The 111,044-nt window shown below is 69.3% G+C and carries 106 protein-coding genes (2 of these 106 only partly in view); 49 read left to right on the forward strand and 57 right to left on the reverse strand.

The features are described 5' to 3' along the window. From DS837_RS09580 to DS837_RS09595, 4 genes are all read left to right on the forward strand, one after another. On the forward strand, positions 1–38 hold the 3' end of the coding sequence (locus DS837_RS09580; protein ID WP_149164527.1) for a DsbE family thiol:disulfide interchange protein. Its footprint begins 499 nt before the window's first position; 38 of the gene's 537 nt are visible here — the last part of the coding sequence; its start codon lies off the left edge, out of view; it ends in the stop codon at positions 36–38. A 23-nt stretch (positions 39–61) separates the two neighbouring features. Continuing rightward, positions 62–532: a cytochrome c-type biogenesis protein gene (locus DS837_RS09585; protein WP_149164633.1), complete on the forward strand. Its 471-nt coding sequence runs from the start codon at positions 62–64 to the stop codon at positions 530–532. Continuing rightward, positions 532–1,974, forward strand: coding sequence for a c-type cytochrome biogenesis protein CcmI (ccmI, locus tag DS837_RS09590; protein ID WP_149164528.1), 1,443 nt, complete (start codon positions 532–534; stop codon positions 1,972–1,974). Before DS837_RS09585 ends, ccmI begins: the two co-directional genes overlap by 1 nt. Before the next feature lie 122 nt (positions 1,975–2,096). After that, the gene (locus tag DS837_RS09595; RefSeq protein WP_149164529.1) at positions 2,097–3,026 is read left to right on the forward strand and encodes a DMT family transporter; all 930 of its coding nucleotides are present in this window, start codon (positions 2,097–2,099) and stop codon (positions 3,024–3,026) included. A gap of 4 nt (positions 3,027–3,030) precedes the next feature. Here the strand turns inward: DS837_RS09595 and DS837_RS09600 are convergent, their stop codons facing one another. Beyond that, the gene (locus DS837_RS09600; protein ID WP_149164530.1) at positions 3,031–3,444 is read right to left on the reverse strand and encodes a YkvA family protein; all 414 of its coding nucleotides are present in this window, start codon (positions 3,442–3,444) and stop codon (positions 3,031–3,033) included. A 156-nt stretch (positions 3,445–3,600) separates the two neighbouring features. Here DS837_RS09600 and DS837_RS09605 point away from each other — a divergent pair, with 156 nt between their 5' ends. From DS837_RS09605 to DS837_RS09620, 4 genes are read left to right on the forward strand one after another with little or no spacing between them, the layout of a single operon-like run. After that, complete coding sequence (locus DS837_RS09605; RefSeq protein WP_211102153.1) at positions 3,601–4,005, forward strand: rhodanese-like domain-containing protein; 405 nt, start codon at positions 3,601–3,603, stop codon at positions 4,003–4,005. A gap of 1 nt (position 4,006) precedes the next feature. Continuing rightward, entirely contained in the window at positions 4,007–4,441 is a 435-nt protein-coding gene (locus DS837_RS09610; protein WP_149164531.1) for a VOC family protein, read from the forward strand. 56 nt (positions 4,442–4,497) lie between these two features. Then, the gene (locus tag DS837_RS09615) at positions 4,498–4,881 is read left to right on the forward strand and encodes an antitoxin Xre/MbcA/ParS toxin-binding domain-containing protein (RefSeq protein WP_149164532.1); all 384 of its coding nucleotides are present in this window, start codon (positions 4,498–4,500) and stop codon (positions 4,879–4,881) included. Between the two features lie 10 nt (positions 4,882–4,891). Beyond that, positions 4,892–5,608 carry an RES family NAD+ phosphorylase gene (locus tag DS837_RS09620; protein WP_247889838.1) on the forward strand — a complete coding sequence of 239 codons (717 nt, stop codon included), beginning with the start codon at positions 4,892–4,894 and terminating at the stop codon, positions 5,606–5,608. A 69-nt stretch (positions 5,609–5,677) separates the two neighbouring features. On the opposite strand, the gene DS837_RS09625 is transcribed toward DS837_RS09620, so the two are convergent. The 5 genes from DS837_RS09625 to DS837_RS09645 form a co-directional block, all read right to left on the reverse strand. Continuing rightward, positions 5,678–6,913 (reverse strand): argininosuccinate synthase, encoded by a 1,236-nt coding sequence (locus DS837_RS09625; protein ID WP_035669763.1) that lies wholly within the window; start codon positions 6,911–6,913, stop codon positions 5,678–5,680. A gap of 91 nt (positions 6,914–7,004) precedes the next feature. Continuing rightward, positions 7,005–7,316 carry a hypothetical protein gene (locus DS837_RS09630; protein WP_149164534.1) on the reverse strand — a complete coding sequence of 104 codons (312 nt, stop codon included), beginning with the start codon at positions 7,314–7,316 and terminating at the stop codon, positions 7,005–7,007. Beyond that, positions 7,316–7,552 (reverse strand): DUF805 domain-containing protein, encoded by a 237-nt coding sequence (locus DS837_RS09635; RefSeq protein WP_035669769.1) that lies wholly within the window; start codon positions 7,550–7,552, stop codon positions 7,316–7,318. Before DS837_RS09635 ends, DS837_RS09630 begins: the two co-directional genes overlap by 1 nt. A gap of 27 nt (positions 7,553–7,579) precedes the next feature. Next, entirely contained in the window at positions 7,580–8,749 is a 1,170-nt protein-coding gene (gene rlmN, locus DS837_RS09640; RefSeq protein WP_149164535.1) for a dual-specificity RNA methyltransferase RlmN, read from the reverse strand. A gap of 78 nt (positions 8,750–8,827) precedes the next feature. Next, entirely contained in the window at positions 8,828–9,391 is a 564-nt protein-coding gene (locus DS837_RS09645) for an invasion associated locus B family protein (RefSeq protein WP_149164536.1), read from the reverse strand. A gap of 393 nt (positions 9,392–9,784) precedes the next feature. Here DS837_RS09645 and DS837_RS09650 point away from each other — a divergent pair, with 393 nt between their 5' ends. Together DS837_RS09650 and DS837_RS09655 are read left to right on the forward strand one after the other, a co-directional pair. Next, positions 9,785–10,360 (forward strand): sigma-70 family RNA polymerase sigma factor, encoded by a 576-nt coding sequence (locus tag DS837_RS09650; RefSeq protein ID WP_149164537.1) that lies wholly within the window; start codon positions 9,785–9,787, stop codon positions 10,358–10,360. Further along, positions 10,357–11,031 carry a ChrR family anti-sigma-E factor gene (locus DS837_RS09655; protein WP_149164538.1) on the forward strand — a complete coding sequence of 225 codons (675 nt, stop codon included), beginning with the start codon at positions 10,357–10,359 and terminating at the stop codon, positions 11,029–11,031. Before DS837_RS09650 ends, DS837_RS09655 begins: the two co-directional genes overlap by 4 nt. Before the next feature lie 12 nt (positions 11,032–11,043). Here the strand turns inward: DS837_RS09655 and DS837_RS09660 are convergent, their stop codons facing one another. Further along, a complete protein-coding gene (locus DS837_RS09660) occupies positions 11,044–11,628 on the reverse strand; it encodes an RNA methyltransferase (RefSeq protein WP_149164539.1) in 585 nt (194 codons plus the stop codon). Between the two features lie 117 nt (positions 11,629–11,745). Here DS837_RS09660 and DS837_RS09665 point away from each other — a divergent pair, with 117 nt between their 5' ends. Continuing rightward, complete coding sequence (locus DS837_RS09665) at positions 11,746–12,855, forward strand: asparaginase (protein WP_149164540.1); 1,110 nt, start codon at positions 11,746–11,748, stop codon at positions 12,853–12,855. Positions 12,856–12,964: 109 nt separating this feature from the next. Then, positions 12,965–14,203 (forward strand): class I SAM-dependent methyltransferase, encoded by a 1,239-nt coding sequence (locus DS837_RS09670; protein ID WP_149164541.1) that lies wholly within the window; start codon positions 12,965–12,967, stop codon positions 14,201–14,203. Positions 14,204–14,294: 91 nt separating this feature from the next. Here the strand turns inward: DS837_RS09670 and DS837_RS09675 are convergent, their stop codons facing one another. Further along, positions 14,295–15,611, reverse strand: a complete 1,317-nt coding sequence (locus DS837_RS09675; RefSeq protein ID WP_149164542.1) for an ammonium transporter — start codon at positions 15,609–15,611, stop codon at positions 14,295–14,297. A gap of 547 nt (positions 15,612–16,158) precedes the next feature. On the opposite strand from DS837_RS09675, the gene glgC reads away from it, so the two are divergent. Together glgC and glgA are read left to right on the forward strand one after the other, a co-directional pair. Then, positions 16,159–17,430, forward strand: coding sequence for a glucose-1-phosphate adenylyltransferase (glgC, locus tag DS837_RS09680; RefSeq protein WP_149164543.1), 1,272 nt, complete (start codon positions 16,159–16,161; stop codon positions 17,428–17,430). A 79-nt stretch (positions 17,431–17,509) separates the two neighbouring features. After that, positions 17,510–18,988 (forward strand): glycogen synthase GlgA, encoded by a 1,479-nt coding sequence (gene glgA, locus DS837_RS09685; RefSeq protein WP_149164635.1) that lies wholly within the window; start codon positions 17,510–17,512, stop codon positions 18,986–18,988. Between the two features lie 22 nt (positions 18,989–19,010). Here glgA and DS837_RS09690 read toward each other — a convergent pair whose 3' ends face one another. Further along, complete coding sequence (locus DS837_RS09690; protein ID WP_170295794.1) at positions 19,011–20,327, reverse strand: FkbM family methyltransferase; 1,317 nt, start codon at positions 20,325–20,327, stop codon at positions 19,011–19,013. 277 nt (positions 20,328–20,604) lie between these two features. Between DS837_RS09690 and lepA the strand changes: the two genes are divergently transcribed. Continuing rightward, entirely contained in the window at positions 20,605–22,407 is a 1,803-nt protein-coding gene (lepA, locus tag DS837_RS09695; protein ID WP_149164545.1) for a translation elongation factor 4, read from the forward strand. A 149-nt stretch (positions 22,408–22,556) separates the two neighbouring features. After that, positions 22,557–23,303, forward strand: a complete 747-nt coding sequence (locus DS837_RS09700; protein WP_247889839.1) for an outer membrane lipoprotein — start codon at positions 22,557–22,559, stop codon at positions 23,301–23,303. Positions 23,304–23,310: 7 nt separating this feature from the next. Here DS837_RS09700 and DS837_RS32010 read toward each other — a convergent pair whose 3' ends face one another. After that, on the reverse strand, positions 23,311–23,475 hold the full coding sequence (locus tag DS837_RS32010) for a hypothetical protein (protein ID WP_170295795.1): 165 nt from the start codon (positions 23,473–23,475) through the stop codon (positions 23,311–23,313). Between the two features lie 144 nt (positions 23,476–23,619). On the opposite strand from DS837_RS32010, the gene DS837_RS09705 reads away from it, so the two are divergent. From DS837_RS09705 to DS837_RS09715, 3 genes are all read left to right on the forward strand, one after another. After that, positions 23,620–24,504, forward strand: coding sequence for a LysR substrate-binding domain-containing protein (locus tag DS837_RS09705; protein ID WP_149164546.1), 885 nt, complete (start codon positions 23,620–23,622; stop codon positions 24,502–24,504). A 129-nt stretch (positions 24,505–24,633) separates the two neighbouring features. Continuing rightward, positions 24,634–25,593, forward strand: a complete 960-nt coding sequence (locus DS837_RS09710; RefSeq protein ID WP_149164547.1) for an SH3 domain-containing protein — start codon at positions 24,634–24,636, stop codon at positions 25,591–25,593. A 157-nt stretch (positions 25,594–25,750) separates the two neighbouring features. Then, positions 25,751–27,337, forward strand: a complete 1,587-nt coding sequence (locus tag DS837_RS09715; protein ID WP_149164548.1) for a DUF3369 domain-containing protein — start codon at positions 25,751–25,753, stop codon at positions 27,335–27,337. Positions 27,338–27,368: 31 nt separating this feature from the next. On the opposite strand, the gene DS837_RS09720 is transcribed toward DS837_RS09715, so the two are convergent. The 7 genes from DS837_RS09720 to DS837_RS09750 form a co-directional block, all read right to left on the reverse strand. After that, positions 27,369–27,878 (reverse strand): response regulator, encoded by a 510-nt coding sequence (locus DS837_RS09720; RefSeq protein WP_247889840.1) that lies wholly within the window; start codon positions 27,876–27,878, stop codon positions 27,369–27,371. A gap of 524 nt (positions 27,879–28,402) precedes the next feature. Further along, complete coding sequence (pheT, locus tag DS837_RS09725) at positions 28,403–30,799, reverse strand: phenylalanine--tRNA ligase subunit beta (RefSeq protein WP_149164549.1); 2,397 nt, start codon at positions 30,797–30,799, stop codon at positions 28,403–28,405. Between the two features lie 13 nt (positions 30,800–30,812). Beyond that, complete coding sequence (gene pheS / locus DS837_RS09730; RefSeq protein WP_014238728.1) at positions 30,813–31,880, reverse strand: phenylalanine--tRNA ligase subunit alpha; 1,068 nt, start codon at positions 31,878–31,880, stop codon at positions 30,813–30,815. 122 nt (positions 31,881–32,002) lie between these two features. Continuing rightward, positions 32,003–32,374 carry a 50S ribosomal protein L20 gene (gene rplT, locus DS837_RS09735; protein WP_014238729.1) on the reverse strand — a complete coding sequence of 124 codons (372 nt, stop codon included), beginning with the start codon at positions 32,372–32,374 and terminating at the stop codon, positions 32,003–32,005. 21 nt (positions 32,375–32,395) lie between these two features. Further along, on the reverse strand, positions 32,396–32,596 hold the full coding sequence (gene rpmI / locus DS837_RS09740; RefSeq protein WP_149164550.1) for a 50S ribosomal protein L35: 201 nt from the start codon (positions 32,594–32,596) through the stop codon (positions 32,396–32,398). 166 nt (positions 32,597–32,762) lie between these two features. Continuing rightward, positions 32,763–33,713, reverse strand: a complete 951-nt coding sequence (pip, locus tag DS837_RS09745; protein WP_149164551.1) for a prolyl aminopeptidase — start codon at positions 33,711–33,713, stop codon at positions 32,763–32,765. A gap of 70 nt (positions 33,714–33,783) precedes the next feature. Next, positions 33,784–34,611, reverse strand: coding sequence for a thermonuclease family protein (locus DS837_RS09750; protein ID WP_247889841.1), 828 nt, complete (start codon positions 34,609–34,611; stop codon positions 33,784–33,786). A 204-nt stretch (positions 34,612–34,815) separates the two neighbouring features. Here DS837_RS09750 and DS837_RS09755 point away from each other — a divergent pair, with 204 nt between their 5' ends. Together DS837_RS09755 and DS837_RS09760 are read left to right on the forward strand one after the other, a co-directional pair. Further along, positions 34,816–36,384: a M48 family metalloprotease gene (locus DS837_RS09755; RefSeq protein ID WP_247889842.1), complete on the forward strand. Its 1,569-nt coding sequence runs from the start codon at positions 34,816–34,818 to the stop codon at positions 36,382–36,384. Between the two features lie 187 nt (positions 36,385–36,571). Continuing rightward, positions 36,572–38,470 (forward strand): adenylate/guanylate cyclase domain-containing protein, encoded by a 1,899-nt coding sequence (locus DS837_RS09760; RefSeq protein ID WP_247889843.1) that lies wholly within the window; start codon positions 36,572–36,574, stop codon positions 38,468–38,470. 69 nt (positions 38,471–38,539) lie between these two features. Here DS837_RS09760 and DS837_RS09765 read toward each other — a convergent pair whose 3' ends face one another. The 5 genes from DS837_RS09765 to DS837_RS09785 all read right to left on the reverse strand — a co-directional run bounded on the left by DS837_RS09765 (position 38,540) and on the right by DS837_RS09785 (position 42,951). Then, positions 38,540–39,442, reverse strand: a complete 903-nt coding sequence (locus DS837_RS09765; RefSeq protein WP_149164554.1) for an RNA polymerase factor sigma-32 — start codon at positions 39,440–39,442, stop codon at positions 38,540–38,542. A gap of 273 nt (positions 39,443–39,715) precedes the next feature. Then, complete coding sequence (locus tag DS837_RS09770) at positions 39,716–40,531, reverse strand: hypothetical protein (RefSeq protein ID WP_149164555.1); 816 nt, start codon at positions 40,529–40,531, stop codon at positions 39,716–39,718. Between the two features lie 198 nt (positions 40,532–40,729). Beyond that, positions 40,730–41,230 (reverse strand): CarD family transcriptional regulator, encoded by a 501-nt coding sequence (locus DS837_RS09775; RefSeq protein ID WP_014238739.1) that lies wholly within the window; start codon positions 41,228–41,230, stop codon positions 40,730–40,732. Between the two features lie 319 nt (positions 41,231–41,549). Further along, positions 41,550–41,882 carry a ferredoxin FdxA gene (fdxA, locus tag DS837_RS09780; protein ID WP_014238741.1) on the reverse strand — a complete coding sequence of 111 codons (333 nt, stop codon included), beginning with the start codon at positions 41,880–41,882 and terminating at the stop codon, positions 41,550–41,552. Between the two features lie 145 nt (positions 41,883–42,027). Continuing rightward, on the reverse strand, positions 42,028–42,951 hold the full coding sequence (locus DS837_RS09785; RefSeq protein WP_149164556.1) for a LysR family transcriptional regulator: 924 nt from the start codon (positions 42,949–42,951) through the stop codon (positions 42,028–42,030). Between the two features lie 132 nt (positions 42,952–43,083). On the opposite strand from DS837_RS09785, the gene DS837_RS09790 reads away from it, so the two are divergent. From DS837_RS09790 to DS837_RS09800, 3 genes are all read left to right on the forward strand, one after another. Further along, a complete protein-coding gene (locus DS837_RS09790) occupies positions 43,084–44,274 on the forward strand; it encodes a YbfB/YjiJ family MFS transporter (RefSeq protein WP_149164557.1) in 1,191 nt (396 codons plus the stop codon). Between the two features lie 9 nt (positions 44,275–44,283). Continuing rightward, positions 44,284–44,898, forward strand: coding sequence for a DUF938 domain-containing protein (locus DS837_RS09795; RefSeq protein ID WP_149164558.1), 615 nt, complete (start codon positions 44,284–44,286; stop codon positions 44,896–44,898). Between the two features lie 120 nt (positions 44,899–45,018). Continuing rightward, complete coding sequence (locus DS837_RS09800) at positions 45,019–45,450, forward strand: CBS domain-containing protein (protein WP_247889844.1); 432 nt, start codon at positions 45,019–45,021, stop codon at positions 45,448–45,450. Between the two features lie 74 nt (positions 45,451–45,524). Here DS837_RS09800 and DS837_RS09805 read toward each other — a convergent pair whose 3' ends face one another. From DS837_RS09805 to DS837_RS09815, 3 genes are all read right to left on the reverse strand, one after another. Next, positions 45,525–46,256: a TerC family protein gene (locus tag DS837_RS09805; RefSeq protein ID WP_149164559.1), complete on the reverse strand. Its 732-nt coding sequence runs from the start codon at positions 46,254–46,256 to the stop codon at positions 45,525–45,527. Positions 46,257–46,378: 122 nt separating this feature from the next. Further along, positions 46,379–46,813 (reverse strand): RNA-binding S4 domain-containing protein, encoded by a 435-nt coding sequence (locus DS837_RS09810; protein WP_149164560.1) that lies wholly within the window; start codon positions 46,811–46,813, stop codon positions 46,379–46,381. Between the two features lie 133 nt (positions 46,814–46,946). Next, positions 46,947–49,457, reverse strand: a complete 2,511-nt coding sequence (locus tag DS837_RS09815) for a helicase-related protein (RefSeq protein ID WP_170295796.1) — start codon at positions 49,455–49,457, stop codon at positions 46,947–46,949. Between the two features lie 172 nt (positions 49,458–49,629). On the opposite strand from DS837_RS09815, the gene DS837_RS09820 reads away from it, so the two are divergent. After that, positions 49,630–51,297 carry a hypothetical protein gene (locus DS837_RS09820; protein ID WP_149164561.1) on the forward strand — a complete coding sequence of 556 codons (1,668 nt, stop codon included), beginning with the start codon at positions 49,630–49,632 and terminating at the stop codon, positions 51,295–51,297. 282 nt (positions 51,298–51,579) lie between these two features. Continuing rightward, positions 51,580–53,469: a molecular chaperone HtpG gene (gene htpG, locus DS837_RS09825; protein ID WP_149164562.1), complete on the forward strand. Its 1,890-nt coding sequence runs from the start codon at positions 51,580–51,582 to the stop codon at positions 53,467–53,469. Between the two features lie 104 nt (positions 53,470–53,573). Here htpG and DS837_RS09830 read toward each other — a convergent pair whose 3' ends face one another. Both DS837_RS09830 and DS837_RS09835 read right to left on the reverse strand, forming a co-directional pair. After that, positions 53,574–54,767, reverse strand: coding sequence for a sensor histidine kinase (locus tag DS837_RS09830; RefSeq protein WP_149164563.1), 1,194 nt, complete (start codon positions 54,765–54,767; stop codon positions 53,574–53,576). A 103-nt stretch (positions 54,768–54,870) separates the two neighbouring features. Beyond that, complete coding sequence (locus tag DS837_RS09835) at positions 54,871–55,812, reverse strand: transglutaminase family protein (RefSeq protein WP_149164564.1); 942 nt, start codon at positions 55,810–55,812, stop codon at positions 54,871–54,873. Positions 55,813–56,003: 191 nt separating this feature from the next. On the opposite strand from DS837_RS09835, the gene DS837_RS09840 reads away from it, so the two are divergent. The 4 genes from DS837_RS09840 to DS837_RS09855 all read left to right on the forward strand — a co-directional run bounded on the left by DS837_RS09840 (position 56,004) and on the right by DS837_RS09855 (position 58,091). Further along, positions 56,004–56,438 carry a Fur family transcriptional regulator gene (locus DS837_RS09840; protein WP_035679968.1) on the forward strand — a complete coding sequence of 145 codons (435 nt, stop codon included), beginning with the start codon at positions 56,004–56,006 and terminating at the stop codon, positions 56,436–56,438. 161 nt (positions 56,439–56,599) lie between these two features. After that, positions 56,600–56,842, forward strand: coding sequence for a hypothetical protein (locus DS837_RS09845; RefSeq protein ID WP_247889845.1), 243 nt, complete (start codon positions 56,600–56,602; stop codon positions 56,840–56,842). Between the two features lie 68 nt (positions 56,843–56,910). Next, entirely contained in the window at positions 56,911–57,594 is a 684-nt protein-coding gene (locus DS837_RS09850; protein WP_149164565.1) for an HAD family hydrolase, read from the forward strand. 110 nt (positions 57,595–57,704) lie between these two features. Next, positions 57,705–58,091, forward strand: coding sequence for a response regulator (locus DS837_RS09855; RefSeq protein ID WP_149164566.1), 387 nt, complete (start codon positions 57,705–57,707; stop codon positions 58,089–58,091). Here the strand turns inward: DS837_RS09855 and DS837_RS09860 are convergent. Then, complete coding sequence (locus DS837_RS09860) at positions 58,086–58,814, reverse strand: SAM hydrolase/SAM-dependent halogenase family protein (RefSeq protein WP_149164567.1); 729 nt, start codon at positions 58,812–58,814, stop codon at positions 58,086–58,088. The genes DS837_RS09855 and DS837_RS09860 overlap by 6 nt on opposite strands. A gap of 168 nt (positions 58,815–58,982) precedes the next feature. On the opposite strand from DS837_RS09860, the gene DS837_RS09865 reads away from it, so the two are divergent. From DS837_RS09865 to DS837_RS09885, 5 genes are read left to right on the forward strand one after another with little or no spacing between them, the layout of a single operon-like run. After that, a complete protein-coding gene (locus tag DS837_RS09865) occupies positions 58,983–59,981 on the forward strand; it encodes a metal ABC transporter solute-binding protein, Zn/Mn family (RefSeq protein ID WP_149164568.1) in 999 nt (332 codons plus the stop codon). A 22-nt stretch (positions 59,982–60,003) separates the two neighbouring features. Continuing rightward, entirely contained in the window at positions 60,004–60,822 is an 819-nt protein-coding gene (locus DS837_RS09870) for a metal ABC transporter ATP-binding protein (protein WP_149164569.1), read from the forward strand. After that, positions 60,819–62,012: a metal ABC transporter permease gene (locus tag DS837_RS09875; RefSeq protein ID WP_149164570.1), complete on the forward strand. Its 1,194-nt coding sequence runs from the start codon at positions 60,819–60,821 to the stop codon at positions 62,010–62,012. Before DS837_RS09870 ends, DS837_RS09875 begins: the two co-directional genes overlap by 4 nt. Further along, the gene (locus tag DS837_RS09880; protein ID WP_149164571.1) at positions 62,009–62,995 is read left to right on the forward strand and encodes a metal ABC transporter permease; all 987 of its coding nucleotides are present in this window, start codon (positions 62,009–62,011) and stop codon (positions 62,993–62,995) included. Before DS837_RS09875 ends, DS837_RS09880 begins: the two co-directional genes overlap by 4 nt. A 31-nt stretch (positions 62,996–63,026) precedes the next feature. Further along, positions 63,027–66,440, forward strand: coding sequence for a PAS-domain containing protein (locus tag DS837_RS09885; protein ID WP_149164572.1), 3,414 nt, complete (start codon positions 63,027–63,029; stop codon positions 66,438–66,440). Between the two features lie 7 nt (positions 66,441–66,447). Here DS837_RS09885 and DS837_RS09890 read toward each other — a convergent pair whose 3' ends face one another. Together DS837_RS09890 and DS837_RS09895 are read right to left on the reverse strand one after the other, a co-directional pair. Then, positions 66,448–66,657: a cold-shock protein gene (locus DS837_RS09890; RefSeq protein WP_014238764.1), complete on the reverse strand. Its 210-nt coding sequence runs from the start codon at positions 66,655–66,657 to the stop codon at positions 66,448–66,450. A 369-nt stretch (positions 66,658–67,026) separates the two neighbouring features. Further along, on the reverse strand, positions 67,027–68,451 hold the full coding sequence (locus tag DS837_RS09895; protein WP_149164573.1) for a sigma-54-dependent transcriptional regulator: 1,425 nt from the start codon (positions 68,449–68,451) through the stop codon (positions 67,027–67,029). Positions 68,452–68,731: 280 nt separating this feature from the next. Here DS837_RS09895 and coaBC point away from each other — a divergent pair, with 280 nt between their 5' ends. The 8 genes from coaBC to DS837_RS09935 all read left to right on the forward strand — a co-directional run bounded on the left by coaBC (position 68,732) and on the right by DS837_RS09935 (position 74,678). Next, positions 68,732–69,988 (forward strand): bifunctional phosphopantothenoylcysteine decarboxylase/phosphopantothenate--cysteine ligase CoaBC, encoded by a 1,257-nt coding sequence (gene coaBC / locus DS837_RS09900; RefSeq protein WP_149164574.1) that lies wholly within the window; start codon positions 68,732–68,734, stop codon positions 69,986–69,988. After that, positions 69,985–70,479, forward strand: a complete 495-nt coding sequence (gene dut, locus DS837_RS09905) for a dUTP diphosphatase (RefSeq protein ID WP_149164575.1) — start codon at positions 69,985–69,987, stop codon at positions 70,477–70,479. Before coaBC ends, dut begins: the two co-directional genes overlap by 4 nt. Continuing rightward, positions 70,479–70,934, forward strand: coding sequence for an RrF2 family transcriptional regulator (locus DS837_RS09910; RefSeq protein ID WP_149164576.1), 456 nt, complete (start codon positions 70,479–70,481; stop codon positions 70,932–70,934). The genes dut and DS837_RS09910 overlap by 1 nt, the downstream gene beginning before the upstream one ends. 75 nt (positions 70,935–71,009) lie before the next feature. Further along, positions 71,010–71,969, forward strand: coding sequence for a cysteine synthase A (gene cysK, locus DS837_RS09915; RefSeq protein WP_149164577.1), 960 nt, complete (start codon positions 71,010–71,012; stop codon positions 71,967–71,969). A gap of 313 nt (positions 71,970–72,282) precedes the next feature. Next, complete coding sequence (locus tag DS837_RS09920) at positions 72,283–73,092, forward strand: hypothetical protein (protein WP_149164578.1); 810 nt, start codon at positions 72,283–72,285, stop codon at positions 73,090–73,092. Between the two features lie 74 nt (positions 73,093–73,166). After that, positions 73,167–73,955 carry a HesA/MoeB/ThiF family protein gene (locus DS837_RS09925; RefSeq protein ID WP_149164579.1) on the forward strand — a complete coding sequence of 263 codons (789 nt, stop codon included), beginning with the start codon at positions 73,167–73,169 and terminating at the stop codon, positions 73,953–73,955. Positions 73,956–73,977: 22 nt separating this feature from the next. Continuing rightward, a complete protein-coding gene (locus tag DS837_RS09930) occupies positions 73,978–74,415 on the forward strand; it encodes a DsrE family protein (RefSeq protein WP_149164580.1) in 438 nt (145 codons plus the stop codon). Positions 74,416–74,420: 5 nt separating this feature from the next. Continuing rightward, on the forward strand, positions 74,421–74,678 hold the full coding sequence (locus tag DS837_RS09935) for a hypothetical protein (protein WP_149164581.1): 258 nt from the start codon (positions 74,421–74,423) through the stop codon (positions 74,676–74,678). 217 nt (positions 74,679–74,895) lie between these two features. Here DS837_RS09935 and phoB read toward each other — a convergent pair whose 3' ends face one another. The 17 genes from phoB to ccoN all read right to left on the reverse strand — a co-directional run bounded on the left by phoB (position 74,896) and on the right by ccoN (position 94,644). Further along, positions 74,896–75,600 carry a phosphate regulon transcriptional regulator PhoB gene (gene phoB, locus DS837_RS09940; RefSeq protein WP_145623059.1) on the reverse strand — a complete coding sequence of 235 codons (705 nt, stop codon included), beginning with the start codon at positions 75,598–75,600 and terminating at the stop codon, positions 74,896–74,898. A 31-nt stretch (positions 75,601–75,631) separates the two neighbouring features. Continuing rightward, positions 75,632–76,432: a phosphate signaling complex protein PhoU gene (gene phoU / locus DS837_RS09945; protein WP_149164582.1), complete on the reverse strand. Its 801-nt coding sequence runs from the start codon at positions 76,430–76,432 to the stop codon at positions 75,632–75,634. A gap of 45 nt (positions 76,433–76,477) precedes the next feature. Further along, positions 76,478–77,263: a phosphate ABC transporter ATP-binding protein PstB gene (gene pstB / locus DS837_RS09950; protein ID WP_186466067.1), complete on the reverse strand. Its 786-nt coding sequence runs from the start codon at positions 77,261–77,263 to the stop codon at positions 76,478–76,480. Between the two features lie 37 nt (positions 77,264–77,300). Next, complete coding sequence (gene pstA, locus DS837_RS09955; protein WP_211102155.1) at positions 77,301–78,599, reverse strand: phosphate ABC transporter permease PstA; 1,299 nt, start codon at positions 78,597–78,599, stop codon at positions 77,301–77,303. Then, on the reverse strand, positions 78,592–79,974 hold the full coding sequence (gene pstC, locus DS837_RS09960; RefSeq protein ID WP_149164583.1) for a phosphate ABC transporter permease subunit PstC: 1,383 nt from the start codon (positions 79,972–79,974) through the stop codon (positions 78,592–78,594). Before pstC ends, pstA begins: the two co-directional genes overlap by 8 nt. A 92-nt stretch (positions 79,975–80,066) precedes the next feature. Continuing rightward, positions 80,067–81,110, reverse strand: a complete 1,044-nt coding sequence (locus tag DS837_RS09965) for a PstS family phosphate ABC transporter substrate-binding protein (protein WP_149164584.1) — start codon at positions 81,108–81,110, stop codon at positions 80,067–80,069. A 192-nt stretch (positions 81,111–81,302) separates the two neighbouring features. Next, positions 81,303–82,814, reverse strand: a complete 1,512-nt coding sequence (locus tag DS837_RS09970; protein ID WP_149164585.1) for an ATP-binding protein — start codon at positions 82,812–82,814, stop codon at positions 81,303–81,305. Positions 82,815–82,963: 149 nt separating this feature from the next. Beyond that, positions 82,964–85,234, reverse strand: a complete 2,271-nt coding sequence (locus tag DS837_RS09975; RefSeq protein ID WP_149164586.1) for an NADP-dependent malic enzyme — start codon at positions 85,232–85,234, stop codon at positions 82,964–82,966. A gap of 218 nt (positions 85,235–85,452) precedes the next feature. Then, positions 85,453–86,115, reverse strand: coding sequence for a Crp/Fnr family transcriptional regulator (locus tag DS837_RS09980; protein WP_237904659.1), 663 nt, complete (start codon positions 86,113–86,115; stop codon positions 85,453–85,455). A gap of 207 nt (positions 86,116–86,322) precedes the next feature. After that, on the reverse strand, positions 86,323–86,460 hold the full coding sequence (ccoS, locus tag DS837_RS32630; protein ID WP_247889849.1) for a cbb3-type cytochrome oxidase assembly protein CcoS: 138 nt from the start codon (positions 86,458–86,460) through the stop codon (positions 86,323–86,325). Further along, positions 86,414–88,882 carry a heavy metal translocating P-type ATPase gene (locus DS837_RS09990; RefSeq protein ID WP_149164588.1) on the reverse strand — a complete coding sequence of 823 codons (2,469 nt, stop codon included), beginning with the start codon at positions 88,880–88,882 and terminating at the stop codon, positions 86,414–86,416. Before DS837_RS09990 ends, ccoS begins: the two co-directional genes overlap by 47 nt. Before the next feature lie 48 nt (positions 88,883–88,930). Next, positions 88,931–89,455, reverse strand: a complete 525-nt coding sequence (locus tag DS837_RS09995) for a FixH family protein (protein WP_149164589.1) — start codon at positions 89,453–89,455, stop codon at positions 88,931–88,933. A 46-nt stretch (positions 89,456–89,501) separates the two neighbouring features. After that, complete coding sequence (gene ccoG / locus DS837_RS10000; RefSeq protein ID WP_149164590.1) at positions 89,502–91,040, reverse strand: cytochrome c oxidase accessory protein CcoG; 1,539 nt, start codon at positions 91,038–91,040, stop codon at positions 89,502–89,504. A 281-nt stretch (positions 91,041–91,321) separates the two neighbouring features. Beyond that, on the reverse strand, positions 91,322–92,209 hold the full coding sequence (ccoP, locus tag DS837_RS10005) for a cytochrome-c oxidase, cbb3-type subunit III (protein ID WP_149164591.1): 888 nt from the start codon (positions 92,207–92,209) through the stop codon (positions 91,322–91,324). A 3-nt stretch (positions 92,210–92,212) separates the two neighbouring features. Continuing rightward, positions 92,213–92,374: a cbb3-type cytochrome c oxidase subunit 3 gene (locus DS837_RS10010; protein ID WP_014238792.1), complete on the reverse strand. Its 162-nt coding sequence runs from the start codon at positions 92,372–92,374 to the stop codon at positions 92,213–92,215. A gap of 13 nt (positions 92,375–92,387) precedes the next feature. Next, a complete protein-coding gene (gene ccoO, locus DS837_RS10015) occupies positions 92,388–93,128 on the reverse strand; it encodes a cytochrome-c oxidase, cbb3-type subunit II (RefSeq protein ID WP_145623071.1) in 741 nt (246 codons plus the stop codon). A gap of 19 nt (positions 93,129–93,147) precedes the next feature. Continuing rightward, a complete protein-coding gene (ccoN, locus tag DS837_RS10020; RefSeq protein WP_145623072.1) occupies positions 93,148–94,644 on the reverse strand; it encodes a cytochrome-c oxidase, cbb3-type subunit I in 1,497 nt (498 codons plus the stop codon). 246 nt (positions 94,645–94,890) lie between these two features. Here ccoN and DS837_RS10025 point away from each other — a divergent pair, with 246 nt between their 5' ends. Together DS837_RS10025 and DS837_RS10030 are read left to right on the forward strand one after the other, a co-directional pair. Continuing rightward, positions 94,891–95,421, forward strand: coding sequence for a hypothetical protein (locus DS837_RS10025; protein ID WP_149164592.1), 531 nt, complete (start codon positions 94,891–94,893; stop codon positions 95,419–95,421). Between the two features lie 117 nt (positions 95,422–95,538). Then, positions 95,539–96,747, forward strand: a complete 1,209-nt coding sequence (locus DS837_RS10030) for a class I SAM-dependent rRNA methyltransferase (RefSeq protein WP_149164593.1) — start codon at positions 95,539–95,541, stop codon at positions 96,745–96,747. A 146-nt stretch (positions 96,748–96,893) separates the two neighbouring features. Here the strand turns inward: DS837_RS10030 and DS837_RS10035 are convergent, their stop codons facing one another. The 3 genes from DS837_RS10035 to DS837_RS10045 are packed head-to-tail and all read right to left on the reverse strand — an operon-like array spanning position 96,894 to position 100,079. Continuing rightward, positions 96,894–98,255, reverse strand: a complete 1,362-nt coding sequence (locus DS837_RS10035) for a class I SAM-dependent RNA methyltransferase (RefSeq protein WP_149164594.1) — start codon at positions 98,253–98,255, stop codon at positions 96,894–96,896. Next, positions 98,252–99,655 carry a multicopper oxidase family protein gene (locus tag DS837_RS10040; RefSeq protein WP_149164595.1) on the reverse strand — a complete coding sequence of 468 codons (1,404 nt, stop codon included), beginning with the start codon at positions 99,653–99,655 and terminating at the stop codon, positions 98,252–98,254. The genes DS837_RS10035 and DS837_RS10040 overlap by 4 nt, the downstream gene beginning before the upstream one ends. Positions 99,656–99,662: 7 nt before the next feature. After that, positions 99,663–100,079 carry an acyl-CoA thioesterase gene (locus DS837_RS10045; protein ID WP_149164596.1) on the reverse strand — a complete coding sequence of 139 codons (417 nt, stop codon included), beginning with the start codon at positions 100,077–100,079 and terminating at the stop codon, positions 99,663–99,665. Positions 100,080–100,242: 163 nt separating this feature from the next. Between DS837_RS10045 and DS837_RS10050 the strand changes: the two genes are divergently transcribed. Beyond that, positions 100,243–100,485 carry a hypothetical protein gene (locus DS837_RS10050; protein WP_149164597.1) on the forward strand — a complete coding sequence of 81 codons (243 nt, stop codon included), beginning with the start codon at positions 100,243–100,245 and terminating at the stop codon, positions 100,483–100,485. 9 nt (positions 100,486–100,494) lie between these two features. Here DS837_RS10050 and DS837_RS10055 read toward each other — a convergent pair whose 3' ends face one another. Next, positions 100,495–101,304, reverse strand: coding sequence for an ABC transporter permease (locus tag DS837_RS10055; RefSeq protein WP_035670025.1), 810 nt, complete (start codon positions 101,302–101,304; stop codon positions 100,495–100,497). 13 nt (positions 101,305–101,317) lie between these two features. Continuing rightward, the gene (locus tag DS837_RS10060) at positions 101,318–102,202 is read right to left on the reverse strand and encodes an ABC transporter permease (RefSeq protein ID WP_149164598.1); all 885 of its coding nucleotides are present in this window, start codon (positions 102,200–102,202) and stop codon (positions 101,318–101,320) included. Between the two features lie 180 nt (positions 102,203–102,382). Here DS837_RS10060 and DS837_RS10065 point away from each other — a divergent pair, with 180 nt between their 5' ends. The 3 genes from DS837_RS10065 to DS837_RS10075 are packed head-to-tail and all read left to right on the forward strand — an operon-like array spanning position 102,383 to position 105,004. After that, the gene (locus DS837_RS10065) at positions 102,383–102,781 is read left to right on the forward strand and encodes a DUF2946 family protein (protein WP_170295797.1); all 399 of its coding nucleotides are present in this window, start codon (positions 102,383–102,385) and stop codon (positions 102,779–102,781) included. Between the two features lie 38 nt (positions 102,782–102,819). Then, positions 102,820–103,359 (forward strand): YcnI family copper-binding membrane protein, encoded by a 540-nt coding sequence (locus DS837_RS10070; protein ID WP_149164600.1) that lies wholly within the window; start codon positions 102,820–102,822, stop codon positions 103,357–103,359. Positions 103,360–103,375: 16 nt separating this feature from the next. Beyond that, complete coding sequence (locus tag DS837_RS10075; RefSeq protein ID WP_149164601.1) at positions 103,376–105,004, forward strand: copper resistance CopC/CopD family protein; 1,629 nt, start codon at positions 103,376–103,378, stop codon at positions 105,002–105,004. A 6-nt stretch (positions 105,005–105,010) separates the two neighbouring features. On the opposite strand, the gene DS837_RS10080 is transcribed toward DS837_RS10075, so the two are convergent. From DS837_RS10080 to DS837_RS10105, 5 genes are all read right to left on the reverse strand, one after another. Then, the gene (locus DS837_RS10080; protein ID WP_149164602.1) at positions 105,011–106,072 is read right to left on the reverse strand and encodes an ABC transporter ATP-binding protein; all 1,062 of its coding nucleotides are present in this window, start codon (positions 106,070–106,072) and stop codon (positions 105,011–105,013) included. A gap of 262 nt (positions 106,073–106,334) precedes the next feature. Then, positions 106,335–107,519, reverse strand: coding sequence for an extracellular solute-binding protein (locus tag DS837_RS10090; protein WP_211102157.1), 1,185 nt, complete (start codon positions 107,517–107,519; stop codon positions 106,335–106,337). A 204-nt stretch (positions 107,520–107,723) separates the two neighbouring features. Further along, the gene (gene dnaA, locus DS837_RS10095; protein WP_149164603.1) at positions 107,724–109,268 is read right to left on the reverse strand and encodes a chromosomal replication initiator protein DnaA; all 1,545 of its coding nucleotides are present in this window, start codon (positions 109,266–109,268) and stop codon (positions 107,724–107,726) included. 633 nt (positions 109,269–109,901) lie between these two features. Next, positions 109,902–110,162 (reverse strand): 30S ribosomal protein S20, encoded by a 261-nt coding sequence (gene rpsT / locus DS837_RS10100; protein WP_149164604.1) that lies wholly within the window; start codon positions 110,160–110,162, stop codon positions 109,902–109,904. Positions 110,163–110,335: 173 nt separating this feature from the next. Further along, positions 110,336–111,044: the 3' portion of an enoyl-CoA hydratase gene (locus DS837_RS10105; protein ID WP_149164605.1), read on the reverse strand. It continues 68 nt past the right edge of the window; 709 of the gene's 777 nt are visible here — the last part of the coding sequence; its start codon lies beyond the right edge, outside the window; its stop codon occupies positions 110,336–110,338.

The following is a 111,044-nucleotide window of genomic DNA, read 5'->3' on the forward strand; positions in this document are numbered from 1 at the left end:
TCCTGCCCATGGTCAAGCATCTGCGGAGCGCGTCGTGAGAGCCCTCCTGTCCACGACCTTGATGGCCGCCCTGCTGGCGCTGACTCCGGTCGCCGCCTCCGCCGTCCAGCCCGACGAGGTGCTGAAGGACCCGGCGCTGGAGGGCCGCGCCCGGGAGATCAGCAAGGATCTGCGCTGCCTCGTCTGCCAGAACCAGTCGATCGACGATTCCAACGCGCCGCTCGCCCGCGACCTGCGCGTTCTGGTCCGCGAGCGGCTGACCGCCGGCGACAGCAACCAGCAGGTGCTGAGCTTCGTCACCGACCGCTACGGCGACTATGTGCTGCTGCGCCCGCCCTTCAAGGCGACGACGCTGTTCCTGTGGATCGGCCCCTTCGTGATCCTGGCCATCGGCGGCGTCGTGACGGCCCTGTACCTGCGTGGGCGCAAGGGAGCCGCCGATGGCCCGATGGCCGCGGGCGGCGACACCGCCCCGCTGACCGAGGACGAGCGGCGGCGCCTGGACGCCCTGCTCCGCAAGGACAAAGCCTGATGCTGTTCTGGATCGTCGCCGCCGCGCTGACGGCGGCTGTGGTGCTGTTGATCGTGCCGCCGCTGCTGAGGAAGCCCGAGGGAGCCGCCGAGGAGCGCGCCGCCTACGACCTGGAGGTCTACCGCGACCAGCTGGGCGAGCTGGAGCGCGACCAGGGCCGCGGCCTGATCAGCGAGGCGCAGGCCGCCGCCGCCCGCGCCGAGATCGGACGCCGCATGCTGGCCATCGCCGACCGCGGCAAGGGCTCTGCGAAGGGTGGCGCGAAGGGCAAGGCAGCCACCCCCGCCGCCCGCGCGCCGCGCAGCGCGATGGCGTTGGCCGCCCTGCTGGCCGTCCTGCTGCCGCTCGGCACGCTGGCCGTCTACGGCAAGCTCGGTCGCCCGGAGCTGCCGGCCCAGCCGCTGGCCTCGCGCAATCTCGACCATGAGCGCGGCGGGCCACCGAAGACCGTGCTGGCGGCGATGGACAAGCTGAAGGCCCAGCTCGCCGAGACTCCCGACGACCCGCAGGGCTGGGCCATCCTCGGCCAGGCCTACGCCAAGATGGGCCGCCTGCCCGAGGCCGCCGACGCGCTGGGCAAGGCGGTGGCCCTGGCCGGCGACGATCTGGAGCTTCTCGGCAGCTACGGCGAGGTCCTGATCTCGGCCAACGGCGGCACCGTGCCGGACGAGGCCCGCAAGACCTTCGACCGCGTGCTGGCGAAGGACCCCAAGGAGCCGCGCGCCCGCTTCTACGCCGCGCTGGCCCGCTTCCAGGCCGGCGACAGCAAGGACGCGCTGGAGCGCTGGAGCGCCCTGCTCGCCGAATCCCACGCCGACGCCCCCTGGGTGCCGATCGTCCGGACGCAGATTGCGGAGGCCGCCAAGGCGCTGAGCCTCGACCCGGCCAAGGTGACGCCGGAACCGCTGCCCGCCCAGCAACAGCCGCCGGTCGCCCAAAACCAGGGCCAAAATCAGGACCAGGTGCAGGGCCAGACCGAGGGCGAAGACCAGCAGCAGATGATCCGCGGCATGGTCGACGGGCTGGCCGCCCGGCTGGAGGCCAACCCGGACGACGTGGACGGCTGGCTGCGGCTGTCGCGCTCCTACGGCGTGATGGGCGAGTCGGCGAAGGCCATCGACGCCGCCCGCAAGGCGCGGGAACGGGCGCCCCAGCGGCCCGACGTGCTGGTCGCCTACGCTTCCGCCCTGCTGTCGGCGGAGCCGCGGAGCAGCAAGCCCGGCCCGATGCCGGAGGAGGCCGTCGCCTCGCTCCGTCAGGCGCTGGCGGCCGAGCCCGACAACCGCGACGCGCTCTGGCTGCTCGGCCTGAACGCCGCCGGCGTCGGCCAGACGGCGGAGGCCACCGATCTGTGGACCCGCCTGCTGGCCCAGTTCAAGCCGGAGGAGCCGGAATACACGCTGATTCGCGCCCGCCTCGATTCGCTGAAGGCCGGCGGCTGATCCTCTCCCGAATGTCCCTTGCACCCGGACCGGTCCGAAGAGCAGGATAGCGATGCACGCTGGGGTGGCGTTTCCGGCAATGGAGCGCCACCCGCAGGCCGATCCGCCAGGGACGCGACCGATTGCCCACCCACGCGCTCACCGCCAAAGGTCCCGCCACCGGCCCCGGCATGGCGGGAAAGCCGCTGGAGGCGGCCTTCTGGATGCTGGGGGCCGCCCTGTTCATCGCCATCGGCAACGCGATGATCCGCCATGTCAGCGGCGAGCTTCATCCCTTCGAGATCGTCTTCTTCCGCAATCTGTTCAGCCTGATGTTCATGCTGCCCTGGATCGCGGCGGTCGGTCTGGGACGGCTGCGCACCGGGCGGGCGGGGCTGTACGCCTCGCGCTCGGCGACAAGTTTGGTGGCGATGCTGTGCTGGTTCTACAGCGTCACCCACATGCCGCTGCCGGACGCCACGGCGCTCAGCTTCACCATCCCCCTGTTCGTCACCGCCGGGGCCGCGCTGTTCCTGAACGAGACGGTGCGGGCGCGGCGCTGGGCCGCCGTTCTGGTCGGGCTGGCCGGGGTGATGATCGTCATCCGCCCCGACGACGCCACCCTGGACCCGACGATTCTGGTCATGCTTCTGCATTGCGTCGCCGCCGCCGCCACCACGCTCCAGGTGCGGGCGCTGGCGACGTCCGACGGGGTGATGGTGGTGGTCGCCTACATGGGGCTGTTCCTGACCCCGATGGCTTTGGTGCCGGCCCTCTTCGTATGGGAGTGGCCGAGCTGGACGGCGCTCGGCTGGCTCGTCCTCCTTGGAGGGGTGCTGACTCTGGGGCAACTGGCGATGACCCGCGCCTTCAAGCTGGCGCCGGCCTCGGCGATGATGCCCTACGACTACGCCCGCCTGCCCTTCACCGCCCTGCTCGCCTGGCCGCTGTTCGGTGAGGCGATGGACCTCTGGGGCTGGGTCGGCGCCGGGGTGATCGCGGCCTCCGCCCTCTACACCGCGCATCGCGACGCCGCGCAGTCACGCGCGGAGCGGCGTGCGGCCAAGGCCTGAGCCGTCAATGCTCCGCGGCAGGCTTCATCTGCTGCTCCTTGCGCAGGGCGGCGCGGGCGCGGTCCTCATGCTCGGGCTTCAGATTGCTCCGCACCGCATGGACGGCGGTGGCCAGCACCGCCGCGTCGTCCACGAAGCCGACCGCGATCAGCCAGTCCGGGATGGAATCCGCGGGCAGCACGAAATAGGCCAGCGCCGCCATCAGGATCGCCTTCGCCTTGAAGGGCGTCTGCGGGTCGGTCGCGCAGAAGAAGGCGGCCAGCGCCTGCTCCAAGAAGGGAATGCGGTGCAGGTTGGCGCGCAGCGTGTTCCAGAAGCGGCGGCGGACAAAGCGCTCGTTCCGCTCCACGCGGACAGGATCGATGACGGTGGGCAAAGCGGCGGCGGCTTCGGTGGGTCCGTCGGTGGCAGTCTGCATGGCTTTCCCTGGGCTCCCCCTGCACCGGCCGCCCTTCCCGATGGACCGGGCGGGGCGGCCTGTTGCACAGTTGCGTAAAGCGACAACAGCGCAGACGCGCCAACGGTCCCGCCAAGGGTTCGACTACGGCCAAAGGGTCAAAAGGAGGAAACCGCCATGCCGATGAAGAAGGGCTACAAGGAGTTGCTGGCCGAAGCGAACGCCCGCATCCAGGCGATCACGCCGCAGGAGGCGCTGTCGCTGCACGGCGATCCCGACGTGGTCTTCGTGGACATCCGCGACCCGCGCGAGCTGACGCGCGACGGCATGATCCCCGGCGCCTTCCCGGCCACCCGCGGGATGCTGGAATTCTGGGTGGACCCGGACAGCCCTTATCACAAGCCGGTCTTCGCGTCGGGCAAGCGCTTCGTCTTCTACTGCGCCAGTGGCTGGCGCTCGGCGCTCGCCACCGACACCGTGCAGTCGATGGGGCTGGAGAACATCTGCCACCTGGAGGGCGGCTTCAAGGGCTGGAAGGAGGCCGGGCTGCCGGTCGCCACAGTCGAACGCAAGGAGGGCTGAGATGGAGCAGCGAGTCAGCCTGATCACGCTGGGCGTCGCCGACCTCGCGCGCAGCCGCCGCTTCTACGAGGAGGGGCTGGGCTGGACCCCCTCCCCGGTCAGCCAGGACGCCGTCACCTTCTACCAGCTGGGCGGCATCGCGCTGGCCCTCTACGGGCGGGAGGCGCTGGCCGAGGACGCGCATCTCGCGGAGTCCGGCCCGACCTCGGGCTTCGGCGGCATCACGCTGGCCCACAACCTGCGCAGCAAGGCCGAGGTGGACGCGGTGATGGCCCAGGCCGAGCGGGCCGGCGGGCGCATCCTGAAGCCGGCGCAGGACGTCTTCTGGGGCGGCTACAGCGGCTATTTCGCCGATCCGGACGGCCACCCCTGGGAGGTCGCCTGGAACCCCTTCGCCGCGCTGGGCGAGGATGGAAGCTTCACGTTGGAAGGGTGATTTTGCTTTCCCTGGAAAGAATGCTATATTCTGATTTCTGAGGAAAGGAGGCGGCCATGCTGACGCATCACGCGACGAACACCGCGCCATCCAACGCGCAGGTTGTCACCAAGGCTGTCCTCCGCGCTGCCGATCAGCTTGAGATTCCCAATACGATCCTGGCGAGGGTCCTGGGCGTTTCGGAGCCCACGGTGTCGCGCATGCGCAAGCATGGCCTGACGCTGTCAACCAGCGATAAGTCCTTCGAACTTGCAATTCTCTTCATTCGTCTTTATCGGTCGCTTGACGCCATTGTCGGCGGCGACCCGAACGTTGCCCGCGCGTGGCTGAGAAACGTCAATACAGCGCTGGACAACAGCAAGCCGCTGGATAAAGTCCAGACCATAACTGGGCTGATGCATGTCATCGACTATCTGGACTCCCGCCGCGCTGTCCTCTAGCCGACGCACCTTGACCGGTGAATGCTGGCGTCTGGTGGAGGCCCAGAACAAGGTCTCCACCCTGAAGCTGGTCGACAGCCTGGACGAACAGGATCTGCTGGAACGGTTGATCGAAGGCACGAAGCCCCCGGTTCCCAACGAATGCCGAGGGCTTCACTTTCTCCTGTCCACGCCGTTCCGCTACGACGCGCCCTACCCTGCGGGATCACGATTCCGGCGTGCCGGCATGACGCCGGGTGTGTACTACGCCGCCGAAAGCGTCCACACGGCGGTCGCCGAACTTTCCTTCTACCGCCTGCTGTTCTTCGCGGAGTCGCCCGACACGCCGTGGCCAGCCAACCCAAATGAACACACGGCTTTCTGCGCCGCCTACGGAACGGATCAGGGATTGGACCTGACCGCCCCGCCCCTGGACCGGGACACCGCGACCTGGGCGCACCCGACCCATTACGAGCCCTGCCAGACCTTGGCCGAGACGGCGCGGCAGGCCGGCATCCAGGCCATCCGCTACGCCTCGGTGCGCGATCCGGACAAGGGAGTTTGCCTGGCCCTGCTGACCTGCGCGGCCTTCCGGGAGCCGAAGCCGACCACCTTCCAGACTTGGCGGATTTACTTGCGCGGTTCGGGCATCCAGGCACTGTGCGAGTTCCCGGACATTCGCCTGGAGTTCAACCGTTCCACCTTCATCGGCGACGCCCGCATCGCCGCGATGCGCTGGGACCGCTGAGCCTTCCCCCAAAAGGAAACGGGGGGCTGCGAGAGCCCCCCGTCCTGAAAACATCAAACCTGCGTGCGCTTACTTCACGTTCGCACGGGCCATGGCGCCCAGGCGCAGGCGGAGCGCGTTCAGCTTGATGAAGCCTTCCGCATCCTTCTGGTTGTAGACGCTGTCTTCCTCGAACGTCACATAGTCCATGCGATAGAGGCTGTTCGGCGACTTGCGGCCGACGACCGTGACGTTGCCCTTGAACAGCTTCAGGCGGACGACGCCGTTCACCGGCTCCTGGGTCTGGTCGATCAGTGCCTGGAGCGCCAGACGCTCCGGGCTGAACCAGTAGCCGCAGTAGATCAGCTCGGCGTAGCGCGGCATCAGCTCATCCTTCAGATGGCCGGCGCCGCGGTCGAGCGTGATGCTCTCCATCGCGCGGTGGGCGGCCAGCAGGATGGTGCCGCCCGGCGTCTCGTACACGCCGCGCGACTTCATGCCGACATAGCGGTTCTCGACGAGGTCGAGGCGGCCGATGCCGTTCTCGCCACCCAGGCGGTTCAGCTCGGTCAGCAGGGCCGCCGGGGACAGGGCCTTGCCGTCGATGGCCACGGCGTCGCCGCGCTTGAACTCGACCTCGACGTAGGTCGGGGTGTCCGGGGCCTTTTCCGGGGCGACGGAGCGGGTGTACATGTCCTCGAACGGCTCGACCCACGGGTCCTCCAGCGCCTTCCCCTCGTAGGAGATGTGCAGGAGGTTGGCGTCGGTCGAGTACGGGGCCTCGCCGCGCTTGTCCTTGGCGATCGGGATCTGGTTCTTCTCGGCGTAGTCGATCAGCCGGGTGCGGCTGTTCAGATCCCACTCGCGCCACGGGGCGATGATCTTGATGTCCGGGCGGAGCGCGTAGTAGCCCAGCTCGAAGCGGACCTGGTCGTTGCCCTTGCCGGTGGCGCCGTGGGCCACGGCGTCGGCGCCGACCTGGTTGGCGATCTCGATCTGGCGCTTGGCGATCAGCGGCCGGGCGATCGAGGTGCCGAGCAGGTAGGTGCCCTCATAGAGGGTGTTGGCGCGGAACATCGGGAACACGAAGTCCCGCACGAACTCCTCGCGCAGGTCGTCGATGAAGATGTTTTCCGGCTTGATGCCCAGAAGCTCGGCCTTCTTGCGCGCCGGCTCCAGCTCCTCGCCCTGGCCGAGGTCGGCGGTGAAGGTCACCACCTCGCATTGATAGGTTTCCTGGAGCCACTTCAGGATCACCGAGGTGTCGAGGCCGCCCGAATAGGCGAGCACCACTTTCTTGATCTGTTTGCCGGACGCACCGCTCATGGGACTACTCACGCGGGTGGGAAAGATATCGGTGCCGGACAGTAGCCCTACGACCGATGCGAATCAATCGGTCCCGCTCACTCCGTTCCGCTCAATCCGTCCCGGCGTCGGCCGCAACGGTGCTCTCCGCGGCGGGGCGGGCGGGCGCCCGGTCCACGAAGGGCCAGCGGATGTAGGCGTAGAGCCACATCGCCAGGATGTCCGCACCGTTGATCAGCAGGACCAGCGCCCACAGCGGGCTGCGCCCGCCCTTGGCCAGCACCCAGCCGCCGAAGATCAGCTTCAGCATCAGCAGGATCGCCATGACGAGGTTGGCCGTCCACGGGTCGGTGGACATGATCGCCGCCCAGGGCTGCCAGTAGACGGCGTTGAGCAGGCCGACGACGGCGTCGAGCATTTCCATCAGGCGGCCCTCCGCGCCTTGCGCGTCCGCGCCGGCCCGTCGACCAGGACGCGCGCCGGCCAGCGCCGCACCGTCAGCAGGCCCAGCACGCCGACCAGCCCGATCACCGGCACGAAGATCACCAGCGCCCACCAGGGCGAGAAGCCCGCCCGGCGGAAAATGCGCATCAGCGGCCAGACCGCCGCCGCGTTGAACAGGAACAGGATCAGGCCGGGATCGACGGCGAACTCAGGCACGGAGCACTCCCAGGGGTAATTCCGGCCTCATCCGGCCAGCGCCGCGTCCTTCTCGGCCAGCACCTTCTCGATGGCGGCGCGGTCGGCGGCGGACAGGCGGACGGACGCGCTCTTCAACTGGCCGCAGGCGGCCATGATGTCCTCGCCGCGGGTGGTGCGGACGGGGCTGGCGTAGCCGGCGTTGTTGACGATGTCGCCGAAGACCTGGATCGCCCGGTCGGTCGAACGCTCGTAGGGCGCGCCCGGCCAGGGGTTGAAGGGGATCAGGTTGATCTTCGACGGGATGCCTTCCAGCAACTTCACCAAAGCGCGGGCATCCGCCGGGCTGTCGTTGACGCCCTTCAGCATCACGTACTCGAAGGTGATGCGCCGCGCGTTGTTCAGGCCGGGGTAGGTGCGGCAGGCGTCCATCAGCTCCTTCAGCGGATATTTCCGGTTGATCGGCATGATGATGTCGCGCAGCTCGTCCGTCACGGCGTGCAGGCTGACCGCGAGGTTGACGTTCAGCTCCTCGCCGCAGCGCTTCATGGCCGGGACGACGCCGGAGGTCGAAAGCGTGATGCGGCGCTTCGAGATCGAGATCCCGTCGCCGTCCATGACGATCTTCAGCGCCTTGGCGACGTTCTCGTAGTTAAAGAGCGGCTCCCCCATCCCCATCATGACGATGTTGGAGATCATCCGCCCGTCCGGCGGCGCCGGCCATTCGCCGAGCGCGTCGCGGGCCAGCATCACCTGCGCCACGATCTCCGAGGCGTCGAGGTTGCGCACCAGACGCTGCGTGCCGGTGTGGCAGAAGCGGCAGGTCAGCGTGCAGCCGACCTGCGAGGAGACGCAGAGCGTGCCGCGGTCCTCCTCGGGGATGTGGACGCTCTCCACCTCCTGCCCGTCGGGCATCCGCAGCAGCCACTTGCGCGTGCCGTCCACCGACTTCAGGTCGCGCACGACCGTCGGGCGGGCCACGGCGTAGCTCTCCGCCAGCTTTTCGCGCACCGGCTTGGCGAGCGTGGTCATCACCGCGAAGTCGGTCGCTCCGCGGTGGTAGATCCAGTGCCAGAGCTGGCGGGCCCGGAATTTCTCCAGGCCGACGGACAGCATTTCGGCTTCCAGCTCGTCGCGGGACAGACCGACAAGGTTCTTGCGCCCGTCGGCGTCAACAGCCGGCAGGGCAAAGGCAGCAGCATGGTTGGAGGCGCTCATGGCCCCCTAAATAGGGCCACGAGCGTCCGGAGTCAAAAGACGAAACGAGGAGCGACCAAGTGAAAAGAGCAGCGCTGCTCAGCGCTTCACGCCGCAGGCCTGGTTGATCGCCTCGTAAGCCTGGGCGAAGCCGTCGGTGCCGTAGGTGTCGGTGGTCTTCGTGCCGCGGGCCGAAACACCCTTCACCACCATGGACTTGCCCTTGGCGTCGCGCATCGCGGCGGTGACGGCCTTGTCGGTGTCGGCGTCGCGCGCCCAGGCGGTTTCGCCGTCGGTGAACAGCTTGAACGACTTGCCGGCCACGTCCAGCGTGGACTCGCTGTCCTTCTTCAGGGGATAGCCGACGACGACGCTGACGACGTCCAGCGCCTTTTCCGCCGGGCGATGGGTCACCAGCACATAGATGTCCCCGCGCTTGGCCGCGGCGGGTTCCTTCTTCTTGGGCTGGCTGGACAGATAGCAGACCTTGTGCCCGCCCTCGTCGAAGGCGAAGGCGTTCCAGTCCTTGAAGGTCCCCAGCAGGCGCGGGTCGGCGGCGGCGGCCGTGTTGACCGTGGCGACGGCGAGCGTGGCGGCGAGGATCGGACCGGCCAGAAGCAGAGCGGCGCCGGCGGTGCGACGGATGGTGCGAATGGGCAACATCGGTTGGCGAAGGCTCGAATGGTTTCGCGGACGGGTTCGGGAGTGGGCCGGACCCTACCCCAATTCGGTGAGGCTTTCCAGAGCCGCCGCCCTTTTCCGGGGGCGAAGTCACGGGTTGTTCCAAAGACCGGTCCTGCAATCGATCGCTCGATTTCGCATCGAAAGCCGGTGATCCGATGGGGGGCGGGGCGCGTAGAAGGCCCATCGAACGCCGGACCGAACCCCATGCCCCCCTTGGCCGCCCGACCGCATGACATTGCACACGACACGGAGAAGCGCCAAACACGCTTTGCAGCGGGGCGCTCCGCGCACCATGTGTTGCGGGGCTTGCCATCTTGCGCAAAGCCCATGCGCGCAGAGACGGTGCCCCCGGAGACGTGCCCGAAGACGTGGATGCAGGATCTTGGTTCCCCAGCCGCCGGCACCGACCGGACGTTCGAAGAACTGCTGACCGCGGTCGGGCGGGACCGCGACCGCACGGCCTTCGCGGCCCTGTTCGGCCATTTCGCCCCGCGGCTGAAGGCGTATCTGCGCCGCCAGGGCTGCGACGCGGGCGGTGCGGAGGAGTTGGTGCAGGACGTGATGCTGTTGGTGTGGCGCCGCGCGGAAACCTATGACCCGACCCAGGCCTCCGCCGGCACCTGGGTGTTCACCATCGCCCGCAACAAGCGGATCGACGCGCTGCGGCGCGAACAACGGCCCGAGATCGACCCCGCCGACCCCACGCTGGTGCCCGCCCCGGTGGAGAGCGCGGACGACGGGGTGGCGGCGCGGGAGACCGCTGGGCGCCTGAAAGCCGCGCTGAAGACCTTGCCGCCGGAGCAGGCCGACCTGCTGCGGCAGGCCTATTTCGAGGACAAGCCGCACAGCCTGATCTCCGCCGAACAGGGCATTCCACTGGGCACCGTCAAGTCGCGCCTGCGGCTGGCCATGGAACGGCTGCGCAAGGCCATGAGGGATTCCCGATGACCGTGCCCACCCACCATCCCGGCGACACCCTGCTGATCGACTATGCCGGCGGCGCTCTGGGCGAGGCGGCGTCGCTGATCGTGGCGACCCATCTGGCGCTGTGCCCCTGCTGCCGCCTGAACGTCGCCGAGATGGAGGCGGTCGGCGGCGCCCTGCTGGAGAGCATCGAGCCGGAGGAGGTCGACCCCGCCTGCCTGGAAACGGTTCTCGCCCGGTTGGACGACCTGCCGCCCCTGCCCCGCGCTCCCCGGCCGAAACTGGTCTGCCAGCCGGTCGAGGTGCCGCTGCTGCCCGAGCCGCTGCGCCGCTACGTCGGCAGCGACCTGTCGCGCCTGCCCTGGAAGCGGCTGATGCGCGGCATGGATTGCTACGACATCCCGCTGGGCTCCGGGTCTGAAAGCCGCGGCAAGGCCCGGCTGATGCGGCTGGCGAGCGGCGTCGGGCCGCCCTACCACACCCACCGGGGGATCGAGCTGACCCTGGTGCTGGACGGCGGCTTCACCGACGATCCGGGCCAGTTCGCCCGCGGCGACCTGTCGGTCGCCGACGACTCCGTGCGCCACCGCCCGGTGGCCGACGAGGAGGGTTGCCTGTGCCTGGCGGTGACCGACGCGCCGTTGCGCTTCACCGGTCCGCTGGGGCTGATCCTCAACCCCTTCGTGAAGTTTTGAGTCTGAACCGGGTTACTCGTCGTCGCGGACGATCACCGGCTTCTGGATGCCCCGCATGCGGCGGCGGCGTTCCGGGTTGCGCATGATCTGGCGGCCGTGCTGATGATCGCGCAGCGGCTCGGTCGGGCCGCCGACGCGCACCGGGCGTTCGGCGAAGCGGCCCAGGCTGATCATCCGGTCGTACATCACCAGGGCGCCGGCCACCCCGACGTTGATGCAGAACTTCATCGGGATCTTCACCGTGAAGTCGCAGCGCTCCAGCAGCGGTTCGGACAGGCTGCCGCGCTCCGGCCCCAGCACATAGGCGGCGCGGGTCGGGTGGCGGAAGCTGGGCAGTTCCACCGCGTCCTCGGTCAGTTCCACCCCGACGAGCTGGCAGTCCTTGGGAAGGGCCAGATCAGCCACCCGGTCGTAGACGTAGAGCGGCAGATGCTCCGCGGCACCCGAGGTGTCCACGATGTGCGCCTCGTGCAGGTCGGGCTCCGGGTCGATGGCGAAGAAGAAGGAGGCGCCGAAGGCGTGGGCGGAGCGCATCAGGTTGCCGACGTTGCCCGGCTTGCTGATCCGCTCCACCCCGATGGCGAAATATCCACGCATGGCTTGCACAATCACTCGTAGTTTCGGCCCGCGCACAGCGCGAATCGGCCGTGATCCGGCGGGTCCGACGGTGCGACACCTTGCCTCGCGACCCGGAGAGAGGCAAGCTCTCCACCCATGAGCCACGACCATTCCTCCTGCTGCGGCGGCCACGGTGACCACCACGGCCACGCCGATCATCACACCCCCGCCGAGGGGCATGCCGACCTGTCCGGACCGCCGGAGGCGCCGATCCTCGTCGAGGTGACGCGCGGCGGCATGGTGGAATCCGTCCATCGCGGGCGCGCCTGCATCGTCGATTCCGACGGTCGTGTGCTGGCCCAGTGGGGCGACATCCAGGCGCCGGTCTACCCGCGCTCCGCCATCAAGGCCATCCAGGCGATCCCGCTGGTCGAGACGGGCGCGCTGGACGCCTACGAGCTGGGCGACCAGGAGCTGGCGCTGGCCTGCTCCTCCCACCATGGGGAGATCCGCCACACCCGCATCGCGGAGGCCTGGATCAAGCGCATCGGCCTGACCGTGGGCGATTACGAGTGCGGGGCGCATCTGCCGACCGACACCGAGACCGCCCACGAGATGATCCGCCACGGCGAGACGCCGAGCGCCTTCCACAACAACTGCTCCGGCAAGCACGCCGGGTTCCTGACCACCGCCCTGCACAAGGGCGAGCCGACCAAGGGCTACGTCCGCTTCGACCACCCGGTGCAGCAGCGCATCCTCGGCGTGATGGAGCAGATGACCGGCCAGGACCTGTCGCAGGCCCCCTGGGGCGTCGACGGCTGCGCCATCCCGACCATCGGCATCCCGCTGGGCGCCATCGCCTACGCCATGGCCCGCATCGGCGACCCCAAGGACCTGCCCGATTCCCGCGCTGAGGCGGTGGCCCGCATCCGCCGCGCCTGGCGGTCGCACCCACACCTGATCGCCGGCAAGGACAGCTTCGACACCGGGATGATGCAGGCGGCGGGCGGTCTGGTGCTGGTCAAGGGCGGGGCCGAGGGCGTGGGCTGCGCCGTCCTGCCCAAGCAGGGCCTGGGCATCGCCCTGAAGATCGACGACGGCACCCCGCGCGCCCGCGAGGTCGCCCTGGCCGCCCTGATCCGCGCCACCAAGGTCCTGTCGGACGAGCAATGGAGGCGGGCCGGCCAGCTCATCAACCAGCCGGTGACCAACCGCAACGGCCTTGAGGTCGGCGTGGTCCGCCCGGCGGAGGGTGTCGCGGGGTAAGGCCGGAAGTGTTGGGTGGGGGCCGGCGCAACCGCTCCCCAACTCCCCCACCCTCCCCCGCGATGATGCTATGGTCCGGCACCCGTCCACCTGACCGGTTGCCCGATCCATGAGCATCGACACCCTGCGCGCCCAGTACGAAGCCTTCCCCTATCCCGCGCGCAACCCCGCCGACGAGAAAAAGCGCCTGATCACCGGATCGCCCAGCCATCTGGACGAGGTGAACCACAACGTCTTCGGCGGGCGCATCGACCACGCCAAGCCCCTCAGGGTGCTGGTGGCCGGCGGCGGGACCGGCGACGGGACGATCATGATCGCCCAGCAGATGGCCGACGCCGGCAATCCGGGGCGCGTCACCTACCTGGACCTGTCCGACGCCGCGCGGGCGGTCGCCGAAGCGCGGGCCACGGCGCGCGGGCTGACCAACATCGACTTCCGCCGCGGCTCGCTGCTCGACCTCGGCGGGCTGTTGGAGGAGGGAGGGCCGTTCGACTACATCGACTGCTGCGGCGTGCTGCACCATCTGGACGAGCCGGCGGCGGGCGTCCGCTCGCTGGCCGGGGCGCTGAAGCCGGGCGGCGGGATCGGGCTGATGGTCTACGCGCCGTACGGGCGCACCGGCGTCTATCCCATGCAGGCGGCGCTGCGCACCGTCGCGGCGGACCTGCCGCCGAAGGAGCGGGTGGCGCTGGCCCGCCGGCTGATCGAGCGCCTGCCGACGTCCAACTGGCTGCTGCGCAACCCCTTCATCAACGACCACAAACAGGCCGACGCCGACCTCTACGACCTGCTGCTGCACTCCTGCGACCGGCCCTTCACCGTGCCGGAGCTGGCGGAGCTGGCCGCGGCGGGCGGTCTGTCCATCGCCGCGCTGGTCGACCCCCACCGCTACGACCCCGCCGTCTGGGTGAAGGACCCCCGCCTGCTGAAGCGGCTGGACGGGCTGTCCCGGCTGGAGCGCGCCGCCTGGGCCGAGCAGGTCACCGGCAGCATGACCAAGCACATCGCCTATCTCGTCCGTCCCGAGGACGCGGAGGGCGCCATCGCCCGCCCGGACGGGCCGGAGGTGGTGCCGGTGCTGCGCGACCTCGACGGTGCCGCGATGGCCAGGGGCCTGCCCCCCGGCGGCGTGCTGGAGGCCGAGCTGATGGGCGCGGTCGTCCCCCTGCCCCTGCCGCGTCTGGCCGGGCCGATCCTGGCGCGAGTGGACGGGCGGACCAGCCTGGGGGCCATCCACCAAGCGGTGGCGGAGAAGGCCGGGCCGCTGGCCTGGGACGCCTTCCTGGCGCAGTTCGCGCAGCTTTTCACGGCGCTGAACGGCGTCGGCAAGATGTATCTGCGCCGCTGAGCGCGTCACCGCTTCCAAAATGAAAAATCCGCCGCCGGGAGGCCCCGGCGGCGGAAGTTCATGGAGGAAACAACCAGGCTGCAAAAGGTGCTTAGTGGATGGTCTCGCCATGCAGGGCGAGGTCCAGGCCGTCGCGCTCGACGTCCTCGTCGACGCGCAGGCCCATCACCACGTCGATGACCTTCAGGATGATGAAGGAACCCACCGCCGAGTAGATGATGGTGGCGAGGATGCCGTAGACCTGCGTCCAGATCTGGCCGACGTTGCCTTCCAGGGCGCCGGCGGTGCCGCCGATGGCTTCCTGGGCGAAGACGCCGGTCAGGATGGCGCCGACGATGCCGCCCACGCCGTGCACGCCGAAGGCGTCCAGCGAGTCGTCATAGCCGAGGGCGCGCTTCAGGCCGGTGGCGCCCCAGTAGCAGATCACGCCGGCGGCCAGACCGATGACCAGGGCGCCGGTCGGACCGACGAAGCCCGAGGCCGGGGTGATGGCGACCAGGCCGGCGATGGCGCCGGAGATGATGCCGAGGACCGAGGGCTTGCCCTTGGTGGCCCACTCGACCAGCAGCCAGGACATGGCGGCGGTGGCGGCGGCGATCTGCGTGACCAGCATGGCCATGCCCGCACGGCCGTCGGCGGCCACGGCGGAACCCGCGTTGAAGCCGAACCAGCCGACCCACAGCATCGAGGCGCCGATCAGGCTGAGCACCAGGTTGTGCGGAGCGAAGTTCTCGTTCGGGTAGCCCTTGCGCTTGCCCAGCACGATGGCGGCGACCAGACCGGCCACGCCCGCGTTGATGTGCACCACGGTGCCGCCGGCGTAGTCGAGCACGCCGTCACCCATCAGATAACCGCCCGGCCCCCAGACCCAGTGGGTGATCGGCGCGTAGACGATCAGCGACCACAGGCCCGTGAAGACCAGCATCGAGGAGAACTTCATGCGGTCGGCGAAGGCGCCGGTGATCAGGGCCGGCGTGATGATGGCGAAGGTCATCTGGAAGACGACGAAGATCGTCTCGGGAATGACGCCCGACAGGCTGTCCTTGGTGATGCCCGACAGCATGAACTTGGACAGGCTGCCGAAATACGGGGTGCCTTCGGTGAAGGCGATGCTGTAACCGGCGAAGAACCACAGGATGCTGACCAGGCAGCAGATCGCGAAGCTCTGCATCACGACCGACAGCACGTTCATCTTGCGGACCATGCCGCCGTAGAACAGGGCCAGACCCGGGATGGTCATGAACAGAACCAGCGCCGTGGCGACCAGCATCCAAGCCGTGTCACCGCTGCTCAGGGTGGGCTCGGCCGCGGCGGCGGCCGCTTCCTGGGCGAAGGCGGCGGCAGGCAGACCGGCCAAGCCCAGAATCGCCGCCATCATCGGCGCGGCGGAATGGAAGAGACGGCTCATCGAGGCTCCTCTTTATCGAATGCTACTGGCCCGTTTCGCCCCGTCCCCGGTACAGACGGGGCGGCGGGAGGGGGCCGTGTGACACCGATTTGTCTTCAAGAAGCGTGCCAACCCAAAAGGGCTAGGAATCGCGGTGGTTGCGGCCTTTCGGATGACCGCAAAGCAGCATAGGCCCCGAGTCGCGGGCCTGTACTGCCCAGAAAATGAGCAGAACATCGACCCATCCAAAGCCCTTTGCCCTGGCGTGATTCGCCCATGGATTGCAGGGTGATTGCCCCCCGTTGAGGCTCCATGCGCTCGTTTCCCGCGCGCTTGCCTGCTTTTTGTGCACAACGATGCGCCTGTTTTCCGCACAGCCGTTGGGCAGCCCTCCTATTTCCGGCATGTTCCCCTCGGCCTATTGGCCCGTCCCCGTGAAATGTGGCACGGTCACCCTCTCTACCGGCGGAGCCGGACGGGGCCGGGGACAAGCGGCCCCCGCCCGGACGCCTCTGCCGGACGCTTCCGGATGGCCGACAGCAAAAAAGAGAACCGAAAGGGGAGACACATGCTCGACAAACGGGATCTGCGGCTGGCGCCGCGCCGCGCCGTGGCCCTCGTCCTGGCCGGTGGCCGGGGCAGCCGGCTGAAGCAGCTGACCGACCGTCGCGCCAAGCCCGCCACCTATTTCGGCGGCAAGTTCCGGATCATCGACTTCGCGCTGTCGAACTGCATCAATTCGGGCTTCCGCCGCATCGGCGTGCTGACCCAGTACAAGTCGCACAGCCTGCTGCGCCACCTGCAGCGCGGCTGGAATTTCTTCCGCGGCGAGATGAACGAGTTCTGCGACCTGCTGCCGGCGCAGCAGCGGATCAGCGAGACCGCCTGGTACCAGGGCACCGCCGACGCGGTGTACCAGAACCTGGACATCCTGCGCGACCACGAGCCGGAATACATCCTGATCCTGGCCGGCGACCACATCTACAAGATGGATTACGGCGCGCTTCTGCTCGACCACATCGCCAAGAAGGCCGATGTGACGATCCCCTGCATCCAGGTGCCGCGCGCCCAGGCGACCGGCTTCGGCGTCATGCATGTGGACGAGACGCAGCGCGTCATCGACTTCGTCGAGAAGCCCGCCGACCCGCCGCCGATGCCGGGCAACCCGGACAAATCGCTGGCCAGCATGGGCATCTACGTCTTCAACGCGCAGTTCCTCTACGACCAGCTGGAGCGCGACTTCCACGAGCCCGGCTCGTCGCGCGACTTCGGCAAGGACATCATCCCGTATCTGGTGACGAGCGGGGCGCGGGTGATGGCCCACGACTTCGCCGAATCGGCCATCCTGAACGGCCATGAGTCGGAGCCCTACTGGCGCGACGTCGGCACCATCGACGCCTATTGGGAGGCCAACCTCGACCTCTGCCACGTCACGCCGCAGCTCAACATGTACGACCGCGAGTGGCCGATCTTCACCTACCAGGAGCAGCTGCCCCCGGCGAAGTTCGTCTTCGACGACGAGAACCGGCGCGGCATGGCCGTGGACAGCCTGGTGTCGGGCGGCTGCATCGTTTCCGGCTCGCTGGTGAAGAACTCGCTGCTGTTCAGCGAGGTGCGCGTCAACTCCTTCAGCGAGCTGCATCAGGCGGTGGTCCTGCCGGACGTCGACATCGGCCGCCATTGCCGCTTGACCAAGGTGGTGATCGACCGCGGCGTGGTGATCCCCGAGGGGCTGGTCGTCGGCGAGGACCCGGAACTGGACGCCAAGCGCTTCCACCGCAGCGAGGGCGGCGTCTGCCTGATCACCCAGGACATGATCGACCGCCTGCCCAAGGACTGACCCTTCCCATCCCCCTTCGCCCCCCTGGGGCGAGGGGGCGGTGAGCAAGACCAAGAAGAAACCGAAAGACCCCGCCTCCATGCGCGTCCTGTTCGTCACGCCGGAATGCTACCCCCTGGTGAAGACCGGCGGGCTGGCCGACGTTTCCGCCGCCCTGCCCCCCGCCCTGAACCGCGCCGGAGCCGAGGTCCGCCTGCTGCTGCCCGGCTATCCGGCGGTGCTGAACGGGCTGACCGACCTGCAGCCGGTCGGCAATCCGCTCACCGACCTCCCCGGCGGCGCCCCGGCGACGCTGCGGATCGGACGGATGCCGGACGGGGTGCTGGCCTACGTCCTGGACGCGCCGGCGCTCTACGACCGGCCCGGCAACCCCTATCTGGGGCCCGACGGCAAGGACTGGCCGGACAACGCGGAACGCTTCGCCGCCCTGTCCTGGTGCGCGGCGGGCTTCGCGGCGGAGGACGGCCTCGACCCCTGGTGGCGTCCCGAGGTGCTGCACGGGCACGACTGGCAGACCGGCCTGATCCCGGCCTATCTGGAACTGCGCCCCGACCGCTTCGCCGGGCCGTTCCGGCCGGGCACGGTGACGACGATCCACAACATCGCCTACCAGGGCCTGTTCGGCGCCTGGATGATGAGCGACCTCGGCCTGCCCTCCGCCGCCTTCCGGATCGACGGGGTGGAGTATTACGGCGGGGTCGGCTTCCTCAAGGCCGGCTGCTTCTACTCCGACCGCCTGACCACGGTCAGCCCGACCTACGCCCACGAGATCCAGACGGCGGAGCACGGTTCGGGCCTGGAAGGGCTGCTCGCCACGCGGGCCGAGGCGCTGACCGGCATCCTCAACGGCGTGGACTATGACATCTGGGACCCCGCCATCGACCCGCACATCGCCGCCCGCTACGGCGCCGCCGACCTCGGCGGCAAGGATCTGTGCAAGGCCGACCTCCAGGCGACCTTCGGCCTGGACCGCCGGGCGGACGCCCCGCTGGCCGCGGTGGTCAGCCGCCTGACCGGCCACAAGGGGCTGGACCTGGTGCTGGAGGCGGCGTCGCAATGGATCGCTTGGGGCGGCCAGCTCGCCGTTCTCGGCAGCGGCGAACCGGCGCTGGAGGCCGGCTTCCGCCACCTCGCCACCTGGTTCCCGAAGTCGGTCGGCGTGCGCATCGGCTATGACGAGGCGCTGTCCCACCGCATCCAGGCCGGCGCCGACCTGTTCCTGGTGCCCTCGCGGTCGGAGCCCTGCGGCCTGACGCAGATGTACGCGCTGAAGTACGGCACCCTGCCGCTGGTCCGCCGCACCGGGGGCCTCGCCGACACCATCGTGGACGCCAACCCGGCGGCGGTGAACGACGGCAGCGCCACCGGCTTCCAGTTCGTCAACGCCAACGTCCAGGAGTTGACCTGGGCGCTGCGCCGCGCCGCCGCCCTCTACCGCAAGCCCGAGCGCTGGCACGTCCTGCAGCAGCACGCGATGACCCGCGACTTCGGCTGGCACGGACCGGCGGAGGAGTACATGGAGCTGTATCGCGCGGTGGCGCCGGTCCTGGTGGGGTGATGCCTCTCCTTTCTCATCGACATCACGCCGGTACGGCCACGTAGTTCGAGGCGTTGACGTACCGGAACTCCTCGGCAATGCGGTAACCGTTCTGTCCGGCCCAGTCGAGAAAGGCGTCCTTGTTGGCGTTCATGACCTCGATGAACAGGATGGGCCGGTGAAGCGCGATGGTCGTCCGCGCCCCCAGCAGCGTTTCCATCTCCATGCCCTCGACGTTGATCTTGATGAAGTCGACGCGCTCCTGGACGAGATCGTCGATGGGGTGGACGGCGACGCGCCCGCTCTCAGCCGGGACCAGCCGCGCCGCCCCCAAATTGGCCTCGTCGGCGACGCTCAGCTCGAAGGAGCCGGCACGGTCCCCGACGCCACACTCCAGAAAGGTGATCGTCGCCGGGTCGAGCCGGTTGATCTCCGCGTTCTTCTTCAGAAAATGCATGGCCACCGGGTTGGGCTCGACCGCGATGATGCGGCGCGGCGCCATGAACAGGCCGTAATAGACGACGTGGTTCCCGACGTTGGCGCCGATCTCCAGGATCGACGAACCGGGGGGAACGAGACCCCGCAGATAGTCCAGCTCCTCCTGTTCGAAGAACACGCGCCGCAGATAGTGGCGGTGGATCATGTCGAACGGGTTGGCGATGGCGAAGCCGACCTTCACGCCGGACACCACGAAGTTGATCACGATGGGGTGATTGCGGAAGAAGTCGCCGAACACCCGCGTCACGGCCCGGCGCCACCCGCCGCCGTCGGCCGAGCGCGGGCCGGTGGAGTGGGCGCCCCGCCGGTTGATGAAGAGCGGTTGCCCGATCTTGCAGCATTTATGCGTCCGCCACAGCTCCAGGTAATATTTGAAGTCCTCGCCGGTATCCATCGCCTCGTCGAACGGGATGGATCGCGCGACGCGCGCGCGGACGAAATGCCCCATCTGCAGCGTCAGATAGGGATCGTTCAGGAGGATGTCGGACAAAAGGGTGGTCGCCCCCACCTGCTTTTCCCGCAACGCCACCGCGTCCGACCCGTACCACTGCTCGGCGATCATCCCGAACACGGCGTCGAAGTCCGCCACATGGCTGCGGACCGCCGCGAAGCCGTTGCGATCCATCAGGTCGTCGGCGTCCAGGAAGAAGACCCACTCCGCGCCGTGCTGGATGGCGTGTTCGACGCCGAAGTTCCGGCACCGCGAGCGGCCGATCGCGCCGTCCGGGTCGGGGATGCGCAGAATCATCACGTCGGAAAAGGGACCCTGATCGGCTCGGAACGCCGCCTCGACGGAGGCCGCCGCCTCATCGGACAACCCCTCGTGTCCCGGCCCCACCGGGATGATCACCGCGCATTTCATGAATGATCCCCTAAGGCCGCGCTTCGCGCCGCCATAGTCCATGGCCGATGTAGGACGGTAAAGGGAAAAGGCTGGGGGCCGCACCGTTCCGCGGGCGGCACCGCCCATGGCCGCCGCGCGGCATGGTTGCCGCACGGCGGACCACGGGAAGGGACGCGAGAGGAGCCGCGCCGCAAGCCGCGACCAACGTTGGCCGAAGCCGGGCCGTCACCCTTCTCCATTGCGCGCATCGTCCGTCCGCCCTATGTTCCGGCCCAAACCAGGGCTCCGGGCACCGATGACTGACCTTTCGCACATCCGCAATTTCTCGATCATCGCGCACATCGACCACGGCAAGTCGACCCTTGCCGACCGGCTGATCCAGCAGTGCGGCGGCCTCGATTCGCGCGAGATGCGCGAACAGGTGCTCGACAGCATGGACATCGAGCGCGAGCGCGGCATCACCATCAAGGCGCAGACCGTCCGCCTGCTCTACAAGGCCAAGGACGGGCAGCAGTACACGCTGAACCTGATGGACACGCCGGGCCACGTCGACTTCGCCTACGAGGTCAGCCGCAGCTTGGCCGCCTGCGAGGGCTCGATCCTGGTGGTGGACGCGAGCCAAGGCGTCGAGGCGCAGACGCTCGCCAACGTCTATCAGGCGATCGACAACAACCACGAGATCATCCCGGTCCTCAACAAGATCGACCTGCCGGCGGCGGAGCCCGACCGCGTCAAGCAGCAGATCGAGGACGTGATCGGCCTGGACGCCACCGACGCCGTGGAGATCTCGGCCAAGACCGGCCTGAACATCGACGCCGTGCTGGAAGCCGTGGTGCAGCGCCTGCCCGCGCCCAAGGGCAACGCCGACGCCGAGTTGAAGGCCCTGCTGGTCGATTCCTGGTACGACCCGTATCTCGGCGTGGTCATCCTGGTGCGCGTGGTCGACGGGCGGCTGAAGGTGAACCAGAAGGTCCGCTTCATGGCCGCCGGCAGCGCGCACGAGGTCGACCGCGTCGGCGTCTTCACCCCGAAGGCGCTGCTGACCGGCGAGCTGGGGCCGGGCGAGATGGGCTTCATCACCGCCGCCATCAAGGACATCACGCTGACCAAGGTCGGCGACACCATCACCGAGGACCGCCGCCCGGCGGCCGAGCCGCTGGCCGGCTTCAAGCCCTCCATCCCCGTGGTGTGGTGCGGCCTGTTCCCGGTTGACGCCGCCGACTTCGAGCGGCTGCGCGACAGCCTGGGCAAGCTGAAGCTGAACGACTCCAGTTTCCATTACGAGGCCGAAACGTCGGCGGCGCTGGGCTTCGGCTTCCGCTGCGGCTTCCTCGGCCTGCTCCATCTGGAGATCATCCAGGAGCGGCTGGAGCGCGAGTTCAACCTGGATCTGATCACCACCGCCCCGTCGGTGGTCTACAAGCTGCACATGACCGACGGCACGGTGATGGATCTGCACAACCCGGCGGACATGCCGGACGTGATGAAGATCGACCGCATCGACGAGCCGTGGATCAAGGCCACCATCATGCTGCCCGACGAGTATCTGGGCGGCATCCTCCAGCTCTGCACCGAGCGGCGCGGCCAGCAGATCGAGCTGACCTACGCCGGCGCCCGCGCCATGCTGGTCTACCGCCTGCCGTTGAACGAGGTGGTCTTCGACTTCTACGACCGGCTGAAGTCGATCAGCCGCGGCTACGCCAGCTTCGACTACCAGATGGACAGCTACGAGGAAGGCGACCTCGTGAAGATGTCGATCCTGGTGAACGCCGAGCCGGTGGACGCCCTGTCGATGATCGTCCACCGCTCCCAGTCGGAGCGGCGCGGCCGCCAGCTCTGCGAGCGGCTGAAGGAGCTGATCCCGCGCCAGCTCTTCAAGATCGCCGTGCAGGCCGCCATCGGCGGCAAGATCATCGCCCGCGAGAGCATCGGCGCGCTGCGCAAGGACGTGACGGCCAAGTGCTACGGCGGCGACATCAGCCGCAAGCGCAAGCTGCTGGACAAGCAGAAGGAAGGCAAGAAGCGCATGCGCCAGTTCGGCCAGGTCGAAATCCCGCAGAGCGCCTTCATCGCCGCCCTCAAGATGGGCGACGAATAAGCGCCGGCTTCGCGGCGGCGTGACGGAAAGCGGGCCCGGCAAGGCCCGCTTTCTTTTTGTCCCCGCATCCCGGAGCCCACAAAAAGTCGAATGACTCCCCGCATGGAATCGCCTATCACCCGGTCAGGCTTCCAAACGGATGATGTCCCGTGACGCGCACTGTCATGTTCGGCCTGCCCGCCGCCGCCTTGGTCGTCGGCATCCTCGCAGGCTGCACCCCGAACTACTCGCCCAACACCTACGCCGCCACCGCAACCCAGCAGGCGAACAAGGTGGAGCGGGCGGTCGTCATCGGGTTCCGTCAGGTCAAGATCAGCACCAGCGGCACGGTCGGCGCGGTCACCGGCGGAGCCGCGGGCGGCGTGCTGGGCTCGCAGTCCGGCACCTTCGGCATCAATTCGGCGCTGGGCGCGGTCGGCGGAACGGCCATCGGCGGGCTGATCGGCACCTCGATTGAGCATGTGACCGGCGACACCACGGGCTGGGAATACATCGTCCGCAAGCCGGACGGCGAGCTTCTGTCGGTCACCCAGCGGGAAGAGAAGCCCATCGAGATCGGGCAGAAGGTTCTGGTCATCGCCGGCAGCCAAGCCCGCATCGTCGCCGACTACTCCACGGACCCGGAGCCCACTCCCGCCCCCAAGGACGCGGTGAAGGAAGCGGCCAAGGACGACGTCCAAAAGGACGTCAAGCCCGCCGAGGCGATCGAGGCGAAGGAGCTTCCCGCCCCGCCCCCCGCGGAGGCACCTGCCGAGGCTCCGACGGCCTCAACTCCCGACAGCGGCGGGCCGGCGCCCATCCGCCTCACCCCACCTCCTGTGACGCCGACTCCTGAGCCGGCGCCGGCCGCCGAGGCCCCGGCGGACAAGCCCGCCGACGGCACGCCCGCCACCTGATCCGCGCTCACACCACCAGGATCGTCAGCAGCAGCACCGGCAGAGCCGGCATCCGGGGCAGCCGGAAGCGCCACGGCGGCGGCACTGCCACCGCCACCGGGCGGCACTCCTTTTCGCGGTCCAGCCGCCCGGCCGCCAGCACCACCGTCGTCATCGCGTCGAACACGCCCATCGCTCCGTCCTCCCAAGATTGGAGGGCACCCTGCGCCCGCGTGGAAAATCTTGGAAACGAATAGGCTTTATGAGGATCATCACAGATCGTGATGGTCCTTTCGCGCGTTGAACCCGCGCGCCCCTTCTGCTTGAATGCGTGACCATGCCGGCCAACCTCGACACCGACCTTCTGCGCGCCTTCGTCGCCGTCGCCGACGCGCGCAGCTTCACCCGTGCCGGCGACACGCTGGGCCGCACCCAGGCCGCCGTCAGCCAGCAGGTCCGCCGGCTGGAGGAGGTGGTGGGCACCCGCGTCTTCCAGCGCGACACCAAGAGCGTCCACCTGACCCAGGAGGGCGAGCTTCTGCTGACCTACGCCCGGCGGATGCTGACCCTGAACGACGAGGTTCTGGCCCTGATGCGCCGGCCCGCCTCGGTCGCCAGCGTGCGCATCGGCACGCCGGACGATTACGCCACCATGCTGCTGCCCGGCGTGCTCGCCCGCTTCGCCGCCGCCTACCCCGACGTGCCGGTGGAGGTGATCTGCGACAACAGCCCCGATCTGGTGGCGGAGATCGACAAGGGCCGCTACGATCTCGCCTTGGTCACCCGTCACCCGGACAGCCGCAGCGGCGAGCTGGTCCGGCGGGAGCCGGTGGCCTGGGTCGCCCCGCCGCGCTCCATCGTCGTCGATTCCACCCCCATCGAGCGCGAGGACCCGCTGCCGCTGGCGCTGTTCCCCAAGGGCTGTGTGGTGCGCGACCTCGCCGTCGCGGCGCTGGAGGGCATCGGGCGCGGCTGGCGGGTCGCCTTCATCAGCAAGAGCGTGGTGGCGGTGCACGGCGCCGTGCTGGGCGGGCTGGGCGTCACCGCCATGGAGGAGTGCACCATCCCGCCCAGCCTGCGCCGGCTGACCGCGGCGGACGGCTTCCCCGACCTTCCGGACATCGACATCGCGCTGCATCGCGCGCCCGGCATGGCCGCCAAGCCGGTCCGCCTGCTGGCCGAGGCCATCCACGATCTGGTGGGCGAGGGACGTCTGGCCTGACGCCCAGCCTGACGCTTGGCCTGACGCTTGGCCCCGCTTCGTGACATCCGCCATGCCGGACGCGCGCCGGGTTGCCCCGGTGGGCCGGACCGATGCAGAATGGCCCCTCCTCCATGGGGGCAAACCGCCGTGCGCACGCGTTCCACCACCGCCTTCCGCGCCCTGGCGCTGCGGCTGATCCTGGCCACGGCGACGATGTGGTTCGCCCCGGACACCGCCTTGGCGCAAAGCCCCGTCGCCATCGGCGCGCCGCTGACCGGCGAGGTGGTGCTGAACCGCGACATCGAGGTGCGCATCGGCCCCAACGCCGACGCCCGGATCATCCAGACCCTGCCGCGCGGCAAGGCGCTGAACGCGCTGGGCACGCCGCGCGGCACCAGCTGGACGGAGGTCGCCATCGGCGGCCAGCCCATCGGCTATGTGCCCTCCGACTCGCTGGACCCGGCGCTGATGGTGTCGCGCTCGATCACCGCCGCCATGGGGGCCACCGCCGCCGGCGCCAACGCCGGCGGATCGCCCCCCTCGACCGGCAAGCCGCCGGTCATCCACCGCAGCGCCGCCGTGGTGCCGCGCAGCGCCTGGGAGATCGCCGCCCAGGTGCCGGCCCAGGGCTATGTCGTCGCGGCGGATGCCATCAAGGCGACGGAGATCCTCGACAACAAGAAGCGGCGCAGCTTCACCCTGCGCAAGGGCGACGTGGTCAGCCTGATCGACTCCGCGAACGGGCGGGTGACGCTGGGCATGCCCGGCCGGACTCGCGCGGTCGCCACGGCGGAGGGGCTGATCGGGGTGGTCGCCCCCTACCCGCTGCCCGGCATGCCGCCGATCGAGCCGGGGGCGCTGTTCGCCGCGCGGCTCGGCGAATATGTCAGCCACGCCGAGGGGCTGCGCGCCTGGCAGGAGTTCACCTACGGCCCAGGGACGGCCTACCGCGACCTGCCGCCGATGGTCTGGCCGGTCTTCCGCGGCGCCCGCACCACCTACCAGATGGGCGTCGGTCCCTTCACCCGGACCCAGGTGGACAATGTCTGCGGCGCGCTGGCCCAGCGCTCCATGGACTGCTGGGTGATCGAGCTGGAAACCTTCTGATCCCCACGCCGCTTTCCACCAAGCGGAACAGTCCCTGCGCTCAATGCAAATTATTGAGCTTTTTCGTCGAAAATGCATCGATCGTGGCGGTAGGCGGGCGCGGGCACGCCGTGTTAATCTTTCTTACCCCCTGCCCGCTCCGCCCCAGGCTTTGCCCATGACCGACTCCGACGACGAGTTCCTCTTTCTGGACGACCAGGACGGCGACGGCAACGGCGAAACCGGGTCGCCGGCCACCGGGAACCGGTGGAAGATGATGATCGTGGACGACGAGCCGGAGGTGCACTCCATCACCAAGCTCGTCCTGGCCGATTTCGCCTACAAGGGCCGCTCCGCCCAGTTCATCTCCGCCTATTCCGCCGCGGAGGCGCGGACGATCCTGGAGCGGGAGGAGGACATCGCCATCATCCTGCTGGACGTGGTGATGGAAACCGACGACGCCGGGCTGCAGCTCGTCCACCACATCCGGGAGGAGCTGAAGAACCGCCACGTCCGCATCATCCTGCGCACCGGCCAGCCCGGCCAGGCGCCGGAGCGCGCGGTGATCCTCGACTACGACATCAACGACTACAAGGCCAAGACGCAGCTCACCGCCCAGCAGCTGTTCACCACCACGGTCGCCGCCCTGCGGTCCTACGAGGACATCATGGCGATCGAGATGAATCGGCGCGGGCTGGAGAAGATCATCGAGGCGTCGTCGTCGCTGTTCCAGGCCCGCTCGATGAAGCTGTTCGCCGCCGGCGTGCTGACGCAGCTGTCAGGCATCCTCGGCGTCGGGCCGGACGCCATCCTGTGCGTGCAGCGCGGTCCGGTCATCAGCGGCGCGGCGGACGGGCTGTATGTCCTGGCCGGGTCCGGCCGGTTCGAGACGCTGATCGACGAGCCGGCGGCCAACCATGTGGAGCCCGCCGTGCTGGCGGAGGTGAAGCGCTGCCTGGAGTCGCACTGCAACCGCTACGCCGCCGATCATTGCACGCTCTACATCCGCACGCCGAACGACCGCGAGAACGTGGTCTATCTGAGTTCCGACCGGCCGCTGTCGGACCTCGACCGCAACCTGATCGAGGTGTTCTGCCGCAAGATCTCGGTCGGTTTCGACAATCTGCACCTCTACGAGCAGCTGCGGCGCAGCCAGGAGCACACGGTCATCGCCATGGCCGACCTGGCGGAACGCGCCGGTCATCCGAGCGCGGAGGCCGAAGCCGGCCCGCGCATCGCCATGGTGACCGACCGCATCGCCCGCCGGCTGGCCGAAGAGGGACGCCATCCCGCCATCCTCGATACGGTGTTCCTGGAGTCGGTCGGTCTGGCCGCCATCCTCCACGACGTCGGCAACGCCACGCTGGACCCCGCCATCCTCGGCAAGACCGGGCCGCTGACCCCGGAGGAACGGGCCGTCATGCAGGCCCACACCACCACGGGCTGGGACCTGCTGGACCGCGCCAGTCGGCGCTCCGACGGACGGACGCACCTGCATCTGGGGGCGGAGATCGCCCGGTCGCATCATGAGAATTGGGACGGAACCGGCTATCCCGACCGCCTGCAGGGCGACGCCATCCCTCTGAGCGCCCGCATCGTCGCGGTGGCCGACAGCTTCGACGCCATGACCCGCGACCGCCCCTACCGCAAGGCGCTGGGCCATGACGTGGCGGTGGCGGAGATCCGGCGCCTGTCCGGCAGCCGGTTCGATCCGGTGGTGGTCGACGCCTTCCTGGCGGTGTCCGGCAACCTGCGCCGGGAATGACTCCGGCGCTCGCCGGAAAGCGCAGAGGCGGTCAGGCGGCGCCGCTCATCAGCGCGTCCACCATGTCCTTCAGCGGACCGATCTGCACCGGCTTGTGCAGCAGCCGGCAGCCCAGGGCTTCGGCTTCGGCCTGACGCTCCGGCATCGTGTCGCCAGTCAGGATCAGGGCGGGCACTGGAGCGCCGACATGGGCGCGCACCATCTCCACCGCCTGGGCGCCCGTGCCCCCCGCCGGCAGGAAATGGTCGGCCAGGACCAGCCCCGGACGGCCGGGCGCCTGCGGCAGCCGCTGCGCCAGTTCGTTCAGCGACAGGGCGGTCAACACGTCGTATCCCCAGGCTTCGAGAAGCAGCGCCAGCCCTTCAACGATCGACCGGTCGTCGTCCACCACAATGACCAGCCGGCTGGCCTCGGCCGGCGCTCCTCCATCGTCATCCTCGCGGCGGAACGCGCCGCCGCCGTCCACCGGACCATTGCCGACATCCCCGGTCATGGCGAGGACGGAGGCGGTTTTGGCGTGGTCGTTCGTTAAGCTCACCATCGGATTCTTCACCAGGGCTGAGGGCGGCGGCGCCAGGGCACCCCGCACCGTTTCCAACATGACCGCTTCAAAAAAGAATGAAAAATATTAAAAAAATCGAAATATCAGCATGACGAATTTTTGGAATGTCTGCCATGTATCGCGGAAAGAAAACATTCCATTCCTGAAATTTATAGGCAGCGATGCACAGCATCGAGACAATACGAATGCATGATTTGCAAACTTATGTTCATTCGCTTTATCTGATGAACCAACTCTGTTCAACTCTGAAAAAGCGCATATGAGGCACGCCCGGGTGCCACGCCGAAACGTGTTCCAAACAACGGAACGCAGCATGTTCTGCGAATCCAGACGTGTCGCCTCCGGAACAATCCTTTGAACTGTCCGGATTGGAAGCCGTTCCATCCGGACATGGAAAAACAATGGGCCCCCGCCCTGCGACGGAGGCCCGAACTTTGTCCTACGAGATTGAATCCTTTTCCGGATCCGCAGCCTTTGGATGCGTTGGTTTAGGTGCGCAAACGTCAGCTGCGCAAACTGCCGCCCGTGGCCTTGGCGACCGCGGCGACGATCTTCTGGCCGATGGCCTCGATCTCCGGCTCGGTCAGGGTGCGTTCGGTCGGCTGAAGCGTGACGGAGAGGGCGACGGACTTCTTGCCCTCCTCGACGTTCGTGCCCTGATAGACGTCGAAGACGGTCACGTCCTTGACCAGCGCCTTGTCGGCGCCCTTGGCGGCGCGGATCAGCTTGTCGGCCTCCACGTCCTTGCCGACGACGAAGGCGAAGTCGCGCTCCAGCGGCTGGAAGGGCGAGAGCTGGACCAGCGGACGCCCCGTGCCGCCCTTCTTCTTGGGCAGCGGGATGGCGTCCAGGAACACCTCGAAGCCGACCACCGGCCCCTTGACGCCCAGCGTGTCCAGCACGGTCGGGTGGATCTCGCCGAAGCGGGCCATCACCGTCGGGCCGAGGCGCAGCACGCCGGAGCGGCCGGGATGGTACCAGCCCGGCGCGTCGGTGGTGACCTGCAGGTTGGTCACCGGCGCGCCGGCGGCCTCCAGCACGGCCATCGCGTCGGCCTTGGCGTCGTAGGCATCGACGCCGCGGGCCTTCTCCGCCCAGTGGCGCGGCACCGCGTTGCCGGCGCGGATGCCGGCGGCCACGAGGTCCTGCCCGTCCGGCGACGGCTTGCGGAAGGCCGGGCCGACCTCGAACAGGCCGACGTCGGCGTGGCCGCGGTCGGCGTTGCGCCCGGCGGCCTGGATCAGGTTGCCGAGGATCGACGGGCGCATCACGTCCAGGTCGGCGCTGATCGGGTTGACCAGCGTCAGCCCCTCGCCAACCCCGCCGAACAGCGCGGCCACCGGACTGGCCATGAAGGACCAGGTGACCGCCTCCGACAGGCCGCGGACGGCCAGCGTGCGCTTGGCCAGCCCGACGCGGCGCTGTTTGGTGGTCAGGGCCGGACGGGTCAGCACGCTGTCGCGCGGCAGCGGGGTCGCCGGGATGGCGTCGAAGCCATGGATGCGCAGCACCTCCTCCACCAGATCGGCCTCGCCGTGGATGTCGGCGCGCCAGGAGGGGGGAACGACGCGCAGGGTGCCGTCCACATCCTCGCCGACGATCTCGCAGCCGAGGTCGATGAGGATGCGGGTCTGCTCGTCGCGCGGCACGTCGACGCCGCCCAGGGCGGCGACGCGGCCCGGACGCAGCGTCAGGGTGCGGCGCCATTGCGGCTCCTCACCGGCGATCACCAGGTCGGAGGCCTCGCCGCCGCAGATCTCCAGGATCAGGCGGGTGGCCCGCTCCATCCCCGACACGACGGCCGCCGGATCGACGCCGCGCTCCAGCCGGTAGCGGGCGTCCGACTCGATGCCCAGCTTGCGGCCCGTCTGCGCCGTGCGCACGGTGTCGAAGATCGCCGCCTCCAGGAAGACGTTGACCGTCGTCTCGGTGCAGCCCGACGCCTCGCCGCCGATGATGCCGCCCAGCGCCTCGGCCCGCTCATGATCGGCGATGACCGTCATGCTCGGGTCGAGCGGGTATTCCTTGCCGTTCAGCGCCGGCAGCGTCTCGCCCTCGCGGGCCAGACGGACGACGATGCCGCCCTTGACCTTGTCGGCGTCGAAGGCGTGCAGCGGGCGCGACAGGTCGAAGGTGATGAAGTTGGTGATGTCCACCAGCGCCGAGATCGGGCGCAGGCCGATGGCCACCAGCTTGTCATGCAGCCACTTCGGCGACGGGCCGTTCTTCACGCCGCGGAAGTAGCGGCCGACATACATCGGGCAGGCGTCCGGCGCTTCGATGGTCACGCCGAACGGGCTGGCGAAGGCGCCCTTGACCGGCTCGGCAGCCAGCGGCTTCAGCCGGCCCAGACCGGCGGCGGCGAGGTCGCGGGCGATGCCGCGCACCCCGGCGCAGTCGGCGCGGTCCGGCGTCAGGCTGATGTCGATGACCGGGTCGCCCAGACCGGCATAGTCGGCGTAGGCGACGCCGACCGGCGCGTCCTCGGGCAGTTCGATGATGCCGTTGTGCTCCTCCGACAGCTTCAGCTCGCGCTCGGAACACATCATGCCGTTCGACTCGACGCCGCGGATGACGCCCTTCTTCAGCGTGATGTCGGAGCCGGGGATGTAGGCTCCCTCCGGCGCGAAGACGCCCTTCAGGCCGGCGCGCGCGTTGGGCGCGCCGCAGACGACCTGGAGCTTCTCGGTGCCGGTGTCGACGACCAGGACGCGCAGCTTGTCGGCGTCCGGGTGCTTCTCGGCGGAGACGACGTGGGCGACGCGGAAGGGCTTCAGCTCCTTGGAGCGGTCCTCCACCCCTTCGACCTCCAGGCCGAGGGCGGTCAGCGTCTCCACGATCTGGTCGAGCGTGGCGTCGGTCTCCAGATGGTCCTTCAGCCAGGACAGCGTGAACTTCATGGGTCCGGCTCCTTTAGCGCGTCAGGCCCTGGGCCATGCTGGGAACGTCGAGCGGCACGAAGCCGTAATGCTTCAGCCAGCGGAGGTCGGCTTCGAAGAAGGTGCGCAGGTCGGGGATGCCGTATTTCAGCATCGCCACGCGCTCGATCCCCATGCCGAAGGCGAAGCCCTGGTACTTGGTGCTGTCGATGCCGCAGGCTTCCAGCACGTTGGGGTGCACCATGCCGCAGCCCAGGATCTCCAGCCAGTCGCCGTAATTGCCGAGCTTCAGCTCGCCGCCCTTGCGGGAGCAGCCGATGTCCACCTCCGCCGACGGCTCGGTGAAGGGGAAGAAGCTGGGGCGGAAGCGCAGCGGCAGGTCGTCCACGTCGAAGAAGGCGCGGCAGAACTCGATCAGGCAGCCCTTGAGGTGGCCCATGTGGGTCGCCTCGTCGATGACCAGCCCCTCGATCTGGTGGAACATCGGGGTGTGGGTCATGTCGTAGTCGGACCGGTAGGTGCGGCCCGGCGCGATGATGCGGATCGGCGGCTTCTTGTTCAGCATGGTGCGGACCTGCACCGGGCTGGTGTGGGTCCGCAGCAGCATCTTCTTATCCCCGGCATCCGGCAGATAGAAGGTGTCGTGCATGTCGCGGGCGGGGTGGCCCGGCGGGAAGTTCAGGGCGGTGAAGTTGTGGAAGTCGTCCTCGACGTCCGGCCCCTCGGCGACGCTGAAGCCCATCTCGGCGAAGATCGCCACCATCTCATCGATGGTCTGGCTGATCGGGTGGATGCGCCCCTCGGTCTCCGGACGGACCGGCAGGGTGACGTCGATGCGCTCGGCCTGGAGGCGGGCCTCCAGATGGGCGCGGGCGAGGTCGGCCTTGCGGCCGTCGATGGCGGCGGCGATCTCGTCCTTCAGCGCGTTGAGCTGCTGGCCGCGCTCGCGCCGTTCGTCGGGCGACAGCCCGCCCAGCTCCTTCATGAAGCCGGTGATGCGCCCCTTCTTGCCGAGCGCGGTGACCCGCACCTCTTCGAGGGCCGCGAGGTCGCCAGCGGCGTTGACCTGCGACAGGAGTTCGTCTTTCAGCGCATCGAGCATGTCATTTCCCGCGAGCCATAAGGAAGTGCGAGCGTAAAGAAAAAGGGAGCCGGCCCAGAGGCACGGCTCCCTTCTTTCGTGTCCGGCGCCGGACCGGGGTTTCCGCTTGCGCGGCGAACCCTTTAGGCGGCGGCCTTGGAGGCGAGAGCGGCCTGGGCCTGATCGACGATGGCCTTGAAGGCCTCCGGCTCACGGGCGGCCAGATCCGACAGGACCTTGCGGTCGATCTCGATGCCGGCCAGCTTGATGCCGTTGATGAAGCGCGAGTAGGTCAGGCCGTACTGGCGGACACCGGCGTTGATGCGCTGGATCCACAGGCCGCGGAAATCGCGCTTCTTGTTGCGGCGATCGCGATACGCGTATTGAAGGGCCTTTTCGACCTTCTCGATCGCGATGCGGAAGTTCTTGGAGTTGCGACCCCGGTAGCCCTTGGCGAGCTTCAGGATCTTGCGATGACGGGCGTGCGTGGTGACGCCGCGCTTAACACGAGCCATGGTTCAGATTCCCTTACGATATCAAGCGTTGCGCAGCCAGTTCTTCAGCACGATCCTCTGGTCCGGTTCGGCCAGGGTCATCATGCCGCGCGCATTGCGCTTCATATTCGGGCTCTTCTGCTCCAGGCAGTGGCGCTTGAAGGCCGCCTGGGCGCGCACCTTACCGGTGGCGGTCACCTTGAAACGCTTCTTGGCGCCGCTCTTCGTCTTCAGCTTGGGCATTTTCGATCCTTGCGTTGGATGGTCCCGACTGGCGGTTGGGCATGCCCTGGGTCTCGGACCCGGCCTCGCCGCCCGTTGGAGCGCAGGGTTATACGCGCGGCCACGCCGCAACGCAAGGGGAAGCGAATGCGGGAGAGGTATGACGGGTCCGGCGCGCGCCCCTTCGCTACCGGTACTCTTTGAACCGCTCCGTCGCCTGGACCAGGGCGGCGCGGATGCCCGGCTCCATGGCGGAATGGCCGGCGTCGGGCACCACGCGGTAATCGGCCTCCGGCCAGGCGCGGCGCAGCTCGTCGGCGCTGGCGATCGGGCACACGATGTCGTAGCGGCCCTGGACGATCGCCCCCGGCAGATGCCGGATGCGGTGCACGTCGCGCAGCAGCCTGTCTTCCGGGGTGAAGCGGTTGGAGCGGAAGTAGTGCGCCTCGATGCGGGCGAGGCCCAGCGCGTGGGTGTCCTCCGCGCTCGTCGCGATCAGCTCCGGCGAGGGCAGCAGCGAGGAGCAGGAGCCCTCGTACAGGCTCCACACCCGCGCCGCCGCCATGCGGGTCGCCGCATCCGGCGCGTTGAGCCGCCGCCAATAGGCTTCCAGCAGGTCGCCGCGCTCCTCCGGCGGAATGTGGCCGGCGAAGGCCGCCCAGGCCTCCGGGAAAATCGTGCGCATGGAGTGGAGGAACCAGTTGATCTCCGTCTTCCGCATCAGGAAGATGCCGCGCAGGATCAGCCCCAGGCAGCGTTCCGGATGGGTCTGCCCGTAGGCCAGTGCCAGCGTCGATCCCCAGCTTCCGCCGAACAGCAGCCAGCGCTCGATTCCCAGATGGCGGCGCAGCCGTTCGGCGTCCTCCACCAGCAGCTCGGTCGTGTTGCGCCGGACCTCGCCCAGCGGGGTGGAGCGGCCCGCCCCGCGCTGGTCCATCACGACGATGCGGTAGTGGCCGGGATCGAAGAAACGCCGGTGCGTCGGCGAGGCGCCCGCCCCCGGCCCCCCATGCAGGAACAGCACCGGCACGCCGCGCGGGTTGCCCGACTGCTCCCAATAGAGCGTGTGGATCTCGTCCACGGGCAGGAAGCCGGTCTGGTAGGGGTCGATGGGCGGGAAAAGCTCGCTGCGGGGCATGAAGGAGGTCCTGTCAGTCCGGGCCGAATGGAAGCCAGTGTAGGGCGCCCGTCCGGCGTCCGCCACAGGCTCACTCCTCCTCGTCGTCGGAAAGCTCCGGCGGCGGAGCGGAAGGGCGCACCGTCGGACGGACGGGCGGGCCGGCCCCGTCCAGCCGCTCGCCGTCCAGCCGCTCGATCTGCTCGGGATGGGTCGCCTCGATCAGCGGACCGGCGCGCAAGCCAACCCAGCCGCGCACCCGGACAGCCCGCCCCTCGTAGGACAGCGGGTCGATGCCGGCGGCGACGAAGGCCGGGAAGGCGGCCCGCCCGATGTGAACCGTGACGTCGGTCTTCCAGTCCTCGCCGAAATCCAGATAGGCGTCGCCGCCCGCCTTGGTGACCCGCAGCACCCGCCCCTCGACGACCTGAAAGCTGTCGCGGTCCCGGCGCAGCGCGTCCGGGTCGGCGGGCCGCACGGCGTAGGCGCGGGTCCGCCAGATGCCGCGCTCGGCCGCCCGCGCGCCGGCCTCCGCCGCCAGCATCTCGCGGGCCAGGGCGCGGGCGTCGGGCCGGGTGTGGACGCGGGCGAGGCCGCGCGCCAGCAGCTCGCCCTGGAGCCACAGCCCGTCGCCGCGCGTCACCTGCGCCAGCAGGCGCCCGTGCCGGTCGGTCCGCGCTTCTCCCCGCACCGTCAGGCGCTGCCCGACGGCCAGCTCCGCCAGCGCCTGCCGCGCCGCCTCGGCCAGAGGCCATGGGGCGCCCGGCTCCGCCCCCATGGGCGGTGCTGCGGGCTCGATGCCGGCCAGACGCAGGCTGCGCCCGTCCTCCAGCAGCAGCGTGGCGCCGTCGGTCACCGCGGCGACGCGCAGCTCCGGCGGCCCGGCGGTGTTCGCCATCAGCAGCAGGGCGGACAGCATCAGCGAAGGAATGCGGCGCGGCATGGCGGGCGAAGGGATAGAGCCGTGGAACAGGCGAGCCGGACGGGGAGTTTGATCTCTGCGAGCCCCCTTCCGATATGACGACTCATGACGCCCGAACCGACGACCGAACGCAAGCCGTCTTCCCTGTTTCCGCGCGACAATCAGTGTTGCCGCCAAGCCCCTCTCCCGTCCCGGGAGAGGGTGGCGCCGAAGGCGCCGGGTGAGGGTCGCACGAGGATCAAGGGGCTGATTCTTGGCATTACCCTCACCCTTCCCGCGCTTCGCGCGGGCCCCTTCCCTCTCCCGGGGCGGGAGAGGGGGCATCATCAACATCAACGATCATCGTCCCCGCTGCGCCGGATCGCCGCCGCGGGGCTGGCCGTCCTGCTGCTCACCTCGGCCTGCGCCCCGGCCAGCGCCCAGCTCCTCGGCGGCAGCGAGGAGTCGATCGGCGCGCAGGAGCATCCCAAGATCCTCGCCCAGTATGGCGGGGCCTACCCCGACCAGCGGCTGCAGGCCTACATCACCAACATTGGCAATCGGCTGGCCGCCCAGACCGACCGCTCCGGCCCCTGGACCTTCACGGTTCTGGACAGCGACGTGGTCAACGCCTTCGCCCTGCCCGGCGGCTACGTCTACATCACCCGCGGCCTGCTGGCGCTCGCCAAGGACGAGGCGGAGGTGGCGAGCGTGCTGGGGCACGAGATCGGCCACGTCATCGCCCACCATGGCCGGGAGCGGCAGACCAACCAGACCATCGCCGGGCTGCTCGCCGCCGGCATCGGCCTCGTGCTGGGCAGCCCGGAGCTGGCGCAGATCGCCAACATCGGCGGCACCGCCCTGCTCGCCCGCTACTCGCGCGGCCAGGAGACGGAGGCCGACCGGCTGGGCATCGAGTATCTCCACCGCGCCGGCTACGACCCCTTCGCCATGGCGACCTTCCTGGAGACCATGCGCCGGGACACCCAGTATTCCGGCTTGCGCTCCGGCAAGGGTGCCGGGGAGGGCGGCTTCGACTTCTTCGCCACCCACCCGCAGACCGCGTCCCGCGTGGACGAGGCGGCGGCCCTCGCCCGCGAGCTGCCCCGCGGGGCGCGGCCCGTCGATCCCTACATGGCGGCGATGGACGGGGTGATCTACGGCGACAGCCCGGAGAACGGCTTCGTCCGCGGCCGCAGCTTCGCCCACCCGCAGCTTGGCATCGCCTTCGACGTGCCGCAGGGCTACAGCCTGCTCAACGGGGCGCAGCAGGTGATCGCCAAGGGGCCGAACGGCGGCGCCATCGTGTTCGACGGCGGCAAGGCGCCGGGCGCGAGCGACCCCGCCGCCTATCTGACCGGCAGCTGGGCGCAGGGGGCGCCGTTGCGGGACCTGCAATCCTTCACCGTCAACGGCATGCCGGCGGCCACCGCGCTGACCCAGGGCAAGACCGACGCCGGGGCTGTGGATGTGCGGCTGGTCGCCATCCGCGCCGACTCCGGCACGCTCTACCGCTTCACCTTCCTGGCCCCCGGCGGCGCGCTGTCGCGCTTCGACGCCGATTTCCGCCAGACCGCCACCAGCTTCCGTCGGTTGACCCGGCAGGAGGCCGCGTCCTACCAGCCCCGGCGCATCCGCGTGCAGACCGCCCGCCCCGGCGACAGCGTGGAGGGCTTCGTCCGCCAGATGCCGCGGGAGCCTTACGCGGAAGAGTTGTTCCGGATCATCAACGATCTGCCGCCGGGCACGCCGATCCAGCCCGGACGTCCGATGAAGATCATCACCGGCTGACGGCGCTCGGTTGATGGCGCCCGGTTGATGGCGCCCGGTTGAAGGCGGGGTGACCGTTGCGGGACGCGGCGCGATGGCCGATTGCCGATGGCCGCGTGCGTCCTGTAGGCTCCGCGCCATGGCTGACCACCCCACCAAACGGCGTTTTCCGCGAACCGGCTTGCGCGTCTCCGGGCTTAAGGAGGCCGTGCGCAAAAAGGGTGGTCCGCGCCGGACGCGCCCGCCCGCGCTGGGCCGCCCGCGCCTGCGCCTGCCCATCGCGGCGGTGCTGGTGGCGGGCTTCGGGTCGCTGATGCTGCTGGCGGTGGCGAGCGTGCTGGTGCTCGGCCTCGTCAGCGCCAGCCGGAACACCTTCACGCTGCTGAACGACCGCGCCGACCTCGCCCTGTCGGGGGTGGAGGTGCGCATCCGCAACCAGCTCAACCCCGCGCGGGACATGGGCCGTTTCGTGGCCGGACTGATGGAGCGGGGGGAGCTGGACCCCGCCGATTCCCGCTCGCTCCAGGACACGCTGCGCGGCGCGCTGGCCGGGGCGCCGGACGTGACGGGCATCGCCTTCTTCCACCCCGACCGCACCGGCCTGCGCGCCGACCGGCTGGGCAACCAGCTCCACATCGGGCGGGAGGATCTGCGCCACGAGCCGGAGCTGGGACCGGAGTTGCGCAACGGCGCCGACCGCACCACCGCCGTCTGGGCCGACCCGCTGTGGTCGAAGGAGGCGGGGACCAGCTTCGTCACCCTGTTCCAGCCGGTGCGGCGCAACGGCACCTATCTGGGGCAGGTGGTCGTCGGCGTGTCGCTGGGCGACCTGTCGCGCTTCCTGTCCACGCTCTATGTGGAGCAGGGGCTGAACGCCTTCGTCCTGTTCGACCGGCAGCATGTGCTGGCCCACCCGTCGCTGGCCGGCATGAAGTTCGATTTCTCCACCAAGACCGACGGCCCGCCCCTGCCGCGCATCGATCAGGTGGCCGACCCGGCGCTGGCGGCGCTCTGGCAGACCGGCCAGCCGGTGGACGCCTTGAAGAAGCGGGTGGAGGGCCGTATCGTCAGCGTGCTGGACGAGGATTACCTGTTCCTGATGCGCAGCATGGCCGGCTACGGCCAGCAGGACTGGACCATCGGCATCAGCTTCCGCGCGAACGAGGCCAGCGCGGAGGTCCGCCGCCTCTACACCACCGGCCTCGCCGGGCTGGGCATCCTGCTGATCTCAGTGGCGGTGGCCCTGATCGTCGGGCGGCGCATCAGCGCCCAGGTGGCCCGCTTGGCCGAAGCCGCCGACCGCGTCCGGACCTTCGAGTTCCGCGAGATCGCCGAGCTGCCCGATTCGCGCCTGCGCGAGCTGGCCCGCGCCAACAGCGCCTTCAACGCCATGATCGCCGGACTGCGCTGGTTCGAGACCTATGTACCGAAGGCGCTGGTGCTGCGGCTGATGCACCGCCGCGGCGGCCTGACCAGCTTCCAGTCGGAGGAGCGGGAGGTGACGGTGATGTTCACCGACATCCGCGGCTTCTCCCGCATGGCCGAGCATATGGGCGCCGCCGACACCGCCGCCCTGCTGAACGAGCATTTCACCCTGCTCGCCAACTGCATCGAGGCGGAGGGCGGCACGGTGGACAAGTTCATCGGCGACGCCATCATGGCCTTCTGGGGCGCGCCGGAGGAACAGCCGGACCACGCCGCCCGCGCGCTGCGCGCCGCCCATGCCATCACCCGCGCCGTGCGCGAGGGCAACCGCCGCCGCGCGGCGGAGGGGCTGCCGCCGATCCGCGTGCGCATCGGCCTGCATTCCGGACCGGTGGTGGTGGGCAACATCGGGTCGGAAAACCGCATCAACTACACGATCGTCGGCGACACCGTGAACGTCGCCGCCCGCATCGAAGAGCTTGCCTCCGCCCTGCAGGGGGACGAGGAGGTCATCGTCCTGTCCAGCGCCGCCACCGCCTTCCAGGGCGACGGCGCGGCGCCGCTGGATTGCGTCGGCGACCGCACGCTCCGCGGCCGCACCGGCACCACCGAGGTGTGGCGGGTCACTCTGGATGGGGATGGAGATGGTGCGGGGGCGGTTCGGGAGGAGGAGAAGGCGTAGCCGACCGCCCCCCTCCCCGGCCCTCCCCCGCCCAGCGGCGGAGGGCCGGGGAGGGGGCAAAGCCGTCCGCTACGCGTCCGCCAACAGGTCCCCGAACCCCTCGACCCGCTTCAGCATCGACTGGCGCAGCTTCAGCAGCGCGCGGTGTTCGAGCTGGCGCACGCGCTCCTTGCTCACCCCCAGCTCACGGCCCAGCTGCTCCAGGGTGGCGCCCTCCTCGCGCAGGCGGCGCTCCTGGATGATGGTGCGTTCGCGCGGGCTGAGTTCTCCCAACGCCTCGGCCAGCCATTGCGACCGGGTGTTGCTGTCGCGCATTCCGATCACCACGTCCTCCGGCGAGGGGCGCTGGTCGGCCAGGAAGTCCTGCCAGTCGTCGTCGGAACCGTCGGCGACCGGGGAGTTCAGCGACTGGTCGGAGGCGGACAGGCGCATCTCCATCGCCTCCACCTCGGTCACGTCGACCTGGAGTTCACCGGCGATCCACTCCCGCCCTTCCTTGGTCAGGCCGTTGCCGGGGCCGGTGCCGCCCTGGCTGAGGCTCTCGATGCGGGCGCGCAGGCGGCGGAGGTTGAAGAACAGCGACTTCTGCGCGGCGGTGGTGCCGGTGCGGACGATGGACCAGTTGCGCAGGATGTAATCCTGCATGGCCGAGCGGATCCACCAGGCCGCGTATGTGGAAAAGCGCACCTCGCGGTCCGGTTCGAACCGGCTGGCCGCCTGCATCAGCCCGACATTGCCCTCCTGCACCAGGTCGCCCATGGGCAGGCCGTAGTTGCGGAACCGCGCGGCGGTCGCCACCACCAGCCGGGTGTAGGCGCGGACCAGTTCGTGAAGGGCCCGTTCGTCACCGCCCTCGCGCCATTTGCGGGCCAGATCGAATTCGTGATCGCGCGTCAGCAGAGGCTCGCGCATGGAAGCCTTGATGAAACTCAGGTTCGCGCGCTGAGTCTCGGGATCGTCGATGTAGGCCATACGTCCCTTCCTTCCCGTCTGGGCGGCCGCGTTTCAGGCTGCTCGTGCCCTGTGCTGCGGAGTCCGAAGGGACAGGCCCCCTCAGGTCCAATGATCCGTCGGTTCGTCACGGCCAATTCGCCGTGGGGTGCCGACGGTTGGGACAACAGCCGTTCCCCTCGCCCTGTTGCACGTCATACGCAGCACAAGACGTTTCGGATCATCCGCACCGGAAGGGATTCGGTGGCGGAAGCCGAAGGGATGGGTAAGACGGTTAGGAAAAAGGGAGATGGGTCAGACCTGGAACAGGTCCAGGATCTCACCCGAAGGCGACAGGCATCCACAAACGAGATGCCCACCCAACCCGCAATTGCCGTCCAGGGTCGCCACGCGGTCGGTCACGGCCACGCCCTTGCGGGCCGGGTCGCAGCCCCGCACGACGCGGGCGAAACCCCCGTAAGGCCCTGACATCTGGGCGAAACCGGGCGCGCCCCACCAGAAGGCGTCGCCCTGGTGGTTCAGCGGGCGGCGGATGTCCACGCCGGCGCTGACCAGCAGCACGCCGCCCTCCCCCTGCTCGGGTCCGGTGCAGTAGGCGGCGCGGCGCAGGGTGTTGAACACATTTTCGTGACCGGGCTGCGCGTGCATCGCCTGACGCAGCCCCTGGGTCCAGCGACCGAGCGTCATGGTGCCGCCGCGGGCCGCCGCCATGCCCTGCTCCACCGTGCCGCCATAGGCGGCCAGCGTGGTCCCCGCCCCGTGGCGGGTCATCCAGTCGAGCACCTGCTGCGGATCGGGTGCGAACTGGAGCTGGAGCAGCTTGTGCCACATCTCCTCCTGCGCGCCGCGCAGATAGACGATGTCGCCGGCCTCCATGCCCCGCCAGCTCAGCAGCCAGGTGCGGAAGGCCAGCAGCGCGTCCACCGTCTCCAGCACCCGCTCGCCCCAGCCGACCATGTTGCCGAGATAGACGAGACGGTCGCCGGGCAGGAAGCGCGCCGCGATCACCTCGTGCACGGCGTGGAGATGGTCCGTCTGCGCGTGGATCGAGCCGACGGCCCAGATGCGCCGCGGGTTTCGGAGATCGATGAATTTCTGCGCTTCAGACATGCCGGAGACGCTCACCCCATCCAGCGGTCACGGACCGGCCCAGAACAGGCCGGGGGCGGGAGTGTAGGCGCCGCGCGGACCCGGCGAAAGACGAAAACTTAAGACAAAGGCGCGGCCAAAGCGCCGCGCCTTCATCGTCAACATCACACTCTCGAACCGGTTCCCGCCCCCGAAACGGGGAACGGGCTCGATCCGGAATCAGGCGGCCTTCTTCAGGACCAGCTCCAGCCGCTCGGTGGCCTTGGTCTCGTCGATCTTCTCGACGGCGGCCAGCTCGCGGGCCAGGCGCTCCAGGGCGGCCTGATAGATCTGGCGCTCGCTGTAGGACTGGTCGGACTGGTCGGCGCCGCGGTACAGGTCGCGCACGACCTCCGCGATGGCCACCGGGTCGCCCGAGTTGATCTTGGCCTCATACTCCTGAGCGCGGCGGCTCCACATCGTGCGGCGGACGCGCGAACGGCCCTGCAGCGTCTCCAGGGCGACCTTGATGCGGTCCTTCGTGCTGAGGCGGCGCAGCCCGGCGGCCTTGGCCTTCCCGACCGGAACCTTGAGCGTCATGCGCTCTTTTTCGAACGTGATCGCGTAGAGCTGAACATCCATGCCAGCGATGCTGTGGGTCTCGATTCCCTCGACCCGACCGACGCCATGGGCCGGGTAGACGACGAAGTCACCGGCCTCGAAGTCAAGCTTGTTCGACATTTGGGTTGGCTCTCACTTCTCGCGATCGCGCCATTTTGCCGCCCCGGTGGAGGGGGCGAAAAAGGCCCGGTGACAACGACACACCGTGGGGATGGGGTCCTCCACGCCGCGCACTGTTGCACTGAGCCCTTGGTCGATGGGAAATCCGGCAATGACGCTGAGGCCGGCTCCGGGCGCGTATTATAGCGATGTTACGGCCGGGTTACAAAGGCTACGCGCGGGCAGCCGTCCGGATTCTGACGTTGCCCGCCGATGGCCGACCTGTCGTTTTTGCATGGCGGCAAAAGCACGCCATGCGCAGCAATAGTCCCGACTCCGCTTAGCCGCCGGCCTTCGGAGAGAAGAACTTGTCGAACTTGCCGTCCACGCCCTTCATGGCGTCGGCGTCGGGCAGCGCGTCCTTCTTGCGGGTCAGGTTGGGCCACTGCGCCGCGTAGTCGCGGTTCAGCTCCATCCACTTCTCCGCGCGGCCGTCGGTGTCCGGCACGATGGCTTCGGCCGGGCATTCCGGCTCGCACACGCCGCAGTCGATGCACTCATCCGGGTGGATGACCAGCATGTTCTCGCCCTCGTAGAAACAGTCCACGGGGCAGACCTCGACGCAATCGGTGTACTTGCACTTGATGCAGTCTTCCGTCACGACGTAGGGCATGATTTGTTCTCCGCTGTTCTCGCCAGTTCCGGCGGTGTTCACGCGCCGGGGTTCGAGTCGCTTCGATGGACGCTTCGACTGACGTGCTCGCGCGTGGTCGCGGAAGGACAAAGGTTGAGGACCATGGCCCGACCGCGGCGCTTGCCTAGCACGCCGCCCGAGACGGGATCAACCCCGCCGGTTGTGTGGGCGCAAGCGACGCAGCCCCACCCTCCCCATTCCCCTCCGCGACCGCCTCCAGGAAGGTGCGCAGCGCCACCGTCTCCATGGAATCCACCCGCCGGACGAAACGGGTGGGCATGCGGGCCAGTTCCGGCGGCAGCGGGCGGGCGGTGAACAGGCCGCGCCAGGGCTCCCGCTCCACCACGACGCGGGGCAGGACGGTGACGCCCATGCCGGCGCCGACGCAGCCCAGAATGGCCTCCAGCGCCCCGAACTCCATCACCCGGTAGGGCACCCGCCCGGCTTCGCGCATCGCCGTCTCCGCGCGCGCGCGGTAGGCGCAGCCGCGCCGGAAGGCCAGCAGGGTGGTGCGCCCGGACTCGCTGGTGATGCCGCTGGCCGGTTCGACCAGCACCAGTTCCTCCTCGAAGACGGGCTGGCTGACCAGTTCGGGATGCTCCACCGCCCCGGAGACGAAGGCGCCGTCCATGCGCCCGGCCAGCACTTCCCCCAGCATGGTTTCGGTGGGGCCGGGGACGATGGTCAGATCGACGTCCGGATTCTCCGCGTGGAAGCGGGCAAGGATCGGCGGCAACCGCACGGCGGCGGTCGTCTCCATGGTGCCGATGGACAGCCGCCCGCCCCGCCCCGCCGCGTCGGCCACCGCGTCGCGCGCCTGGGCGACGAGGCGCAGCACGCGGTCGGCGTAGTCGGCCAGCACCCGCCCGGCCGGCGTCGGCGCCATGCCGCGGCTGAGCCGCAGGAACAGCGGCACGCCCAGATCCTCCTCCAGCCGCTTCAGCCGCGCCGTCACGTTGGACTGGACGCAGTTCAGCGTTTCCGCCGCCCGGCTGACGCTGCCGGTGTCCGCCACCGCCTTCACCACCCGCAGGCCCGCGAGGTCCATCGCCACACTCCCCGATCCGGACGTTTCCCATCACTCACAGTGAAGCATAGCATCGAAACAAATCATTAGAAATGAGGGTTCCGTCGCGCGAGGATGGGACACACGAAAAACACGAACCTGCGGGAGGGAATCATGGTCCGGGTGCTGATCGGCGGCGTGCTGGTGCTGGTCGTCTCGATGGGGGTGGGGCGCTTCGCCTTCACGCCGATCCTGCCGGCGATGCAGGCGGCCACCGGGCTGGGCACCGACGCCGCCGGGCTGCTCGCCTCGCTGAACTATCTCGGCTATTTCGTGGGGGCGCTGGGCGTCGGGCTGGTGCCGCACGGCGCGGCGCGCACCGCTGTCTTCCGCACCGCGCTGATCGCCAGCGTCACCTCCACCGCCGGCATGGGCTTCACCGAGGGCATGGCGGCCTGGGCCGTGCTGCGCTTCGTCTCCGGGCTGGCCAGCGCCGGCATGTTCATCCTGGGCATCGCCATGACGCTGGACGCGCTGGCCCGCGCCGGACGGGAATCCTGGACCGGCTGGCTCTACACCGGCGTCGGCCTCGGCATCGCGTCGAGCGGCCTGTTCGTCGCCGTGATGGGCGACCGGCTGGGCTGGCGCGGCGACTGGCTGTGGCTGGGGCTGGCCTGCCTGGGCTTCGGCACCCTGTCCTGGCTGTGGGTGACCGACCCGCCGCGCGACTCCCAGCACACCGCCGCCGGCCGATCCTCCGTCCGCATCTCCGCGCCGCCCTCCGGCCCGATGATCCTGCTGACGCTGGCCTATTTCCTGGAGGGGGCCGGCTACATCGTCACCGGCACCTTCCTGGTCGCCATCCTGAAGACGATGCCGGAGACGGCGCCGCTCGGCGCCGCGGCCTGGATGGTCACCGGTCTGGCCGCCATGCCGTCCGGCATCCTCTGGGCGGCGGCGGGGCGGCGGCTCGGCCTCTGGCGGGCGCTGATCCTCGCCCACGCCGTGCAGGCCGTGGGCATCCTGCTGCCCATCACCGGGTCCCCGGTGGCGGCCGTGCTGTCGGCGGTGCTGTTCGGCGGGACCTTCGTCGGCATCGTCACCCTGTCCTTCACGCTGGGGCGACAGTTGTCGGGCGGAGCGTCGGCCCGCATCATCGGCGCGCTGACCGCCGTCTACGGGCTGGGGCAGATCATCGGGCCGGTGCCGGCGGGGATGGTGGTGGCGCGCACCGGCAGCTTCGATTCCGCCCTGCTGGGGGCCGCCGCCGCGGTGCTGGCCGGCGCGCTCCTCCTCGCCGCCGGGGCCTGGATGGCCGGGCGTCCCGGCCGCGCGACGGTTGCCCTGGACACCGGGCGCGGGTAGCCTTCCACCATGTTCGATCCGCTGCACCCCGAGGAGTTCCGCCGCCACGCCCCCGCGACGGAACGCAACCGCGCCCCCATTCTGGAGGTGCTGCGCCGCGTTCTGCCGCCGCGAGGTCTGGTGCTGGAGGTCGCGAGCGGCACCGGCCAGCACGCCGCCGCCTTCGCCGAGGCGCTGCCCGGCGTGACGTGGCAGCCGAGCGACCCCGACCCGGACCTGCGGGACAGCGTCCGCGCCTGGGCCGCCGCGGCGACGCTGCCCAACCTGCGCGCCCCGCTGGACCTCGACGCCGCCGCGCCCGACTGGCCGCTCCGAGGCGCCGACGCGGTGGTCTGCATCAACATGATCCACATCGCCCCGTGGGAAGCGGCGCTCGGCCTGTTCGCCGGGGCCGCCCGCCTTCTGCCCACGGGTGGGCCGCTGCTGCTCTACGGCCCCTTCACGCGCGGCGGGCGGCACAGCGCGCCCAGCAACGCCGCCTTCGACGCCGACCTGAAGGCCCGCGACCCCGCCTGGGGCGTGCGCGACCTCGACGCGGTGGAAAGCGCCGCTGCCGGCTTCGCCCTCGCCGAGGTGGTGGCGATGCCCGCCAACAACCTGACCGTCGTCCTGCGCCGCCGCTGAGTCCTTAATCCGGACCACCCCATCCGAGGTGCGGTCTTCTGCCGCAGTTTTGCACCCGCGAGATTTGCTATTGTTTCCCTGCAGCGCTTGAGTTTGTAAACAAATTACAAATTGGGGGAAATGATGAAGCGGAAGCTGGTTCCGGACGTGGTGAAGTCGCAGGAACTCATCCTGGTGCCGGAGGACACCTCCGTCCTGACCGTGTCGAAGCTGATGGCGGAGAAGAACATCGGCGCCGTTCTGGTGGTGAACCACGGCGACCTCGTCGGCATCGTCACCGAGCGCGACCTGAACAACAAGGTGCTCTCCACCCAGATCGACCCCTTGGAAACCGAGGTGTCGGCGATCATGACCCGCAACCCGGACACCCTGCCCCCGGACGCGGACGCCATCGAGGCGCTGACCCTGATGCAGTCGAAGCATTACCGCCACCTGCCGATCACCCAGGGCAAGCGCGCGGTCGGCATCGTCTCGATCCGCGACCTGTTCAAGCTCGCCTACGAGCATCTGGTGGAGGAGGTGGAGTTCCGCGACAGTCTGATGCGGACCTGATCCCCGGAAAGCGAACGGGCCGCCCCCGGAAAAGGGGCGGCCCGTCGGAAGACCCGTTCAGGAGGGCCGGAGCGTCAGTGCGCTTCGGCCTTCTTCCGTTTGCGGCGGGCGGCGGCCATCAGGTTCAGCGCCTCGACCAGCGTCGAGAAGGCGATGGCGAAGTACAGATAGCCCTTCGGGATGTGGAAGCCGAAGCCGTCGGCGATCAGCGCCACGCCGACCAGCAGCAGGAAGGACAGGGCCAGCATCTTCACGGTGACGTGGCGGTTCACGAAGTCGCCCACCGGGCGGGCGGCGAACAGCATCACCGCCATGGCGATGATGACGGCGGTGACCATCACCGGCAGGTCGTTGGACATGCCGACCGCGGTGATCACGCTGTCCAGCGAGAAGACGATGTCCAGCACGATGATCTGCCCGACCACCGCGCCAAAGCTGGCGACCTTGGGAGCGGAACCGCCCTCCTCGTGGCCTTCCACGGTGTGGTGGATCTCGATGGTGCCCTTGGCCAGCAGGAACAGGCCGCCGCCGAGCAGGATCAGGTCGCGGCCCGAGAAGCCCATGCCGAGCACGGTGATCAGCGGTTCCGTCAGGGTCGCCACCCAGGAGATGGAGGCGAGCAGCAGAAGCCGCATGACCAGCGCCAGCGCCAGACCGAGCTGCCGGGCCTTCTGCTGCTGATGGACCGGCAGCTTGGCCGCCATGATCGAAATGAAGATGATGTTGTCGATGCCGAGCACGATCTCCAACGCGGTGAGCGTCAGGAGGCTGGCCCAGACCTGCGGGTCGGAGAACAGTTCGAGCATGAGGGCGGCGGGCTCCGAAAAAGTCGGCCGTTGCGGGACTATTTTGCGCAGATGAGGTTGCGGCCCCTGAATGGCAATGGCCCGGCCCGCGCTTCGCCGCCGCTTTCCCCGGCTGTTCCGGCTTACTCCTCTCCGTACAGCTGGTCGAGCGCCCGGCGGTCGCGCTTGGTCGGGCGCCCGGCGCCGGGCTCCCGCGGGGCCGGCGGCGCGCGGTAGGGGTCGTGGATCGCCTCCTCGCGCACCGGCGGGGCGAGGTCCTCGTAAAGGGCCAGCGCCTCCGGCGCCGGGCCGCGCCGGCTGCCCAGCGCGACCACCTTGATCACACGGATGTGCCGTCCCTGCGCAAAGGTCAGCACGTCGCCGGGTTTCACCGCGTAATGCGCCTTGTTCACAACGGTGCCGGACACCCGCAAGCCGCCGCCGTTGCACAGCTTCGCCGCGAGGCTGCGCGTCTTGAAGAAGCGCGCAAACCACAGCCACTTGTCGATTCGCAACCGGCCCGCCGGGGTGGGGTCGGAGCGGGGGATGTCGTCGTCGTTGTCGTCGAGGTCGGTCATGCGGGGCCCCCACCCTTCCCACGGCGGACGCCGTGGGCCCCTTCCCTCCCCCGCTTCGCAGGAGAGGGAGGCTCAATCCCCTCCCCTGCGGAGCGGGGGAGGGTCAGGGTGGGGGCAAAAGCGAATCTCTTCATCACGTTCCCGAAAGCTGGCGCAGCTTGGCGAAGGGGTGGTCGGCGTTGACGGGGGCCTCGCGGCGGGGCTTGTGGCGCGGGTTGCGGCGGCGGCGCCAGGAGACCGCCCCATCCTCCGCCACCGAGCGGGTGTAGCCAAGCCCCTTCATCACCGCCCCCAGCTCGTCCGGCTTGGCGCCGATCATCTGGGCCAGGGCCGGCTCGGCCACCGCCCTTCCATCCTTGGCGGCGGTCAGCAGCTCGGTCTCCAGCCGGTCGAGCATGTCCACCCGCAGCGCCCGCGGTCCCGCCGCGGGGTAGCCGATGGCCTCCCAGAAGGCGGGCGGCGCGCCCGTCGCCTCCACCGAGACGCGGCCCGGCGGCGGGATCGGCACCGGCAAAGGCAACCGATGCTTCACCGCCCACAGCAGCCCGCGCAGTTCCACCGCCCCCGGCTTGGCGAGCGCCGTCAGATAGAGGTGCGACACGCCGAGCCGCACGCCATGGCGGGACAGCGCCTTGCGGTCGGCCTTCTCCAGCCCCTCCACCATCGGGGCGACCGGCGCACGGGGCATCGCCCCCATGTTCTCGACGAGCTGGAAGGCCAGCCCGCGCGCTGTTCCCGTCAAATCCGCCGCATCGCGCAGCGCCAGCAGGGGGCGCAGCCGGGCGGCGACGCGGTCTTTCAGCCAGCGCTCCAAGCGGACGCGCACACGGTCGAGCTGCCCCTGGTCGAGCAGCCCCTCGTCGAAGGGCAGAACCGCCGGGGTCAGCACCGACGGGCCGGGGCCGAGCCGGGCCACCGCCAACCCGTCCGCCGTCAGCACCCCGTCCGGCCCAAGCGCGAACACATCGTCCGGCTCCTGCTCGAAGGCGCGCAGGCGGGACGCCACTTCGTCGCGAAGCGCGCGGCGGGCGGCGGTCAGCAGGGACTTGGCCTCCTCCGAGCGCTCCGGCGCGTCGGGGACGAAGCGGAAGCCCTCCAGCCGGCCCACCGGGTGACCCTCCACCACCACCTCGCCGTCGGCGCGCACGCCGCCGATCAGCTCCCGCCCGTCCTTCAGCGTCCGGACCAGCGTGGCCGAGCGGCGGTCGATGAAGCGCTGCGTCAGCCGCTCGTGCAGGGCGTCGGACAGCTTGTCCTCGATGGCGCGGGTGCGCGCCTGCCAGTGCACCGGGTCGGTCAGCCAGCTCGGCCGGTTGGAGATGTAGGTCCAGGTGCGGATGTGGGCGATGCGGGCGACCAGCGCGTCGATGTCGCCCTCGGTGCGGTCGAGCCGGGCGATCTGCTTGGCCGCCCAATCCTCGTCCAGCCGCCCGATGCCGGTGCGCAGCTGGCGGAAGATCTGCCCGAGCAGCCGGGTGTGGGCGTCCGACAGCACCTTGCGGAAGTCGGGGACCTGGCAAACCTCCCAGAGCAGGCGCACGTTGTCGCGGCCCTTGGCGAGGTCCATCACCTCATGGTCGCGGACCAGCGCCTGGAGCGCCAGATGGTCGTCGGCGTCGCGGGCGCGCAGCAGCTCGGGGATCGGCGGGCGCTCCTCCAGCGACTTCAGCAGGAAGCCCGGCGTGTCGAAGCGCAGCTTGCTGTTGCGCCACATCAGCGTCTTGATCGTCTCGAACTGGTGGTTCTCGACGCGGTCGACCACGTCGGCCTCCAGCTCCCCCACCTCGTCGGTGGTGCCGAAGGTGCCGTCGCGCATGTGCCGCCCGGCGCGCCCGGCGATCTGCGCCACCTCCGGCGCGCGCAGGCGGCGCGGGGCGAAGCCGTCGAACTTCACGATGCGGGCGAAGGCCACATGGTCGACGTCCATGTTCAGACCCATGCCGATGGCGTCCGTCGCCACCAGATAGTCCACCTCCCCCGCCTGATAGAGCCCGACCTGGGCGTTGCGGGTGCGCGGGGACAGCGCCCCCAGCACCACCGCGGTGCCGCCGCGCTGGCGCCGGATCATCTCGGCCAGCGCGTAGACGTCGGTCGCCGAGAAGGCGACGACGCAGGAGCGCGGCGGCAGGCGCGTCAGCTTGCGGTAGCCGGCGTAGGTGAGCTGCGAGAAGCGCGGCCGGCTGATGAACTCGGCGCGCGGCACCAGCCGGCGGATCAGCGGCTGCACGGTGTCGGAGCCGAGGAACATCGTCTCCACCAGCCCGCGCGCGTTGAGCAGCCGGTCGGTGAAGATGTGCCCGCGCTCCGGATCGGCGCAGAGCTGCACCTCGTCCACCGCCAGGAAGTCCACCGCCCGGTCGAGCGGCATGGATTCCACCGTGCACACCCAGTAGGACGGGCTGGGGGGCAGGATCTTCTCCTCCCCCGTCACCAGGGCCACGGCGTTCTTGCCCTTGATCGACACGATGCGGTCGTAGTTCTCACGGGCCAGCAGGCGCAGCGGAAAGCCGATCATCCCCGTCCGGTGGCCGAGCATGCGCTCGATGGCGAGATGGGTTTTCCCGGTGTTGGTCGGCCCCAGCACGGCGACCACCCGGCCACCCGCACCCAGACCGCCCCCGGACGAAGAAAGGACAGAGGTCATAAGCGTAAGTTTTGGGCCTGGAGACCGGCAATGCAAGCGTCAGGGCGGCCGTGCCGTGCTGCAACGCCCATCCGGGGCCGAACTCTTTCGGAAACGGTATAAAACCTCGGGCCGATGGACGGGCGCCGGTTATCCCGTCTACCCTGGCGCGCTCCACCCTAAGGGATTCCTCATGCGCCACACCCTGCGCCGTCTTCCCGCCCGTCCGCTCGCCGCCGCGCTGATGCTCGCAACCCTGGCGCTGCCGCCCGCCGCCGCCCGCGCGGAGGCCCCCCCGGTGACCGAGGACGGGGCCAGGGCGCTCGCCGCCGCGCTGAAGGACGGGTTGGCCCGCTGGTTCCCCAAGAGCGAGGGCGACGCGACCGAGCTGCGCTGGACCGGCGAGCCGGTGGCCACCCCGGCCGGCGACCATTACGAGGTCGCCCTGCCCGCCCTGACCGCGGTGTCGGACGACGGCACCACCGCCGACATCGGCACCATCCGCCTGACGGTGAAGCCGCAGGACGGCAACACCCACGCCGTCACCGCCACCCTGCCCGACCGCGTCGCCATCCTGGACAACGGCAAGCCGTCGGCCACCGTCAAGCTGGGCCGCCAGCGCATCAGCGCCCTGTGGTCCGGCGCCTACGAAACGGCGCTGTCCATGGACGCGGAGCTTGGCGACCTGTCGGTCACCAGCGACCGCAAGGGCAAGAAGGGCAAGAAGGACGAGAGCGCCCTGACCGTCGGCGCCATCACCGTCGCCGGGGAGCTGAAGCCGGACGGCAGCGCCGCCGCCGGCACCCCGCTGTGGAGCGGCCCCGGCGCGCTGTCCATCAGCAACCTGCGCTTCCTCGACGAGACGAAGAAGGAGGTGCTGAACCTCGGCGGCCTGACGATGGAGGGCACCTACACCCGCGTCGACCTCGCCCGCGCCGACGCCATGCAGCGGCTGACCCAGACCCACGCCCTGGCCGGCACCCAGCCCCCGGCGGCGGAGCTGATCCCGCTGATGCAGAACCTGATGGGCGGGGCCAGCGGGCGCGTCCGCCTGTCCGGCCTGACCGCCCTGAATCCGGAGGACGGCACCCGCCTCGCGCTGGGCCAGCTCGTCCTGCGCGGCAGCGCCGAGGATCTGGACAAGCCGATGGCCTCGACCACCTTCGGGATCGAGTCCAGCGGCCTGACGCTGGAACCGGAGGTGGCACCGAAGGCCTTCATGCCGGACAAGCTGGACGTTCAGATCAGCACCGCGAAGCTGCCGACCGCTTCGCTGTGGCGGGCCTTCGCCGACCTCGCCACGCTGGCCGAGGCCCAGGCCGCCGCGGGCGAGGAGGATGAGGAAGAAGGCGAGGGCGAGGAGGATGAGGAAGAAGGCGAGGGCGAGGAGGAAGCCGACTTGCCGGACCATGGGGCCGACGAGGCGGCGGTGGCCGCCATCGGCAACCGGCTGATGGGCGCCATGGCGGAGGTCGGGACGGAGCTGCGCATCGACCGCTTCGTCGTCAACACCCCGGCGACCTCCGGCACCGTGACCGGCGCCATGCGCATGGCCGCCAACTCCGCCTTCGGCGCGGTGGGCAGCAGCACCGTGCTGCTGCGCGGCCTGGACGCCGCCACCAAGGCGATGCAGCCCAAGCCGGGCAAGAAGGCCGACGAAAGCACCCAGAACGCGCTGGGGGTGATCGCCATGCTCCAGGCCTTCGGGCAGGCGTCCAAGGACGACGCCGGCAACGACGTGCGCAGCTACAAGATCGACGTCACCGAGACCGGCCAGTTCCTGCTGAACGGGGCGGACATGAGCGCGATGATGGGCATGGGCCAGCCGGAGCCGGAGCCGATCCAGGGCAAGAAGCGCTGAGGCTGCGGGAAGGGTCTTGCCCCCACCCTTCCCACGGCTGCGCCGCGGGCCCCTTCCCTCCCCCGCTGACGCAGGAGAGGGAGTTGATCCCCTCCCCTGCGAAGCGGGGGAGGGTTAGGGAGGGGGCAACACGTCTCCCAACCCAACCCACCACTCCGGTTGCGAAACTCCAGTGCAACGCCAGCCGATCGCTCTTGCATGGGGCGGCGCGCTCGCACATATCTGCGCCGTCCTTCGGACCCATCGGCAAGCTTACCAACAAGAACGATCAAGGATGACACCATGACCGAGGAACGGCTCAGCTTCCAGGCCGAGGTCAGCCGCCTGCTCGACATCGTCGCGCACTCGCTCTACAGCGAGAAGGAAGTCTTCCTGCGCGAGCTGGTCTCCAACGCCTCCGACGCCTGCGACCGGCTGCGCTACGCCGCGCTGACGCAGCCCGAACTGTCCGCCGACGACCCGAACCTGAAGGTCCGGCTGACCGTGGACAAGGAGGCGCGGACCCTCACCGTGGCCGACAACGGCATCGGCATGAACCGCGAGGATCTGGTCGAGAACCTCGGCACCATCGCGCGCTCCGGCACCGCCGCCTTCATGCGCAACCTGAAGGACAGCGCGAAAGACGGGGATGCCAAGAAGGACGTCAACCTGATCGGCCAGTTCGGCGTCGGCTTCTACTCCGCCTTCATGGTCGCCGACCGGGTGGAGGTGCTGACCCGCAAGGCCGGGGAGACGCAGGGCTGGCGCTGGCTGTCGGACGGCAAGGGCGAGTTCACCATCTCCGACGTCGCCGACCTGCCGCGCGGCACACAGATCAAGCTGCACCTGCGCGAGGGCGACGACGAGTATCTGGAGGAGCACCGCCTCTCCGGCATCGTCCGCAAATACTCCGACCACATCGCCATCCCGATCCTCTTCGGCGAGGGTGAGGACGCCAAGTCGCTGAACAGCGCGTCGGCCCTGTGGATGCGCTCCAAGAGCGAGATCACGGCGGAGCAGTACACGGAGTTCTACCACCATGTCGGGCACGCCTTCGACGATCCGTGGCTGACCCTGCACTGGCGGGCCGAGGGCGCCATCGAATACACGAACCTGCTGTTCGTTCCGTCCTCCAAGCCGTTCGACCTGTTCGACCCCAAGCGCGCCCACCGGGTGAAGCTGTACGTCAAGCGCGTCTTCATCACCGATTCGGCGGAAGGGCTGCTGCCGCCCTACCTGCGCTTCCTGCGCGGCGTGGTGGACAGCGAGGACCTGCCGCTGAACATCAGCCGCGAGATGCTCCAGCACAACCCGATGCTGGCCAAGATCCGCGCCGGCATCACCCGCCGCGTCCTGTCGGAGCTTGGCAAGAAGGCCCGCGACACCGAGAAGGCGGAGGAATACGCAGCCTTCTGGGAGAATTTCGGCGCCGTCCTCAAGGAAGGCCTCTACGACGACTACGAGCACCGGGACGACCTGCTGAAGCTGATGCGCTTCCGCAGCACCGCCGGTGACGGTCTGGTCTCGCTGGAGGAGTATCTGGGCCGCATGAAGGAGGGCCAGGAGGCCATCTTCACCATCAGCGGCGACGACATCGAGACGCTGAAGCGCAGCCCGCAGCTCGAAGGCTTCAAGGCCAAGGGCGTCGAGGTGCTGTTGCTGACCGACCCGGTGGACGAGTTCTGGGTGCCGTCGGTCGGCAGCTTCCAGGACAAGCCCTTCAAGTCGGTGACCCGCGGCGGCGCCGATCTCGGCAAGATCCAGGGCGGCGAGGAGAAGCCCGCCGAGGAGAAGGCCTCCGAGGGCGAGCTGACCGACCTGCTGGTCCTGCTGAAGCTGACGCTCCAGGACGTGGTGAAGGACGTCCGCCCGTCGGAGCGCCTGACCGACAGCGCCGTCTGCCTCGTCGCCGACGAGAACGACATGGACATGCACCTGGAACGCCTGCTGAAGCAGCACAAGCAGCTCGGCATGGACGCCCCGGCGGCCAAGCGCATCCTGGAGGTCAACCCCGCCCACCCGCTGATCAAGCGCCTCGCCGAGCGCGCCAAGGCAAGCGGTGCGGCGACCTCGCTGGACGACGCGGCGTGGCTGCTGCTCGACCAGGCGCGCATCGTGGAAGGCGAAGCCCTCCCCGACCCCGCCGCCTTCGCCCGCCGTCTGGCGAGCGCCATGGAGAAGGGGCTGGCGTAAGGGTTCGTCACCGTTGCCCCCTCCCTAACCCTCCCCCTCTTCGAGGGGGAGGGGACTTTTCTCCCTCTCCCGCAAAGCGGGGGAGGGCCGGGGTGGGGGCAAGGCTACCCGCCCACCCGCTCCGCCGGGAAGACCAGCGTCATGGTGGTGCCGCGGTCGGGCGCGGTGTCGATGTCCAGCCTCCCCCCGTGAAGCTCCACCAGCCGCTTGGTCAGCGGCAGGCCGAGGCCGGTGCCGATGTGGTTGCGGCCCAGCGCGCTGTCGATCTGGCCCCAGGGCTCCAGCGCTTTCTCCAGCTCGTCGGCGGTCATGCCGATGCCGGTGTCGTGCACCGAAAGGCACAGCGCCCCGTCCGCCGCCACGCGGCCGTTCAGGGTGACCACCCCGTCGGGCGGCGTGAACTTCACCGCGTTGGACAGCAGGTTCAACAGCATCTGCCGCAGCTTGCGCTCGTCGGCGCGCAGCGCAGGCAATTTCGGCGGCAGGTCGGTGTCGATGCCGACCCCGGCCCGCCCGGCGCGGTCGGAGAGCAGGCGGGCGCTGCCCACGGCGACGCGCAGCACGTCCACCGCGGATTCGGCCAGCTCCAGCCGTCCGGCCTCGGCCTTCGACAGGTCGAGCAGGTCGTTGATGAGGTCCATCAGGTGCCGCCCACTTTCCGCGATGTCGCGGGCGTAGTCGCGGTAGAGCGGGTTGGAGATCGGCCCCAGGACCTCCTGCTCCAGCAGTTCGGCGAAGCCCATCATCGCGTTCAGCGGGGTGCGGATCTCATGGCTCATGCAGGCGAAGAAGGCGGTCTTGGCGCGGTTGGCGCGCTCCGCGGCGCGGCGGGCCTCGTCGAGCTGGCGGGTCCGCTGGATGATCTGTTCGTCCGTCCGCGCCAGCAGGGCCACCCCCGACCCGATGCCGAGGTACCGCCCGTTCTCCAGCACGACGAAGCCGGAGGCCAGCGCGCCGGGCTTGTCCTGCATGATCCGCCGCGCGACCTCGCAGAGCGGAAGGTCCGCGTCCACCAGCAGCGAGTCCGGGTCCATCGCCGTCCGCGCCGGCGCCTCCGGATCGGCAATCCCCGCCAGCGCCAGACGGTCCACCAGCCCCAGGACGCGCCCGTCCTCCGCCGTCACGGCGAGCGCCGGCAGACCGGGTTGGGCGGCCAGCCGGTCCCGCAGGGTGCGGCAGGGCGTGTCCGGCCCGACGGGCGGCTCACGGACGGCCAGCAGGGCCGCCACCAGGACAGGGGCGGTCTCCATTTCCGGCGTGCCGCTTGGGACGGGACTGGTCGGATCGGGATCGAGCACGGGGTGACGCAGCCTCGTCTGTCGGATGGGACGGTCGGTCCGGAACCGAAGCAGCCCCGGACCCTCCATCCTGCCAGACGTTCGTTTGCAATTGGTTGCCGTATCAGACGGCTCCGGCCGCCGGCACCGCGTTCTGCGGAGCGCCGCCGGCGCCCGTCCCGCCGGTCGCCGTGACCTGCACATCCACCGTCATGCCGAGGAAATCCGCCGGCGCCCCGGTCCAGGAACCGCCGAGCGGCACCGCCTGCGACGGGTCCCGGGCAACGGCGACGCGGATCAGGTTCTTGCCGCCGACGATGCCGTTGGTCGGGTCGAACTCCACCCAGCCGCAGCCCGGCAGGTAGATCTCGACCCAGGCGTGGGTCGCCCCGCCGCCGGTCATCGCCCCATCCTGCCCATCCCGCGCGGGATCGTAGAGGTAACCGGACACGAAGCGCGCCGCGAAGCCCAGCGAGCGCACCGCCTCCATCATCAGAAGCGCGAAATCGCGGCAGGAACCGCTCTTCCAGGTCAGGGTGTCCACCGGGCTCTGGGTGCCCTCCAGGTCGCGCGCCTGATAGGTGAAGGTTTCCTTGATGGCGCGGGTCATCGACACCAGCATGTCCTGCGTGTCGGGCGGCCCGCCCTCGCCCAGCGTCACGAACTGCCGGGCCCATTCGTCCACCAGATGGTCGGGGTCCGGGTAGTGCCGCTGGGTGGTCAGCGCCAGGTCCGGCACCTCCTCCGCGGAATAGCTGAAGGGGTAGGAGCGCGCGTAGTCCTCGATGGGGAATTCCAGCTCGCCCATCGGGTAGTGATCGACCCGGATGTGGCTTTCGAAGCGCAGCTCGGTCGCCGGCTGGTCGAAGCTCACCACCGCGATGGAATTGCCGAACACGTCGTGGAGCCAGCGGACGGAGGCCGGCGGCGGGCTGATCACCAGACCCGTTTCGATCAACCGCAGATCGTGGCTGTCGCGGGGCCGGAACATCAGGCGATGGTCGCCGAAGGTCACCGGGTTGGCGTAGCGGTAGGTGGTGGTGTGGTGGATGTCCAGGGTCATCATGGCGCGCGCCCTTTCCGTAAGCCGACACCAAACGTCGGCGTTTGTGAATGGTTCCGAATCACAGTATGGTGCTCGGGCATTCGGGTGGCCGTGCCGGGGAGGGACGGCGGCCAACGCGCGGCCGGGGCCACACGTGCCAAGCCACAAGGGGCCGGTCCGCGCGCCCATGAGACGACAACAAGGGGACTTCCATGCCTTCGCGCCTCGAACAGCTCTGCATCGAGAAAGGGCTGAAGATGACCGACCAGCGCCGCGTGATCTCGCGCGTGCTGTCGGAGGCCGCCGACCACCCCGACGTGGAGGAGGTTCACCGCCGGGCATCCACCATCGATCCGCGCATCTCCATCGCCACCGTCTACCGCACGATGCGCCTGTTCGAGGATGCGAACGTCATCGACCGGCTGGACTTCGGCGACGGCCGCGCCCGCTATGAGGAAGCCGGGTCGGAGCACCATCATCACCTGATCGATCTCGAATCCGGAAAGGTGGTGGAGTTCCAGAATGAAGATCTCGAACGGCTGAAGGAAGTCATAGCCCGCGAATTGGGCTATGAACTGCTCGGCCATAGGCTTGAATTGTATGGTGTTCCGTTGCGCCGCCGCACCACCACGTCGGAGGGGGAGTAACGCCCGGGCGTGCCCTTCCTTGAGTCCTTTGGACTCGTCGGGCACCATCCGGACGATAATCCCATCAATTGCGGGTTGCGCCGGGCGCGGGTCTGTCCAGAGGCGATGCGTGGTCCTAGCTTCAGGAACACACACGAATCACCGACGGATCAACCGCCGCCATGGACGACACGAACAACGACCCGGTTCTCGCCCGCCTCGACCGGCTGAACGACAGCGTCACCCGCCGTCTGGACAAGCTGGAGGAGCGCCTGCGCATCCTGGAGCAGGACAACGGCGAGATCATCAACCTCCTGATCGCCGTGAAGGCGGGGCTGGAGGAATGCGCCGGAGAAATCGCCGCCGGCGAGCTGCTGGTCGAGGCGGAGGACGCGGACGATTCCCCCAGCCCGTCGCTGCACTAAGTTGCGTCGGACGGGCCTCCTCAACGCATTTGGCTTGTGACGCGGCGCGTTCCACCGGATAAGGGCGCATGCAGACCAGCGCCATTCCCATTCCCGACGTCATCGTCTCCAGCCCCTCCACCGGAGGAATCGGCCCCCTGGCCTCCATCGCGCCGGGGGTGGCCTTCTTCGACTTCGACGGGACGCTGATCCACGGCGACAGCCTGCTGATGTTCATCGGCGAGGTCATCGGGCGCAACCGCGCCCGGCTGGCCTTTCTGGACGCCCTGCGCTCCGGTCTGCACCGCCACGCGCGCGGGCGCGGGCCGGGGGTGGATTTTCCGGGATCGGTCAAGACCATTTTGCTGCGCCGGACGCTGCGCGGCGTTCCGGTGGCCGACGCGCTGGCCGCGGCGGAACGGCTGGTCCACCGCATCCGCTGGCACGCCCCGCTGGTCGAAACCCTGAAGATGCACAGGCGCGAGGGGCGCCGGGTGGTCGTCGCCACCGGAGCGCTCGACGTCTACATGCCGGCCCTGCTGCGCGGGTTGGACGTCGACGACCTGCTCGCCACGGGGATGGAGGTGGAGGACGGCACCCTGACCGGGCGGCTGTGCACCGGCAATTGCGTCCGGCTGGACAAGCAGGAGCGGGTGCGCGGCTGGATCGCCGCCAACGGTCCCTTCGGCGAAACCTGGGGCTACGGCAACCGCCCCAGCGACCTGCCCATGCTGTCCATCGTCGACCGCCCCACCGTCGTCAAGATCCGCTGACGTCAATATCCGCTGATCAGACGGCGCGTGCCGGCCATAGGGATTTGCAACCCGAACCCGCGTGGCGTAGAAAACTCCTGAGCTTCAGGGAAGCCCGTGGTGAGACCCCCATGACGACCGGCTTTTCCATCGACGCCAACATCCGCCTGCCCGGCCAGGGGGACCGCCACGCCGTCGTCGCCGACGACGATCACGCCCAGCGGAACGCGCTGGCCCGCCATCTGGCCGAACGCGGCTTCACCGTGTCCACGGTGTCCGGCGGCTTCGAAGCGCTGAGCCTCATCGGGGCGGAGGGTCCGGCCGTCGCCCTGCTGCGCCGCCGCATGCCGGAGGACGAGGGGGACCGGGCCGCGGCGCTGGCCTGCATGCTCTACCCGCACACCCGGATCATCCTGACCGCCGGCGCGCCGGACACCCAGCCGGGCAACAGCCCGGTCACCGTGCTGACCCGCCCGGTGGATCTGGCGCTGCTCGACCGCTGCCTGGACGGACTATAGGACCAATTCGACCGGCATCCCCACAGCCAGCCCGGCGTCGCGGTCGGCGCGGCCCCGGTTGACGGCGATCTCCGCCAGACCGCTGGAGTTCGCGTACCACAGCGCCTCCCCCACCGGGACGTCGGCGAAGGTCCGGCCACGGCGCACCGTGCGCCCGCCGGCCCGCAGCACCGCGTCCTCCGGCAGCCGGTCGGCGCGCAGGCCGGTCATGGCGTTGCCGTAGACGTCCACATAGACGATCCGCGCCAGATCGTCCGGCCAGTCGGGCCGCGCGAGGCTGGCCGGAGCGACGGGCTCCAGCACGACCGGGTTCCCCATGGCGAGGCTGGCCGCCACCGGGGCGAACAGGTCCCGCCCGTGGAAGCTGGCCGACAGCCGCTCGGGCCGCCAGCCGATGCTCCAGGCGCGCACCGACCCGGCCCGCCGCCGCAGCAGTTCGAACAGGCCGTTGTCCGGCCCGACGAAGCGGCGCCCGTCGGCCTCCACCACCAGCGGGCGGCGGTCGGTCCCGACGCCGGGGTCGACGACGCAGAGGAAGACGCTGTCCGCCGGGAATTCCGGAGCGTAGGCGGCCAGCAGATAGGCCGACAGCTGCGGATCGAAGGCGGGCGCGTCGGCGAACAGGTCGATGACCGGCAGCCCCGGCGCCATCCGCGCCAGCACCGCCTTCATCTGCCCGGTGTAGGGGCCGGACAGCCCGAAATCCGTAAAGAGCACGATCATCCCGCCACTGTAGCGCACTCCACCCCGTTCGGTAAGACACGGATCGTCACGAGCCGCCTTGCAAGGCCGGAGAGGCGCTTCATATATTCGTGGAACGCAAATGCACTCCGCCCCGTTTACTTGGTCCGCCTGCCCTAACCTTGCCGATCTTTGTCAGGACCAATGAATATGAACATATGTTCAAAAACCTTCGCGACGAAGAGCCTGACGAAGTTTATCGCGGCCGTCGGCTTGGCCGTTTGCCTCCTCTTGCCGGTAGCGGCGCAGGCCGAAAGTGAACGGCCCCATATCGTCGCTACCACCGGCATGGTCGCCGACCTCGTGCGGGCGGTGGCCGGCGACCGGGCGGAGGTGGAGGCGCTGATGGGCGAAGGCGTCGATCCGCACCTGTTCAAGCCCACCCGCTCCGACACGGTGAAGCTGCTGCGGGCCGACGCGGTGTTCATCAGCGGCCTGCACCTGGAAGGCAAGATGACCGCCGCCTTCGACCGGCTGCGCGAGTCCGGCAAGCCGGTGGTGGCGCTGGGCGATGCGGTGCCCAAGGAGCGGCTGCTCAGCCCGCCCGAATTCGAGGGCGCCCACGACCCGCACATCTGGATGGATGTGGGAATCTGGGCCAGCACCCTGCCGGCCATCCGCGACGGGCTGGCGCGGCTCGACCCCGCGGGTACCGAGACGTACGCCCGCAACGCCGACGCGTACGGGGCGGAGCTGGCGCGGCTCGACGCGTACGCCCGGCGCATCCTGGCCTCCATCCCCGGCAAGGCCCGCGTGCTGGTGACCGCCCACGACGCCTTCAACTATCTGGGCCGTGCCTACGGGATCGAGGTGCGCGGCATCCAGGGGATCAGCACGGAATCCGAGGCCGGGCTGCGGGTCATCGAGGAACTGGCCGCGCTGCTGGCGGACCGCGGCGTGCCGGCGGTCTTCCCGGAAACCAGCGTGTCCGACCGCAACGTCCGCGCCCTGGTCGAAGGGGCGGGGGCCCGCGGCCATCGGGTGACGCTGGGCGGCGCCCTGTTCTCCGACGCCATGGGCGCGCCGGGCAGCTATGAAGGCACCTACATCGGCATGATCGACCACAATGTGACGACCATCGCCCGCGCGCTGGGCGGCGAGGCGCCGGCCGACGGCTTTCAGGGCAAGCTCGCCCTGGCGCAGCGCTGACGCGGCGGAGAAGGAACGGACCATGCAGTATCTCTGGCGCACCCCCGGCAGCCGCACCGCCCCCGAAGAGGCCTCGCCCATCGGACCGCCGCCCCTGGAGATCCGCGGCCTGACCGTCGCCTACCACCGCCGGCCGGTGCTGTGGAACGTCGATTACGCCGCCCCGCCGGGCGGGCTGATCGCCGTGGTCGGGCCGAACGGCGCGGGCAAGTCGACCCTGATCAAGGCGTGCCTCGGGCTCGTCCCGCGGGTGTCGGGAACGGTCGAGGTGTTCGGGCGCCCGATCGCGAAGCAGCGCCGCCTGATCGGCTATGTGCCGCAGCGGGAAAGCGTGGATTGGGACTTCCCCGTCTCGGCGCTCGACGTGGTGGCGATGGGCCGTTACGGGAAGATCGGCTGGTTCCGCCCGGTCACCCGCGCCCACAGGGAGGCGGCGCTGCACGCGCTGGAGCGGGTGGGCATGGCCGACTTCGCCCGGCGCCAGATCGGCCAGCTGTCCGGCGGCCAGCAGCAGCGCGTCTTCCTGGCCCGCGCGCTGGCGCAGGAGGCGCAGCTCTATTTCATGGACGAGCCCTTTGCCGGGGTGGACGCGGCGACGGAGCGCGCGGTGCTTCAGGTGCTGCGCGACCTCGACGCCGCCGGGCGGACGGTGATCTGCGTCCACCACGACCTCCAGACGGTCAGCGACTATTTCGACCACGCGCTTCTGCTCAACACACGGGTGGTCGCCCAGGGGCCGGTCGCGCGGGTGATGACACCCGACCTGCTGTCCCGCACCTACGGCGGGCGGCCGATGCCGGCCCCCGCGGCATTGGGGACATTGGGGGCGGAGGCGTCATGATCGATGAGGCCTTGCGCATCCTGACCTTCCAGTCCGGCTTCAACAGCGCCGTGGTGGTCGCCGGGACCGCCGCGCTGGGGCTGGCCGGCGGGACGGTCGGCACCTTCCTGCTGCTGCGCCGCCGCGCGCTGGTCAGCGACGCGCTGAGCCACGCCACCCTGCCCGGCATCGCCGTCGCCTTCCTGGTCGGGGCGGTGCTCGGCCTGCCGGAACGGTCGCTGCCGCTGCTGCTGACCGGGGCGGTGGCCAGCGGGGTGGTCGGGCTGCTGACCGTGCAGGCGCTGTCCCGCTTCACCCGGCTGACCGAGGATTCGGCGATCGGCGCGGTGCTGTCGGTCTTCTTCGGGCTGGGCGTCGTGCTGCTCAGCGTCATCCAGAACCTGGAGCTGGGTGGGCAGGCCGGGCTGAAGACCTTCATCCTGGGCCAGACCGCCGCCATGGCGCAGGGCGAAGCCATCGCCATCGGCCTGCTGGCCGCCGGAGCGGCGCTGGCCGTCGCCCTGCTGTTCAAGGAATTGCGGGTGCTGGCCTTCGATCCCGGCTTCGCCGCCGTGCAGGGCTGGCCGGTGGGGGCGCTCGACCTCGTGCTGATGGGGCTGGCGACTCTGGTGACGGTGATCGGGCTCCAGACGGTGGGGCTGATCCTGGTGGTGGCGCTCCTCATCATCCCGCCCGCCGCGGCGCGCTTCTGGACCGACCGGCTGCCCGCCCTGACCGTCGCCGCGGCGGTGATCGGCGCGCTGTCCGGCTGGCTCGGCGCCACCCTGTCGGCCCTGCTGCCCAAGCTGCCGGCGGGGGCGGTCATCGTCCTGGTCGCCGGGGGTTTCTTCCTGCTCAGCTTCCTGTTCGCCCCGGCGCGCGGGCTGGTCGCCGCCGCGCTGCGCCAGGGGCGGCTGCGCCTGACCTTCGCGGAGCGGCGCGCCCTGACCGACCTTTTGGACGGCCGGCCGGTGGAAGGCTCCGTGGCGCTCTGGCTGCGCCTGCGCGGCTACACCCGGGACGGCGCCCTCACCCCCGCCGGGCAGACCGCCGCCCGCGCGGCGGCGCGCGACCGCCGGCTGTGGGAGCGGTTCCTGGCCGACTATCCCGCCCTGCTGCCCGCCCACGCCAACTGGGGCGTCGACCCCATCGACTCGGTCCTGCCCGGCGACATGGTCCGGCTGCTGGAGGAGCGGAGCGCCCCGTCATGATGCCCGACGTCCAGGAATTCCTTCAGATCGACGCCCCCGCCCTGCTCGCCGCGGTGCTGGCCTGCGCCGCCTGCGCGCTGGTCGGCAACTTCCTGGTGCTGCGGCGCCAGGGGATGATGGGCGACGCGGTCAGCCACGCCATCCTGCCCGGCATCGTCGGCGGCTTCCTGGTCGCCGGCACGCGGGAGACGCTGCCGATGATGCTCGGCGCGCTGGCCGCCGCGGCGCTGGCCGGCCTGCTGATCGAGGCGGTGCGGCGGCTGGGCCGGCTGGAGTCCGGCGCCGCCATGGGCGTCGTCTTCACCGTGATGTTCGCCGCCGGCGTGGTGATGATCGAGCAGGCGTCGGCCGGCGGGGTCGATCTGGACGCCGACTGCGTGCTCTACGGCCAGTTGGAGACCATCCTGTGGCTGGCCCCCAAGGGCTGGGAGTCGCTGACCGACCCGGCGGTGTGGGCCGCCCTGCCGCGGGAGGTGCTGACGCTGGCCGCGGTCTTCGCGCTCTGCGTCGCGCTGGTCGGGCTGTTCTACAAGGAGCTGAAGATCACCACCTTCGATCCGGCGCTGGCCTCCACGCTGGGCATCCCGGCGGGGCTGTTCCATTACGGGGTGGTGCTTCTGGTCGCCGCCACGGCCATCGCCGCCTTCGAGGCGGTGGGCTCCATCCTGGTCATCGCCATGCTGATCGCCCCGCCCGCCGCGGCGCGCCTGCTGACCGACCGGCTGGCCGCGCAGATCCTGCTCAGCGTCGCGCTGGGGGTGCTGGCGGCGCTGGCCGGCTATGGCGCCGCCGCCTTCGGGCCGATGCTGCTGGGGGCGTCGCACTCGCTGAACGCGGCGGGGATGATCGCGGTGGCGTCCGGGCTGATCCTGGCGCTGGCCGTCCTGTTCGGGCCGCGCCACGGCCTGCTGGGGCGGCGCCGCGCCGTCGGCCGGCTGCGCGCCGACCCCGGATTCATTGCTCCGGAGGCGCAAAAGCCGTAACGTTTTCGCTTCGTCCGATGCGGAGCGCCGAATGCCGTTCCCCCACCGCCGGCTGCGCCGTTGGAGCTGGCTCACCCTGATCGCGTTCCTCCTCCTGATGGCGAGCGCGCTGCACACGCTGCAGCATCTTCTGGAGCATGGAACGGGCGAGCTGATCTGGCCCTTCTTCGGGATCGGGCTGGCCGGCGTGGTGATGGGTCTGGCGGTGCTGCACGAACGGGAGGCCACCCGGCGCGCCCAGGCGGAGGCCCGCGCCGCCGACAGCCGGGCGGCCGACGCCCACCGCCGCCTGTCCGAAGCCATCGAGGTCGTCAACGAGGGCTTCGCCCTGTTCGACGCCGATGACCGGCTGGTCCAATGCAACGCCCGATTCCGCGAGATCTACGCCCTGCTGGGGCCTCTGGAGCCCGGCATCACCTTCGAATCGCTGATCCGCCGCGCCGCCGCCGCCGGCCATTACCCCGACTGCGGCCCCGGCGACATCGACCGCTGGGTCGAGCGGGAGATGGAGCGGCACCGCAACCCGCAGGGGCCGCAAGTGCTGCGGATCGGCGACGGGCGCTGGTTCAAGATCGAGGAGCGGCGGACCAGCGACGGCGGCTATGTCGGGCTGCGCACCGACATCAGCGAGTTGAAGCGGCGCGAGCAGGAACTGGCCCACAAGTCCGACCTGCTGGAGGCCACCTTCAGCGCCATGTCGCAGGGCCTCGTGGTGTGGAGCGCGGACTATCATTTCCTGACCTGCAACCGGCGCCTGCGGGAGATGCTCGACCTGCCGGACGACGCGCTCCATCCCGGCCTGAGCATGCCCGGCTTCCTGCGCTTCATGGCCCAGCGCGGCGAGTTCGGCCCCGGCGATACGGCGGAGATCGTCGCCCGCCATATGACCAACCTGCGTCCCGAGGGAGTCAGCCGCATCGAGCGCACGCGCCCCGACGGCCGGGTCCTGGAGATCACCGCCAGCTTCCTGCCCGACCGCTCGGTCCTGATGACCTACACGGACATCACCGATCACCGCCGGGTGGAGCGAGCCCTGCGCGAGAGCGAGGACCGCTTCCGCAAACTGTCGGACGCCGCCATCGACGGCATCCTGGTCCATGAGCAGGGGGTGATCGCCGACGCCAACCGCGCCGCCGCCGCCATCCTGGGCTATGCGCCGGACGAGCTGACGGGGCAGTCCATCACCGCGCTGATGGCGCCGGAGGACCGCGAACTCTCCTGGCGGCGCATCCGCGCCCGCGACGAGTCTCCCTTCGAGACCGTCTGCCTGCGCCGCAACGGCGAGCGCCTGACGGTGCAGGGGGAGACCCGCTACGTTCCCTACCGCGGGCGGACGATGGCGATGGTGTCGTTCCGCGACATCACCGCCCACCGCCGCACCGAGGCGCAACTCCGCCTCGCCAAGGAACAGGCGGAACTGGCGAGCCGGGCCAAGTCGGAGTTCCTGCGCACCATCAGCCACGAGATCCGCACCCCGATGAACGGCGTCCTGGGCATGCTGGGTCTCCTGCTGGACGGCCCGCTGGGCGAGGAGCAGCGCGCCTACGCCCGCACCGCCCGCGAGTCGGCAGAGGCGCTGCTGTCCATGCTCAACGACGTCCTGGACATTTCCAAGATGGAGGCCGGGAAGCTGACCCTGGAGTCGGGCCGCTTCTCCCCCGCCGAGGTGGTGGAGAGCGTGGTCGAGCTGCAGGCCGCCCGCGCCTTCGCCAAGGGGATCGAGCTGGCCGTCTGCGTTCCCGGCGGCCTGCCGGCGGCGTTGCGCGGCGACTCGGGGCGGGTGCGGCAGGTCCTGCTGAACCTCGTCGGCAACGCCGTGAAATTCACCGACCACGGCGGCGTCGCCGTCACCCTGTCGGCGGTGGCGTCGGACCAGGACGGCGAAGGCCGCGCGCCGCCACGCCTGCGCTTCGAGGTGGCCGACACCGGCATCGGCATTCCACAGGACGCGCAGGCCGACCTCTTCACCGAATTCTCACAGGTGCATCCCCGCCTGTCGCGCCGCCACGACGGCGCCGGGCTGGGGCTGGCGATCTCCAAGCGCCTGGTGGAGATGATGGGGGGAAGCATCGGCTTCGACAGCGCCGCCGGTCAAGGCAGCCGCTTCTGGTTCACCCTGCCGCTGGAGCCCGGGCCGCTGGAGCCCGGGCCGCTGGAGCCCGGTACGCTGGAGCCCGGTACGCCGCGGATCCCCGACGCGGAGCCGCCGTTGGCCGGACAGACGGTGCTGCTTTTGGAGTCCAATCCCGTCGCCCGGCGGACTCTGGCCGAACAGCTCCGCTCCTGGGGCGCCACGGTCAGCGCGCCGGACGTGATGGCGATGGTGGCGGGGCTGGACGCCGGCACCCCGCCCGTTGCCGACGCCGCGGTGATCGGCAGCGTGGAAACACCGGTCGCCGGTTCCCTGCCCGACCGGCTGCGCGCGCGGGGCGTCGGGCGGATCGTCCGGCTCGCGCTGCCGCACCGGAGCATGGGAGGGGATGGCAACGGCGCCGACGCTACGGTGACGAAGCCGGCCCGGCCCTCCCGCCTGCTCGCCGCCGTGACCGGGCGGAGCGTGACGGAGGCACCGCCCGCCGCGCCGCCGTCTCTGAAAAGCTTGGCCACCCCGTCCACGGCCGGAACGGCCCAGCGGATTCTCCTCGTCGAGGACAGCCCGACCAACCAGATGGTCGCCGCCCTGCTGCTGCGCGGCGCCGGCTATCGGGTCGACATCGCCAACAACGGGCGGGAAGCGCTGGAGGCGATGGAGGCCGCGGCGCCCGGCCCGTCGCCCTACGGGCTGGTCCTGATGGACCTCGCCATGCCGGAGATGGACGGGCTGACCGCCACCCGCCGGCTGCGCGGCCTGCCGCCGCCGGCCGGCACCGTCCCGATCATCGCCATGACCGCCGACGCCATGGACAGCGACCGCGAACGCTGCCTGGCGGCCGGGATGAACGGGCATGTCGCCAAGCCCATCGACCGCCTGCATCTGCTGGAAACCGTGGCCCGCTGGCTGGACGCCACCCCGGCGGAAGGCGCCGCGCCCGCGGTTCCGTCGGACGCCCCCGCCACAGCCCCGGCGGGCATCGTGGATGTGGGTGTGCTGGATATGGAAGTGCTGCAGCAGCTCGCCCGGGATCTCGACGCGGAGCTTCTGGCCGATGTCATCCGCCAGTTCGTGGAGGAGACGCTGGAGCGGGCCGAGAGGATCGCCGGCGGCGGGGCGGAAGCGGCGGGGGGAGGCCCGGCCGATCTCACCGGGCTGGCGAAGGAGGCCCACACGCTGAAGAGTACCGCGGGGACCTTCGGCGCCCGCGACCTGTCGGCGGCCGCCCGGGCGCTGGAGCTGGCCTGCCGGAGCAACGCGGTGGGCGAGGTGACGTCGCTGTGCCGCGACATTCCCCGCCTCACCCGGGAAGCCGTGGAGGCGTACCGGGTCCGCGGCTACGTCACGTCATGACGTCGCTTCACTCCATGACGCTGATGTTGACCGCGGCGTCCTTGCCGTTGTTGCCGCGCGCGACCTCGAACTCGACGCGCTGGCCCTCGGACAGGGCGTGAAGACCCGACTTCTGCACGGCCGTGATGTGCACGAACACGTCCTTGGCGCCGGCCTCCGGCGCGATGAAGCCATATCCCTTGGTGGTGTTGAACCATTTGACGGTGCCGGTGGTCATAAGGCGAACTCCTGCTCCTCGGTCGGGGGCCCGCCGCCGGTCCGCGCCGCGGGGCGCAACGGGTCGGCGAAGGACGATGGACGGTGCGGCGGTCATGTGCGGCGATCCGGTGTGGCGCCACGCGGAAGCGCAAGCAAAGCAACGCGAGGGGAGGCTAGCTGGATGGCACCGCAACCGGCAAGGCGGCTTCACGGCATATGCCCAATGTAGCCAGACCGGTCATTTTGAAATAAGCCGATGGCGGCAGGTCCCGGCACGGCAAGACTTTCGATGGTCTTGCGTGAATTGAACGCACACGAAGTCTATGCTTCGGCAGAACCAATGGTGCGGGGCAAGAGCGGGGGATGGGACTCCCGGCGCGACCGGGTGTCAGAGTTTTCCTTCGGCCTGCCAGGCGAGGCGCTTGCGGTAGATGGTCGAGGCGCTGATCTCCAGCAGGGCCGCGGCGCGGGGGATGTTGCCGTCGCAGGCGGCGATGGCCTCTTCGATGGCGTCGCGCTCCACCTCCCACAGCGGCTTCACCGTCTTGGGGGATGGCGCGTGGGCCACGGAGCCATGGCCGCCGCCATGACCGTTTCCGCCGCCGTTCGCCGGCAGCGGCGCGGCGGTCCCCGCCGGGGTGGCGAGCGGGGCCGGCAGCATGGCCGGCGTCACCGTGTCGCCGTCGTGCAGCACCACGATGTTGCGCACCACGTTCTGCACCTGCCGCACGTTGCCCGGCCAGTGGTAGGTGCGCAGCGCCTGTTCCGCCGCCGGGGAGAAGCGGACGAAGGCCTTGCCCTCCTCCCGCGCGTAATCGGTCAGGAACTGGCCGCAGATCTCCAGCACGTCGTCCTCGCGCTCGCGCAGCGGCGGCAGGTGGATGGGGATGACGTGCAGACGGTAATAGAGATCCTCGCGGAACCGCCCCTCCTCGACCTCGCGCAGCGGGTCGCGGTTGGTCGCGCAGATGATGCGCAGATCGACCTTCTCCAGCTTGCTGCCGCCGACCGGCGTGAAGGTGCCGGTCTGGATGAAGCGCAGCAGCTTGGTCTGGAGGTCGGGCGCCAGCTCGCAGATCTCGTCGAGGAACAGGGTGCCGCCGTTGGCCCGCGCCGCCGCCCCCTCGCGGTCGGCCACCGCCCCGGTGAAGGAGCCCTTCATGTGGCCGAAGATCTCGCTCTCCATCAGGTCCTTGGGGATGGCCCCGCAGTTGATGGCGATGAAGGGCCGGTCGGCCCGCGGGCTCTGCCGGTGGATGGCCTCGGCGCAGACCTCCTTGCCGGTCCCCGACTCGCCGGTGATGAAGACCGTCGCGCGGGAGGAGGCGGCGCTGTCGATGATCCGGTAGACCGCCTGCATCGCCAGCGAGGAGCCGAGGAAGCCGTGGTAGCGGCTGCGCCCCAGGTCCTTCTCGAAGCTGTCGACCAGTTGGGCGAGGCGCAGCCGCTCCATGGCGTTGCGCACGGTGACGGTCAGTCGCTCCGCCGAGAAGGGCTTCACCAGGAAATCATAGGCGCCGTAGCGCATCGCCTCCACCGCCACCCCGACCGACCCGTGGGCGGTGATGATGATGACCGCGCAGGGCAGCGCCTGGGCGCTGATCCGCTTCAGCACCTCCATCCCGTGCATGTCGGGAAGCTGGAGGTCCAGCAGCACGATCCGCGGCACGCCGTCGGCCAGCTGCTCCAGCGCTGCGGCCCCCGTCTCCACCGTGGTGACGGCGGTGCAGTCCTTCTTCAGGAACTCCGCATAGACGCGGGCCAGCGACGGCGTGTCTTCGACGAGAAGGATTGGCGTGGAGCGCGGGGGCATGGACCGTTTGAATTCAAAGGAAAAATGCGGAAAAGACCATCGGATTGCCCTGGTTATCAGCAAATCCTTAAAAATGCACTCTACGCGATGTTGGGCCGTGGACGAAAGACCTGGCATGCGGCCGCGCAACGAAATATCACGCCCACAGTTTCACACCCCCATCATGGATGTGCATTTCACACCGGATTCGCTGTGAGGATCAGCGATGGACGCTTGTACCGGGCGCCGTGATGGAATATCTGAATTCTACAAAATCCATAGCAAGGAGCGGCGGACCCCCGTGGCCGAAACATCCGTGCTGTCCGGCAAGCGCATCCTGCTCGTCATCGCGGGCGGCATCGCGGCCTACAAAAGCCTGGAGCTGATCCGCCGCCTGAAGGAGCGTGGCGTGCGCGTGCGCGCGGTCCTGACCCGGGCCGGGGCGCAGTTCGTCACGCCGCTGTCCGTGCAGGCGCTGACCGAGGACACCGTCTACCAGGATCTGTGGTCCCTGACCGACGAATCGGAAATGGGGCACATTCAGCTCTCGCGCGACGCCGACCTGCTGGTCGTCGCCCCGGCCACCGCCAACCTGCTGGCCCGCATGGCCGCCGGCATGGCCGACGATCTGGCCGCCACCGTGCTGCTGGCCACCGACAAGCCGGTGCTCGTCGCCCCGGCGATGAATGTCCGCATGTGGGAGCATCCGGCGACCCGCGACAACCTCGCGCTTCTGGAAAAGCGCGGCGTGCGCCGGATCGGCCCGAACAAGGGCGAGATGGCCTGCGGCGAGTACGGGTTCGGGCGCATGGCCGAGCCGATGGAGATCGTCCAGGCCATCGCCGCCCATTTCGAAGAGCTGGACGCGCCCAGGCCGCTGGCCGGCAAGCGCGCCCTGGTCACCAGCGGCCCGACGGTCGAGCCCATCGACCCGGTGCGCTACATCGCCAACCGCTCCTCCGGCAAGCAGGGCCACGCCATCGCCGAGGCGCTGCGGCGGCTGGGCGCCGACGTGACGCTGGTCACCGGCCCGACCCGCCTGCCCGACCCGCCCGGCTGCACCGTGCGCGCCATCGAGACGGCGCGGGAGATGCTGGCGGCCTGCGAGTCGGCCCTGCCCGCGGACATCGCGGTCTGCGCCGCCGCCGTCGCCGACTGGCGGGTGGCCGGCGAGTCGGACCGCAAGCTGAAGAAGGACGGCGGCGGCCCGCCGAGCCTGACCCTGACCGAGAATCCCGACATCCTGGCGACCCTGTCCCAGGCCGGGCCGCGCCGCCCGGCGCTGGTCGTCGGCTTCGCCGCGGAGACCGGCAACGTGGTCGACTACGCGACCGCCAAGCGCGCGCGCAAGGGCTGCGACTGGATCGTCGCCAACGACGTGTCGCCGGGCACCACCACCTTCGGCGGGGCCGACAACACCGTCCATCTGATCCGCGCCGACGGCGCCGAGGACTGGCCCACCATGGGCAAGGACGCCGTGGCCGCCCGCCTGGCCGAGGCCATCGCCCGGCATTTCAATCCGCCTTCCACCCCCGCCCCCCAGGAGACCATTCCGTGAGCGCAACGGCACCCGCCATTCCCGTTCCCATCGTCCGGCTCGCCCACGCCGCGGGGCTGGACCTGCCGGCCTACGCGACGGAGCATGCGGCGGGCATGGACCTGCTGGCCGCGCTGGCTGAACCGGTCGTCCTGGAGCCGGGCCGCCGCGCGCTGATCCCCACGGGCATCGCCTTCGCCCTGCCCGACGGCTACGAGGCGCAGGTGCGGCCGCGCTCCGGTCTGGCGCTGAAGCACGGGGTCACGGTGCTGAACAGCCCGGGCACCATCGACGCCGATTACCGCGGCGAGGTCGGGGTGATCCTGATCAACCACGGCGACCAGCCCTTCACGGTGGAGCGCGGGCAGCGCATCGCCCAGCTGGTGATCGCCCGCTACGAGCGCGCCGCCTGGGCCGAGTCGGCCGCGCTTCCCGACAGCGCCCGTGGGACCGGCGGCTTCGGCTCCACCGGCCGGTTCGCCTCGCCTTCCCCCGCGCAGGAGACGCACTGATGCTCCGCATCTCCAAGAAGCTGATGTTCGCGATCGAGGCGGTGCTGGACATCGCCTACAACGCCGGCACCGAGCCCGTGCAGTCCGGCGAGATCACCCGCCGCCAGGGCATCCCCAAGCGCTATCTGGAGCAGGTTCTCCAACAGCTCGTCCGCGACGGCGTCCTGGCCGGCGTGCGCGGCCCGCGCGGCGGCTACCGGCTGGCCCGCGAGCGCCGGCGCATCACGCTGGGCGAGATCGTGAAGGTCGTCCGCTCCATGGAAACCGCGACCGACCCCATCGAGGAACCGGCCGGTTCCATCCTGGGGCACAAGGTGGTGCGCCCGCTGTGGAACGATCTTCAGGAGGAATGCATGAAGAAGCTCGACGACATCACCATCGAGGATCTCTGCCTGCGCGCCCGCACCGCCGGCGTCGAGAGCGAGACCGAAGAGCGCATCGATTTTACGATTTGATCCCACCCGGAGAACGGTTAAATTCTACGCATTCTGTAGAAAGTGGGAAAATACCACACACCGGAGGAGTGAAAAATGCCGGGTTCCGAGTTTCGCGGTAAGATCTACGACAGCATTCTCGACACCGTCGGCGCCACGCCGCTGGTGCGCGTCAAGCGGCTGGCCGAGGAGGCCGGCGCCAAGGCCCAGATCGTCGGCAAGCTGGAGTTCTTCAACCCGCTGGCCAGCGTGAAGGACCGCATCGGCTTCGCCATGATCGACGCCGCGGAGCGCGCCGGCGCCATTGAGCCGGGCCGCACCACCCTGGTCGAGCCGACGTCGGGCAACACCGGCATCGCGCTGGCCTTCGTCGCCGCCGCCAAGGGCTACCGCCTGATCCTGACCATGCCGGAAAGCATGTCGGTGGAGCGGCGCAAGATGCTGAAGCTGCTCGGCGCCGAGCTGGTGCTGACCCCGGCGGCGGAGGGCATGAAGGGCGCCATCCGCCGGGCCGACGAGATCGTCGCCACCGATCCGAACGCCTACATGCTCCAGCAGTTCAAGAACGCTGCCAACCCGGAGATCCACCGCAACACGACGGCGGAGGAAATCTGGAAGGACACCGACGGCAAGGCCGACTTCCTGATTTCCGGCGTCGGCACCGGCGGCACGCTGACCGGCGTGTCGGAGGTCCTGAAGGCCCGCAAACCCGGTTTCCGCACCATCGCGGTGGAGCCGGAGGACAGCCCCGTCCTGTCCGGCGGCATGCCCGGCCCGCACAAGATCCAGGGCATCGGCGCCGGTTTCGTGCCGGACGTCCTGAAGAAGGACCTGATCGACGAGGTCGTCCGCATCTCCAACCAGCGCGCCTTCGAGACGGCCCGCAAGGTGGCGAAGCTGGAAGGCATCCCGGTCGGCATCTCCTCGGGCGCGGCTCTGGCCGCGGCGCTGGAGATCGGCGCCCGTCCCGAGAACGAGGGCAAGCTGATCGTCGTGATCCTGCCGTCCTTTGCCGAGCGCTATCTTTCCACCGCCCTGTTCGAAGGGTTGGAGTAACACCGGCATCCCCCTCCCACACGCGTCGTTCACGCGCGGGGGAGGGGGAACTCCAGCATGTTTTCTTGCGCAACCGGGCGGCGAATATTGCGCCGCCGCGCATCCTGCTGTAGAGTGGGGTACGTCCGGTCTTTTCGCCCGTCCTTGGCATTGGGCGGCGTTTTGACAAAAAGATTGGATTTTAGTAATCTAACCTGTCAGTGCCGGGAGTTTCAGCCGGCGCGGCTCCGCCCATTCGGGCGACGGTCCGTCTTGCGGCACGGCCGCCCGACGATACGGGGCTGACGGCACAGGACCAGCGGGGGAGGCCATCATGGGCATCACGATTCCGAATGCCTCGACGATGAACTGGTTCCAGTTCCGCGGCATCACCGACGAATTGGACTCCAACCTCGCGTCCACCGACTATCGCAAGTTCACGGTGTCGAAAAACGGCGAATTCAATTTCAGAATCGCCGACATCAACACCAACATCAAGATCGTCGACCAGAACAACAAGGTCGTCGCCGAGGCGAAGGCGAAGAACGAGGCGGCGGAGGTCAGCGCCAAGCTCGGTCCCGGCACCTACACGGCGGTCATCTCCCAGGCCGCGCGCGGCGTGAACAACCGCGAATACACGCTGGACATCACCGAACGACAGAACATCATGATGGTGGGGTCGGGCGCCCAGATGAAGGGCACCGCCCGCGCCATCCTCGGCAAGGATCCCGGCGTCCAGAAGCACACGCTGACCGTCGCCCAGGGCGGCGAGTTCGTCGGCAACATGTCCCTTCCCTTGACGCGCTGGGCGATCATGAGCAAGGAGGGCAAGGTCGTGGCCTCCGGCGACACGATGGATCCGGCCAAGTCGGGCGAGGACATGCTGAAGAAATCCAGCTTCAAGATCGAACCCGGCCAGTACGAGCTGGTGATCGTTCCGCCGAAGAACGTGCTCGGTGAAATCCCCTATCAGCTCAATTTCCTTCAGAAGGTCGCCAAGTCGCCCGACGAAGCGGAGGAGCGGCCGTTCGACAAGATCATGCGGGAGCGCGAGGCCCGGCTGAAGCAGTGGGCGGCGGAGGACGCGAACAAGCCGTCAAGCCAATCGAAGACCACCCCCTACAAGATGAACCTGCTCGCCTGACGCCACCGCCCTTGGCAAGGTCCCGAGCGAGGGGGCTTGCGTGGCATGGGGCGTTCCGCGCTATTCTGCGGATCATGGATTTCACTGACACCCAGCTTCACCGCTATTCCCGCCACATCATCCTGCCGGAGGTCGGCGGCGTCGGGCAGGAGGCACTGCTGCGCGCCCGTGTCCTGGTCGTCGGGGCCGGCGGGCTGGGCGCCCCGCTTCTGCTCTACCTCGCCGCGGCGGGGGTGGGCACCATTGGCGTCATCGACGACGACACGGTGGACCTGTCCAACCTGCAACGGCAGGTGATCCACGACGAATCGACGTTGGGCCTGCCGAAGGTGGAGAGCGCCGCCGCCCGCATCCGCGCGCTGAACCCCGACGTGGCGGTGGAGGTGCACAAGGCGCGGCTGACCAGGGACAACGCGCTGGACCTGATCGGGCGGTACGACATCGTGGCCGACGGGTCCGACAATTTCGCCACGCGCTTCCTGCTCAACGACGCCTGCTATTTCGCCAAGAAGACGCTGGTGTCGGCGGCGATCCTGCGCTTCGACGGGCAGGTGTCCACCTTCAAGGCGCATCTCGGCGCCCCGCACCCCTGCTACCGCTGCCTGTTCCCGGAACCGCCGCCGCGCGGCCTGGTGCCGTCCTGCTCCGAGGGCGGCGTCCTGGGGGCGCTGGGCGGCTTCGTCGGCTCGCTCCAGACGACCGAGGTGCTGAAGGAGATCATGGGCATTGGCGAGGGCCTGTCGGGCAGCCTGATGATGCTCGACACGCTGCACGCCTCCTTCCAGCGCATCACGGTGCGCCGCGACCCGGACTGCCCGCTGTGCGGCACCCACCCGACCATCCACGACCTGTCCGCCCACTGAGCGGCGGCTGAGAGGCTCCCCCATGGAAGGTCCCGAGAACCTGTCGATCGTCCTGTTCGCGGGCGGCTTCGACCGGGTGCACTACGCCCTGGTGATGGCCAGCGCGGCGGCGGCGACCAACCGCAAGGTCACGCTGTTCTTCACCGGCCGTGCCCTGAACACGCTGCTGGCCGAGGGTGCGGACGGCGCGCCGGGCTGGCACCGGCTGGACCCCGCCGACGACGGCAGCCGCCCGGCGGAGCGCGACGGTTTTTTCACCGCCAACGGGCTGGCCGGCTTCGAGGAGTTGCTGGAGGCCTGCGTGATGCTGAAGGTCACGGTCATGGCCTGCGAGATGGGCCTGCGCGCGCTCGGCCTGCCTGCCGGCGTGCCGCTGCGCCCGGACGTGCCGGTGAAGACCGGCGGAGTCGTCACCTTCCTGAACGACGCGCCGAAGACCGGCGCGATCCTGTTCGTGTGAGCGCGATGACCGACGACCACAGCCTGGTGATCGAGCACGCGAACCGCTTCGAGGCGATCGCCGCGGAAGGCTTCGAGGGCCGGCCCTACCGGGACGCGCTGGCCCATCTGGCGCAGCATGTGACGGCGCATCCCGATCTCGCCCCGCGGGTGGCGCACGCCCTGCGCATGATGATCGGCTTCATCGAGGACAGCGACCCGGCGAAGCGCTTCGGCCCGAAGGTCGATATTCTGCGGGAGGCGGTGGGGCTGCTGGAGGGGTAGGCAGTTCCGGCACGGTGCCCCCACCCTTCCCACGGCTTCGCCGCGGGCCCCTTCCCTCCCCCGCTTCGCAGGAGAGGGAAAATTAGTCCCCTCCCCTGCGAAGCTCTCGCGCAAACCAAAGGTTTGCGCTGACGCGGCAGGCGGACCTTCGGTCCGCCGAGAGCGGGGGAGGGTTAGGGAGGGGGCAAGGACTGAGCCCGTGTAGGCAGGAAAACGGTCAGATGGACTTGCTGTCCAGCGCGTAGCCCGCCGAGCGGACGGTGCGGATCAGGTCCATCTCCGTCTCCTCGTTCATCGCCTTGCGCAGGCGGCGGATGTGAACGTCCACAGTGCGCGGCTCGACATAGACGTCGTGGCCCCACACCACGTCGAGAAGCTGTTCACGCGAGAAGACACGGCCGGGATGCTGCATGAAATGGCGCAGCAGGCGGAACTCGGTCGGCCCCAGATGCACGTCGCGCCCGTTCCGGCGCACCCGGTGGGCGGCCAGATCCATGGTCACGTCGGCGAACTGCAGCGTCTCGTCGGTCATGCCGGGGGCCGAGCGGCGCAGCACGGCGCGCATGCGGGCGACCAGCTCGGTCGGGGAGAAGGGCTTGGTGATGTAGTCGTCGGCGCCGGAATTCAGGCCGCGCACGCGGTCCGCCTCCTCGCCGCGGGCGGTCAGCATGATGATCGGGATATCGCGCATCTTGCTGTTGCGGCGCATCTGGCGGCAGACCTCCAGGCCCGACATCAGCGGCAGCATCCAGTCGAGCAGGACGATGTTCGGCGTCTGCTCCCCGGCCAGCAGAAGGGCTTCCTCGCCGTCGGTGGCGGCGTTCACGCGGAAGCCTTCCTTCTCCAGATTGTACTTCAGCAGCGTCACGATGTCGGCTTCGTCCTCGACGACGAGGACGAGCGGCTTCAGCGCCGAATTCATGCTTGTCCCGCTCCCACTGCGCGTATCGCCGTCACGCGGCATGTCCCGCTCCATCGTTATCCGGGCCGCCGTCCCGCGGCAATCCCCGTTCCACAGCCTCCGTGGCCGCATCCATGATCGAACCGTCTGGCTCGACCACGGCGAAGCTGCTGCCGTCGTTCTTCGGACGCGCAGCGCGCAGCGTCGTCCCGACCACCAGATAATGGATGGTCTCGGCGATGTTGGTGGCGTGGTCGCCGATCCGCTCCAGGTTCTTCGCCATGAACAGCAGGTGCGTGCAGGGCGTGATGTTGCGCGGGTCCTCCATCATGTAGGTCAGGACCTCGCGGAACAGGCTGGTGTAGAGGTCGTCCAGCTCCTCGTCGCGCTCCCAGGCGGCGATGGCGCGCTGGACGTCGCGCTCGATGTAGGCGTCCAGCACGTCCTTCATGATCGACTCGACCAGCCGCCCCATGCGCGGGATGGCCGCCGCTGGGCGCACCACCGGCACCTGGGCCAGCGCCAGCGAGCGCTTGGCGATGTTGGAGGCGTAGTCGCCGATCCGCTCCAGGTCCGCCGCGATCTTCAGCGCCGACACGATCTCGCGCAGGTCCTGGGCCAGCGGCTGGCGCAGGGCGAGCAGGCGTACGGCCTCGGCGTCGATGTCGCGCTCGTAGGCGTCGATGCGCCGGTCGGCCTGCATGACCTGGGCGGCCAGCGCGACGTCGCGGCGGGCCACCGCCTTCACGGCGGCGTCCACCTGCGCTTCGGCGACGCCGCCCATCTGGGTGATCAGGTTGGACAGGCGCTCAAGTTCGTGCGCGAAGGAACGCACGATGTGTTCGGTGCTCATGCTTCACGTCCTTCGCTGATGGAGGATTCGCGGCGAGGCGGGAGATCAGCCGTAGCGGCCGGTGATGTAGCCCTGGGTGCGCTCGTCCCGCGGGTTGGTGAAGATTTCCTCGGTGTCGTCGCATTCCACCATGTCGCCCAGATGGAAGAAGGCGGTCTTCTGGGAGACGCGGGCCGCCTGCTGCATGTTGTGGGTGACGATGACGATCGTGTAGTTCTCGCGCAGCTCGTCGATCAGCTCCTCGATGTGGGCCGTCGCGATGGGGTCGAGCGCCGAGCAGGGCTCGTCCATCAGGATCACCTCGGGGCTGACGGCGATGGCGCGGGCGATGCACAGGCGCTGCTGCTGGCCGCCGGACAGGCCGGTGCCCGGCTCGCGCAGGCGGTCCTTCACCTCGTTCCACAGGCCGGCGCGCTTCAGCGAGGTCTGGACGATCTCGTCCATCTCGTCGCGGTGGCTGGCGATGCCGTGGATGCGCGGGCCGTAAGCGATGTTGTCGTAGATCGACTTCGGGAACGGGTTCGGCTTCTGGAAGACCATGCCGACGCGGGCGCGGAGCTGCACGGCGTCGATGTTCTTGCCGTAGACGTCCTCGCCGTCAAGCGCGATCAGCCCCTCGACGCGGCAGTTCTCGATGGTGTCGTTCATACGGTTCAGGCAGCGCAGGAACGTCGACTTGCCGCAGCCGGACGGGCCGATCAGCGCCATCACGCGGTTTTCCTGGATCTCCAGGTTGATGCCCTTGAGCGCCTGTTTGGCCCCGTAGAACACCTTGACGTCGCGGGCGACCATCTTGGTGCCGTGGATGCCGGCGGCGGGACGCGAAGGCATGGCCGTGGCCGGGATGTGGGTCTGGACGCTCATGGGGTTACCAACGCCTCTCGAATTTCTTGCGCAGGAAGACGGCCAGGCCGTTCATCAGGATGAGGAAGGCGAGCAGGATCAGGATCGCCGCGGAGGTGCGCTCCGTGAAGGCCCGCTCGGGGCTGTCCGCCCACATGTAGATCTGCACCGGGATGGCCGTGGCGCTGTCGGTCAGGCCGCCCGGGATGTCCACGATGAAGGCGACCATGCCGATCATCAGCAGCGGCGCCGTCTCACCGAGCGCGCGGGCCATGCCGATGATGGTGCCGGTCAGGATGCCCGGCAGGGCCAGCGGCAGGACGTGGTGCGTCACCGTCTGCAGCGGCGAGGCGCCGACGCCCAGGGCCGCCTCGCGGATCGACGGCGGCACCGCCTTCAGCGCGACGCGCGAGGCGATGATGATGACCGGCAGGGTCATCAGCGCCATCACCAGACCGCCGACCAGCGGGGCGGAGCGCGGCAGCCCGAAGAAGCCGAGGAACACCGCCAGACCGAGCAGGCCAAAGATGATCGACGGCACCGCGGCGAGATTGTTGATGTTGACCTCGATCAGATCGGTCCAGCGGTTCTTCGGCGCGAACTCCTCCAGATAGACCGCGGCGGCGATGCCGATGGGCACCGACAGCAGCATAGTCACCACCAGCGTCAGGGCGGAGCCGACGACGGCCCCTAGGATGCCCGCCTGCTCCGGCTCGCGGCTGTCGCCGGCGGTGAACAGGGTGGTGTTGAAGGTGTTGCGGATCGACCCGTTGGCGACCAGCGCGTCGATGGCGGCGATCTTGACGTCGTTCAGCCGGCGCTCGCTCTCCGGCACGTCGCGCCGGATGAAGCCCTTCATGAACTGGTCGATCTCGTCGTCGGCGCGGACCCAGACCGTCTGCGTGGTGCCGACGATGGAAGGGTTGGCGTTGACCATCGCCTCCAACTCGTACGGCGCGCCGGAGGACAGCAGGTCGTTCAGCGAGCGTCGGGTGGCGCGGTCGGTGGCCGCCGGGACCTGGGCGTAGAGCGCCTGGCGGACGAGGGCGGTGTAGTTCCGCTCCTCGACCTGCTGCTTGTCCAGGGTCACCTCAAGCCGGATCTGCGCCTGCCAGAAGGCGGTGTAGCCCTTGCTGACGATGGAGCCGAGCAGAACCACCAGCATCAGCGAGGCGATCCCGACGGCGAGCATCCCGGCGATCCGGAACCGGCGCTCCGCGGCGTAGCGGCGGCGCAGGCGGGCGGAGAACTCCTCGCTCTGGTAGCGCGACTTGGTGACGGCGACCGACATGGCCCGCGTATCCTGTTCCACGAGGTCAGTCATATTTCTCTCGATACTTCTGGACCACCCGGAGGGCGACCATGTTGAGGGTGAGGGTCACGACGAACAGGACGAGGCCCAGCCCAAAGGCCGACAGCGTCTTGGGGCTGTCGAACTCCTGGTCGCCGACCAGCAGCGTGGCGATCTGCGTCGTCACCGTGGTCACGGCGTCCAGCGGGTTGGCGGTCAGGTTGGCGGTGAGGCCGGCGGCCATGGTGACGATCATCGTCTCGCCGATGGCGCGGCTGACCGCCAGCATGACGGCGGCGACGATGCCCGGCAGGGCGGCGGGCAGCACGACCAGCCGGATCGTCTCCGACTTGGTGGCGCCCAGCCCGTAGGAGCCGTCGCGCAAGCTCTGCGGCACCGCGTTGATGACGTCGTCCGACAGCGAGCTGACGAAGGGGATGATCATCACGCCCATCACGAAGCCGGCGGCCAGCGCCGATTCGGAGCTGACGCTCAGCCCCAGGCTGTTGCCCACGTCGCGGACGAAGGGCGCCATGGTCAGGGCGGCGAAGAAGCCGTAGACCACGGTCGGGATGCCGGCCAGCACCTCCAGGATCGGCTTCAGCCAGGTGCGCAGGCCCGGGCTGGCGTATTCCGACATGAAGATGGCCGCCATCAGCCCGACCGGAACCGCCACCGCCATGGCGATACCGGTGATCAGCAGCGTGCCGGCGAACAGCGGGATCGCGCCGAAGGAGCCGCTGGAGCCCACCTGGTCGGCGCGCATGGCCATCTGCGGGCTCCAGTGCGTGCCGAACAGGAACTCCAGCGGGTTGACCACCGCGAAGAAGCGGATCGCCTCGAACAGAAGCGACAGCACGATGCCGATGGTGGTCAGGATGGCGACCAGCGAGCAGATGACCAGCGCGATGTTGACCGTGCGCTCCACCCGGTTGCGAGCGCGCAGGTCGGGGTCGATCCGGCCGCGGGCATAGAGCAGCCCGCCGATGGCGATGCAGCAGCCGATGACCAGCAGGCTCCAGTCGCCGAGCGCGTGCAGCCGCAGATAGCGCTCCGCCGCGGCGACCACCTCCGGGTCGGGCTCGCGGCCGGTGGCGACGCCGTGGGCGAGGTTCAGAATGTCGGCGCGCAGCAGGCCGAGCGACTGGGCGTCGCCGTTGACCAGCCGGTCCGGCAGGCCGGACAGGACCATCTGCATGACCAGCCAGCCTTCCGATGCCCCCCAGAAGGCGAAGAGCAGCAGGGCCGGAAGCCCCGCCCAGAGGGCGACGTAGAAGCCGTGGTAGGACGGCACCGAATGAAGCTCGACGATGCGGCCGCCGACGGAGGCGACGGCACGCGACCGGCCCATCTGGTAACCGATCACTGTGAGCAGGGCCAGAATGATGAGCAGTACCGTGAGCTGCATGCGAAACCGCCGGAAATGGGCTGAAAACGGGCTCCTGGCACAAACGGGAAACCGGCGGCCCTCCGAGGAGGGCCGCCGGTGCCGTCAGCCGGTCAGAGCTGGAGCGGGGTCAGGTTGGTCGCCGAGGTGCGGGCGGCGTCGCGCTCCGCCTTCGGCATGGAGATCAGGCCCTTGTCGCCCAGATAGCCGTCCTCGCCCATCGCGCGCTCCGAGGTGAACTCGGCGATGAACTCGCGGATGCCCGGGATGACGCCGGCGTGGGCGTTCTTGATGTAGACGAACAGCGGGCGCGACAGCTCGTACTTGCCGGCCTGGACCGCTTCCGGCGACAGCTCGACACCGTCCATCTTGGCGGTCTGCAGCTTGTCGCGGTTCTGGTCGTAGAAGCTGTAGCCGAACACGCCGAAGGCGTCCGGGTTGGCGGTCAGCTTCTGGACGATCAGGTTGTCGTTCTCGCCGGCCTCGACGTAGCCGCCGTCCTCGCGGATGGTCATGCAGGCCTTTTCGCGGGCCTTCTCGTCGGCGACGATCGTCTTGACCTCGGCGACCTTCTTGCAGCCTTCGAGCATCACCAGCTCGTTGAAGGTGTCACGGGTGCCGGACGTCGGGGGCGGGCCGAGGACCTCGATCTCCTTGTTGGGGAGCTTCGGGTCGATGTCCGACCACTTCTTGTAGGGGTTGGCGACCATCTTGCCGTCGACCGGCACGTCCTTGGCCAGGGCCTTCCACAGGATCTGGGTGGTCAGGTCGGTGTGCGGAGCCTGCTTGGAGTAGGCGAGCGCGATGCCGTCGTAGCCGACCTTCAGTTCGGTGATCTGGGCGACGCCGTTGGCGTTGCACTGCTCGACCTCGGACTTCTTGATGCGGCGCGAGGCGTTCGCGACGTCCGGGTGCTGCGGGCCGACGCCCGCGCAGAACAGCTTCAGGCCGCCGCCGGTGCCGGTCGACTCGACGACCGGGGTCTTGAACTTGCCGCCCTTGCCGAAGGCCTCGGCAACCGCCGTGGTGAACGGGAACACGGTCGAGGAGCCGACGGCGCGGATCTGGTCGCGCGACTGGGCGTTCGCAGCACCCGCGAAGGCGGCGGTCATGGCGACGACCGCGGCGGCGGTGACGGCGAGCTTCTTGGAATTCACGGTGATCCCTCCGATGGTCCGGATGTCTCTTTACCGGGGAACGCGATGGTCCAACCCCGTGCCGCTTCCCCCAGGGATGGGCGGCTTGCGGGGCGGACACTAGTCGGGGTCCGCGACGCGCTGATTACGGTTTTATGACAGTTTCATGACGGCGCCCACTTTCGGTCACGCCGATGGGGGTAGCCGCAACCTCTACGCTTGGCGCCGCGCGGGCTCCGCGGCGCGGCCCTCTCCCGACTCCTCCGACGCCGCCGGCAGATAGACCGTGAAGGTGCTGCCCACCCCCACCGCGCTCTCGATGGTCAGGCGCCCGCGGTGGCGGTTCACGATGTGCTTGACGATGGCCAGCCCCAGCCCGGTGCCGCCCATTGCCCGCGACCGCGCGGCGTCGACCCGGTAGAAGCGTTCGGTCAGGCGCGGCAGATGGGTGCGGGCGATGCCCTCCCCCTGGTCGCGCACGGCGACGGCGACCATCGGCATCCCCCGCCCGCCGCGGCCCGCCGGGCCGGACACCCCGACCGCCACGCCGTCGGCGAGCGACACGGCGACGGTCACGTCGGTGTTCTCGCGCGTGTATTTGATCGCGTTGCTGACGAGGTTCTGGAAGACCTGGGTGAGCTGGTCCTCGTCGCCGACCACCGCGGGCAGGCCGTCCGGCGCCTCCAGCGTCAGGCGGATGCGGCGGCTGGCCGCCTTCAGCTCCAGCGCCGCCATCACCCCGTCCAGCCGGTCCAGCACATCGACCTTTCCGGCGGGCGGCATGTGCTCGTCCAGCTCGATCCGCGACAGCGACAGCAGGTCGTTGACGAGGCGGGCCATACGGCTGGCCTGGTCCTGCATGATCGACAGGAAGCGCTCGTGCGCCTCCAGATCCTCGCGGGCGGGGCCGCGCAGCGTCTCGATGAAGCCGAGCAGGGAGGACAGCGGGGTGCGCAGCTCGTGGCTGGCGTTGGCGATGAAGTCGGCGCGCATCTGCTCCGACCGGCGCAGCGCGGTGATGTCGTGCAGCGTCAGGATGACCATCCGCCCCGGAACGGTTCCAGCGGCGGACGGCGCCCCGTCCTCGCCGGGCACCGGTCGGGGAACCCGCCGCTGGAAGGGCTTCACCCGCACCTCGAACATGCGCTCCACCGGCACCGGCAGGCTGAATTCGAGGATGCGCGAGGCGCCGCCCTTCAGCACCGCGTCCACTGCCTCCAGCACCGCCGGGTTGCGCAGCGAGGCGGCGAGGTCGCGGTCGAGGATGCGGTCGCCGAACAGGGCGCGCGCCGCTTGGTTGGCCCGCGCCACCTGCCGCTCCGCCCCGACCAGGACCAGCGGGTCGTGCAGCGCCTCGATGATGGATTCGTTGGCTTCGAGCTGGGCCAGCGCCAGTTCGGTGCGGGCGTTCATGACCCGGTGCAGCCGCACCGCCGCCGCCGCCGCCGCCCGCACCGGACCGGACGCGGTGACGGGCAACGCGGGGACCGGCTCCGTCGGGCCGGCGGCGAGCTGCGCGGCGTGAGCGGCCACCGTCCGCAGGTCGCGGGCATAGAGATGGAGCATCAGCGCCACCCCGCCGATCCCGGCCAGCCCGCCCAGAACCGCCACCAGCGGTCCGATCGCCCCCTGCCGCCACAGCCACCACAGAGCCGGCAGCAGCGGCGCCAGCACCAGCGCGGCGGCGAGGATCAACCGGAGGGGCGGCATCGGCTTGGGAATCATGATCGGCGCTTTCCGTGCGTCGGACGGTTGTCGGAACGGAACTCCGCTTGTACACCATCCCGCAAGCCGGTGAGCGGGCGTCACAAAAGATTAACGCGCGGGCCGGGGAAAGGCCCGGCCCGCGCGTCCATAGGAAACCGCCTGTCCGCTTACCAGGGCAGCGAGTCGTGGGCCGCCAGCGCCGCCGCGGTGACCAGATCGTTGACCGAGGCGCCCATGGTGACGATCTGCGCCGGCTTGTCCAAGCCGATCAGCAGCGGGCCGATCATCTGGCCGCCGGCCATCTTGTTGAGCAGCTTCGCCGTGATGTTGGCCGAATGCAGGCCGGGCATGATCAGCACGTTGGCCGGACCGGACAGCCGGCAGAACGGGTAGACCCGCTTCATCAACTGATAGTCCAGCGCCACGTCCGCCGACATCTCCCCGTCATACTCGAAATCGACCCGGCGGCTGTCGAGAATGGAGATGGCCTCGCGCAGCGGGTCGGTGTGGGGGTGCGGGTGCTGGCCGAAGTTGGAGAAGGACAGCAGCGCCACCCGCGGCTCGTGCCCCATCTGGCGCGCCTTGGCCGCGGCGCCGATGGCGATGTCGGCCAGCGTCCGGCCGTCCGGGCGGACATGCACCGTGGTGTCGGCGATCAGCACCGTGCGGTTGCGCGTCAGGAAGACGTGCAGGCCGAAGACCGGCTCGTTCGCCTTGGCGTCGATGACCCGACGGATCTCCTCGAAGGCCACGCCGAAGGTGCGGGTCAGGCCGGTGACCATGGCGTGGGCGTCGCCCTGCGCCACCATCAGCGCGGCGAAGACGTTGCGGTCCTGGTTCACCATGCGCTGGCAGTCGCGCAGCAGGGCGCCCTTGCGCTGCATCCGGCGGTACAGATAGTCGCTGTAGCGGCGGTTGGCGTCGGAGACGCGGGCGTTGTGGATCTCCAGCGAGACGCCGGACTGGCCCATCGCCGCCAGCTGCTCCTTGATGACCGCCTCGCGCCCGATCAGCACCGGCGTGCCGAAGCCGGCGGCGCGGTAGGCGAGCGCCGCGCGGATCGTCCGCTCCTCCTCGCCCTCGGCGAAGACGACGCGGCGCGGGTTGGCCTTCACCTTCTCCAGGATGAGCTGGAGGCTGTCCGCCGTCGGGTCGAGCCGGGTGCGCAACGAATTCCGGTAGCCCGCCAGATCGACGATGGGCTTGCGCGCCACGCCGGTCTCCATGGCGGCCTGGGCCACCGCGGCGGGGACCGTCACGATCAACCGCGGGTCGAAGGGCACCGGGATGATGTATTCCGGCCCATAGCGCAGGCGGCGGCCCGAATAGGCGGCGTCCACCTCGTCCGGCACGTCCTCGCGCGCCAGGGCGGCCAGCGCCTTGGCGGCGGCGACCTTCATCGCCTCGTTGATGGTGGTGGCCCGCACATCGAGCGCGCCGCGGAACAGGTAGGGGAAGCCCAGGACGTTGTTGACCTGGTTCGGGTAGTCGGAGCGGCCGGTCGCCACGATGGCGTCGGAACGGATGGCCTTCACCTCCTCCGGGGTGATTTCCGGATCGGGGTTGGCCAGCGCGAAGATGATCGGCTTGGCCGCCATTGACCTGACCATCTCCGGCGTCATCGCGCCCTTGGCCGACAGGCCGACGAAGACGTCGGAGCCGGCGACCGCTTCCTGGAGCGTGCGCTTGTCCGTCTCCACCGCGAAGGACGACTTCCACTGGTTCATGCCGTCGGTGCGGCCCCGGTAGACGACGCCCTTGGTGTCGCACAGGATGATGTTCTCGCGCGGCACGCCCATGGTGGTGAACAGCTCGGCGCAGGCGATGCCCGCCGCCCCGGCGCCGTTGACCACCATCGTCACGTCCTTGAGATTCCGCCCGGTGATGTCGCAGGCGTTGATCAGGCCGGCGGCGGCGATGATGGCGGTGCCGTGCTGGTCGTCGTGGAAGACGGGGATGTCCAGCAGTTCGCGCAGGCGCTCCTCGATGATGAAGCAGTCCGGCGCCTTGATGTCCTCAAGGTTGATGCCGCCGAAGCTCGGCCCGAGGAAACGGACGCAGTTGACGAACTCGTCGACGTTCTTGGTGTCGACCTCCAGATCGATGCCGTCCACGTCGGCAAAGCGCTTGAAGAGGACCGCCTTGCCCTCCATCACCGGCTTGGAGGCGAGCGCGCCGAGGTCGCCCAGACCCAGCACCGCCGTGCCGTTGGAGATGACGGCGACGATGTTGCCCTTGGCCGTGTAGTCGTAGGCCGTGCTGGGGTCTTCCGCGATGCGCAGGCAAGGAACGGCCACGCCCGGCGAATAGGCCAGCGACAGGTCGCGCTGGGTCGTCAGCGGCTTGGTCGGCGCGATCTCCAGCTTGCCCGGACGCCCGGAGGAGTGCAGCAGAAGGGCTTCTTCGTCGGTGACGCGCTTTGTATCGGGTTCGGTCATCGGGGTTCGGTTCCTGAGCGTAGGCTGTCGCAGCCGTTCTTCTTTGGGCCGGCCGTCGTTGTCATGCTCGGTTCCGGCCGGTCGGGCGGCGGATGTTAGCCCGCGCGGACGCGTCCCGCCAGAGCGGGATCGCACGAAAGATGCGAATTTTTGCTGGAATACGACATATCAGATCACGAACAATGCTCGAAGCAATCGTTTCGTGTTCGGAAAGAGGCTCAGCAGCCCTCGGCCATGTCGTAGATGGCGTCCATGTCGCTGATCAGGACCTTGTTGCCTTCCTGCAGCGAGATTGCCCCGGCGGTCTTCAGCTGGGTGAAGGTGCGGCTCACCGTCTCGGTGGTCAGGCCCAGGTAATCGGCGATGTCGGCCCGGCTCATCGGCACGTAGACGGGGTTTTCCTTGTGCCCGCGCCGGGCGGCGCGCTGGGACAGCATCAGCAGGAAGGAACAGATCTTCTCCTTCGCCGTCTTGCGGCCGAGCAGCAGCATCTGGTCTTGCGCCGCCGCCAGTTCGTTCGAGGCCATGGAGAAGAGACGGCGCTGCATCTTCGGGAACTCGTCCATCAGCGCGTCGATCTTCTTGCGCGGAAAGCGGCAGAGCGTCGCCGCCGTGACCGTTTCCGCGGTGTAGGCGTAGCTCTCGTTGACGGCCAGCCCCAGGAAGTCGCCGGTGACGAGGAAGCCGGTGATCTGGCGGCGCCCATCCGGCAGCAGCTTGTAGAGCTTCACGGTGCCGGCGGTGACGTTGTAGAGCGCGTCCGCCGCGTCGCCCTCGCTGAACAGGGTCTGTCCGGCTTCGACGCGGGACGTCTGGAGGATGTCGGCGAGACGGCGCAGTTCCTCGGGGTCCAGGGCGGCGCAGACGGTCAGACTGCGCACGGGACAGGCCCCACAGGGATTCATCTCACTCGCCGCGCCCTTTTCGCGGGCGCGCCCCATGTCAAAGGGTGGCATGGCATGACCCAACCCTTAGCCGTACAACGCTCCCATAATCGTCATATTCGGTCTGTTTCGCAACGGTGCTCGCAAGGGCCGTGGCCGAATTGCCATACGAATGCCTTATGAGCGGCCCGCCGGAGCGACCGATCAGCGCCCTTTCGGCGGGGTCGACGGCTCGGCGTTGGGGCGCGGCGGCTCGTCGTCGAACAGGATGCGGTGGGCCGCCCCGTCGAGATCGTCAAACTGCCCGGACTTGAGAGCCCACAGGAACGCCCCCAGGCCCATCAGCCCCAGGCTCAGCGCGATCGCGATCAGATAGAGAAGCTCGGTCATCGGTCAGGTCCTTGGTCACCGCGCCGCGGCTGAGCCGCAGGGCGTTGGCGATAACGATCAGGGAGGAGGAGGACATGGCCAGCGCCGCCAGCAGCGGCGTCAGCATGCCCGCCATGGCGATGGGCACCGCAAACAGGTTGTAGACCAGCGCGATGGCGAAATTCTGGCGCACCAGCCGCCCGGAGCGGCGGGACACCTCGAACGCCTCCAGGATGGGGCGCAGGCGGCGGCCCTGGAACACCACGTCGGCGGCGGTCTGGCTGACGTCCACCGCGGTGGACGGCGACATCGACACGCTGGCCGCGGCCAGCGCCGGGGCGTCGTTCAGCCCGTCGCCGACCATCAGCACCTTGCGGCCCTCGGCGGCGAGCGCGTCCAGAACGGCGGTCTTGTCGGCGGGCGTCTGGCCGGCCCGCCAGTCCTCGATGCCCAGTTGCGCGGCCACGGCGGCCACCGCGCCGCGGCGGTCGCCGGACAGCAGCCGGACGTCGAGGCCCCGCGCCCTCAGCCCGCGCACCACCGCCGCGGCGTCGGCGCGCGGCGCGTCGAGGAAGGTGATGCGGACCGGGACAGCGCCGGGGCGGGCCAGCCACAGCTCCGGCCCGGCGGCGTCCTCCGCCGCGTCCGGCGCGCCGGTGAAGGCGCGGCTGCCCAGCCGGATCTCGCCTTCCGGCCCGTCCAGGGCGAGGCCGGCGCCAGGGACCTCGCGCACGCCGGCGGCGACGGGCACGCTGGGCAGCGCGCGGGTCAGGGCGCGGGCCAGCGGATGGCGGCTGGCCCCGGCGAGCGCCGCGGCGAGGCGCAGGTCGTCCTCGGCCACGCCGTCGAGCTGCGGGACGGGGCGCCCCTCGGTCAGCGTGCCGGTCTTGTCGAAGACCACCGTGTCGATGACGGCCAGCCGCTCCAGCGCCGTGGCGGTCTTCAGCAGGATGCCCTGCCGCATCAGCCGCCCGCTGGCGATCACCTGCACCACCGGCACGGCGAGCGCCAGCGCGCAGGGGCAGGTGATGATGAGGACGGCGACCGCGTTCATCAGCGAATCCTGCCAGGGCAGCCCGCCGAGCAGCAGCCAGCCGAGGAAGGTGCCCAGCGCCGCCACATGGACGACCGGGGCGTAATGGCGCGACACGCGGTCGGCGATGGCGACGTATTTGGCGCGGCCCTGCTCCGCCACCTCCATCAGCCGGACGATCTCGGCCAGCAGCGTGCCCTCCCCCACCGCCGTCACGGTCACGCGCAGCGGGGCGGTGAGGTTGAGCATGCCGGCGAACACGCGGTCGCCGGGGCGCACGCTGCCCGGCACCGTCTCGCCGGTGATCAGGGCGGTGTCGAGGTCGGACACGCCGTCGGCCACCGTGCCGTCCACCGCGACCCGCTCGCCCACCGCAACCAGCACGGTGGAGCCGGGGCTGACCTGATCCGGCGGGACGATGGCGCTGCGCCCGTCCTCGTTCAGCACGGTCACCGAGGTGGCGTGCAGGCCGAGAAGCTGCTCCGCCGCCGAGCGCGCCCGGCCGCGCGCCCGCTGGTCGAGGTAGCGCCCGATCAGCAGGAAGAACAGCAGCATCATCGCGCCGTCGAAATAGGCGTGCTGGCCGCTGTTGATCGTCTCGAACAGGCTCATGCCGGTGGCGAGCAGGACGCCGATGGTGATCGGCACGTCCATGTTCGTCCGCCCGCGGCGCAGCGCCTGGAAGGCCGAACGCGCGAAGGGCCGCAGGGCGTAGGCAATGGCCGGCATGCAGACCAGCGCCGACAGCCAGTGCATCAGGTCGCGGGTGGCGGAGCCCATGCCCGTCGCGTGCCCGGCCCAGACCGACACCGACAGCAGCATGACGTTGCTGGCCCCGAAGCCGGCGACGGCCAGCGAGCGCAGAAGCTCCTTCTCCGTCTTCGCTTGAGCGTCGCCCAGACGTTCCGGGTCGAAGGGCACGGCGCGGTAGCCGATGCGGGCGACGGTGTCGACGACCGTGTTGGCGTCGGTCTCGGCCTCGCGCCACGTCACCGACAGGCGGCGCGTGGTCATGTTCAGCCGCGCGTGGGTCACCCCCGGCTGGCGGGCCAGCGCCGTCTCGATCAGCCAGACGCAGGCCGCGCATTGCAGCCCGTCGACCATCAGGTGCAGCGAGGCGGTGCCGTCCTCGGCGTGCTTGGCGTGGGGGGCGTAGTCGAGCGGCGGTGCCTCGCCGTCCGGGCGCAGCGGCCGGGCGGCGGGATCGACGCAGCGCCGCTCGTAATAGCGTTCCAGCCCGAGCCCGCGGACGAGATCGTAGGCCGCCGCGCAGCCGGTGCAGCAGAAGGGGCCGGCGCCGTCGGAGGCGGTGGTGCCGGTGCCCTCGGGATGCTCCTGCCCGCAGTGGAGGCAGACGGTCATGTCACGGAACCCGTATGCTTGTTTGCCGTAGGTTTGGGCGCTGGGCGCTTACTTGACGAAGAGGCGCTGCTCGTCCTGGTAGTCGCCCGTGGAATGATGGATTTCCACGCGCAGGTCCCACTGGCCGGGCAGCGGCAGCGCCACCGGGGCGGCGAAGCGGCCCTCGCCCAGATAGGGCAGGTCGAGGCGCACGTCGTGGCCCTCGCTGGTCGGGCGGATGAAGGCGACCTTCACCTCGGCGTCCTTCAGCAGGTTGCCGTGCTTGTCGTGCAGCGTCAGCGCCAGGATGCCCTTCTGCGCCTCGGTGCTGGTGAAGTCGGTGGCGACCTTCCAGCCACGCTCGGCCTGGGCGCGGGCGCCGGCCAGATCCTCGTTGTACTTCAGGCCCTTCATGAAATGCTGTTCGGTCTGGACGCCGGTCCAGCTCGACAGGGCGAAATGCAGCATCACGCCGTTGACCGCGATCACGACGGCGAAACCGGCCACGAAGATCCAGGGGATGTACCAGCCGGGCTGGCGGCCGGTCCGGCGGGGCGGGGTGCGGCGGGTTCCGGCGTCGGTGGACAGCGTCATCGTCGTCTTGACCTTTGGTGAATGCAGCGCGAAGAGCCGGTCGGGATCAGTTGGCCGGCCCCATGAAGACGGAGTCATAGGTCGCCACCTCACCATCGGCCGAGGTAAGCCTGAAGGTAAGGGGCTGGGAGGCGCCTTGCAAACCGGTGCGCGGCGCGGTCACGAAAATTCTGTAGGTCGCCACCATGTCCGGATCGGCGGTCAGGCGCTGGGTGCCGGCCTGCTCGTCCTGGCCGTCGCCGGCCACCGACAGGCTGGCCTCCGCCACCCCGGAGACCGCCAGCGTGTAGGCGCGCGGGTCGCGGGTCATGTTGGAGATCTTGAAGGTGTAGGCGTTGCGCACCGACCCGTCGGACAGGGTCACGAACAGCGGGGCGCGGTCGCGCAGAACGCTGATGTCCAGCCCCGGCTTCAGCAGCAGCCCGACGCCGATGCCGCCGGCGATGACCAGCATCATCAGCGTGTAGAGGATCGTGCGCGGGCGCAGCAGGCGGAAGGGCACCGGCTGCCCGCCGGTGGCGATGGCCACCTGGCTGGTCTGGGTGTCGAATTTGATGAGGCCGGTCGGCCGCCCGACCTTGGTCATGATCTCGTCGCAGGCGTCGACGCACAGGCCGCAGCCGATGCACTGCATCTGCAGCCCGTCGCGGATGTCGATGCCGGCGGGGCAGACCTGGACGCAGTTGAAGCAGTCGATGCAGTCGCCCAGCCCCTCGGCCTCGCGCTCCTCCCAGCTCTGCGACTTGCGCAGCAGGCTGCGGCCCTCGCCGCGCCAGTCCTGGTAGGTGACGATCAGGCTGTCCTCGTCGATCATCGCCGACTGGAAGCGCGGCCACGGGCACATGTAGGTGCAGACCTGCTCCCGCGCGAAACCGGCCAGCAGATAGGTGGTGGCGGTGAACAGGCCGATGAAGCCGAGCGCGGTCGAGGACACCTCGAAGCGCAGCATGTCGCCGAGCAGTGTCGGCGCGTCGGTAAAGTAGAAGATCCAGGCGCCGCCGGTCGCCAGCGCGATCAGCAGCCAGATCAGGTTCTTCAGAACCTTGCGCCCGGCCTTCCGGGCGGTCCAGGCGCCCTGGTCGAGGCGGATGCGCTCGCCGCGGTCGCCCTCGACCAGCCGCTCGACCCAGACATAGAGGTCGGTCCACACCGTCTGCGGGCAGGCGTAGCCGCACCAGACGCGGCCGGCCAGCGAGGTCGCCAGGAAGAGGCCCAGCGCCGCCAGGATCAGGGCGCCGGTCAGGTAATAGATCTGCTGCGGCCACAGCTCCACGAAGAACAGGTAGAAGCGCCGGTTGGCGAGGTCGAGCAGCACCGCCTGGTCGGGGGCGTTCGGCCCGCGGTCCCAGCGGACCCAGGGCAGCACGTAGTAGATCGCCAGGAGAACCGCCAGCGCCGCCCATTTGATGCGGCGGAAGGTGCCGTGCACCGCCTTGGGATAGACCTTGGTGTGCTTCTGGTACATCGAGCGCGACGCGCGGCGCGGCGCCTTCGGCGGGGCGGCGGGTGCGTCCGCAGCCGGCCGCGCCATCGTGCCGGTTTGGAGTTCCGTCTGGGCCGGCGGCTGTTCGGTGGTCGTGCTCATGACCTCGCCCTCTTCTTCTGGCGTCCGCCGTGCGGGCGGTTTGGCCATGCCGACGTGGTTCGGCGGTGGCATGGGGACTATGGCGGCACAACGTCACAGGGGCATTGCGCTGGATCAAAGGATTCCAGGGGCCTCCCCGGGGTCCGGCGCCCGCTGTCCCCTTCCCCTGAGCGCAAGCCGGAAAAAGAAAATGCCGGGGAGTCGCCTCCCCGGCACCGAAGTCCGGCGGACCCGCCAGGGGGGCGTCCCCCTCCCCGGCCGGTCCTTCCTGGCTGGACGGCTTACTTGCCGCCGCCCAGGTTGTGGACGTAGACGGCCAGCGACTTGACCGTCGCGTCGTCCAGACGCTTCGACCAGGCGGGCATCACGCCGGCGCGGCCGTTCGTGATGGTCTCCACCAGCGTGGCCTTGTCGCCGCCATACAGCCAGTTGGCCGTGACGAGCGGCGGAGCGCCGACGTCCATGCCGACCGCGACCGAGCCCTGGGCGCTGTCGCCGTGGCAGGCGGCACAGTTCTCGTCGTAGACGGTCTTGCCCTTTTCCGCGGCGGCGGCGTCGGTCGACCGCTTGTTCAGCGACAAGACGTACTCGGCGACCTGGCCGATCTGCTCGCGGTTCAGGATGCCGTCCCGGCCGAAGGCGGTCATGCCGATGCCGACCGTCCCGCGGGTGTCGCCGTCATCCGCACGGATGCCGTGCTGGATGGTCTTGTAGATGTCGGCAGAGGTGCCGCCCCACAGCCACACGTCGTCGGCGAGCGTCGGGAAGCCCTTGGCGCCCTGGCCGCCGGCGCCGTGGCAGGCCGCGCAGTTCTCGTTGAAGTAGGAGCGGCCGCCAGCCATCGCGAAGGCAAGGAGGTCCTTGTTCTTCTGGATGTCCTCGACGGAGGTCGCCGCGATGGCCGTCAGGTACTTTTCCTGGGCCTTCTTGCCGTCGGCGACCTTCTGCACCAGCTCCTCGCGCTGCGAGTAGCCGAGCAGGCCCTTCGTGTAGCTCTTGCCCAGCGGCCAAGCCGGATAGAGCACGTAGTACACGAGGGACCACGCGATGCAGACGTAGAAGATGTACAGCCACCACTTGGGCAGGGGGTTGTTCAGCTCCCGCAGGCCGTCCCACTCGTGGCCGGTGGTCTCGACGCCGGACAGGGCGTCCTTTTCTTTCTGTGCCATGGCCTAAAACTCCTGACCATCTTCCTTGAGCGGGATCCGGGAGGCGTCTTCGAACTTGCCCCGGTTGCCTGGCCACATGGCGTAGACCACGATGCCGGTGAAGAGCAGGGCCAACCAGACGGTCCAGAAGGACCGCAGGGCGACAGTGATCGAATCCAAGTCCATGGATCCCTCCCGGTTACTGCTGGAGCTGCTTGGGCGACTGGTACTTGGTGAAATCCACCATGGTGCCCAGGACCTGCAGGTAGGCCACCAGCGCGTCCATTTCGGTGACGCCCTTGTTGCCCGTGAAGTTCGCCACGACGGCCTTCGGGTAGCGCTTCATCAGACCGGCCGTGTCGGCGTCCGGGTTCTTCTGCGCTTCGAGGTCGGCCTTGGCGCTGGCGATCTGCTCGTCCGTGTAGGGGACGCCGACGATGCGCAGGGTCTTCATGTGATCCTGGATGTCGGAGTACTTCAGCGGACGGTCCTTCATCCAGGCATAGCCCGGCATGATCGACTCCGGCACCACGGCGCGCGGTTCGACCAGATGGGCGACCTGCCAGTCGTTGGAGTACTTGCCGCCCACGCGGGCCAGGTCCGGACCGGTGCGCTTGGAGCCCCACTGGAAGGGATGGTCGTACATGCTTTCCGCGGCCAGCGAGTAGTGACCGTAACGTTCCACCTCGTCGCGGAACGGACGGATCTGCTGGCTGTGGCAGTTGTAGCAGCCTTCGCGGTAGTAGATGTTCTGGCCAGCCAGTTCGAGCGGCGAGTAGGGACGGACCCCATCCACCTTCTCGATCGTCGACTCGATCGTGAACAGCGGGACGATCTGGACGAGGCCGCCGATCGACACGGTGATCAGGATCAGGACGATGAGCAGAAGCGTGTTCCGCTCGATCGTGTCGTGACTAAAGCCCTTTTTTTGCTCAGCCATTTTCTCAGTTCCTCCGGCGTCAGGCCGCACCGACCGCCGCCTTGTGCGGGGCGGAGGCATAGGGCTTCTCGATGCGGACGTCACCCTTGGCCGTGCGCCACAGGTTGTAGACCATGATCAGGGCACCAGCCAGGAACAGGACGCCGCCCAGAGCACGGATCACGTAGAAGGGATGCATGGCCGCGACCGTCTCGACGAACGAGTACTGGAGGAAGCCGAGGTTGTCGTAGGCGCGCCACATCAGGCCCTGCATGATGCCCGACACCCACATGGCGGTGATGTAGAGCACGATGCCGATGGTGGCGGTCCAGAAGTGGTAGCTGACCAGACGCAGGCTGTAGAGCTGCGAGCGCTTCCACAGGACCGGGACCAGATAGTAGATCGCGCCGAAGGAGATGAAGGCCACCCAGCCGAGCGCACCGGAGTGCACGTGGCCGATCGTCCAGTCGGTGTAGTGCGACAGGGCGTTGACCGGCTTCACCGACATCAGCGGGCCCTCGAAGGTCGACATGCCGTAGAAGGCCACCGACGTCACGAGGAAGCGCAGGACCGGATCGGTGCGCAGCTTGTCCCAGGCACCCGACAGGGTCATGATGCCGTTGATCATGCCACCCCAGGACGGCATCCACAGCATGACCGAGAAGGTCATGCCCAGCGTCTGCGCCCAGTCCGGCAGGGCCGTGTAGTGCAGGTGGTGCGGGCCGGCCCAGATGTAGAGGAAGATCAGCGTCCAGAAGTGCACGATCGACAGGCGGTACGAATAGACCGGCCGCTCCGCGCGCTTCGGAACGAAGTAGTACATGATGCCGAGGAAGCCGGCGGTCAGGAAGAAGCCGACCGCGTTGTGGCCGTACCACCACTGCACCATGGCGCTCTGCACGCCCGAGACGAACGGGTAGGACTTCATCCCGGTCAGCGACACCGGGACGTTGACGTTGTTGCCGATGTGGAGGATCGCGACGGTCAGGATGAACGCCATGAAGAACCAGTTGGCGACGTAGATGTGCGACTCCTTGCGGGTCATCACCGTGCCGACGAACTGGATGGCGTAGAGGACCCAGATGACCGTCAGGTAGAGGTCGAGGATCCACTCCGGCTCCGCATACTCCTTGCCCTGGGTGTAGCCGAGCACGTAGCTGAGCGCCGCCAGGACGATGAAGATGTTGTAGTTCCAGAAGACGAACTTCGCGAGGCCCTCGCCGCCGAACAGGAACTGGCGGCTCGTGCGCTGCACGGAGTAGAGCGAGGTGGCGAACAGGACGTTGCCGCCGAACGCGAAGATCACGGCCGAGGTGTGGACCGGCCGCAGGCGCCCGAAGCTCGTCCACTCAAGGCCGAGATTCAGCGCCGGAAAAGCGAGCTGCAGTGCGATGAAGACGCCGGCCAGGAAGCCGACGACACCCCAGAACACTGAAGCGATGACGAAGAGTCGGACGGCGTCTTCGTAGTAACGCACATTTTCCGACACCCGCTGGCTGCCCAGGGCGGCCCCTGGCGTCAGAGTCGCTGATGTCATTCAATCTCTCCCGTTTGCCCCGGGCGGCTCGGGCCGCTTCCCCTGAGGTTGCACCACCGCTGGGTACGTACTGTTAAGGAGGGGGGCAGGTTCACATACGATGCACTTCTTATGCGGACGCCGGTTGCGCCTGCCTCCAATAATCCCAATATGTGTAGGGGTGGACCTTGCAACATTGATCTACGTCAACGACCGGTCTTACCGGTGCCTGCCATCGTTCACCGTCCTTCACGCGGTCGGACGGGCATGGACGAAAGCTTCATCGCGAAACCTCTCGGTCAGCGTCAGATCGACCAGGCCTATCCGCTGGTGCGGGCCATCTTCCCGGACTTGCCGGTGGAGCAATGGCGCGCATTTGCCGCAGCACTTATCGGGCCGGTTGATACCCCCGCGGCGCCGGCCGGCATCATGACCGTGCAGAACGCACGGGGGTACCTCCATGGACTTTTCTCATACGCTATTGCGGAGCATCTTCGCCATGGCCGAATTCTGGCCGTGGAGAATTTCGTCGTGCTCGACCTGTTCGACATGACGGGCCCGGCGGAGACTTTGCTGCGTTCCATGGATCGTCTGGCGCGCAGCCACGGATGCACGGCGATCCACACCTCCCTGCCGGAAATGCTGGCCGGGGAGACCGGGGCGCGCGGGTCCTTGCTGACCTGCTTTCACCAGGACGGGCACCGCACGGAAACCTTGCGGCTGTGCAAGGCGATGGACGGCGCCAACGACAACCGCGCGCATCGGTCGCAGGCGGAAAGCCCGCTCGGCATCCCGTAAACCGCGCCGCAAGCGTCAGGCCCCCCGTCCCATCCCGCGAATCCGGGCCCCGTTTCCCACGACTCCAGCGATGTGACCGTTTGCTCGGCGGGCGCGAGCGGCTAGGATACGGCCATCATGACCGACACCCCCACCACCCCCGTCAAATACCGGGCGATCCATCTGCAGGCCGGCCGCCAGCGGCGCGTCCTGCACGGCCACCCCTGGGTCTATTCCAACGAAGTCCAGATGGACACGGCGGCCAAGGCCATCCCGCCGGGCAGCCCGGTGCGCCTGCTGGACCCCGGCGGGAAGCCGCTGGGCATCGCCACCTTCAACCCGCACACCCTGATCGCCGCGCGGATGCTCTCCGGCGACCCGGCGACGGTGGTCGACCACGCCTTCCTCGCCGGGCGGCTGAGGAGCGCGGTGGCGATGCGCGAGGCGCTGTTCGACCGGCCCTACTACCGCGTCGTGCATGCGGAGGCCGACGGGCTGCCGGGGCTGATCGTGGACCGCTACGGCGACGTGGTGACGGTGCAGGCCAACAGCGTCTTCATGGACCAGCGGATCGACGCCATCCTCGCCGCCATCGACGAGGTGCTGGCCCCGCGCGCGGTCATCCTGCGCAACGACAGCACCCAGCGCGCGCTGGAAGGGCTGCCCGAGGAAAGCCGGCTGGTGAAGGGCGAGATCGACGGCCCGATCCGGCTGGAGGAGAACGGCGCCACCTTCTTCGCCGACCCGCTGGGCGGGCAGAAGACCGGCTGGTTCTACGACCAGCGCGACAACCGCGCCTTCATCGCCAAGCTGGCGAAGGGCAAGCGGGCCATCGACTTCTTCAGCTACAACGGCGGCTTCGGCGTGCTCTGCGCCGTCGAGGGCGCGTCGTCGGTGGTGTCGGTCGACCGCTCGCAGGGGGCGCTGGACAACGCCACCCGCGCGGCGGAGGCCAACGGGGTAGCCGACCGCTTCGAGGCGCGCCGCGCCGACGCCTTCAACGAGCTGGAGCGGCTGAACGCCGAGGGCGAAACGTTCGAGGTGGTCATCGCCGACCCGCCGGCCTTCGTGAAGTCCAAGAAGGACCTCGCCGTCGGCTGCCGCGCCTACCGCAAGATGACCCGTCTGGCCGCCAAGATCACCGCGCCGGGCGGCTTCCTGCTCTGCGCGTCCTGCAGCCACAACGTCGACCCGCCGACCTTCGCCGAGCAGGTCGCCCGCGGCCTGCACGACGCCGGGCGGACCGGGCGCATCCTGCGCAGCGCCGGGGCCGGGCCGGACCATCCGGTGCACCCGCATCTGCCGGAGTCGGCCTATCTCAAGGCCATCGTGATGCAGTTGGATTGAGTGGATTTCACCACAAAGACACGAAGGCACGAAGATTTTCACGAAGGGGCGTCGGCTGGCGGAGGACCGCTCCGCTTTGCCGGAACTTCTTTGTGATGGTCTTCGTGTCCTTCGTGTCTTCGTGGTGACCCGCTCCCACCGCAGCATCACCGGGTGAACACCCCGACGACCTCGACGTGGGCGGACCACAGGAACTGGTCCACGGGGTAGACGCGGCTCAACGCGTACCCGCCGTCCACCAGAGTGCGGGCGTCGCGGGCGAAGGTCGCGGGGTTGCAGGACACCGCCACCACCCGCGGCACCTTCGACCCGGCCAGGGCCTGCGCCTGGGCGGCGGCGCCGGCGCGCGGCGGGTCGAAGACCACCGCGTCGAACCGCGCCAGCTCCTTCGCCGTCAGCGGGTTCTCGAACAGGTCGCGCCGCTCCGTGGTCAGGCGCAGCGTCCCCGCCGCCTTGGTCAGAGCGGCCAGCGCCGGGGCGTCCCCCTCCACCGCATGGACCGCCGCCTTCCGGGCCAGCGGGACCGCGAAGGTGCCCAGCCCGGCGAACAGGTCGGCCACCCGCTTCGGCTCCCCGATGTTGGCGAGGACGGCGGCAACCAGGGCGGCCTCCCCCTCGGCGCTCGCCTGGAGGAAGGCGCCGGGCGGCGGGGTGACCGGCAGTCCGGCGAAGGACACCGCCAGCGGACGGCGGTGGGCGATGGGCTCCGGCGTACCGCGGCCATCCGGCTGCCGTTCATCGGCCTGCCAGGAGATGCGGGCCACCCCCTCCGCCTCGCCGAAGGCCACCAGCCGTTCCCGCGCCGCGCGGTCCAGGCTGCGCGGGCCGACCAGCACGAGGTCGATCCCACCCTCCAGATCGGTGGCGATCACGTCGCAGCCGCCACCGTCCGGCAGCACCGACAACAGCAGCCCGCGCAGCGGCTCCACCAGGGCGAACAGGTTGGGCCGCAGCACCGGACACTCCGCCAGATCGGTCAGCCGGTGGCTCATCCGCTCGTTGAAGCCGAGCCAGACGCGGCGTCCCCGCTTCAGCGCGGCGAAGCGGGCGCGGCGGCGCGCGGCCGGCGGCGTCCGCGACAGCGGCTCCAGGACCGCGTCGCCCAGCCCGACGCGGGCCAGCGCGCCCTGCACCAGCCCGACCTTCCAGGCGGCGTAGGCGGCGTCCTCCATATGCTGGAGCGTGCAGCCGCCGCAGGTTCCGAAATGGGAACAGGGCGGCGCCGCGCGTCCGGGGCCGGGCTCCAGGATTTCCAGCAGGTCGGCGCGCAGACCGTCTCCCTTGGCGTTGGCGGCGTCCTTCACGGCCACCCGCACGCGGTCGCCGGGGACGGTCAGCGGCACGAAGAGCTTGGCATCTTCGAAGCTGGCGATGCCGTCGCCGCGGGCGCCGACCTCGCCGACGGTCACCTCGGCAACACGGGGGGCGACACGGGGGGCAACACGGGGGGCGGTGCGCGGTTCGCTGCCGCGGGGGGATGGGCGGTGTTTGGGGGCGGGTCGTTTCACGCGGTCACTCTCAGGACGGCCATCATGCCGGTCTCCTGATGCTCCAGAACATGGCAGTGGAGCATCCAGTCGCCGGCCTCTTCGGCCACGAAGGCGATCTCGGCCGTCTCACGGGGGCCGAGCAGGACGGTGTCGCGCCATTCGCGATGCTCGGCCGGCTGGCCGTTGCGCGACAGGACGCGGAAGGGAAAGCCGTGCAGGTGCATGGGATGCCACCAGCCGGTCTCGTTGACGAAGGCGGTCACCTGCGTTTGACCGCGTTTGACGGTGATGAGCGGTTCCAGGTGATGATGCGCCATGGAGGCCACGCCGTTCAGCGCCCAGAAGGGGCCGCGCTGCCCGGCGGTCTTCGGCATGGCGCCGTGCATCCCGCCGTCCAGCACCACGTCCTGGCGGACGGCGCCGGCGAGGTCGGGTTCGGGCAGCGGGTTGGCGGCCAGCGCGACCGGGGCGTCCAGCGGCGAGTCGCGCAAGGGGGCTTCGGCGCCGTAGGTCAGCCGGGTCAGCCGGTAGGCCATGCGCGGGTAGAAGCCGTCGACCACATCGAACCCCTCACCCGGCCTGCCTTCCATGTCGATCACGAGGTCGGCGCGCTGGCCGGGCCCCAGCACCACCCTGCCGTCCGGCGGGGCGTGCGGCGTCACCGGATGACCGTCGAGCGCGATCACCCGCGGCGCGTGCCCCTGGAAGTCGAGCGCGAAGACGCGGGCGTTCGCCGCGTTGATCAGGCGCAGCCGGACGCGCTCCCCGGCGCGGACCGGCACGCGGTCCCGCACCGCGCCGTTGATGGTGACGGTGTTGCCGATGCGCCCGGCGTGGGTGGCGTCCATGGGATGGCCGAAACCGCCGGCCAGCTCCGCCTCCTTCGTCAGGCGCCAGTCGCCGAGCAGCCAGAGCAGGTCGCGGTCGACGCGGATCGGCTCCCGCTCCTCCACGATGAAGGCGCCGGTCAGGCCGTGGGCCACCTGGACCCCGCTGTTGACGTGGGGGTGGTACCAGAAGGTGCCGGCGTCCTTCAGCGGGAATTCATAGTCGAACCGCCCGCCGGCCGGCACCGGCGGCTGCGACAGGCCGGGCACCCCGTCCATGGCGTTGGGAACGCGCAGGCCGTGCCAGTGGATGGTCGTCGGCTCCGGCAGGGTGTTGGCGAAGGCGATGCGCGCCGTGTCGCCCTGGCGGAAGCGCAGTTCCGGCCCCGGAATCCGCCCGTCATAGGCCCAGACCGCCGTGTCGGGAAAGCCCGCCCCCGCCAGATTGACGCGGGCCGGGCCGGCGGACAGGCGGACCGCCTCCCCCTCCCCCACCGCCGCACGGGCCGCGCGCGGCAGCAGAACGGCTCCGGCCAGCAGGGCGGAGCCGGTCAGCAGAGTGCGGCGGGTCAGCGGGAAACGCGGCGGCACGGCGTCCTCACGCGTAGCGGGCCAGGGCGTCGCGCAGGTCGGCCGGCACCGGGGTCGGGCGGTGGCTGTCCTTGTCGACGATGACACAGACGGCCTCCTGCACGGCGACGCAGCGGTCGCCCTCGAAGATCGCCGCCCCCAGGACGACGGAGCTGTTGCCGACCTTCGCCACGCGCGCGCCGACGCGGATGTCCGCCGGGAACCGCAGCTCCGCCTTGTAGTCGATGACGCTGCGCGCCAGCACCACGGTCCAGGGGGACTCGTCGCGGAAACCACCGCAATCATGGACCAGCAACACGCGAATCTGTTCGAAATACACGCCGATGGCGTTGTTGTTGACGTGGCCGAGCGCGTCGAGGTCGGCGAAGCGCACATGCTCGGCGATCCAGAAACGGTAGAGGTCGGGGCGGGTCGGATCGGTCATGGTCGCCTGTCAGATGGTGGTTCCGGCCGAATGTGGCCGGTGCGGCGGGCCGGGGCAAGCCCGGGCATGACGGTCATTCCCCGCACCGTCCCGATTTGCCGCGCCAACCCGGGCGGGGCGGTGTTATAGGAGTCGCACCATAACACCCGCAACGGACCGCAAGATGAGCAAGGACAGCACCAACCAGACGGCCGAGGCCCTGTTCGAGAAGGCCCTGTCGGTCGCCGAGAAGCATCTCGAGGCGGCGATCAAGGAAGGCGGGGTCCTCGGCCCCTACATCGCCGTCGCCATGATCGAGGCCGCCGTGAACACCGCCGTGGACGAGACCAGCCACGAGGACGTCATCGACATGCTGCGCGATCTGGCCGCCCAGATCGAAGCCGACGCCGACGAAAGCGAAGATTGATTCCTGCCGTCACGCGGGGTCCGGCTGCCGGCGCGCTTCGCGCCGGCGCAGGATTTCGTAGACGACGGCGCCCAGGATGGTCAGCGCGATCAGGATCAGCGACAGCGCGTTGACCGCGGGCGTCAGGCCCGTGCGCACCTTCGAGGCGATGTAGACCGTCAGCGTGGTGTCCAGCCCGCGGACGAACAGCGTCGTGTTGTAGTTCTCGAAGCTCTGCAGGAAGGCCAGGAAGGACGCCGACAGGATGGCCGGCGTCAGATACGGCAGCGTGATCCGCCGGAACACCTGCCCGTGGGTGGCGCCCAGATCCAGCGCCGCCTCCTCCAGCGTCTGGTCGAACCGTTGCAGCCGCGCCAGGAACAGCAGCATCGCGTAGGCCGCGATGAAGCTGGACTGCGCCAGGATGGTCAGGAACAGGCCTCCGGTCACCCCGAACCACTCCCGCCAGAAGACCAGCGTGGAGATGCCGACGATCACCCCCGGCGTCAGCAGCGGCGACACCATCACGGCGTAGAGGAAGGTCCGCGCCCGGCTGTGCAGCCGGTCGAGCAGCAGCGCCGCCGCCAGCCCCAGCGGCACCGCCACGGCGATCACCCCCGCCCCGACCAGCAGGCTGGTCCCCAGCGCCTGCCACATGCGCTGGTCGGCCCACAGGGCGCCGAACCATTGCAGCGTGAAGCCCATCCAGGGGGTGACGGTCGGGAAGCGGCTGCTGTTGAAGGTCGCCGCCGCCATGATCCCCAGCGGCAGGAACAGATAGCCGAAGAACAGGACCAGATAGGCCCCGGTGACCCAGCGGCGGAAACTTGCGGCGGTCATTTGGCGATGTCCGTCACTTGGCGATATCCGTGAGGCCGACGCGGAACAGCCGCATCATCAGCAGGATGAAGGCGATGCACAGGATCAGCAGGATGAAGGCGTAGGCCGCGCCCTGGTTCCAGTTCCCGCCCTCGAAGAACCAGTTGTAGATGACCTCGGTGAACCAACGGCTTTGCGGTCCGCCCAGCAGGGCCGGCACGGCGTAGCTGCCCGCCGCCAGCATGAAGGTCATGATGCAGCCGACCGCGATGCCCGGCTTGGCGTGGGGGATGACGATGCGGCGATGGATGCGCAGCCACCCCGCCCCCAGGTCGCGCGCCGCCTCGATCTGGTTGCGGTCCAGCGACTCCATGGCGTTCATGATCGGGAACACCATGAAGAGGATGTAGACGTAGACCATCCCGATGATCACCCCGGTGTCGCCGCCGAGCAGCCGCTGCGGCTCCGAATAGAGGCCGAGCCCGACGAGCAGCGCGTTCAGCGGCCCGTTGAAGGCCAGGATGATGTACCAGGCGAAGGTGCGCAGCAGCTCGTTGATCCAGAAGGGCACGACGAGCATCAACACGAGCAGCGGCAGGCGCCGCCGCGGCGCCACCTGCGCCATGTAGAAGGCGACGGGGTAGCAGACCGCCAGCGTCACCGCCGTGACCAGGCTGCTCGCCCAGATCGTCTTCAGAAAGATTGCCAGATGGATCTGGTTGGTCCACAGCGTCGCGTAGTTGCGCAGCGTGTAGACGTCCTCCGGCCCGCCGGCCTTGCTGGGCGGCAGCGACGGACGGAAGGAAAAGTCCACCATCAGCAATTGCGGCAGCACGACCAGCAGCAGCAGCCACGCGGCCACCGCCAGCAGGATCGCCGCGGTCAGAACCGGACCGTACCGGCGCAGCACGCCGCCCATGACCACCCCCACCCGCCGAGATTCAGAGCCGAGATTCTAGGATCGAAAGCCTCTCACGACCCTGGGCCGGAGCGCAAGCGAGGCCATGTCCCGACAAATAACCACAATTTTATTGCCTTTTTTCGGTCCCTGGACTGTGCCCATAGTGACGCCATGCGTGCATGGCGGACATCCGGCGTGATGAGGGAGACAACAGCGTGGGTCGCCGCGCTGGTGCTGGTCTTCCACGCCCTGGTCATGGCCACCCACGTCCCGGCGCCGTTGGCCAGGGTGCTGGCGGAGTCGGCGCAATTTGCCATGGCGGGCTCGATCTGCCATTCCGGCGCCGCGCCCGACGCCTCCGCAGCGTCGCACTCCGACCATGCCCCCGTTCCGGACGGCACACCGGGGCACGTCACCTACTGCCCGATCTGCCTGTCGCTGGGGGGCGGGTCCCTGCTGGGTCCGGTCCTGGCGCCGGCCCCGCTGCCGCCGGTCGGGATCGTGCTGGCCGCCCTTCCGCTGCCCACGGACGACGCGGCCGGGGTCGGGCGAACCCCGCGCGCCTTCTCCGCCAGGGCGCCTCCGGTGGGTGTCTGAACCGACACCCTCAGACAGACCCACACCGGAGAGTTCCCATGATCCGCAACACCCGCGGCGCCCTGCTGGCCGCCGCCGTCCTCGCTTGCCTGCCCGGTCTTCTTCCTGGTTCCACCGCCCTCGCCCACACCACGCTGGAGACCAAGCAGGCTCCCGCCGCCAGCACCTACAAGGGCGTGCTGCGCGTCGGCCATGGCTGCGGCGCCTCCCCCACCATCGCCCTGCGCGTGCAGATCCCTGAAGGGGTCATCGCGGTGAAGCCGATGCCCAAGCCCGGCTGGACCCTGACGACCAGGGAAGGCCAATACGCCAAGGCCTACGACTACTACGGCGAGTCGCTGAGCAAGGGCGTCACCGAGATCGCCTGGACCGGAGGCTCGCTGCCCGACGCCCACTACGACGAGTTCGTCTTCCGCGCACGCCTGCCCGACGCCGCCCCCGGCACCGTGGTCTATTTCCCCGTGGTGCAGGAATGCGAGACGGGCGTGCACCGCTGGATCGAGATCCCGGAGCCGGGCAAGACCGACCACGACGTTAAGGAGCCGGCCCCCGGCGTCACCCTGACCGCCAAGCCGTAAGGGAAGGGACGATCGCATGCGCCGGCTGGTCGTGGGGTGGGTCGCCGCCCTGATGCTGCTGTCCCTGTCCGCGCCGGCCCTGGCGCATGCCGTGCTGGTGGAGAGCGTTCCGGAGGATGGGGCGCGGCTCGACAGCGCGCCCGCCGAGGCCATGCTGCGCTTCAACGAGCCGGTGCGGCCGGTGTCGGTGACGCTGATCGGTCCCGGCGGGGTGACGCTTCCCCTGCCCGCCCCGGCCGCCGGGGACGGGGCGCTGCGCGTCGCGCTGCCCGGCGGGCTGGCGGTGGGAACGCACGTCCTCAGCTACCGCGTCAGCTCAACGGACGGCCATCCGGTCGCCGGATCGCTCCTGTTCGGGATCGGTGCGGAACCGGAACGACCGGCGCAACTGGACGGGGCGACACCGCCGGCGACGCTGCTGGCCGCCGCCGCGGTTCGGGCGCTCCATTACGGAAGCCTGCTCGCCTCGGTGGGCGGCGGGCTGTTCCTGGTGCTGGTGGCGGGGCGGTGGAGTCCGCTGAACCGCCGCCTGCGCCCCGGCCTGTGTCTGGGCGTCGGCGTCGCCGCCCTGGTGGCGCTGCTGAACGCCGGACTGGCCGGCGCGGTTCTGGAAGGGGCGCCGCTGTCCGCCCTGGCCGGAGCCTCGCCCTGGATCGCCGGCCTGACCAGCACGGCGGGGCCGAGCGCCCTCCTGTCCTTGCTCAGCCTGATCGCCGTCGCCCTGGGGCTGGCGCTGGAGGAGCGTGGAACGGCGGGCCGCGTGCTGCTGGTCACCGGGGCGGTCGGGGCGGCGCTGGCGCTCGCCGCCACCGGCCACGCCGCGACGGCGGAGCCGCGCTGGCTCAGCGTGCCGCTGGTCGCCCTGCACGGTCTGGCGGTGGCCTTCTGGATCGGCAGCTTCTGGCCGCTGGCCGTGCTGCTAAGGACGGAGCCGCCGGCCGAGTCGCTGCGGCTGGTCCGCCGCTTCTCCGCCATCGCGGTTCCGGCGGTGGCGGTCCTGCTGCTCGCCGGGGCGGGGCTGAGCGCGTTGCAACTCGGCGACCCGCGCACCATCCTGACCACCGCCTACGGCCAGATCTGGACCGGCAAGATTGTCTGCGCGCTGGCCCTGCTGGCGCTGGCCGCCGTCAACCGCTGGCGGCTGACCCCACGGCTGGAGACCATGGGGACCGAGGGAGCGGCCCGGCTGCGCGCCAGCGTCCAGACGGAGATGGTGGTGGCCGCGCTGGTCGTGCTGTTCACCGCCGGGCTGGGCACCACCCCGCCGCCGCGCACCCAGGCCCTGCCGGTCTTCGCCGAGAAGCCGGCGGGCTTCAGCACCGCGGTCGTGGCCCGCGGGCGCACGGCCATCGTCACGGTGACCCCGGCGACGCCAGGAGCGAACCGCGTCGAGATGCGCCTGACCGGACCGGACGGCGCGCCGCTCGACGCGCTGGAGGTGTCGGCAGAATTGGCCCTGCCCGCCGCCGGGATCGAGGGCATCACCCGCCCCCTGCCCAAGGTGGCGCCCGGCGTCTACGCGGCGGACGGGGTGGCTCTGCCGGTGGCCGGGTCCTGGGCGGTGCGGCTCGACGCGCTGGTCAGCGACTTCGAGACGGTGCCCTTCCGCGCGGCGGTGCCCGTGGCGGTACCGGTCGGCCGCTGACCGGCATTACGCCGGCGCGTCCGGCAAAATCACCGCGTCCTCCGCCCGGAAGGCGATCCGGGCGGGGTCGCCGGGGTTCAGCGGCGGTTCGTCGCCGAGATGCGGCACCTGGACGGTGAGGCCGCCCTCCAGGAAGGCGTTGATGAAGGCGCCCTCGAAATCGCGGTGGGTGACCCGCGCCTCCAGCGCGTTCTCCGCCCCCGCCCCCGCCGCCATGCGCTCCGGCCGGACGAACAGGGTGGCGCGGTCGCCGGGCGACAGGCGGCGCGGGTTGCGCCCGACCAGACGGCCGCGGGGCGTGTCCAGAGCGGCGAGCCCGTTTGCCGACTCGGCGACGGTGCCGGAAAAGCGGTTGTTTTCCCCCACGAAGGAGGCGACGAAGGCGGTTTCCGGATGGTCATAGATGGTCCGCCCGTCGCCCACCTGCTCCAGCACGCCCTTGGACATCACGCCGATCCGGTCGGACATGGTCAGCGCCTCGCCCTGGTCATGGGTGATGTAGATGAAGGTCACGCCGGTCCGCTTCTGGAGGTCGCGCAGCTCGGCGCGCATGTGCTGGCGCAGCTTCAGGTCCAACGCCGACAGCGGCTCGTCCAGCAGCAGGACGGCGGGCTCCACGGCCAGAGCGCGGGCGATGGCGATGCGCTGGCGCTGGCCGCCCGACAGCTCCGTCACCTTCTTCTGCGCGGCGTCGGGCAGGGCCACGAGATCGAGCAGCTTGCGCACCCGCCCCTGCCGCTCCGCCGAGGGCACGCCGCGCACTTCCAGCCCGAAGCCGATGTTCTCCGCCACCGTCATCAGCGGGAACAAGGCGAGGTTCTGGAAGATCAGCGCGGTCGGCCGCTTGTTCGGGCCGATGCCGCGCATGTCGCGGCCGCCGATGCGGATGGCGCCCTCCGTCGGCTCCATGAAGCCGGAGACCATGCGCAGGATGGTGGTCTTCCCGCAGCCCGACGGGCCGAGGAAGCTGAAGAATTCCCCCGCCCCGACCGTCAGCGACACGTCGCGGACGGCGGTGACGGAACCGAACCGCATGGTGACGGACTCGAGCTGGACGTCCTGACTCATAGGCACCTGATTGGAAGGTCAATCCCTTTTGGGACGATCACACGCCGCCGCCCTTAGCCCTTCACCCTCCGGGGAGAGGGTGGCCCGGAGGGCTGGTGAGGGGGGTGCGCATGGCGGTGCGTCCGGCACACGCGCAACCCCCTCACCCTAACCCTCTCCCCGCTTTCGGCGGACCGAAGGTCCGCCTGTCGCGTCAGCGCAAACTTCGTTTGCGCGTGAGCGGAGGGGAGAGGGGATATTGGGTTGCGGGAGAGGGTCGCACTCACGCGGCCAGGAAGCGGTCCTGGTACTCGTTGCGGATGGAAACGTACCAGGCCTCCTGGATCGGCCACCACCACAGCTTCTGCAGCGCGTCGCCCGGATAGGCGTCGGCGAAGAACTGCTTGTTCAGGTCGGACAGATGAGCCTCCGCCCCGACCGCCGTGCTGGAGATGCCGGAATGGTTGGTGTAGAGGGCGCCCGCCTCCGGCGTGTAGAACCAGTTGATCCAGGCGTAGGCCTGCTCCAGGTTCGCCGCCTTGGCCGGGATCGCGAAGCCCTCCATCCAGGCCAGCGCCCCTTCCTTGGGCGCCAGGAAGCGGATCGGCAGCCCCTCCTTGCGCAGGGCGACCGCGGACGAATCCCAGGTCTGGCCGATGACGCAGCCGTTGGTGCGGAAGGCGCCCTGGGCCTCGTTCTCGTTCGACCAGAACTGGCCGATGGCCTTCTTGTTGGCGGCTGCGACCTGAAGGATCGCGTCGAAATTGGCCCGCGCCTTCGCCTCGTCCTTGAACTGCTCGCGGATCGGGTGGGGCAGCTTGCCCTGGCCTTCCAGCCACAGGCCGATGCCGATCAGGCCGGAATGGCCGCGCACGGTCACCTTGCCGGCGTGCTCCGGCTTCCACAGGTCGCCGTAGCTGGCGGTGCCGTAGGTCAGCGGCGCCTTGTTCATGTCATAGGCGATGGCCTCGGTCCCCCAGTCGGCGGGGGCGAAGAAGCGCTTGCCGCCGACCACGGCGCCCATGGCGGCGGAGCCCTCGACCGCCGACTTCAGGCAGCCGTCCCACTTGACCTTCGACTCGTCCAGCGGCTGGACCAGCTCGAACTCCACATAGTTCGGCACGCGGTCCACCGTCGGGTGGATGATGTCGAAGCCGGCGCCGCCGGTGGCCTTGAGCTGGTTCAGCAGCTCGTCGTTGGTGCCGTATTCGGTCAGGCTGGCCTTGATGCCGGTCTTCTTCTCGAAGTCGGCCAGCATGTCCGGGCTGATGTAGCCGGCCCAGGAGAAGATCTTGACGCTGCCCGACGCGGCGCGGCCCTCGCGCAGGATGAAGGGGCCGGCCGCGGCGACGCCCGCGGCGGCGGCGGTGCCCTGGAGGAGCAGGCGGCGGGTGAAGCCCTTGGCGGCGCGCTGCGTCTCGGCGCTGCAGCGCTGTTCCAGGCTGGTGGTTTCCGGAACCTTGGTCATGGCACCTGCTCTCCCCTTTTCTTATTGGCCCGAATTCATGCTGGCTGTGCCCATCGCGGGGCCGGCCGCGGGGCCGGTCCAGCCGGACTCCGCCGCAGCGGCAACTGTGCCGCGATATCCGGGCGCCGTCCATGGCTCAAGCGGGAGTGGGCCCAAACTTCATCGACCTGTAACGGATCGTCCTGCAACGGGCCGGAGGCCCGGTCAGCTCTCCAGCATGCGGCGGAGAAGCTCGACGTCCTCGGCGAAGGCGGGGTCGGTGGTGCGCAGTTCCTCCACCTTCTTCACCGCGTGCATCACGGTGGTGTGGTCGCGCCCGCCGAACTTGCGCCCGATCTCCGGCAGGGAGCGGGCGGTGAGCTGCTTGGCGAGATACATGGCGACCTGCCGCGGGCGGGCCACGGCGCGGGCGCGGCGGGCCGAATGCATGTCGGCCACGCGGATGTTGAAATGCTCCGCCACCCGCTTCTGGATCTCGTCGATGGTGACGCGACGGTCGTTGGCGCGCAGCAGATCGTGCAGCACCTCCTGCGTCGATTCCAGCGAGATGGCCCGGCCGACCAGCTCGGCGTGGGCGACGATGCGGTTCAGCGCCCCTTCCAGCTCGCGCACGTTCGAGGTGATCTTGTGGGCGAGGAACTCCAGCACCTTCAGCGGGATGGCCGCGTTCAGCGCGTCCGCCTTGGCCTGGAGGATGCCCAGCCGCAGCTCGTAGGTGGTCGGATGGATGTCCGCGACGAGGCCCCAGCCGAGGCGGGAGCGCAGCCGCTCCTCCATGCCTTCCAGGTCGGACGGGCTCTTGTCGGCAGAGATGATGACCTGACGGTTCTGGTCCACCAGCGCGTTGAAGGTGTGGAAGAATTCCTCCTGGGTGCTGTCCTTGCCGCTGATGAACTGCACGTCGTCGATCATCAGCACGTCCACCGAGCGGAACTGCTGCTTGAAGGCCATGGTGTCCTTGAAGCGCAACGCCCGGATGAACTGGTACATGAACTTTTCCGCCGACAGGTAGATCACCTTGCGGTTCGGATCGTTCCGCCGGATCTGCCAGGCGATGGCGTGCATCAGGTGCGTCTTGCCCAGCCCGACCCCGCCGTAGAGGAACAGCGGGTTGAAGGTGACCGAGGTGGCGTCGGCGACGCGCCGGGCGGCGGCGTGGGCCAGTTCGTTCGGCTTGCCCACCACGAAATTCTCGAAGGTGAAGCGGGGGTCCAGCGGCGCGGAGATGTCGGTCCGGTCCTCCAGCACCGAGGCCACCGCCGTGGGCGACTCGTCCGACGCGAAGGAGGGCGGCCCCGCCGAATAGGAGGACCCGATGTAGGAGTTGGCGCCGTAGGAGGCAGCCCCATAGGAAGCGGACTGGTTGAGCGCCGCGGCCCGCGGGGCAGGCATCGGAGGAACCGGGCCGCTACCGACGGTGCCGTCGGCCGGAGCGGAGTCGCGCGATGCCTCGCCCGCGTCCTCGTCCGGCATCAGCATGGACGGGGCGTTGGCGGAGGCGACCACGACGTCGATGGACAGGACGTCCGGATTCTCGCCGGCCCACAGGTTGCGGATGCGGTCGGCGTAGTGGGTCAGCACCCAGTCGCGCATGAAGCGGGTGGGCACGACGATGCGCACCTCCCCGCCGCGGATTCCGGCGAAGGAAAGCGGCTGCAGCCAGCTGCGGTAGGCGATCTCGCCCACCTCGTCCTTGAGGCGGCCCCGGATGCGGGCCCACTGCTGATCCAACGACGCGCCGACCGACATGCTTCCCCTACCCCGCTCCTTTCCCCCCGGGCGGCCCAGCGCCGCAGGGGGCACCGTCCCGCTCGACTTAACTCAGACCCTTTAACTTAGGCCCCTTAACTTAGGCTTCTTGCCTTCAAAACGTTCCTCTCCTGAAGACTCCAACGGTGGATGCCTCCCAACTGGGCGACAATACTATCCCTTTGGCGAAGTTGGACTCCGCCTTTGCCACGTCGAGTTTTAAGAAAAGCATCGCTCCAGGAGCAACGGGTTGAGTCGAGCTTCTTGAGCGTCCCGCAGCGTTGCCCGCCGCTTTGAACGTCTCCGTCCTTTAGCAAATGGCGCGTGATATCAAAGACAACATCGGTGCGCCATTCCCAACGGATCGAAAGTCTAATCAGCCGCCCTCGCCGTGGCAATAGGACAGAAAGCGAACGGTCCGGACTGCGGCAAAAATCACGCAACCCCTCCGGAAGCCGCCCCTGCCCTCACGAAAGACCAGGACCACCGGAAGCGCCTCGCCGCCCAGCAGCCGCGATCCCCTGCCCCACCGGAGTTCTGCCGGAGGACTCGGAAAGACCGGAGATTGTACTTATCAAAAACGCAAAAAGCCGCGCCCAGACCTGGTGCGCGGCTTTATAACGCCGAGTAAACTCAGAGAGCCTTGATGCGGGCCGACAGGCGCGACAGCTTGCGCGACACGGTGTTCCTGTGCAGGACGCCCTTGGAGGCCCCACGCATCATTTCCGGCTGCGCGGCCTTGAAAGCCTCAGCGGCTTCAGCCTTGTTGCCGGACGAGATCGCCGTCTCGACCTTCTTCACGAAGGTGCGGATACGGCTGACGCGGTTACGGTTGATCTCCGTACGACGCGCGGTTTGACGAATGCGCTTTTCAGCAGACTTATGATTGGCCATGAAAACCCTACTCCGGACGACACGCCTGTCCCAGTGCGAGGGGGCCTTATACGCTCCAGCCGAATGAGAGTCAAGGCACCGTCCAACACTGTTTTTCGGCAAAGGATAGATTACGAGATCTTGACGGATTTCTGGTCCTCCCCCGCTAGATACGGGGGAGGAGTCGGGGGATGTCAGCGATGCTTCCAATCCGGCTGACGCTTCTCGGCGAAGGCGGCCATGCCTTCCTTCTGGTCTTCGACGGCGAAAGTGGCGTGGAAGATTCGGCGCTCCACCCGGATGCCCTCGGACATGGTGGTCTCGTAGGCGGCGTTGACGGCGTCCTTGGCCATCATGACGACCGGGCGCGAGAGCTTGGCGATCTTCTCGGCGACCCGCACCGCCTCGTCCACCAGATCCGCCGCCGGCACGATGCGGCTGACGAGGCCGGCGCGCTCGGCCTCGGCGGCGTCCATCAGGCGGCCGGTCAGACACATCTCCATGGCTTTGGACTTGCCGACGAAGCGGGTCAGGCGCTGCGTGCCGCCGGCGCCGGGAATGGTGCCGATGGTGATCTCCGGCTGGCCGAACTTGGCGGTGTCGGCGGCCAGGATGAAGTCGGCCATCATCGCCAGCTCGCAGCCGCCGCCCAGCGCGTAGCCGGCGACCGCGGCGATGGTCGGCTTGCGGCACTTGGCCAGACGCTCCCACTTGGCGGTGATGAAGTTGGCCTTGTAGACGTCCATGTAGGAGAAATTCTGCATCTCCTTGATGTCGGCGCCGGCGGCGAAGGCCTTCTCCGAACCCGTGACCACGATGGCGCCGACGGAGTCGTCGGCCTCCAGGGCGTCCAGCGCCTGGCCCAGCTCGGTCACCAGCAGGTCGGACAGCGCGTTCAGCGCC

It is taken from the genome of Azospirillum brasilense (assembly GCF_008365405.1).
Taxonomy (GTDB): domain Bacteria; phylum Pseudomonadota; class Alphaproteobacteria; order Azospirillales; family Azospirillaceae; genus Azospirillum; species Azospirillum brasilense_D.

What these genes read in the sequence shown, in the direction of transcription:
- DS837_RS09585 (WP_149164633.1), top strand. Translation starts at nt 62, where the DNA reads ATGGCCGCCCTGCTGGCGCTGACTCCGGTCGCCGCCTCCGCCGTCCAG.
- DS837_RS09675 (WP_149164542.1), bottom strand. Translation starts at nt 15,611, where the DNA reads ATGAGCCGTCTCTTCCATTCCGCCGCGCCGATGATGGCGGCGATTCTG.
- DS837_RS09650 (WP_149164537.1), top strand. Translation starts at nt 9,785, where the DNA reads ATGCAGGATCTTGGTTCCCCAGCCGCCGGCACCGACCGGACGTTCGAA.
- DS837_RS09670 (WP_149164541.1), top strand. Translation starts at nt 12,965, where the DNA reads ATGAGCATCGACACCCTGCGCGCCCAGTACGAAGCCTTCCCCTATCCC.
- rplT (WP_014238729.1), bottom strand. Translation starts at nt 32,374, where the DNA reads ATGGCTCGTGTTAAGCGCGGCGTCACCACGCACGCCCGTCATCGCAAG.
- DS837_RS09935 (WP_149164581.1), top strand. Translation starts at nt 74,421, where the DNA reads ATGACCGACGACCACAGCCTGGTGATCGAGCACGCGAACCGCTTCGAG.
- DS837_RS09970 (WP_149164585.1), bottom strand. Translation starts at nt 82,814, where the DNA reads ATGATTCCCAAGCCGATGCCGCCCCTCCGGTTGATCCTCGCCGCCGCG.
- phoB (WP_145623059.1), bottom strand. Translation starts at nt 75,600, where the DNA reads ATGAATTCGGCGCTGAAGCCGCTCGTCCTCGTCGTCGAGGACGAAGCC.
- DS837_RS09820 (WP_149164561.1), top strand. Translation starts at nt 49,630, where the DNA reads ATGCGCCACACCCTGCGCCGTCTTCCCGCCCGTCCGCTCGCCGCCGCG.
- ccoP (WP_149164591.1), bottom strand. Translation starts at nt 92,209, where the DNA reads ATGGCACAGAAAGAAAAGGACGCCCTGTCCGGCGTCGAGACCACCGGC.
- DS837_RS10030 (WP_149164593.1), top strand. Translation starts at nt 95,539, where the DNA reads ATGACCGACACCCCCACCACCCCCGTCAAATACCGGGCGATCCATCTG.
- ccoS (WP_247889849.1), bottom strand. Translation starts at nt 86,460, where the DNA reads ATGGGCCTGGGGGCGTTCCTGTGGGCTCTCAAGTCCGGGCAGTTTGAC.
- DS837_RS09600 (WP_149164530.1), bottom strand. Translation starts at nt 3,444, where the DNA reads ATGCAGACTGCCACCGACGGACCCACCGAAGCCGCCGCCGCTTTGCCC.
- DS837_RS09855 (WP_149164566.1), top strand. Translation starts at nt 57,705, where the DNA reads ATGACGACCGGCTTTTCCATCGACGCCAACATCCGCCTGCCCGGCCAG.
- DS837_RS09990 (WP_149164588.1), bottom strand. Translation starts at nt 88,882, where the DNA reads ATGACCGTCTGCCTCCACTGCGGGCAGGAGCATCCCGAGGGCACCGGC.
- DS837_RS32010 (WP_170295795.1), bottom strand. Translation starts at nt 23,475, where the DNA reads ATGGGCGTGTTCGACGCGATGACGACGGTGGTGCTGGCGGCCGGGCGG.
- DS837_RS10060 (WP_149164598.1), bottom strand. Translation starts at nt 102,202, where the DNA reads ATGGGCGGCGTGCTGCGCCGGTACGGTCCGGTTCTGACCGCGGCGATC.
- DS837_RS09785 (WP_149164556.1), bottom strand. Translation starts at nt 42,951, where the DNA reads ATGGACCTCGCGGGCCTGCGGGTGGTGAAGGCGGTGGCGGACACCGGC.
- DS837_RS09885 (WP_149164572.1), top strand. Translation starts at nt 63,027, where the DNA reads ATGCCGTTCCCCCACCGCCGGCTGCGCCGTTGGAGCTGGCTCACCCTG.
- DS837_RS10070 (WP_149164600.1), top strand. Translation starts at nt 102,820, where the DNA reads ATGATCCGCAACACCCGCGGCGCCCTGCTGGCCGCCGCCGTCCTCGCT.
- DS837_RS09690 (WP_170295794.1), bottom strand. Translation starts at nt 20,327, where the DNA reads ATGAAATGCGCGGTGATCATCCCGGTGGGGCCGGGACACGAGGGGTTG.
- DS837_RS09920 (WP_149164578.1), top strand. Translation starts at nt 72,283, where the DNA reads ATGGGCATCACGATTCCGAATGCCTCGACGATGAACTGGTTCCAGTTC.
- DS837_RS10055 (WP_035670025.1), bottom strand. Translation starts at nt 101,304, where the DNA reads ATGACCGCCGCAAGTTTCCGCCGCTGGGTCACCGGGGCCTATCTGGTC.
- DS837_RS09645 (WP_149164536.1), bottom strand. Translation starts at nt 9,391, where the DNA reads ATGTTGCCCATTCGCACCATCCGTCGCACCGCCGGCGCCGCTCTGCTT.
- DS837_RS09850 (WP_149164565.1), top strand. Translation starts at nt 56,911, where the DNA reads ATGCAGACCAGCGCCATTCCCATTCCCGACGTCATCGTCTCCAGCCCC.
- ccoO (WP_145623071.1), bottom strand. Translation starts at nt 93,128, where the DNA reads ATGGCTGAGCAAAAAAAGGGCTTTAGTCACGACACGATCGAGCGGAAC.
- DS837_RS10090 (WP_211102157.1), bottom strand. Translation starts at nt 107,519, where the DNA reads ATGACCAAGGTTCCGGAAACCACCAGCCTGGAACAGCGCTGCAGCGCC.
- DS837_RS09835 (WP_149164564.1), bottom strand. Translation starts at nt 55,812, where the DNA reads ATGATGACCCTGGACATCCACCACACCACCACCTACCGCTACGCCAAC.
- DS837_RS10080 (WP_149164602.1), bottom strand. Translation starts at nt 106,072, where the DNA reads ATGAGTCAGGACGTCCAGCTCGAGTCCGTCACCATGCGGTTCGGTTCC.
- pheT (WP_149164549.1), bottom strand. Translation starts at nt 30,799, where the DNA reads ATGAAGTTCACGCTGTCCTGGCTGAAGGACCATCTGGAGACCGACGCC.
- DS837_RS10050 (WP_149164597.1), top strand. Translation starts at nt 100,243, where the DNA reads ATGAGCAAGGACAGCACCAACCAGACGGCCGAGGCCCTGTTCGAGAAG.
- DS837_RS09770 (WP_149164555.1), bottom strand. Translation starts at nt 40,531, where the DNA reads ATGTCTGAAGCGCAGAAATTCATCGATCTCCGAAACCCGCGGCGCATC.
- DS837_RS09925 (WP_149164579.1), top strand. Translation starts at nt 73,167, where the DNA reads ATGGATTTCACTGACACCCAGCTTCACCGCTATTCCCGCCACATCATC.
- DS837_RS10010 (WP_014238792.1), bottom strand. Translation starts at nt 92,374, where the DNA reads ATGGACTTGGATTCGATCACTGTCGCCCTGCGGTCCTTCTGGACCGTC.
- DS837_RS09805 (WP_149164559.1), bottom strand. Translation starts at nt 46,256, where the DNA reads ATGCTCGAACTGTTCTCCGACCCGCAGGTCTGGGCCAGCCTCCTGACG.
- DS837_RS09930 (WP_149164580.1), top strand. Translation starts at nt 73,978, where the DNA reads ATGGAAGGTCCCGAGAACCTGTCGATCGTCCTGTTCGCGGGCGGCTTC.
- ccoG (WP_149164590.1), bottom strand. Translation starts at nt 91,040, where the DNA reads ATGAGCACGACCACCGAACAGCCGCCGGCCCAGACGGAACTCCAAACC.
- DS837_RS09775 (WP_014238739.1), bottom strand. Translation starts at nt 41,230, where the DNA reads ATGTCGAACAAGCTTGACTTCGAGGCCGGTGACTTCGTCGTCTACCCG.
- DS837_RS09660 (WP_149164539.1), bottom strand. Translation starts at nt 11,628, where the DNA reads ATGCGTGGATATTTCGCCATCGGGGTGGAGCGGATCAGCAAGCCGGGC.
- DS837_RS09605 (WP_211102153.1), top strand. Translation starts at nt 3,601, where the DNA reads ATGCCGATGAAGAAGGGCTACAAGGAGTTGCTGGCCGAAGCGAACGCC.
- dnaA (WP_149164603.1), bottom strand. Translation starts at nt 109,268, where the DNA reads ATGTCGGTCGGCGCGTCGTTGGATCAGCAGTGGGCCCGCATCCGGGGC.
- DS837_RS09705 (WP_149164546.1), top strand. Translation starts at nt 23,620, where the DNA reads ATGCCGGCCAACCTCGACACCGACCTTCTGCGCGCCTTCGTCGCCGTC.
- DS837_RS09630 (WP_149164534.1), bottom strand. Translation starts at nt 7,316, where the DNA reads ATGGAAATGCTCGACGCCGTCGTCGGCCTGCTCAACGCCGTCTACTGG.
- DS837_RS10075 (WP_149164601.1), top strand. Translation starts at nt 103,376, where the DNA reads ATGCGCCGGCTGGTCGTGGGGTGGGTCGCCGCCCTGATGCTGCTGTCC.
- ccoN (WP_145623072.1), bottom strand. Translation starts at nt 94,644, where the DNA reads ATGACATCAGCGACTCTGACGCCAGGGGCCGCCCTGGGCAGCCAGCGG.
- pip (WP_149164551.1), bottom strand. Translation starts at nt 33,713, where the DNA reads ATGCCCCGCAGCGAGCTTTTCCCGCCCATCGACCCCTACCAGACCGGC.
- DS837_RS09860 (WP_149164567.1), bottom strand. Translation starts at nt 58,814, where the DNA reads ATGATCGTGCTCTTTACGGATTTCGGGCTGTCCGGCCCCTACACCGGG.
- DS837_RS10045 (WP_149164596.1), bottom strand. Translation starts at nt 100,079, where the DNA reads ATGACCGATCCGACCCGCCCCGACCTCTACCGTTTCTGGATCGCCGAG.
- DS837_RS09895 (WP_149164573.1), bottom strand. Translation starts at nt 68,451, where the DNA reads ATGCCCCCGCGCTCCACGCCAATCCTTCTCGTCGAAGACACGCCGTCG.
- phoU (WP_149164582.1), bottom strand. Translation starts at nt 76,432, where the DNA reads ATGAGCACCGAACACATCGTGCGTTCCTTCGCGCACGAACTTGAGCGC.
- DS837_RS09655 (WP_149164538.1), top strand. Translation starts at nt 10,357, where the DNA reads ATGACCGTGCCCACCCACCATCCCGGCGACACCCTGCTGATCGACTAT.
- DS837_RS09765 (WP_149164554.1), bottom strand. Translation starts at nt 39,442, where the DNA reads ATGGCCTACATCGACGATCCCGAGACTCAGCGCGCGAACCTGAGTTTC.
- DS837_RS09800 (WP_247889844.1), top strand. Translation starts at nt 45,019, where the DNA reads ATGATGAAGCGGAAGCTGGTTCCGGACGTGGTGAAGTCGCAGGAACTC.
- glgA (WP_149164635.1), top strand. Translation starts at nt 17,510, where the DNA reads ATGCGCGTCCTGTTCGTCACGCCGGAATGCTACCCCCTGGTGAAGACC.
- DS837_RS10065 (WP_170295797.1), top strand. Translation starts at nt 102,383, where the DNA reads ATGAGGGAGACAACAGCGTGGGTCGCCGCGCTGGTGCTGGTCTTCCAC.
- DS837_RS09790 (WP_149164557.1), top strand. Translation starts at nt 43,084, where the DNA reads ATGGTCCGGGTGCTGATCGGCGGCGTGCTGGTGCTGGTCGTCTCGATG.
- DS837_RS10025 (WP_149164592.1), top strand. Translation starts at nt 94,891, where the DNA reads ATGGACGAAAGCTTCATCGCGAAACCTCTCGGTCAGCGTCAGATCGAC.
- DS837_RS09810 (WP_149164560.1), bottom strand. Translation starts at nt 46,813, where the DNA reads ATGACCGACCTCGACGACAACGACGACGACATCCCCCGCTCCGACCCC.
- DS837_RS09865 (WP_149164568.1), top strand. Translation starts at nt 58,983, where the DNA reads ATGAACATATGTTCAAAAACCTTCGCGACGAAGAGCCTGACGAAGTTT.
- DS837_RS09665 (WP_149164540.1), top strand. Translation starts at nt 11,746, where the DNA reads ATGAGCCACGACCATTCCTCCTGCTGCGGCGGCCACGGTGACCACCAC.
- DS837_RS09720 (WP_247889840.1), bottom strand. Translation starts at nt 27,878, where the DNA reads ATGGTGAGCTTAACGAACGACCACGCCAAAACCGCCTCCGTCCTCGCC.
- glgC (WP_149164543.1), top strand. Translation starts at nt 16,159, where the DNA reads ATGCTCGACAAACGGGATCTGCGGCTGGCGCCGCGCCGCGCCGTGGCC.
- DS837_RS09910 (WP_149164576.1), top strand. Translation starts at nt 70,479, where the DNA reads ATGCTCCGCATCTCCAAGAAGCTGATGTTCGCGATCGAGGCGGTGCTG.
- DS837_RS09795 (WP_149164558.1), top strand. Translation starts at nt 44,284, where the DNA reads ATGTTCGATCCGCTGCACCCCGAGGAGTTCCGCCGCCACGCCCCCGCG.
- DS837_RS09845 (WP_247889845.1), top strand. Translation starts at nt 56,600, where the DNA reads ATGGACGACACGAACAACGACCCGGTTCTCGCCCGCCTCGACCGGCTG.
- DS837_RS09975 (WP_149164586.1), bottom strand. Translation starts at nt 85,234, where the DNA reads ATGACCGAACCCGATACAAAGCGCGTCACCGACGAAGAAGCCCTTCTG.
- rpmI (WP_149164550.1), bottom strand. Translation starts at nt 32,596, where the DNA reads ATGCCCAAGCTGAAGACGAAGAGCGGCGCCAAGAAGCGTTTCAAGGTG.
- DS837_RS09615 (WP_149164532.1), top strand. Translation starts at nt 4,498, where the DNA reads ATGCTGACGCATCACGCGACGAACACCGCGCCATCCAACGCGCAGGTT.
- DS837_RS09715 (WP_149164548.1), top strand. Translation starts at nt 25,751, where the DNA reads ATGACCGACTCCGACGACGAGTTCCTCTTTCTGGACGACCAGGACGGC.
- fdxA (WP_014238741.1), bottom strand. Translation starts at nt 41,882, where the DNA reads ATGCCCTACGTCGTGACGGAAGACTGCATCAAGTGCAAGTACACCGAT.
- DS837_RS09995 (WP_149164589.1), bottom strand. Translation starts at nt 89,455, where the DNA reads ATGACGCTGTCCACCGACGCCGGAACCCGCCGCACCCCGCCCCGCCGG.
- DS837_RS09815 (WP_170295796.1), bottom strand. Translation starts at nt 49,457, where the DNA reads ATGACCTCTGTCCTTTCTTCGTCCGGGGGCGGTCTGGGTGCGGGTGGC.
- DS837_RS09890 (WP_014238764.1), bottom strand. Translation starts at nt 66,657, where the DNA reads ATGACCACCGGCACCGTCAAATGGTTCAACACCACCAAGGGATATGGC.
- DS837_RS09880 (WP_149164571.1), top strand. Translation starts at nt 62,009, where the DNA reads ATGATGCCCGACGTCCAGGAATTCCTTCAGATCGACGCCCCCGCCCTG.
- DS837_RS09875 (WP_149164570.1), top strand. Translation starts at nt 60,819, where the DNA reads ATGATCGATGAGGCCTTGCGCATCCTGACCTTCCAGTCCGGCTTCAAC.
- DS837_RS09870 (WP_149164569.1), top strand. Translation starts at nt 60,004, where the DNA reads ATGCAGTATCTCTGGCGCACCCCCGGCAGCCGCACCGCCCCCGAAGAG.
- lepA (WP_149164545.1), top strand. Translation starts at nt 20,605, where the DNA reads ATGACTGACCTTTCGCACATCCGCAATTTCTCGATCATCGCGCACATC.
- pstA (WP_211102155.1), bottom strand. Translation starts at nt 78,599, where the DNA reads ATGACTGACCTCGTGGAACAGGATACGCGGGCCATGTCGGTCGCCGTC.
- htpG (WP_149164562.1), top strand. Translation starts at nt 51,580, where the DNA reads ATGACCGAGGAACGGCTCAGCTTCCAGGCCGAGGTCAGCCGCCTGCTC.
- cysK (WP_149164577.1), top strand. Translation starts at nt 71,010, where the DNA reads ATGCCGGGTTCCGAGTTTCGCGGTAAGATCTACGACAGCATTCTCGAC.
- rpsT (WP_149164604.1), bottom strand. Translation starts at nt 110,162, where the DNA reads ATGGCCAATCATAAGTCTGCTGAAAAGCGCATTCGTCAAACCGCGCGT.
- pheS (WP_014238728.1), bottom strand. Translation starts at nt 31,880, where the DNA reads ATGCTCGATGCGCTGAAAGACGAACTCCTGTCGCAGGTCAACGCCGCT.
- DS837_RS09750 (WP_247889841.1), bottom strand. Translation starts at nt 34,611, where the DNA reads ATGCTGTCCGCCCTGCTGCTGATGGCGAACACCGCCGGGCCGCCGGAG.
- pstB (WP_186466067.1), bottom strand. Translation starts at nt 77,263, where the DNA reads ATGCCTTCGCGTCCCGCCGCCGGCATCCACGGCACCAAGATGGTCGCC.
- ccmI (WP_149164528.1), top strand. Translation starts at nt 532, where the DNA reads ATGCTGTTCTGGATCGTCGCCGCCGCGCTGACGGCGGCTGTGGTGCTG.
- DS837_RS09840 (WP_035679968.1), top strand. Translation starts at nt 56,004, where the DNA reads ATGCCTTCGCGCCTCGAACAGCTCTGCATCGAGAAAGGGCTGAAGATG.
- DS837_RS09610 (WP_149164531.1), top strand. Translation starts at nt 4,007, where the DNA reads ATGGAGCAGCGAGTCAGCCTGATCACGCTGGGCGTCGCCGACCTCGCG.
- rlmN (WP_149164535.1), bottom strand. Translation starts at nt 8,749, where the DNA reads ATGAGCGCCTCCAACCATGCTGCTGCCTTTGCCCTGCCGGCTGTTGAC.
- pstC (WP_149164583.1), bottom strand. Translation starts at nt 79,974, where the DNA reads ATGCAGCTCACGGTACTGCTCATCATTCTGGCCCTGCTCACAGTGATC.
- DS837_RS09625 (WP_035669763.1), bottom strand. Translation starts at nt 6,913, where the DNA reads ATGAGCGGTGCGTCCGGCAAACAGATCAAGAAAGTGGTGCTCGCCTAT.